The 115,343-nt window shown below is 41.6% G+C and carries 113 protein-coding genes and 1 tRNA gene (2 of these 114 only partly in view); 82 read left to right on the forward strand and 32 right to left on the reverse strand.

All coding sequences use genetic code 11. The features are described from left to right. Positions 1-1,578, forward strand: the 3' portion of a protein-coding gene (locus tag FKV42_RS08790) for a hypothetical protein (RefSeq protein WP_154809848.1). Its footprint begins 1,164 nt before the window's first position; the window shows 1,578 of its 2,742 coding nt (coding positions 1,165-2,742); its start codon lies beyond the left edge, outside the window; its stop codon occupies positions 1,576-1,578. Here FKV42_RS08790 and FKV42_RS08795 read toward each other — a convergent pair. The 10 genes from FKV42_RS08795 to priS form a co-directional block, all read right to left on the reverse strand. Beyond that, positions 1,561-2,769, reverse strand: coding sequence for a tyrosine-type recombinase/integrase (locus tag FKV42_RS08795; protein ID WP_154809849.1), 1,209 nt, complete (start codon positions 2,767-2,769; stop codon positions 1,561-1,563). The genes FKV42_RS08790 and FKV42_RS08795 overlap by 18 nt on opposite strands. Before the next feature lie 78 nt (positions 2,770-2,847). Continuing rightward, positions 2,848-2,963 (reverse strand) — tRNA-Ser (locus FKV42_RS08800). 49 nt (positions 2,964-3,012) lie between these two features. After that, positions 3,013-4,233, reverse strand: coding sequence for a TIGR00375 family protein (locus tag FKV42_RS08805; protein WP_154809850.1), 1,221 nt, complete (start codon positions 4,231-4,233; stop codon positions 3,013-3,015). A 5-nt stretch (positions 4,234-4,238) separates the two neighbouring features. Next, the gene (locus FKV42_RS08810; RefSeq protein WP_154809851.1) at positions 4,239-5,015 is read right to left on the reverse strand and encodes a proteasome assembly chaperone family protein; all 777 of its coding nucleotides are present in this window, start codon (positions 5,013-5,015) and stop codon (positions 4,239-4,241) included. Further along, complete coding sequence (locus tag FKV42_RS08815) at positions 5,012-5,176, reverse strand: RNA-protein complex protein Nop10 (RefSeq protein ID WP_154809852.1); 165 nt, start codon at positions 5,174-5,176, stop codon at positions 5,012-5,014. Before FKV42_RS08815 ends, FKV42_RS08810 begins: the two co-directional genes overlap by 4 nt. A 6-nt stretch (positions 5,177-5,182) precedes the next feature. Next, positions 5,183-5,980 carry a translation initiation factor IF-2 subunit alpha gene (locus FKV42_RS08820; protein WP_154809853.1) on the reverse strand — a complete coding sequence of 266 codons (798 nt, stop codon included), beginning with the start codon at positions 5,978-5,980 and terminating at the stop codon, positions 5,183-5,185. A 16-nt stretch (positions 5,981-5,996) separates the two neighbouring features. Next, a complete protein-coding gene (locus tag FKV42_RS08825) occupies positions 5,997-6,176 on the reverse strand; it encodes a 30S ribosomal protein S27e (RefSeq protein WP_023845697.1) in 180 nt (59 codons plus the stop codon). A gap of 5 nt (positions 6,177-6,181) precedes the next feature. Then, positions 6,182-6,460: a 50S ribosomal protein L44e gene (locus tag FKV42_RS08830; RefSeq protein ID WP_154809854.1), complete on the reverse strand. Its 279-nt coding sequence runs from the start codon at positions 6,458-6,460 to the stop codon at positions 6,182-6,184. Positions 6,461-6,487: 27 nt separating this feature from the next. Next, positions 6,488-7,186, reverse strand: coding sequence for a hypothetical protein (locus FKV42_RS08835; protein WP_154809855.1), 699 nt, complete (start codon positions 7,184-7,186; stop codon positions 6,488-6,490). Next, entirely contained in the window at positions 7,176-8,348 is a 1,173-nt protein-coding gene (gene priS, locus FKV42_RS08840) for a DNA primase catalytic subunit PriS (RefSeq protein ID WP_154809856.1), read from the reverse strand. Before priS ends, FKV42_RS08835 begins: the two co-directional genes overlap by 11 nt. Positions 8,349-8,446: 98 nt before the next feature. On the opposite strand from priS, the gene rqcH reads away from it, so the two are divergent. The 3 genes from rqcH to FKV42_RS08855 all read left to right on the forward strand — a co-directional run bounded on the left by rqcH (position 8,447) and on the right by FKV42_RS08855 (position 12,602). Beyond that, positions 8,447-10,438: a ribosome rescue protein RqcH gene (gene rqcH, locus FKV42_RS08845; protein WP_154809857.1), complete on the forward strand. Its 1,992-nt coding sequence runs from the start codon at positions 8,447-8,449 to the stop codon at positions 10,436-10,438. 16 nt (positions 10,439-10,454) lie between these two features. Further along, complete coding sequence (locus FKV42_RS08850; RefSeq protein ID WP_154809858.1) at positions 10,455-11,498, forward strand: mRNA surveillance protein pelota; 1,044 nt, start codon at positions 10,455-10,457, stop codon at positions 11,496-11,498. A 531-nt stretch (positions 11,499-12,029) separates the two neighbouring features. Then, positions 12,030-12,602 carry an acetate uptake transporter gene (locus FKV42_RS08855; protein WP_154809859.1) on the forward strand — a complete coding sequence of 191 codons (573 nt, stop codon included), beginning with the start codon at positions 12,030-12,032 and terminating at the stop codon, positions 12,600-12,602. A gap of 196 nt (positions 12,603-12,798) precedes the next feature. On the opposite strand, the gene FKV42_RS08860 is transcribed toward FKV42_RS08855, so the two are convergent. After that, entirely contained in the window at positions 12,799-13,671 is an 873-nt protein-coding gene (locus tag FKV42_RS08860) for a DNA integrity scanning protein DisA nucleotide-binding domain protein (RefSeq protein ID WP_154809860.1), read from the reverse strand. A 139-nt stretch (positions 13,672-13,810) separates the two neighbouring features. Between FKV42_RS08860 and thpR the strand changes: the two genes are divergently transcribed. Further along, complete coding sequence (gene thpR, locus FKV42_RS08865; RefSeq protein ID WP_154809861.1) at positions 13,811-14,353, forward strand: RNA 2',3'-cyclic phosphodiesterase; 543 nt, start codon at positions 13,811-13,813, stop codon at positions 14,351-14,353. Between the two features lie 28 nt (positions 14,354-14,381). Here thpR and FKV42_RS08870 read toward each other — a convergent pair whose 3' ends face one another. After that, positions 14,382-15,401, reverse strand: coding sequence for an FAD:protein FMN transferase (locus tag FKV42_RS08870; protein ID WP_154809862.1), 1,020 nt, complete (start codon positions 15,399-15,401; stop codon positions 14,382-14,384). A gap of 107 nt (positions 15,402-15,508) precedes the next feature. On the opposite strand from FKV42_RS08870, the gene FKV42_RS08875 reads away from it, so the two are divergent. From FKV42_RS08875 to FKV42_RS08925, 11 genes are all read left to right on the forward strand, one after another. Continuing rightward, positions 15,509-15,913: a hypothetical protein gene (locus FKV42_RS08875; protein ID WP_154809863.1), complete on the forward strand. Its 405-nt coding sequence runs from the start codon at positions 15,509-15,511 to the stop codon at positions 15,911-15,913. A gap of 13 nt (positions 15,914-15,926) precedes the next feature. After that, positions 15,927-17,414 (forward strand): methanogenesis multiheme c-type cytochrome, encoded by a 1,488-nt coding sequence (mmcA, locus tag FKV42_RS08880; protein ID WP_154809864.1) that lies wholly within the window; start codon positions 15,927-15,929, stop codon positions 17,412-17,414. A 12-nt stretch (positions 17,415-17,426) separates the two neighbouring features. Continuing rightward, positions 17,427-18,776: an Rnf electron transport complex subunit RnfC gene (gene rnfC / locus FKV42_RS08885; RefSeq protein ID WP_154809865.1), complete on the forward strand. Its 1,350-nt coding sequence runs from the start codon at positions 17,427-17,429 to the stop codon at positions 18,774-18,776. 2 nt (positions 18,777-18,778) lie between these two features. After that, complete coding sequence (gene rnfD, locus FKV42_RS08890; RefSeq protein WP_154809866.1) at positions 18,779-19,795, forward strand: Rnf electron transport complex subunit RnfD; 1,017 nt, start codon at positions 18,779-18,781, stop codon at positions 19,793-19,795. Next, positions 19,788-20,357, forward strand: coding sequence for an Rnf electron transport complex subunit RnfG (gene rnfG, locus FKV42_RS08895; protein ID WP_154809867.1), 570 nt, complete (start codon positions 19,788-19,790; stop codon positions 20,355-20,357). Before rnfD ends, rnfG begins: the two co-directional genes overlap by 8 nt. A 4-nt stretch (positions 20,358-20,361) precedes the next feature. Continuing rightward, a complete protein-coding gene (gene rnfE / locus FKV42_RS08900) occupies positions 20,362-20,976 on the forward strand; it encodes an Rnf electron transport complex subunit RnfE (protein ID WP_154809868.1) in 615 nt (204 codons plus the stop codon). Between the two features lies 1 nt (position 20,977). Further along, entirely contained in the window at positions 20,978-21,565 is a 588-nt protein-coding gene (gene rnfA, locus FKV42_RS08905; RefSeq protein WP_154809869.1) for an Rnf electron transport complex subunit RnfA, read from the forward strand. Then, a complete protein-coding gene (rnfB, locus tag FKV42_RS08910) occupies positions 21,562-22,362 on the forward strand; it encodes an Rnf electron transport complex subunit RnfB (RefSeq protein ID WP_154809870.1) in 801 nt (266 codons plus the stop codon). The genes rnfA and rnfB overlap by 4 nt, the downstream gene beginning before the upstream one ends. A 4-nt stretch (positions 22,363-22,366) precedes the next feature. Beyond that, on the forward strand, positions 22,367-22,699 hold the full coding sequence (locus FKV42_RS08915) for a DUF4870 domain-containing protein (protein WP_154809871.1): 333 nt from the start codon (positions 22,367-22,369) through the stop codon (positions 22,697-22,699). A 105-nt stretch (positions 22,700-22,804) separates the two neighbouring features. Further along, on the forward strand, positions 22,805-23,803 hold the full coding sequence (locus FKV42_RS08920; protein ID WP_196214100.1) for a replication factor C small subunit: 999 nt from the start codon (positions 22,805-22,807) through the stop codon (positions 23,801-23,803). Then, positions 23,800-24,306 (forward strand): COG2426 family protein, encoded by a 507-nt coding sequence (locus FKV42_RS08925; RefSeq protein WP_154809872.1) that lies wholly within the window; start codon positions 23,800-23,802, stop codon positions 24,304-24,306. The genes FKV42_RS08920 and FKV42_RS08925 overlap by 4 nt, the downstream gene beginning before the upstream one ends. Before the next feature lie 78 nt (positions 24,307-24,384). On the opposite strand, the gene FKV42_RS08930 is transcribed toward FKV42_RS08925, so the two are convergent. Together FKV42_RS08930 and FKV42_RS08935 are read right to left on the reverse strand one after the other, a co-directional pair. Then, positions 24,385-24,597 (reverse strand): histone family protein, encoded by a 213-nt coding sequence (locus FKV42_RS08930; protein ID WP_091709407.1) that lies wholly within the window; start codon positions 24,595-24,597, stop codon positions 24,385-24,387. A gap of 165 nt (positions 24,598-24,762) precedes the next feature. Then, positions 24,763-25,200 (reverse strand): flavodoxin domain-containing protein, encoded by a 438-nt coding sequence (locus tag FKV42_RS08935; RefSeq protein WP_154809873.1) that lies wholly within the window; start codon positions 25,198-25,200, stop codon positions 24,763-24,765. Positions 25,201-25,360: 160 nt separating this feature from the next. Here FKV42_RS08935 and FKV42_RS08940 point away from each other — a divergent pair, with 160 nt between their 5' ends. From FKV42_RS08940 to FKV42_RS08950, 3 genes are all read left to right on the forward strand, one after another. After that, a complete protein-coding gene (locus FKV42_RS08940) occupies positions 25,361-26,668 on the forward strand; it encodes a Single-stranded DNA binding protein (RefSeq protein WP_154809874.1) in 1,308 nt (435 codons plus the stop codon). Then, a complete protein-coding gene (locus tag FKV42_RS08945) occupies positions 26,668-27,540 on the forward strand; it encodes an RPA family protein (RefSeq protein ID WP_154809875.1) in 873 nt (290 codons plus the stop codon). The genes FKV42_RS08940 and FKV42_RS08945 overlap by 1 nt, the downstream gene beginning before the upstream one ends. A 129-nt stretch (positions 27,541-27,669) precedes the next feature. Then, the gene (locus FKV42_RS08950; protein WP_154809876.1) at positions 27,670-28,257 is read left to right on the forward strand and encodes a hypothetical protein; all 588 of its coding nucleotides are present in this window, start codon (positions 27,670-27,672) and stop codon (positions 28,255-28,257) included. 42 nt (positions 28,258-28,299) lie between these two features. On the opposite strand, the gene FKV42_RS08955 is transcribed toward FKV42_RS08950, so the two are convergent. After that, complete coding sequence (locus FKV42_RS08955) at positions 28,300-29,277, reverse strand: sensor histidine kinase (protein WP_154809877.1); 978 nt, start codon at positions 29,275-29,277, stop codon at positions 28,300-28,302. A 198-nt stretch (positions 29,278-29,475) separates the two neighbouring features. Beyond that, on the reverse strand, positions 29,476-30,399 hold the full coding sequence (locus FKV42_RS08960) for a beta/alpha barrel domain-containing protein (protein ID WP_154809878.1): 924 nt from the start codon (positions 30,397-30,399) through the stop codon (positions 29,476-29,478). A 385-nt stretch (positions 30,400-30,784) separates the two neighbouring features. On the opposite strand from FKV42_RS08960, the gene FKV42_RS08965 reads away from it, so the two are divergent. From FKV42_RS08965 to FKV42_RS08980, 4 genes are all read left to right on the forward strand, one after another. After that, positions 30,785-32,620, forward strand: coding sequence for a cation:proton antiporter domain-containing protein (locus tag FKV42_RS08965; protein WP_154809879.1), 1,836 nt, complete (start codon positions 30,785-30,787; stop codon positions 32,618-32,620). A 189-nt stretch (positions 32,621-32,809) separates the two neighbouring features. Next, positions 32,810-33,736, forward strand: a complete 927-nt coding sequence (locus tag FKV42_RS08970; RefSeq protein ID WP_154809880.1) for a replication factor A — start codon at positions 32,810-32,812, stop codon at positions 33,734-33,736. 1 nt (position 33,737) lies between these two features. Beyond that, complete coding sequence (locus tag FKV42_RS08975) at positions 33,738-34,304, forward strand: RPA family protein (protein ID WP_154809881.1); 567 nt, start codon at positions 33,738-33,740, stop codon at positions 34,302-34,304. A gap of 130 nt (positions 34,305-34,434) precedes the next feature. Further along, positions 34,435-34,665, forward strand: a complete 231-nt coding sequence (locus FKV42_RS08980; RefSeq protein WP_154809882.1) for a hypothetical protein — start codon at positions 34,435-34,437, stop codon at positions 34,663-34,665. Between the two features lie 15 nt (positions 34,666-34,680). Here FKV42_RS08980 and FKV42_RS08985 read toward each other — a convergent pair whose 3' ends face one another. Genes FKV42_RS08985 through FKV42_RS08995 form a run of 3 tightly spaced genes read right to left on the reverse strand, consistent with a single transcriptional unit; the run spans position 34,681 to position 36,530 of the window. Further along, a complete protein-coding gene (locus FKV42_RS08985; RefSeq protein WP_154809883.1) occupies positions 34,681-35,214 on the reverse strand; it encodes a metallophosphoesterase in 534 nt (177 codons plus the stop codon). 15 nt (positions 35,215-35,229) lie between these two features. After that, positions 35,230-36,018 (reverse strand): DUF7839 domain-containing protein, encoded by a 789-nt coding sequence (locus FKV42_RS08990; protein WP_154809884.1) that lies wholly within the window; start codon positions 36,016-36,018, stop codon positions 35,230-35,232. Then, positions 36,015-36,530 (reverse strand): ArsR family transcriptional regulator, encoded by a 516-nt coding sequence (locus FKV42_RS08995; protein WP_154809885.1) that lies wholly within the window; start codon positions 36,528-36,530, stop codon positions 36,015-36,017. Before FKV42_RS08995 ends, FKV42_RS08990 begins: the two co-directional genes overlap by 4 nt. A 639-nt stretch (positions 36,531-37,169) precedes the next feature. Here FKV42_RS08995 and FKV42_RS09000 point away from each other — a divergent pair. The 3 genes from FKV42_RS09000 to FKV42_RS09010 are packed head-to-tail and all read left to right on the forward strand — an operon-like array spanning position 37,170 to position 39,088. Next, positions 37,170-37,781, forward strand: coding sequence for a hypothetical protein (locus tag FKV42_RS09000; protein ID WP_154809886.1), 612 nt, complete (start codon positions 37,170-37,172; stop codon positions 37,779-37,781). A 48-nt stretch (positions 37,782-37,829) separates the two neighbouring features. After that, positions 37,830-38,231, forward strand: coding sequence for a tRNA (N6-threonylcarbamoyladenosine(37)-N6)-methyltransferase TrmO (tsaA, locus tag FKV42_RS09005; RefSeq protein WP_154809887.1), 402 nt, complete (start codon positions 37,830-37,832; stop codon positions 38,229-38,231). A gap of 56 nt (positions 38,232-38,287) precedes the next feature. After that, positions 38,288-39,088 carry a nitrilase-related carbon-nitrogen hydrolase gene (locus FKV42_RS09010; RefSeq protein WP_154809888.1) on the forward strand — a complete coding sequence of 267 codons (801 nt, stop codon included), beginning with the start codon at positions 38,288-38,290 and terminating at the stop codon, positions 39,086-39,088. 33 nt (positions 39,089-39,121) lie between these two features. On the opposite strand, the gene FKV42_RS09015 is transcribed toward FKV42_RS09010, so the two are convergent. Both FKV42_RS09015 and leuS read right to left on the reverse strand, forming a co-directional pair. After that, a complete protein-coding gene (locus tag FKV42_RS09015; RefSeq protein ID WP_154809889.1) occupies positions 39,122-40,816 on the reverse strand; it encodes an ATP-binding protein in 1,695 nt (564 codons plus the stop codon). A gap of 134 nt (positions 40,817-40,950) precedes the next feature. Next, positions 40,951-43,839, reverse strand: coding sequence for a leucine--tRNA ligase (gene leuS / locus FKV42_RS09020; protein WP_154809890.1), 2,889 nt, complete (start codon positions 43,837-43,839; stop codon positions 40,951-40,953). Between the two features lie 612 nt (positions 43,840-44,451). On the opposite strand from leuS, the gene cgi121 reads away from it, so the two are divergent. The 3 genes from cgi121 (at position 44,452) to FKV42_RS09035 (ending at position 47,484) form a co-directional block, all read left to right on the forward strand. Further along, positions 44,452-44,961, forward strand: a complete 510-nt coding sequence (gene cgi121, locus FKV42_RS09025) for a KEOPS complex subunit Cgi121 (RefSeq protein WP_154809891.1) — start codon at positions 44,452-44,454, stop codon at positions 44,959-44,961. 118 nt (positions 44,962-45,079) lie between these two features. Next, positions 45,080-46,171, forward strand: coding sequence for a class II fructose-bisphosphatase (glpX, locus tag FKV42_RS09030; RefSeq protein WP_154809892.1), 1,092 nt, complete (start codon positions 45,080-45,082; stop codon positions 46,169-46,171). Between the two features lie 20 nt (positions 46,172-46,191). Next, positions 46,192-47,484 (forward strand): tRNA (N(6)-L-threonylcarbamoyladenosine(37)-C(2))-methylthiotransferase, encoded by a 1,293-nt coding sequence (locus FKV42_RS09035; protein WP_154809893.1) that lies wholly within the window; start codon positions 46,192-46,194, stop codon positions 47,482-47,484. Between the two features lie 57 nt (positions 47,485-47,541). Here FKV42_RS09035 and FKV42_RS09040 read toward each other — a convergent pair whose 3' ends face one another. Further along, positions 47,542-49,242 (reverse strand): chloride channel protein, encoded by a 1,701-nt coding sequence (locus tag FKV42_RS09040; protein ID WP_230375577.1) that lies wholly within the window; start codon positions 49,240-49,242, stop codon positions 47,542-47,544. 523 nt (positions 49,243-49,765) lie between these two features. On the opposite strand from FKV42_RS09040, the gene FKV42_RS09045 reads away from it, so the two are divergent. From FKV42_RS09045 to FKV42_RS09065, 5 genes are all read left to right on the forward strand, one after another. Further along, positions 49,766-54,385 (forward strand): Ig-like domain-containing protein, encoded by a 4,620-nt coding sequence (locus FKV42_RS09045; RefSeq protein WP_196214101.1) that lies wholly within the window; start codon positions 49,766-49,768, stop codon positions 54,383-54,385. 196 nt (positions 54,386-54,581) lie between these two features. Beyond that, positions 54,582-57,104, forward strand: a complete 2,523-nt coding sequence (locus FKV42_RS09050) for a PGF-pre-PGF domain-containing protein (protein WP_154809896.1) — start codon at positions 54,582-54,584, stop codon at positions 57,102-57,104. Positions 57,105-57,343: 239 nt separating this feature from the next. Next, complete coding sequence (locus tag FKV42_RS09055) at positions 57,344-62,197, forward strand: Ig-like domain-containing protein (RefSeq protein WP_154809897.1); 4,854 nt, start codon at positions 57,344-57,346, stop codon at positions 62,195-62,197. Between the two features lie 91 nt (positions 62,198-62,288). Beyond that, entirely contained in the window at positions 62,289-64,388 is a 2,100-nt protein-coding gene (acs, locus tag FKV42_RS09060; protein WP_154809898.1) for an acetate--CoA ligase alpha subunit, read from the forward strand. A gap of 12 nt (positions 64,389-64,400) precedes the next feature. Next, positions 64,401-65,480: a phosphotransacetylase family protein gene (locus tag FKV42_RS09065; protein WP_154809899.1), complete on the forward strand. Its 1,080-nt coding sequence runs from the start codon at positions 64,401-64,403 to the stop codon at positions 65,478-65,480. Positions 65,481-65,530: 50 nt separating this feature from the next. Here the strand turns inward: FKV42_RS09065 and acs (FKV42_RS09070) are convergent, their stop codons facing one another. Next, positions 65,531-67,474: an acetate--CoA ligase gene (gene acs, locus FKV42_RS09070; protein ID WP_154809900.1), complete on the reverse strand. Its 1,944-nt coding sequence runs from the start codon at positions 67,472-67,474 to the stop codon at positions 65,531-65,533. Between the two features lie 167 nt (positions 67,475-67,641). Next, positions 67,642-68,205, reverse strand: a complete 564-nt coding sequence (locus FKV42_RS09075) for a flavodoxin family protein (protein WP_154809901.1) — start codon at positions 68,203-68,205, stop codon at positions 67,642-67,644. A 214-nt stretch (positions 68,206-68,419) separates the two neighbouring features. Between FKV42_RS09075 and FKV42_RS09080 the strand changes: the two genes are divergently transcribed. Then, positions 68,420-69,652 (forward strand): phosphoglycerate kinase, encoded by a 1,233-nt coding sequence (locus FKV42_RS09080; RefSeq protein WP_154809902.1) that lies wholly within the window; start codon positions 68,420-68,422, stop codon positions 69,650-69,652. Positions 69,653-69,705: 53 nt separating this feature from the next. Beyond that, entirely contained in the window at positions 69,706-70,341 is a 636-nt protein-coding gene (locus tag FKV42_RS09085; protein WP_394348060.1) for a TIGR00296 family protein, read from the forward strand. A gap of 54 nt (positions 70,342-70,395) precedes the next feature. Here the strand turns inward: FKV42_RS09085 and FKV42_RS09090 are convergent, their stop codons facing one another. Next, positions 70,396-70,824 (reverse strand): nucleoside 2-deoxyribosyltransferase, encoded by a 429-nt coding sequence (locus FKV42_RS09090; protein ID WP_154809903.1) that lies wholly within the window; start codon positions 70,822-70,824, stop codon positions 70,396-70,398. Between the two features lie 296 nt (positions 70,825-71,120). Between FKV42_RS09090 and FKV42_RS09095 the strand changes: the two genes are divergently transcribed. The 6 genes from FKV42_RS09095 (at position 71,121) to FKV42_RS14230 (ending at position 78,635) form a co-directional block, all read left to right on the forward strand. Beyond that, the gene (locus FKV42_RS09095; RefSeq protein WP_154809904.1) at positions 71,121-74,513 is read left to right on the forward strand and encodes a PAS domain S-box protein; all 3,393 of its coding nucleotides are present in this window, start codon (positions 71,121-71,123) and stop codon (positions 74,511-74,513) included. A 131-nt stretch (positions 74,514-74,644) separates the two neighbouring features. Continuing rightward, positions 74,645-75,760: a GTP-binding protein gene (locus tag FKV42_RS09100; protein ID WP_154809905.1), complete on the forward strand. Its 1,116-nt coding sequence runs from the start codon at positions 74,645-74,647 to the stop codon at positions 75,758-75,760. 115 nt (positions 75,761-75,875) lie between these two features. Beyond that, positions 75,876-76,424: a ferredoxin domain-containing protein gene (locus FKV42_RS09105; RefSeq protein ID WP_154809906.1), complete on the forward strand. Its 549-nt coding sequence runs from the start codon at positions 75,876-75,878 to the stop codon at positions 76,422-76,424. 192 nt (positions 76,425-76,616) lie between these two features. Next, the gene (arsB, locus tag FKV42_RS09110) at positions 76,617-77,798 is read left to right on the forward strand and encodes an ACR3 family arsenite efflux transporter (RefSeq protein ID WP_154809907.1); all 1,182 of its coding nucleotides are present in this window, start codon (positions 76,617-76,619) and stop codon (positions 77,796-77,798) included. 217 nt (positions 77,799-78,015) lie between these two features. Beyond that, positions 78,016-78,474: a hypothetical protein gene (locus tag FKV42_RS09115; protein ID WP_154809908.1), complete on the forward strand. Its 459-nt coding sequence runs from the start codon at positions 78,016-78,018 to the stop codon at positions 78,472-78,474. Between the two features lie 38 nt (positions 78,475-78,512). Then, on the forward strand, positions 78,513-78,635 hold the full coding sequence (locus tag FKV42_RS14230) for a hypothetical protein (protein ID WP_268865976.1): 123 nt from the start codon (positions 78,513-78,515) through the stop codon (positions 78,633-78,635). Here the strand turns inward: FKV42_RS14230 and FKV42_RS09120 are convergent. Further along, complete coding sequence (locus tag FKV42_RS09120) at positions 78,632-79,504, reverse strand: hypothetical protein (RefSeq protein ID WP_154809909.1); 873 nt, start codon at positions 79,502-79,504, stop codon at positions 78,632-78,634. The two genes, FKV42_RS14230 and FKV42_RS09120, sit on opposite strands and share 4 nt — an antisense overlap. A 2-nt stretch (positions 79,505-79,506) precedes the next feature. Next, positions 79,507-80,391, reverse strand: a complete 885-nt coding sequence (locus FKV42_RS09125) for a hypothetical protein (RefSeq protein ID WP_154809910.1) — start codon at positions 80,389-80,391, stop codon at positions 79,507-79,509. Positions 80,392-80,688: 297 nt separating this feature from the next. Between FKV42_RS09125 and FKV42_RS09130 the strand changes: the two genes are divergently transcribed. The 8 genes from FKV42_RS09130 to FKV42_RS09165 all read left to right on the forward strand — a co-directional run bounded on the left by FKV42_RS09130 (position 80,689) and on the right by FKV42_RS09165 (position 88,984). Continuing rightward, positions 80,689-81,366 carry a nucleotidyltransferase domain-containing protein gene (locus FKV42_RS09130; protein WP_154809911.1) on the forward strand — a complete coding sequence of 226 codons (678 nt, stop codon included), beginning with the start codon at positions 80,689-80,691 and terminating at the stop codon, positions 81,364-81,366. Between the two features lie 341 nt (positions 81,367-81,707). Beyond that, the gene (locus tag FKV42_RS09135; RefSeq protein ID WP_154809912.1) at positions 81,708-82,187 is read left to right on the forward strand and encodes a hypothetical protein; all 480 of its coding nucleotides are present in this window, start codon (positions 81,708-81,710) and stop codon (positions 82,185-82,187) included. Between the two features lie 229 nt (positions 82,188-82,416). Then, the gene (locus tag FKV42_RS09140) at positions 82,417-82,884 is read left to right on the forward strand and encodes a CBS domain-containing protein (protein WP_154809913.1); all 468 of its coding nucleotides are present in this window, start codon (positions 82,417-82,419) and stop codon (positions 82,882-82,884) included. A gap of 69 nt (positions 82,885-82,953) precedes the next feature. Next, positions 82,954-84,138, forward strand: a complete 1,185-nt coding sequence (gene argJ / locus FKV42_RS09145; RefSeq protein WP_154809914.1) for a bifunctional ornithine acetyltransferase/N-acetylglutamate synthase — start codon at positions 82,954-82,956, stop codon at positions 84,136-84,138. A gap of 53 nt (positions 84,139-84,191) precedes the next feature. Further along, positions 84,192-85,133 carry an N-acetyl-gamma-glutamyl-phosphate reductase gene (argC, locus tag FKV42_RS09150; protein ID WP_154809915.1) on the forward strand — a complete coding sequence of 314 codons (942 nt, stop codon included), beginning with the start codon at positions 84,192-84,194 and terminating at the stop codon, positions 85,131-85,133. 118 nt (positions 85,134-85,251) lie between these two features. After that, positions 85,252-86,739 carry an ADP-specific phosphofructokinase gene (pfkC, locus tag FKV42_RS09155; protein WP_154809916.1) on the forward strand — a complete coding sequence of 496 codons (1,488 nt, stop codon included), beginning with the start codon at positions 85,252-85,254 and terminating at the stop codon, positions 86,737-86,739. Between the two features lie 3 nt (positions 86,740-86,742). Next, a complete protein-coding gene (locus tag FKV42_RS09160; protein WP_154809917.1) occupies positions 86,743-88,146 on the forward strand; it encodes an ADP-dependent glucokinase/phosphofructokinase in 1,404 nt (467 codons plus the stop codon). Beyond that, entirely contained in the window at positions 88,130-88,984 is an 855-nt protein-coding gene (locus FKV42_RS09165) for a DNA-3-methyladenine glycosylase family protein (protein WP_328287521.1), read from the forward strand. The genes FKV42_RS09160 and FKV42_RS09165 overlap by 17 nt, the downstream gene beginning before the upstream one ends. 44 nt (positions 88,985-89,028) lie before the next feature. On the opposite strand, the gene cca is transcribed toward FKV42_RS09165, so the two are convergent. From cca to FKV42_RS09180, 3 genes are all read right to left on the reverse strand, one after another. Continuing rightward, the gene (cca, locus tag FKV42_RS09170) at positions 89,029-90,375 is read right to left on the reverse strand and encodes a CCA tRNA nucleotidyltransferase (protein ID WP_154809918.1); all 1,347 of its coding nucleotides are present in this window, start codon (positions 90,373-90,375) and stop codon (positions 89,029-89,031) included. 107 nt (positions 90,376-90,482) lie between these two features. Next, the gene (gene proB, locus FKV42_RS09175; RefSeq protein WP_154809919.1) at positions 90,483-91,607 is read right to left on the reverse strand and encodes a glutamate 5-kinase; all 1,125 of its coding nucleotides are present in this window, start codon (positions 91,605-91,607) and stop codon (positions 90,483-90,485) included. A 34-nt stretch (positions 91,608-91,641) separates the two neighbouring features. After that, positions 91,642-92,997 (reverse strand): glutamate-5-semialdehyde dehydrogenase, encoded by a 1,356-nt coding sequence (locus FKV42_RS09180; protein ID WP_154809920.1) that lies wholly within the window; start codon positions 92,995-92,997, stop codon positions 91,642-91,644. Between the two features lie 298 nt (positions 92,998-93,295). Here FKV42_RS09180 and FKV42_RS09185 point away from each other — a divergent pair, with 298 nt between their 5' ends. Then, complete coding sequence (locus FKV42_RS09185) at positions 93,296-94,093, forward strand: hypothetical protein (RefSeq protein WP_154809921.1); 798 nt, start codon at positions 93,296-93,298, stop codon at positions 94,091-94,093. A 17-nt stretch (positions 94,094-94,110) separates the two neighbouring features. Here the strand turns inward: FKV42_RS09185 and FKV42_RS09190 are convergent, their stop codons facing one another. Next, on the reverse strand, positions 94,111-95,172 hold the full coding sequence (locus FKV42_RS09190; protein ID WP_154809922.1) for an RMD1 family protein: 1,062 nt from the start codon (positions 95,170-95,172) through the stop codon (positions 94,111-94,113). Between the two features lie 197 nt (positions 95,173-95,369). On the opposite strand from FKV42_RS09190, the gene iorA reads away from it, so the two are divergent. The 6 genes from iorA (at position 95,370) to FKV42_RS09220 (ending at position 100,409) form a co-directional block, all read left to right on the forward strand. Further along, complete coding sequence (gene iorA / locus FKV42_RS09195; RefSeq protein ID WP_154809923.1) at positions 95,370-97,199, forward strand: indolepyruvate ferredoxin oxidoreductase subunit alpha; 1,830 nt, start codon at positions 95,370-95,372, stop codon at positions 97,197-97,199. After that, entirely contained in the window at positions 97,196-97,792 is a 597-nt protein-coding gene (locus FKV42_RS09200) for an indolepyruvate oxidoreductase subunit beta (RefSeq protein ID WP_154809924.1), read from the forward strand. Before iorA ends, FKV42_RS09200 begins: the two co-directional genes overlap by 4 nt. A gap of 194 nt (positions 97,793-97,986) precedes the next feature. Then, positions 97,987-98,595, forward strand: coding sequence for a hypothetical protein (locus FKV42_RS09205; RefSeq protein WP_154809925.1), 609 nt, complete (start codon positions 97,987-97,989; stop codon positions 98,593-98,595). 71 nt (positions 98,596-98,666) lie between these two features. Further along, positions 98,667-99,074, forward strand: a complete 408-nt coding sequence (locus tag FKV42_RS09210) for a hypothetical protein (RefSeq protein ID WP_230375578.1) — start codon at positions 98,667-98,669, stop codon at positions 99,072-99,074. A gap of 16 nt (positions 99,075-99,090) precedes the next feature. Further along, on the forward strand, positions 99,091-100,158 hold the full coding sequence (locus FKV42_RS09215) for a PASTA domain-containing protein (RefSeq protein ID WP_154809926.1): 1,068 nt from the start codon (positions 99,091-99,093) through the stop codon (positions 100,156-100,158). Positions 100,159-100,163: 5 nt separating this feature from the next. Then, complete coding sequence (locus FKV42_RS09220; RefSeq protein WP_154809927.1) at positions 100,164-100,409, forward strand: hypothetical protein; 246 nt, start codon at positions 100,164-100,166, stop codon at positions 100,407-100,409. 96 nt (positions 100,410-100,505) lie between these two features. Here FKV42_RS09220 and galU read toward each other — a convergent pair whose 3' ends face one another. Next, on the reverse strand, positions 100,506-101,369 hold the full coding sequence (gene galU / locus FKV42_RS09225; protein WP_154809928.1) for a UTP--glucose-1-phosphate uridylyltransferase GalU: 864 nt from the start codon (positions 101,367-101,369) through the stop codon (positions 100,506-100,508). A gap of 684 nt (positions 101,370-102,053) precedes the next feature. Here galU and rpl3p point away from each other — a divergent pair. The 25 genes from rpl3p to FKV42_RS09350 all read left to right on the forward strand — a co-directional run. Further along, entirely contained in the window at positions 102,054-103,067 is a 1,014-nt protein-coding gene (gene rpl3p / locus FKV42_RS09230) for a 50S ribosomal protein L3 (RefSeq protein WP_154809929.1), read from the forward strand. Positions 103,068-103,072: 5 nt separating this feature from the next. After that, positions 103,073-103,834 (forward strand): 50S ribosomal protein L4, encoded by a 762-nt coding sequence (rpl4p, locus tag FKV42_RS09235; protein ID WP_154809930.1) that lies wholly within the window; start codon positions 103,073-103,075, stop codon positions 103,832-103,834. Then, positions 103,831-104,079 (forward strand): 50S ribosomal protein L23, encoded by a 249-nt coding sequence (locus FKV42_RS09240; RefSeq protein WP_154809931.1) that lies wholly within the window; start codon positions 103,831-103,833, stop codon positions 104,077-104,079. Before rpl4p ends, FKV42_RS09240 begins: the two co-directional genes overlap by 4 nt. Positions 104,080-104,090: 11 nt before the next feature. Next, the gene (locus FKV42_RS09245; protein ID WP_154809932.1) at positions 104,091-104,804 is read left to right on the forward strand and encodes a 50S ribosomal protein L2; all 714 of its coding nucleotides are present in this window, start codon (positions 104,091-104,093) and stop codon (positions 104,802-104,804) included. Positions 104,805-104,818: 14 nt separating this feature from the next. Continuing rightward, the gene (locus FKV42_RS09250; protein ID WP_154809933.1) at positions 104,819-105,232 is read left to right on the forward strand and encodes a 30S ribosomal protein S19; all 414 of its coding nucleotides are present in this window, start codon (positions 104,819-104,821) and stop codon (positions 105,230-105,232) included. 10 nt (positions 105,233-105,242) lie between these two features. After that, entirely contained in the window at positions 105,243-105,698 is a 456-nt protein-coding gene (locus FKV42_RS09255; protein WP_154809934.1) for a 50S ribosomal protein L22, read from the forward strand. Then, positions 105,698-106,624: a 30S ribosomal protein S3 gene (locus FKV42_RS09260; protein ID WP_154809935.1), complete on the forward strand. Its 927-nt coding sequence runs from the start codon at positions 105,698-105,700 to the stop codon at positions 106,622-106,624. The genes FKV42_RS09255 and FKV42_RS09260 overlap by 1 nt, the downstream gene beginning before the upstream one ends. Before the next feature lie 3 nt (positions 106,625-106,627). Next, positions 106,628-106,831, forward strand: coding sequence for a 50S ribosomal protein L29 (gene rpmC / locus FKV42_RS09265; RefSeq protein ID WP_154809936.1), 204 nt, complete (start codon positions 106,628-106,630; stop codon positions 106,829-106,831). A 1-nt stretch (position 106,832) separates the two neighbouring features. Beyond that, entirely contained in the window at positions 106,833-107,144 is a 312-nt protein-coding gene (gene rnp1, locus FKV42_RS09270; RefSeq protein WP_154809937.1) for a ribonuclease P protein component 1, read from the forward strand. Between the two features lie 5 nt (positions 107,145-107,149). Beyond that, positions 107,150-107,479 carry a 30S ribosomal protein S17 gene (locus tag FKV42_RS09275; protein ID WP_154809938.1) on the forward strand — a complete coding sequence of 110 codons (330 nt, stop codon included), beginning with the start codon at positions 107,150-107,152 and terminating at the stop codon, positions 107,477-107,479. Further along, positions 107,476-107,874, forward strand: a complete 399-nt coding sequence (locus FKV42_RS09280) for a 50S ribosomal protein L14 (RefSeq protein ID WP_154809939.1) — start codon at positions 107,476-107,478, stop codon at positions 107,872-107,874. The genes FKV42_RS09275 and FKV42_RS09280 overlap by 4 nt, the downstream gene beginning before the upstream one ends. A 10-nt stretch (positions 107,875-107,884) precedes the next feature. Continuing rightward, on the forward strand, positions 107,885-108,238 hold the full coding sequence (gene rplX / locus FKV42_RS09285) for a 50S ribosomal protein L24 (protein ID WP_154809940.1): 354 nt from the start codon (positions 107,885-107,887) through the stop codon (positions 108,236-108,238). 4 nt (positions 108,239-108,242) lie between these two features. After that, on the forward strand, positions 108,243-108,953 hold the full coding sequence (locus FKV42_RS09290; protein ID WP_154809941.1) for a 30S ribosomal protein S4e: 711 nt from the start codon (positions 108,243-108,245) through the stop codon (positions 108,951-108,953). Between the two features lie 4 nt (positions 108,954-108,957). Continuing rightward, positions 108,958-109,455 carry a 50S ribosomal protein L5 gene (locus tag FKV42_RS09295; protein WP_154810179.1) on the forward strand — a complete coding sequence of 166 codons (498 nt, stop codon included), beginning with the start codon at positions 108,958-108,960 and terminating at the stop codon, positions 109,453-109,455. Further along, positions 109,456-109,608, forward strand: a complete 153-nt coding sequence (locus FKV42_RS09300; protein ID WP_091709280.1) for a 30S ribosomal protein S14 — start codon at positions 109,456-109,458, stop codon at positions 109,606-109,608. Positions 109,609-109,618: 10 nt separating this feature from the next. After that, the gene (locus tag FKV42_RS09305; RefSeq protein ID WP_154809942.1) at positions 109,619-110,011 is read left to right on the forward strand and encodes a 30S ribosomal protein S8; all 393 of its coding nucleotides are present in this window, start codon (positions 109,619-109,621) and stop codon (positions 110,009-110,011) included. A gap of 15 nt (positions 110,012-110,026) precedes the next feature. Then, on the forward strand, positions 110,027-110,560 hold the full coding sequence (locus FKV42_RS09310) for a 50S ribosomal protein L6 (RefSeq protein WP_154809943.1): 534 nt from the start codon (positions 110,027-110,029) through the stop codon (positions 110,558-110,560). A gap of 9 nt (positions 110,561-110,569) precedes the next feature. Then, entirely contained in the window at positions 110,570-110,959 is a 390-nt protein-coding gene (locus tag FKV42_RS09315) for a 50S ribosomal protein L32e (protein ID WP_154809944.1), read from the forward strand. A 1-nt stretch (position 110,960) separates the two neighbouring features. After that, a complete protein-coding gene (locus tag FKV42_RS09320; RefSeq protein WP_154809945.1) occupies positions 110,961-111,419 on the forward strand; it encodes a 50S ribosomal protein L19e in 459 nt (152 codons plus the stop codon). A 2-nt stretch (positions 111,420-111,421) separates the two neighbouring features. Continuing rightward, positions 111,422-111,943, forward strand: coding sequence for a 50S ribosomal protein L18 (locus FKV42_RS09325; RefSeq protein ID WP_154809946.1), 522 nt, complete (start codon positions 111,422-111,424; stop codon positions 111,941-111,943). 8 nt (positions 111,944-111,951) lie between these two features. Beyond that, the gene (locus FKV42_RS09330; protein WP_154809947.1) at positions 111,952-112,587 is read left to right on the forward strand and encodes a 30S ribosomal protein S5; all 636 of its coding nucleotides are present in this window, start codon (positions 111,952-111,954) and stop codon (positions 112,585-112,587) included. A gap of 1 nt (position 112,588) precedes the next feature. After that, positions 112,589-113,050, forward strand: a complete 462-nt coding sequence (locus FKV42_RS09335) for a 50S ribosomal protein L30 (protein WP_154809948.1) — start codon at positions 112,589-112,591, stop codon at positions 113,048-113,050. A gap of 4 nt (positions 113,051-113,054) precedes the next feature. Further along, a complete protein-coding gene (locus tag FKV42_RS09340) occupies positions 113,055-113,498 on the forward strand; it encodes an uL15m family ribosomal protein (RefSeq protein WP_154809949.1) in 444 nt (147 codons plus the stop codon). A 129-nt stretch (positions 113,499-113,627) separates the two neighbouring features. Beyond that, positions 113,628-115,106 (forward strand): preprotein translocase subunit SecY, encoded by a 1,479-nt coding sequence (secY, locus tag FKV42_RS09345; RefSeq protein WP_154809950.1) that lies wholly within the window; start codon positions 113,628-113,630, stop codon positions 115,104-115,106. 15 nt (positions 115,107-115,121) lie between these two features. After that, on the forward strand, positions 115,122-115,343 hold the 5' end (the start) of the coding sequence (locus tag FKV42_RS09350) for an adenylate kinase (protein ID WP_154809951.1). Its footprint extends 426 nt past the window's final position; only the first 222 of its 648 coding nucleotides appear in the window; its start codon is at positions 115,122-115,124; its stop codon lies beyond the right edge, outside the window.

Genomic DNA, 115,343 nt, shown 5'->3' on the forward strand with positions numbered 1-115,343 from the left:
GGGAAAATATGGACAGGAGCGGCTGCTGGCAAATACTGGAGAACGAAAGTATGGTTAACCGGTGACGGAAAGTACACTCCTTCATTTGACTTTATCCGGTATTATTTCGACATGTGGATAAAGCACAGATTGCTCAGTTTCCCGGACACGGACCCCGCAACAGTGCTGGTCCCGGTTGATTTTCATCCACTGGTAATAGAGAGTTCACAGGCCAATCAACCGGACAGTCAATTCTTTTATTGGTCTAAAAACGAGATGCTGCACTCGGCTCTAACGACAGACATAGAGGTGTCATTGGAGCACACCGCAGACGTGGACAACAAGACTGGTGAGATTGGCCTGAGCACATACAGGATTAACAAAGAAGTGTTTGATGCTACAGATTTTGTATATGGCTGCATCACAAGCGGAGTGGTGTTCAATAACAATACCTTTGAACTAGAGAAAGAGGAAATTGAACCGAACTATTCAACAGAAATTGATGAGGATGACGGGTTCCTGTCGTGCAATGGCACCGTTGATGCAGGCAATAAAGAGCTGAAAATAGATCTGTTGGCAGACACTACATACACGGTGATAGATAGTAACTATCCGAATCATGGCTTCATATGGCAAGAATCAGGTTTTCTATCAGTTGAGTTTGATTATGATGTGAATATCAACTCGAGTTACTTCATACTGGAGCTTCTGGATGCAGATGGAACTGTGGTGTGGTCAAAGAACGGAGTAACAAGTGGGACAGGTCAGGTGGTCGCTATGACTACGACCAAGTTGCACTTCAGGATCAGGTGTAAGGCAAATTACACGACACCGACAGAATACTCAGAAGGCATAACAGTAAGCAATATCAAGATAACCCGGTATCCGTTAACTGGATTAATTGAGATGCCCTGGTATCTGTGGAAGGAGCATAACAAGTCCCTGGACCTGTTCTATTTGTCAATTACAGAAGCATCAGGCTGTGACACAAGGGCACAGATTTATATCAGTGATGACCAAAACGGAACACCGAACTCAGGCTGGATCGGGCCGGACGGCACAAGTTCCACGTCCTATGGTGCAGGTTACAAGGTCATGAATAACGCAGGCTATCAGGGGAAATACTACAAGCTGAAGATAATGTTCAGCTCAGATGGTATGCACACACCGATATTCCATAAAATAGAGATACTGGAGACCGTCTATTTCTATCTCCGGCTCCTGCCTTTGTCAACATCATGGTCAGAATCGACCGTAGGAGTGGTTATGTCTGGCTATGTTATAGATCAGAATGGCGACCCGATACAAAACGGAACAAAAGTGATCCTTGAGAGCACATACGTGTTTGGAAGGGATACGATGGGTGCAGTGAATTCAGACACAGGCTTCTATCAGGTATTTGTAAAGGATGCCTATTACGACAAGAGGCACCTGATATTACAGGTAGCAGGCAAGACTACGAACCTGTCCCTTCAGGGATATGGAACACCAGAAGCAGCGGATGCCACTACAGGGAACCCGACAAACCAGGACCTGCAGTTCTGGAAGGCACCACTATGCAAGTCCGTGGCCCATGTTGATTCACTCGTCACTTATTGAGGTTGAAGCGCTATCATACAATGCTTCCTTCAATTTCCCCAAATAGCTCTGTAATTCCTGAGCATCCTTTGGATCTTTTGCACCAATCTCAAGAAGCAATTGCATACCCAGTTGTTGCATTCCATCGATATTTGTTGCTGCAGCTGCATTAAGAGCCATTCCACAACTGCTGCAGAAATCAGATGTTGGACCGTTCGTGGTCTTGCAACGAGAGCATTTTCGAGGAGTAAGCTCCGAAACCTTATCCTGCTTTTCCTTCTGTCCATAGTGTTCAAGAATAGTGTTGTCAACCTGAGCACCCTGAAGATGAAGATATGTTCCAGACATCCTTGTCCCGTGCTTCCATCCCATATGCATCTCAAGCTGTGCCTGTGACATGAAGCCTGCATAATCGGTTGCTCGGGAATGTCGAAAAAGATGGTTGTAAACCCTCTTCTTAATACCCGCTTTCTTTGCTGTCCTTTTAATCACCATTCGGATAGCTCCATACTTCATTTCCTTTCCGAAGTTTCTGTGACCAATGTTCACCCATAATGGAGCATCTGGGTCGTCTCTAAGAGGATGAATGTCCAGCCATTTGGCAATGTACGGTGCACTGAAAACCAATCTCACTCTTCTCATGCCAGTTTTCCCTTTAACCATCACAAAAGCACCAACTTCATCGAAGACAACGTGCTTTATTTTTGCTTCACCGATTTCACCCACACGAGCTCCTGCATCATACCAGCTTGCAGCAATTGCTTTATCTCGTGGGTGGTTGGCACAGTCAATCATACTCATACACTCCTCTTCTGTAAGTAGTTCCTCTGGGAGCATTTGATCCGATTGTTTGATAGGGGTCTTAATCCACTCGGTCATTTCTGGTTCTTTCCCACCATTGAGCCAGCGGAAGAAACGTTTGATTGTGACTTTATATCCCTGTTTAGTCCATGGCTTCTTATCAGATCTTTCCAGCTCTGCCAAAAAGCGATACATATCGCTCATTGTAATCTCATCGAAATCCTTGTCAAAATTCTTGCTGAGTATGTTCAATTGACTAAGGTATTTGAGAATTCTTGCATCGGAAAGACCCTCTGCGTACAATACGTTCACAAAAGCAAAAATAGTGTCCTTGTTCTTTTGTGAATAATCTGCTTCTATTATCCTTTGTTCAGCAGTTTGAATACTTTTCTTATAGTTGTACAGTCCCATATCCACTACTTCCTCTTCCCAGCATATATTATGAAAATAAGCAGGGTGAAAGTGTTGGGCTTTTAACTGTAGTTTTTACGCCGAGGTTGGGATTCGAACCCAAGCACTCCTCCCGGAGAAACCGGTCTCGAGCCGGTCGCGTTTGGACTCCGGGGCAAAACAGCCGTCGGATTAGTCCGCTCTGCCACCTCGGCACATTGGGTTTGAAGGCTGTAATATCTTAAAAAGCTATCGAGGAAAACTCTAGAAGTCAAAAAGGGAACGCTGGCTCTTTTTAGGAGTTATTTCTTCTTTATCAGCAGTTTCTTTTGGAATCTCGATATGACCGTACTGTCCACCGCCGCCGGGATGAATTATGAGCTTTTTTTCCCGGAAGGCAAGTATTGCATTTGAAACACGTTTATCAAGGAAATCCATTTCACCTATTTCTGCATTCAGAAGAACGTTGAGTTCATTTCCATATCGTTCCATCAGGCCTATCCATGCAGTCTGGACACCTTTTGTATTGATACTGGCATGTCCCAGTGCTGTCATTATTATTTCAGAAAGGGGCATCAGGTGGATATAAGGAGGCCTGTGCTGTGGGTGCTTTGGAGTGTCAAAATTTGCCAGTTCATTGACTCTGTCCTTTACTCCCTTTTTAATAAGGCCACCACAATTGCTGCACTTCCATTTCAATTCCTGGCATTGTTCCAGTGAATAATGTGTGTAGCACTTGATACATGCAGATTCGTTGTATTTTCCTTCCTGTGGATAAAAACCTGCATTATATGTGACTCCATATCCTTCTTCCCTGAGAATGGCTTTTCGCAGTCCTTCAAAGGATGGTTCTGGGACATTTATCTGGTTGAACTCTCTTGCCAGTTTGTTGGACCAGGGCGAATGAGCATCAGAATTTGAGAGAAAAGTAAGTCTATGAAGTTCTTCTATTCTGTCAGCGTAATCGGTGTCAGCACTAAGTCCGAGTTCAAGGAATGAAATGTAGTCTGTCATATCTCCATAACAGCTTTTTAGGGAATCATGGTATGCGTAGAGTGCTGTCCAGGGAGTAAATGCATGGCATGGTCCAATGAGTGCTTCTATATCTTTTGCAATCTCAGCTATCTCACAGCCGTTGAGTCTTACAGTTGGACGGCCATCTGCTTCAAGGTTGCAGTACTTGCTGATCCTTTCTGCAAGTTCTTCTGCCTTGGATATTGAGGGTAGCAATAACAGATGATGAACGCGGCTGCTATCCTCTATTTCAGTAGTTACTATAAAATTAGTTTTCCCGATGGCTATCGTTTCATCATCAATTGATGCTTTTTTTATTTCCTTTAGCCACAGGGGGTGGGTGCAATCTCCTGTTGCAACCAGATCTACGCCTTTTTTGGCCGCTTCTTCTGCCATTACTGGCAGTTCCATTTTATTCGAACAGGCCATTGAATATTTGGAATGCAGGTGAAGGTCGGCATTGATCAGCATTTTGATTAGCCAATGTATCTCAGGTCTTCATCTTTTACGGTGCTCATTTCTGGCATGCCTTTCTGTTGCTGCTCAACTTCCTTAAGCCTTGCAACTATCTTTTCCATTTCCTTGGCACGCTCTTCAAGTGGACCAACATCGATGTCAATGTCAAATATCTTGCATATTACTTTGAGAAGTGACTGCGCACTCTTCGGATCTACAAGGTAACCTGAAGTAAGCCCCATAAGACAAGCAGCATCTATTTTCTTAAACTTGCTAAGCCCTAACAGAAGGCCGGATGCTCCTACGATTCCTCCTCCGGGCTCGTTCTCCTTAAAGTTGACTCCGTATTCTTTAAGTTCGTCAATAAGTTCAATATTATTGACTGCTCCGAGTACTTCGTCAGTATGGGTAAGTTGTCCTGTAGGGAATCCTCCAAGAGTGTATATTCTCTTTATTCCGAATTCCATTGCAAGTTCAAGGTAAAGTGTACAAAGTTTGTAATGACCTTCAGTTGAAGAACTCTGATGGTCTCCAATTAATGCAACAATGTCGTGTTTTTCCGTGTGGCAAACAAACATCTCGTTATTCACAAGCTGAATTTCACTGTTCTCATCAACAAGAACCTGCGGTGGAAAATGATGGGAATATATTTCCAGAAGTTTCTCTGCTTCAAGCTCTTCTACCAGATGTTCAGCAACAAGTTTTCCGACGTGTCCTACTCCCGGCAGTCCTACTATTAGCACCGGATTGTTAAGCTCCACATCTTCTTTTATGTTTATTACTTCTATTTCCTTCACAGGTTACCCTCCCTTCTTGCTATCCTGCGATATTTGCCATAAGGATCCAGTGGGGAAAATCTTGCAGGTTGTGGCCTGAATGTATCTGATCCACATTTCGGGCAGACTGCTTCCAAAGTATATCTGCCGCAATTCCTGCATTTGAAGATCTTCTGTCCCAAAGGGTCTCACGCCTTAACGGTGTCGTTATGCCTGTGGAATTCGCCTTTTCCACCAAGCTTTTCAATAGTATCAATAGCTGCTGTTGAGGACTTTTTAAGCACGGATTCAGCTTTCTTGTAGTCAGGAGCAATTACCTTGATTCTGTATCTTGGTGCACCGGTATAACTGATGTCTACTTTAACTCCTTCTTCCTCTATTTCGTTCCCTGCTTCAAGAGCCATTTTTATGATCTCTATTCCGTCAGGCAGGTAACAATTGAGGTCTATGTATCCGGCAATGTCTACAAATGGCAGTTTTATATTGCTCTGAGCAACCTTTACAATGCTTGTGACAATCTTTTTCTTCATTTTTACATCGTTAAAAGCGTCTTCACCACTCATGGCTGCTTCTTCGAATGCAGAATAAAGACTGCCAAAACTGTCCAGCAATTTTGGTTTGATCTTGTCGATTTCATCCTTGCTGGTTCCGGTTTCCTCTGATACGAACTGAAGCCACTTGAATGCTTTCTGTTCGTTCTTCCAGTCCTGTATCTTTGCACGTTTCTGGTGCTCGTTGACATCTTTAAGGGACAGGTCGATGTGGCGACGTGAGGGGTCCACATTCAGAACTTTGCAGACTACCTTCTGCCCTTCGCGCACGTGGTCCCTTACGTATTTGACCCATCCGGCCTTAATCTCCGATATGTGGATAAAACCTTCTTTTCCATCGAATTCTTCAAGGGTTGTGTATGCACCGAAGTCAGTAACATTCTTTACGGTACAGACAACAAAGTCCCCACTTTCAGGCCAGTTGTTATCATCCATTATAAATCACTTTGATCTACTCGAGTACTTCGAGTATGTGTGTTGTGATTGTTGACTTGCCGCCGGTAGGTTCTGCAAGTGTCCTTCCGCATACAAGGCATGTTACCTTGCGGCTTGCACTGCCGAAAATTACCTGCTCGTTCTCACAATCATTGCATTTTACGCGTAAGAATCTGCTCTTTGGTTTGTTAATCATAATAATCACTCTGCGAAGTCGAATTTCTTTGCCCTGAAGCATGGTCTCTGATGTGCCTTGTTACATTCTGTGCACCTGTACCTGAGCCATATTCTCTTCGTTGGCTTGTCTCCACCAGGAACTTTTGAGAATTTTCCACTGTTTCCAATTCCAGTCTGGCGTTTCTTCTGTCTCTCAATACGTGTAAGTGTTGATGCCTTACCCTTCTTCACTCTCTCAACCACATGCTCTGTGTGTTTTTTGCATGAAGGGCAGTGTGTTTTAAATCTCTTTGGAATCCTCATTATCTTCACCTAAATATGTTATTAATTTTACAGGATTATTTGTGCCACGTTGCGTTTGATCAATCCCTTTGCATTCAGGGTAGGTAAAACGACAACATCTTCGGCATGTAATGTGTAATTGCGATTATCCATAGCCTTGAAAGTAGGCAGGTCCTCCAGTATTCGCACAACAACGAATTCTTTATTTATATTACTTTTGCCTATTTCATCTTTATTGCCGGTCTCAGATGGCATGTCCGCATTCATATGTTCAGGAACATCGGCATCGTCAGCATTTGCTACTTTCCCGGTAGCATCAACTTTATTATTTTGTGCTGTATCCTTTTTATTCTTTCTTCCTGCCGCCTGCGGATCGAGGATAGGTACCAGTAACTCGGCACGAGCGGAATTAATTGCTGTAAGCACTGCATCGTATACTTTTTTCTCTTCAGGCAGTAATTTGCTCATATCCTGGGAAGGTGGCATGCTGGAAAATGCGTTAGTTCTTGCATAGTCTATTATCTTACGTATGCGACGCATGAATACTATTTCAATATCGGTAATTGCACTCTGCAATTCGTTATCAAGCATCTTAGACTCAACTGAGCGAGGATTATCTATTTTGGATAGTTCTTCTTCCAGCTCCTTGAGATATTTCTCAACATCTTTGTAGAAACCCGGATGTAACGATTTGAGTGTAGAACTACCCTCTTCCCTTAGTACGGTCTTAAGCTCATTACCGTCCATATTCTGCAACACCTCTGCACATAAGGTATATTGCGGCATATTCAGGAACTTCCTGTATGCCTTCCTCGACCATGAGGTCCTTCCCTTTCATCTGCACAGCAAACGGTTTTATTACTTTTATTTTTACCGACTTGTCCCCAAAGACAACTGCATCATTCAAAGGTTCAAAAGTTTCAAGTTCATCAATCGAAAGGGCTGTAACTTTCATCCCTGACTTGCCGTGAAGTGAGCCAGGAAGCCTGATAAGTCTCTTAATATCCGCAGTGACAGGTTCATCAACACAGGCTGCCATCTGTTCAACGCCCTGATTGACAATGGTCATAAGAATATCTTTTTTGATGCCTCCAAGAGCATCCATTTTTCCTTTCTTCAAAGCAGCAACCCTTGATTCATCCTTAAAAGTATCCACAAGTTTTTCTGCTGTGGTTTTTCCAATTCCTTTGAATCCGCTTAGTATCTTTACTGCATCTTCATCTTTTGCAATTGAACTAAGATATGATATTAGATAGCGGTTGATCCGTCCACCCCAACCCCCTTCATCTTCGGAAGGAAAAACTGACATCTTGGCAGATTCTGCTCCGGCATCACCGGAAATATCCTTCTTGGAAAATATCTTTTCAAGATTCAGTCCCTTTGAACTGACATAGTCAACGATTTCCCTTCTCTCCGCACTTCCCAGTGATAGTACAGACTCTTCACTAATGTGGAAGTGATAACCTCTGCCTCCTGAGAACACAGCATGCACCTGTTCTTCTCTGAACCCGAAATCATCCATCAGGAACTCCAGAAGTTTGAGTGTTTCCCTTTTTCCTTTCTCAAGCATATCAGCGTAGGAATTTATTCCTCCGGGCAGGTGGTCAGAATCAATATCAAAAATAAGGTCGGCTTTAAGCCAGTTCTTTTCCTTCATTTTAGGAGCGCCTGGATATTCGTAGTATGCAACAGAATAATAAGCATGTGCAGGTCCGATTCCTCGTAAGTAATCATGAAGCTCTCCCTCGGAACCAAATGCACGGTGTCTTTTCATGAAAGTATCCTGTCCGCTGGTAAACTCAATGAACCCCCATTCTCTTGAAGTGAAATCTGGTGGTAACTTTATGTCTGCTGTAGAATAATAGTTCTGGAATGCAGATACCACGAACTGTCTTGTCCTTTCATCCATCTTATGCCTGTAGCTCCTATTTTGCAATCGTGCTTTGATATTACATCTGCTTTATGCGTCATAAACCTTATAGTCACCGTCTACATTATAGTCCACGCATGAAGAAGGAAATGACGAGTGCTGATGTAGCTGCCCTTGCCCTTGAGCTAAGCTCCGGTGAGACATCTATAATAGATGCTAAGATAGCTAAGATTTACCAGCCTGCACCCGACGAGATAAGGATAAATCTCTTTGTCTATGAAAAAGGCAGGGATAACCTTGTGATCGAGGCAGGGAAACGTGCTCATATGAGCCAGTATATTCGTCCAAGTCCCAAGATTCCACAGTCATTCCCCATGATGCTAAGAAAACACATCATGGCAGGCCGCATTACTTTTGTCAAACAGTATGACTTTGACAGGATACTTGAGATCGGTGTTGTACGTGGTGGTGTGGAAACTGTTCTTGTTGTGGAATTGTTCTCCCCGGGAAACATTGTCCTTCTTGATTCCGAGAGAAAGATCATCCTTCCGATGAAGCCTGTAACCTTCAAGGGAAGAAGAATACGCAGTGGAGAAGTTTATCAGTATCCGGAGGCTCAGATTAGTCCGGTAGATGCCACCGCAAACGATCTTGAAAATGTATTTGCAGCATCAGATGCAGATGTTGTGAGGACTATCGCTACAAGATTCAACCTTGGTGGGGTGCTTGCAGAAGAAGTATGCGCAAGGTCAGGTGTGAACAAGTCAGAACCAGCAAAAGAAATAGGTTCCGATGGAATTCAGGCAATCATTTCTGCTCTTCAGGATTTGTTTAAACCACTATTGTCAGGCGACCTTAAACCCTGTCTTGTGAAAAAAGAGGACAAGGGTGAGTTAAAGCCATTAGATGTGCTTCCGCTCGAACTGTCCATATACAAGGACTTCGAGAAAGAATCATTCCCTACATTTAATGCTGCTCTTGATGGGTTCTTTGGAAAAGCTGCCGCAGAATCAGTGCAGGAAGCGGTAACGGCTGTCAAGAAAGAGAAGGTTGACGTATTTGCCCGCCGTCTGCAAAAGCAGGAAGCTGCCATTGAAAAGTTTGGGAAGGATGCAGACAAACAAACCCGCATTGCAGAAGTCATCTATGCAAACTATGTTGAGATCGAAGAGGTCATTAATGTCCTTAAACATGCTCGTGATAAGGGTTATTCATGGGATGAGATCAAATCCATTGTTAAAAAGGCAAAAGATACTGTCCCTGCTGCAAAATGGATTGAGAATATTAATTCGGCAGAAGGGAATATTGTTCTGAACCTTGACGGCACAAGGGCTACTATAGATATTAAACTTACAATTCCTCAGAATGCACAGGTCTATTATGATAAGGCCAAGAAGCTCACCAAAAAGAAAGATGGTGCCCTCAAAGCCATAGAAGATACTAAACTTGCCATGCAGAAACGTGAAAAGAAAGTTTCTAATAAACGCAAGGTCAGCAACAAGAAGTACTGGTATGAGCGTTTCAGATGGTTCATGTCCTCTGACGGTTTCCTCGTAGTAGCAGGAAGGGACGCTGACAGCAATGAGGAAATCGTTAAAAAATACATGGAAAAGCGTGATATCGTATTTCACACTCAGACTCCTGGAGCTCCGATTACAGTTATCAAGACAATGGGCAAGGATGTGCCTGAAACAACTTTACAGGAGACTGCACAATTTGTGGTTTCTTATTCAAGTGTATGGAAATCAGGCCAGTTCAGCGGTGATTGTTACTGGATAAAACCTGAACAGGTTTCCAAGACACCGGAAACCGGAGAGTATCTTAAGAAAGGTTCCTTTGTAATACGTGGTGAAAGGAACTATTTCAGAGACGTTCAGGTTGCAGCCGCTGTTGGCCTTGAACTCGAAGGAAGCACAAGGGTTATTGGCGGTCCGACCTCTGCTGTCCGCAAACATGGTCAGCATGTGGTGGAAGTTATTCCTGGTAAGTATAATCAGAACGACATTGCCAAAAAAATATATAAGGTATATGTAGAGAAATTGAAAGAGCCGAATTTCGTCAAGCAGATAGCTTCACCTGACAAGATAGCAATGATGCTTCCACCGGGTGAATCTGATATTAAGGTATGAATTTTAAGGTGTAAATATGCGGGTCGTAAAGAGAAATCTGAAAGGCAGAGAAGGTGAAATTAAAATCGTTCCTGAAACACTGGATGATCTCTGGCACCTCAAGTATATTATAGAGAAAGGTGACCTCATATTCGCCCTTACTAAAAGAAAGGCAGATACTTCTGCCGATAAGCTCCGCCCTGAAAAGGTCGAGAAGAAAACAGTAAGACTGGGTATCCGTGTGGAAGAAATAGAATTCCATAAATTTTCAAATCGTCTGAGAATTCATGGCCTTATTGAGCAGGGAATGGATGCAGGTCATTATCATACTTTTAATGTTGAGGAAGGGGTTGACCTTTCAATAATCAAAAACTGGAAAAAGGACCAGATAGAGCGTATTGATGAGGCTGAAGCTTCTTCCAAGCGACCAAAAGTTGTCATTCTTGCTATTGAAGAAGGGGATGCGGATATTGGTCTTGTACGTCATTACGGAATTGAATTATATTCCCACATAAGCCAGTCTTCAGGGAAAAGGAGTGAAGGTACTCTTAGAGAGGTTTTCTTCCATGAGATAATCGATCAGTTATTGCATGCAGCATCGGAGTCAGAAGCTGTAGTTGTTGCAGGGCCTGGATTCATAAAAGACGATTTCATGAAGTACCTGAAATATAAAGAAGCAGAGTTTTCTTCCCGTGTTGTTACAGAGGATACTTCTTCCATCGGAATATCCGGTTTCCAGGAAGTACTGAAGCGTGGAGCGGTGGACAGGATCATGGAGGAGTCCCGCATTGCCCGCGAGTCCCGCTTAATGGATGATCTCTTAAAAGAGATTTCCATGGATGGCAAGTTTGCCTACGGATTAGATGAAGTAAAGCTGGCTCTGGATTACGGCTCTATTGATACACTTCTGGTTGCAGATGAGATGCTGAGGATGGAACGTGAAAAAGGAGATATTGATTCCTTTTTGCAAGCGGTAGAGCACTCTCAGGGCAAAATTGTTGTTTTCAGCACAATATTTGAACCCGGCCAGAAGTTGCTTGCACTAGGTGGAATCGCTGCCTTGTTGCGTTTCAAAATTTGATTATTCTTTTTTCATATTGGTTTACTTGTCAAAAACCTTATTATACGCTCTGTCAATTATTTAAGCTTTTCCCATCGGTGTTGTGTGTTATGTGCATTGTATGCAAAGAGGCAACACTTATTAATTTTATCTCTCGTATTTTATATTTATGGCAAGTTTTGTAGGTTTTTTTTAGTGTTTTAAAGTAAAAAAGAGCCAAATATATTTTTATATTATTTTTAAAGCCTTTATATCTCTTTGTTCTCAAAAAAAAGCTAAAATCAAGACTATTCAATATTGTCATAATCAAAAATGATATATACTTCTATTTTAAAGTCCTTATCTGGAGGTGAAATAGGTAACACTTGATGGAGGTAGCAAGCAGTTACGTGGAGGTAGCAAGCAGCTATGTGGAGGTAGCAAGCAGTTACGTATTACAAGAATTGATGGAAACGAATTTCTGACGTTTTATTTTATGGTCAGTATAAACAATTATGCAAATTTGAATATTAATAATATTTATCCAATTTTATCTTAGGGAAGTGATAAACTATGGAAGGAGAAATTACAGTTAAAGATTTGTCTGCAGCAAGTCCGGCAGCAGTAGGTTTCTACGGTCTTGGTTTTGCAGCAACATTTGCAGGATTATTGAACTCTGGCATGTTCTCAGATGCCGCTATGGTTATTGCAATGGCAATAACTCTTGGTGGTGTCGCAGAAGTATTGGCAGGATGGCAGCTCTGGCAGAAAGGTGACACCTTTGCTGCAACAGCATTCACAATATTTGGTCTTTGGTGGTTTGCATTTTCATACATCAATCTTGCACCAGCAGGACTTTGGGGTGCACCATTAGATGCAGCAAGTGCCTCATCAATGGGATTCTTTACACTCGTATGGGGTCTCATCGCAACATCACTCACAGTTGCCACACTCAAGATCGGTGTGAAGATGATTACCGTGGTCTTTGTAGTGCTTGACCTCACATTCTTCAGTCTTGCACTTGTATTCTTCGGAATGCTACCACTGCCAATTGCAGGTATCATTACTCTGATTACAGGTATTGCAGCACTTTATCTTGCAACTGCACTTGTATATGACTCAGTTGGAATAAAGTTGCCAATTTAAGTGAGTTTGAGTAAGAATTACAAGACTTATGCAAATGACTGGTAGCTTCTACCGGTCAACTCATTTCTTTTTTACTTATTTCTCTACTAATCTTTCAAATGCTACATTCGCTACTTTGAGATTAGATTGCCAAAAAATAAATTATGAACAAAATTTATTATTTTTCTAATTTAAAATTAGATTTTCATTGTATTAATCAACCAAGGCGCACAGCTCTTTCAGTTGATTCAATGTGCATCAGCTCTTTTCCATCCATATAAATGTGGATGACTCCACCTGATTGTGAGACTGTGATTGCAATTGATACGGTATCCCTTGTAATTGCCGCTGCAGAGACATGCCGACCACCAAGGCCTTTTTCAACATCGATATCTCTTGCGTCCACATCAAGATATCTTCCTGCAGCTTCGACCATGCCCTCTTCCGATATTACAAAAACACCATCAAGCTGGGCAAACTCTTTCACAGATTCCCAGTTCTTTTTATCTATCAGGTTGCGATCTGAGTCTTCCTGGCCAGCATAGGGATTTAAGATCATCTGGTGTGAGCGCACCATGACCTCATCCACATCACCTACTATAAAAGCAGTACCTATCTGCTTACCTTCGCGGCCTGTGTTGGAGATATCAAAAGCAATTTTCAAAACAGCGCGCAGGACCTCTGAAGCAACTCTTTCTTCACATTCCTTCATTTTCTTCACAATAGCATTATCTTCAAGGTTATGGACTACAATAGCATACGAGTCCTTGCTTTCGATTATGCCTATTATGGTTCCTTCGCTGATCTCTTCCAGAATGAATTCAATTGCGGAGACATTTTCCACATGTTCTATCTTTCCGGCTGCTTGCTGGCCTATTTTATCAAGAATCTCTTTTGTTTTTTCTTCCTTTGTTTTGCTGCTTGCCACCAGGTGATCTATTATATTCTTTTGTTTGCTGCTTGCAAAATATACCGGTATGCTTGTCTCAGGCTTTTCAAAATTCGCGTCTCCTGATATTATTATAGCCGTTGATTTCAGCTCTTCTGCAAGCCTGACAGCAGTGTTGACAACTACCTGTGCACTGTCCAAATTATCCCCTCTGTTTTTGAATCAACAATAAAACTACTGAATCATAAGATATTATATATTCTCATTTTATAAATAAAGCATGTTTAGCAGCGATATTAATTTATGTCCTCAGTATAAATGATAATTGGTGATATGTGTGGTGAGAGCTTTTATTGCGGTAGATTTCCCTGTGGAGTTGCATGAAAAGATTACCGAAATTCAATTGAAGTTCAATGAATTCAAATTCAAGTTTGTAGGTCCTGATCTGGTGCACATTACCATGAAATTCCTTGGTGAAGTGCCAGACAATCAGATTCCTGATATATCAAAAGCCCTTGACAATGTGAAATGTCAATCATTTAGTTCTCATGTGAAAGGTATCGGTGTTTTCCCCAAACCGAAATTTGCCAAGGTCATCTGGCTTGGATGTGATGGAAACTTTGATGACCTTAATGAGCAGATTGAAAGCACTCTTTCATCTTTTGAATTTGAGCCTACCCATCACAGATTTAGTCCACATGCCACTCTGGCAAGAGTGAAATATCTTCCTAAAAAGAAAAAAGCAGAATTTCTGGAACTGCTTGATGAGCTGAAGGATTTTGAAATCGGTTCTATGGAGGTAAACTCCATCAAGTTAAAAAAGAGTACATTGACCCCTAAAGGGCCAATCTATGAAACTCTTCATGAGGTCAGCCTGCAATAATGCAGGCTAAGCCCTTTGTCACTGATTTTTAATTATTTTCGTAAGACGAGAATCCTGAAGACATTATTATTTCCTTATCATTTGTTATGATAAGGCATTCTACACCTTCCAGCTTCTCGACCATTGCAAGTCCGTCTTCCTCTCCGAGAATGAATACAGAAGTTGCCAGTGCGTCTGCGTCCATTGTCGTCTGCGCAATGACAGTACTGCTTATAAGATTACTTGATGGGTACCCCGTGCGTGGATCTGCGATGTGTGAAACCTTAGCTTCATCGCTGAAATACCTTTCATAATTTCCGCTGGTTGCCACTGCAACATCCTGGATATTCATGATGGTAACTGCATCTTCGCTTTTGTCAGGGTTCTGTAGTCCTACTTTCCATTGGCTGCCATCAGCCTTTGTACCAATATATCTTCCATCTCCACCTGCATTTACAAATCCTGAAGTAATTCCATCATCAATCATTGATTCTATGGCAGCATCAACCGCGTATCCTTTTGCAACGCCGCCCAGGGTAATTTTCATTTCGTTCTTCATGGAAACATTATTTCCTTCAATCATTATTGCTGAATAATTGACAAGTTTTAAGGTTTCATTGATCTCATCGGATGTGGGAGGCTGGTTAGTTCCACCCGGTGCATATTTGCTGGCCCACAGGTCCAGTATTGGTTGAATTGAGATGTCAAAGGCACCACTGCTTTTTTCAGAATAATATGTACAGCGGCTTATCACATTGACAAGTTCAGGGTCTGCATTAGTTACTTCTCCCTCATTGTTGAGGATACTTATTTCACTACTATTGTCGTAGTTGTTCATCACCCCATCAACATAATTTATTTTTTCAAAAGCACGATTTATTATTTCAATAGCAGATGTTTCGTTGGAATTTACCACTGCGATGGTCACAGTAGTGTCCATCAGGCTTCTGGTTTGTGAGTAAACTTGTTGTTCAGGAAGGCTCTGTGAATCCATGTCCTGGACATAATCTATCATTAATAATCCTGTGAAAACCGCTATCAGTACAATGGCAACAGTTTTATACCTCATGTAATATGAAAAGATATAACTAAATATTAAACCTATGTACCGCGGATAGGAAGGAAGTGGATTTCCTTCTGTTATAATTATTATATTCATCCAAAGGAAGTAATAGAATGAGCAATCCCAGCGCAGGATCAGGTACGGGAACAAGTTCAAGCAAGGATAAGTACCTTGTTGTCGCTCTTCATCAATTAATGGAAGAATACGGCTGGAGAGGTATAGAGAAGCACTTTGGTTTTGTGAAACATCATATTATTTACATAAAACCCGGCTCCCCTCTAGATAAAATTGAACTTAAAGCCAATGTACTTGGCAATCATATGGATGTGGACTTTTTGGGTGTATCTCCTCAAAATGGTCTTCTTGATAAGGTTTTTGACTTTAATGTCAGAGTAGTGCGAAAGTCATTCGAGATTAGCAAATACGTTTCTAATGACATGAAAATAACAAATGAGCAGGATTTGAGAAACAAAATTATTGTTGTAATCAAACAGCTTGAAGAAGTTGCAGAGAAATGACGCGAGGCAAATTATGGCTAAATTAAATGTAATTCTTATAGGTATCCTCGTTGTGATGTTCGCTGTAGCTGGAATTTATGCATATGTCGGCAGCACCGGTAATGAAGTCATGTCCACTCATTACATGACTGAACAGACATGGTCTGACAGTTCATGCAGTGGTTGTCACGCAGGAGTATACGAGGAAGTATCAGAATCCGACCATGTTCAGCAGGATCTGAAAAAATGGACCTCTATCATGGAGTATGGTGTTGATGTTGACAGCATTGATGAAGGCTCAATGGCTGTAACATACGGACAGGTTCACCCCGGTGGCGGCTATATGTCAGATTATGGTGTTGACATTGACTGTATGGCCTGCCACAACCAGGTAGGATATGACTTTGAGGCACGTGCAGAAAGTATCGCTTCAGGTGACTTCGAGAATGCCAATGAAGCTGCAATTGAAGAGTCAAGTGAAGAAATACAGGGTGACACACTTTATATGGTAAGCTACATGCTTGATGTTTTGGCACCACTCCCACTTGTAACAGAAGTTCATGATGAGGTAAACGGTGCTCCGAGCAAGACACTTTGTAGCAGCAACTGTCACTCTGCTGACGTTGAGACAACTGCTGTTGCATGGACCCTTGAAGATTCAGCTTCTTATGATGTTCACGATTCTGTAGATTGTCAGGAATGTCACGTTACAGAGGAACATAATATTGGAAGCCGTGAATACTTGTTCAGCTCTGAAGATGTTCATATGGAATCTGAACTTGGCGTACTGGAATGTGACTCATCAGGATGTCACGAAGGTATCTCACACGGTACAATTGCCGATGGTCACCTTGAAACAGTAAGCTGTGAGTCATGTCACATCCCTGCATTACCAGGTTCCGATGAGACTGGCACTCCGGTACTGAAGTCATTCAGCTGGAAGAATGGTGTTCGTGAAGATGTTATATATGATTCCGAATTCACTCCGACTATCTCATGGTCCTCAGGGGTTTCTTATGATACATTGCCAACAGCTCAGGAACAAAGCAACGATTCAGTGCTCAAACCATTCAACGTGATCACAGGTATCTGGTGGGATGAAGGAATCGATGCTGAAGTTCTTGCAGACCCTGACAACAGTTCATCAATTGGTAACCCTATAGCTCCTGCAGATGTATTAAGTGCAGATGCTAACGGTGATGGCAACGTAACTGTAGAAGAGATTAGTACGTATGATGGTGATGCAGATGGAACTGCAGATTATCCAAATGCAGTTCTCAGACATGTTGAATTGTATTATCAGGTGAGCCACAATATTGTAAGTTCAAGTGTAGGTCTTGAGGATCCACTTGTATGTGCAGATTGTCACGGCAGCACTGCAACAGCTATTGGCTGGACAGCTCTGGGATATGAGAAGGACCCGGCAGTAACTGATCCAGAAGCCGATTTCACCACACAGACCATTGAAGCGACAGATGAAAATGCAAAACCTACTGAGGTTGAGCGGGAGCCTGCATTCTAAGGAGTTGATAATGTGGAAATCAAAAAATTAGAGACATTACCGGAAAAGGTCATTATTCCGCTCAGGCAGCACAGGGGTGCTGTCTGTGAACCCCTTGTGAAGAAAGGTGACAGGGTTCTCATTGGACAGAAAATAGGTGGAAGTGCTGAATACCAGTCTTCTGCAGTTCATTCAAGTGTCTGTGGTGAGGTTATTGCCATAGAAGAGGCAGCTCATCCGGATGGAAACAAGGTGATGAGTGTTATCATCCAGCCTGAAGACAGCAATGAAAGTGTTGCATTCTCAGCATGCAAGGATGTAAAACCTGACAAGCTTGCCGAGTTCATTAAGGAATCAGGTATCGTAGAACACTACGGAATGCCTACTCACACAGTCTTAAGACCAAAGGGTAAAAAGATAGATACTGTACTTATCAATGCTACATCATCCGAATGGATTGGTGGAACATTCAAGACTCCGGATGATTATGCATTCCAGATGATAGATGCCTTAAAACTTCTCATGAAGGCAGCAGGTGCTAAAAAGGGTGCAATTGTCCTAAGGACTGATGATAAGGAGTCAATTGATGCCTTTGAAGGCATTGAAGTTGACAAAAAGAAGCTGAAGGTCGCACCTCTTATTGGAAGCCGCAATGTAGGCTACTACTTCAATGAACAAAATTCAGATATTGTTATTGTTTCCCAGGAGCGCATCTTCGGTAAGAAGATTCTTAATTTCTTCACTTACAGAGTAACAGGAAGAAAGGTTAAGATCGGCTGTGATCCAACTGATGCAGGAGTTGCAGTTTGTGGTATCAGATCTGCAAAAGCACTTTACGATGCTGTCCATGAAGGAACTCCATTTTATGATACTGTTATTTCAGTTGAAGGTGTTTCTAACAAGATGGAATATCTCTTTGTCAGGATTGGTACCACATTCAAGGATGTAATTGATTCATATGGTTACACAGGTGAGATTGGCAAGATAATAGCTAATGGTGTAAGGACCGGTGTGGCACAGTATACTGATCAGGTACCTGTAACTAAAGGAACCACAAGGATTTCCATCCAGAAACCTGAGGAGGTCATCAGGGGTGAATCAATAGAATGTATCCACTGTGCACGCTGCGTGGATGTCTGTCCTGTGGAACTTATACCAAGCCGCCTTGCTGTCATGGCAGACCAGGGTCGCTTTGATGAATGCAGGCAGATACATGTTGAAAACTGCATTGAATGTGGTGATTGTGCAGCGGTCTGTCCTTCCAAGATACACATTTTACAGCTTATCAGGTATGCAAAGGATGCCATTGAAATGGCATATGAGGATATGCCTGAAAAAGAGTCATCAAACCTGAAACTTGGTTGTGGCTGCGGAGGTGAGTAAAAATGACATATACAATTTCAGCTCCCCCTCATAAGAAAACAAAATTAGATTTCAAGACATTAAATTATAGTAAAATAATTGCTCTGCTTCCACTCTGTCTTGCAGCGATATACTTCTTTGGCATTCCTGCCCTTGGTATTATTGTTGCATCAGTGGTATCTGCTGTGGTAACCGAATTTGCCATACAGACAATTTCCAAGCAAAAAGTAAGAGTTGCAGATGGCCATGCTGCCATGATCGGACTCATGCTGGCATTACTAATTCCACCTGAAGCTCCATTGTGGATTGCTGCTTTTGCAACTTTCTTTGCAATAACCGTGGGCAAACACGTGTTTGGTGGAATCGGTTCTTACATATTCAATCCTGTTCTTGTAGGATGGGTATTTACAAGAAGTGCATGGTCCGGGTTTATGACACCTGCATCCATTCCTCATATCGGTCAGTTCTCAGATCTTATACTTGAGCACGGTGCAGGGCTGATGGTGGGTGTTTCTCCAATACTGCTTATTGGTGGTCTTTATCTTATCTATAAAAGGTATATTGACTGGAGAGTTCCACTTTCATTTTTTGCAACAATGATAGTATTGCCGCAGGCATTGCTTTTCATTTCAGGCGTAATGGATCTTATTCATAAAGGCAGCCTGAATCCATTAATGTACATGTCACAGATGTTTGCAGTCCTTAGCCCAAGTCCTGAGCTTTCATATTCAATGATAGGAATTGTTTTCTTTGGAATACTCTTCCTGGCAACGGATACAGCAACATCTCCCATTACCAAAAAAGGACGTATCGTTTACGGAATTACATGTGGTGTACTTGTATTCATTTACGGTTACTTTGCTAACTACGTTGATGGATTGCTGTATGGTATATTCCTTGCAAACTGTGTAGCATCATTTATTGAAATCAATACAATGCCCGCATCATATGGAACAATGTCATGTGCGGAAAAAGCGTACAGGCGTGTAATGGATAAAATCCCGTCATCTTTGAAGTTCGAGGTGGTCAACAATGAGTGACTCCGGTAAAGAGACAGCTATAGTTATTGCAAAAATTGTACTCATATCTATTGTTGCAGCTCTTCTGTTAGGTATCACTTATGTGCCAACAAGTGCTCAGCTCAAGGTCAATGAGGCCAATGCCAAAACTGAGATTCTGGCAGGGCTAATTTCCGATGCCGCCAGCTTTGACCCTGTCTATGGTGACACAGTTGATGACGATGGTAATCCTGTCATTCTCTATTACCGTGCACTTGATTCCTCAGGTAGTATAATTGGTTATGCCTTCTTCCAGAGTCAGACAGGAGCACAGGGAATAATAGTTGTTGCAGGAGCTGTAGACTCCACATTCTCTTATGTATATGGAATGGATGTTCTAAGTCATTCAGAGACTCCGGGACTGGGTGCTAAGATCGTGACTGATGATTTTCAGAGTAAGTTCATTGATGTTCCTTTAGCTTCACTAAGTCTTTCCAAAGATGGTGGAGCTATTGATGCAATAACCGGTGCAACGATATCTTCAACAGCGGTAGTAGATGCCCTGAATACAAAGATTAGTGAAATTGAAGAGGCAGAGGAGTGATATTATGGATCCTTTAAGTGAATTTATACGTGGTATTACAAGGGATAATCCGACATTCGGACTTGTTCTGGGACTCTGCCCAACGCTGGCAGTTACCACCTCGGTTGAAAATGCTATCGGTATGGCTGCAGGTACTGCATTTGTATTAGTATGCTCGAATATGCTGGTTTCATCCCTGAGAAAACAGATTCCTTCAACAGTTAGGCTTCCAATATTCATCATTATCATAGCTACTTTCGTATCTATAGTGGATATGATTATGGAAGCGTATTCGCCGTCGATGTATGCGGCTTTAGGTGTTTTTATTCCCCTTATAGTCGTAAACTGTATTATTATCGGACGTGCAGAAGCATATGCGAACAAGAATAATGTTTTCTATTCTATGATAGATGGTTTTGGTACATCAACAGGTTTCTTACTTGTTTTGATGCTCATTGGTGGAATAAGGGAACTCCTTGGAACAGGACAGATCGTGGTATTCGGTTACTCATTGATCAACCTGTCACTCAGTTATCCAATTACCACAATGATATTGCCTGCAGGTGCTTTTGTTACAATCGGAGCACTGATGGCAATTGTAAACTATCAGAAAGCAAAGAAACTGGAAAGAGGTGAATAATATGGCAGAAGATGCATTATTCTCAATCTTTATGGATGGTCTATTCATCAATAATTTCCTGCTGATCCAGTTCCTTGGATTATGTTCCTTTGTGGGCGTAACCAAAGATGTGAAAAGTGCCACAGGAATGTCCGGAGCTGTTGTGTTTGTTATGGCGATGGCTTCGACGGTATCGTACCTACTCTACACTTATATTCTGGTACCGACAAAGATGGAATTCCTTGACCTTATCAGCTTCATTGTTGTAATTGCAGCACTTGTACAGCTGGTAGAATTCGTAGTTAGAAAACAGATTCCTTCACTTTATCGTTCATTGGGTATTTACCTGCCACTGATTACAACTAACTGTGCTGTATTGGGTGCAGTATTGCTCAACGAAAGTTCAGGTTATAACTTTGCACAGAGTGTTGTTTTCGGTACATCAGCAGGTCTTGGATACACCATTGTAATGCTCATGATGGCCGGTATAAGAGAAAGATCAACATTTGTGAATATCCCATCATCAATAAGGGGTCTGCCACAGGCATTCTTCATCGCAACAATGCTTTCTCTTGCTTTTGTTAATTACTTCTGGGTGATTCCAATATGAGCGAACTGGTAACTTTACTTGTACAGGCTACAGCCATCCTTGGTGGCCTTGGACTGGCTGTAGGTGTAATGCTTGTAGTGGCATCAAAGAAATTCAAGGTAGAGACAAATCCTCTGGTCGATGAGATTGTTGAGGTTCTCCCTGGAGCTAACTGTGGTGCCTGTGGTTACGCAGGTTGTGCAGACTTTGCAGAACGTGTTGTCAACGAAGGTGCTCCTATCAACGGTTGCCCTGTCGGTGGGTTTGATGTTGCCAAGGAAATTGGTGGCATTCTCGGACAGGAAGTTGTAGAGGGCGAAGAACAGTATCCATTCGTCAGATGTAATGGTGGCCTTAATTGTGTCGACCGTTTCGATTATGTTGGCTTTGAGGACTGTAAGGCAGTTATGATGCTGTCAGACGGTGAAAAAGGCTGTAATTACGGATGTATGGGCAGAGGTACCTGTGTACGTGCATGTCCTTTCGGTGCTCTTTCCATTGGTGAGGACCGCCTTCCACATGTGAACAAGAACCTTTGTACGAGTTGTGGACTTTGTATTGCATCATGTCCGAATGACATACTTGTGTTTGCAAAGGAAACAGAAAAGGTACATGTACTCTGTATGTCACATGATAAAGGTAAGGCAGTTAAGGAGTCCTGTACCGTTGGTTGTATCGGATGTAAGATATGTGAGAAGAGTTGTCCTGAGGAAGCCATCAAGGTAACCAATTTCCTTGCGGAGATCGACCAGGAGAAATGTACTGCATGTGGATTATGCGTGGAGAAATGTCCACAGAACTCAATTTCAATCAGGTGATCATATGACATATAAGACAAAGGTTGGTCTGAACGAAAATATCGTAGCAGCCCTCAGTTATGTAGGATTCTGGATCACAGGGATTATTTTCCTGCTCATTGAGCCGGATAACAAGTTTGTCAGGTTCCATGCAATGCAGTCATTATTGATATTCCTCCCACTTTCACTTATCATTTTCATTGTGGGATGGATTCCATATGTTGGCTGGATCATAGCCGATTTCCTTGGATTCGGTTCATTGTTCTTCATACTGGTGCTTGTTATAATGGCATGCAAGGGTACAATGCTTAAGATCCCTGTTGTGGGCAGTTACGCTTACAAGCTGATCTATCAGTAAAATCAGAAATACACAGAAATACAAAATCAGCAGGGTGCCATCTGGCATAATCCTGCACATCTTTTTTTTATCTACGAAAACTTAAAAAACTACATCTTCCTATTAATGCAGGTATGCATACTTCTATGCGGAGGGTTTGAAATTAAAGAAGAGATATGGATTGAAAAGTATAGGCCCTTTAAGCTTGATGACGTGGTCGGCCAGAAAGAGACTGTAGAAAGGCTTAAATCGTACATTAAAACGAGAAACCTTCCACATCTCCTGTTCTCAGGTCCTCCTGGAGTTGGAAAAACTGCAACTTCTGTGTCAATAGCACGTGAGCTTTTCGGGGAATCATGGCGTGAGAACTTCACCGAGCTTAATGCTTCTGATGAACGTGGTATTGATGTTGTCAGGACAAAGATCAAGAACTTTGCAAAAACAACACCAATAGGAGGCGCAGATTTCAAGATAATCTTCCTTGATGAAGCAGATGCTTTAACCTCTGATGCGCAGTCTGCGCTCAGACGTACAATGGAACGCTACACCAACAATTGTCGTTTCATTCTTTCATGCAATTACTCATCCAAGATCATTGAGCCTATCCAGTCAAGATGTGCAGTATACAGGTTCCGTCCGTTGTCTGATGAGGCTGTGGCAGAACGTGTAAGATTTGTAGCTAATAACGAGAATCTGGATATTGCAGATGATGGTGTGGATGCTATCAAATATGTCGCCCAGGGTGATATGAGAAAAGCTATCAATGCTCTTCAGGCAGCGGCTCTGATTGCTGACACGATCCATAAGGATGCAATTTACAAGATCACTGCAACAGCACGTCCTGAGCAGGTGAAAGAACTGATCACAACTGCACTGGATGGAAGTTTCAGTGCTGCAAGAAAACATCTGGACAGCCTTCTGCTGGAGCAGGGTCTTTCCGGAGAGGACGTTGTGGGTCAGATATACAGGGCTATGTTTGATGTTGACATTCCTGAAAAGAAAATGGTCGAACTGATAGATGTTATTGGTGAGATCGATTTCAGGTTAACCGAAGGTGCAAATGAAAGAATACAGCTTGAATGCCTGCTGGCACACTTTGCATTATCAGGAAAGGAATGTAATTGAGTCTTGAAGTAGCAGTACTGGAATTACTTTCCTCTTTTCCTCATTGGCTTGCAACTGTGATAATCGGTGCAATGCCAATATTTGAATTAAGGGGTGCCATTCCTATTGCACTTGGGATATATGAAATGAGCCCGGTATCTGCATTCATTTTTGCAGTATTGGGTAATATGCTTCCTGTTGTTCCTCTGCTTTTGTTCCTGGAACCTGTTTCTACTTATCTTCGCCGTTATTCCATATTCGACAAATTTTTCTCATGGCTTTTTGGAAGAACCCAACGTAACCATTCGGAAAGATTTGAGAAATATGGTACGCTTGCACTAACACTCTTTGTTGCAGTGCCGTTGCCTGTTACAGGTGCATGGACCGGATGTGCAGCAGCATTTGTTTTTGGCATCAAGTTCCGTCATGCATTTCCGGCAATACTTGCAGGAGTACTGATTGCAGGAATAATCGTAAGTAGTGTTACATTAGGTGGAATCGGCCTGGTAGACCTCATTAGCTGAAACGCATTCAAGGCTGATGTTTACAACAATAGAATTACAGAATATTGAATAGAAATAAAAAAAGTAAGATATCCGGGATTATTTGCCCAGCATCTCTTTTGCAAGGTTGATATCTTCAGCTTTTACTGTTTTTCTGCCAGCGTGCTCTGCGAGCTTGATAGCTTCTCTTGATATTTCAAGACCGTATTCTTCAAGTATGGCGGTGAGTGCCATTCCTGCAGACTCGCTTACTCTTTGTGCTCCGGCATTTCTTATAACTCTCTCAATAGGTGCGAATGGAATTATTGTCATAAATATCCTCTTATATGAATTATATTTTGAATCTGGTTTAGTATTCTCTAACAACTAGCAAAAGAACCTATATATAGTTTTTTAATAAAAATTCCAAATCAAATCAAGCCTATTTGTCTTTTCAGGGTCATTTGGATATTTTTTCCAATTTAAGACTAGATTAATTCACTCTCTCTTTTTCATCTTGATAGCCAGGTCTTTTCCAAGTCTGATACATTCAGCCAGATCTTTTTCATTTGGTATGTATTGTATCCTTAATACTGGATCAATTACTTCTACACCAGCTTTTCGAAGCTTTTCAGCAATCAGGACCGGTGCTTCCCCACTCCATCCATAAGATCCAAATGCAGCACCCAGTTTACCTTCAATTCCTATGTCGATTAATTTATCCAGGAATTTAGCTATGGGTTCAAGCATTGTGTAATAGAATGTGGACGAACCTATGCAGATTGCATCATATTTTGCAACTTCTGCCGGGTCCCATTCATAAAAGTTGTCAACATCGACATCTATATGCTTTTCACGTGCACCCTCTGCAACGGCTTCAGCCATCATCTTTGTACTCCCCTGGGTGCTAAGGTATACTATAGCTAGTCTTGGCACTATTTAACCCCCAATTAACAAATGGCAGTTTTCACTACCATCTTACAATTATGTGGGGTGCACGTTCATAAACATTCCTGATTATAGAATTCACGTTAAGTTATCTTTATTGCCAATCAGGGAATACAATTATGGAGACTTCAATAAAAGGAGAATCCCTATGGACGAGAAAATCGCGCCACATATAGATGAATTAACCATGGCGCTTGGAAACATTAGCAGGGAAGAGATCAGCAGAGAGCTTGATAAACTTTTAAAATATCGTGTTCCGCTGGATGAAGCCAAGAGGATGATTAAAGCTAAGTATCTTTCAGTTTCATCTAATACAGTAAGTGTCAAAGACCTCTCCCCGGGATTAAATGGCATCGAAATAAGCGGACGTATAATCGATATTGTTGAAAAGACCGTATCGATACAGGGTGAGCAGAAAACCATATTTTCAGGAACTCTTGGTGATGGAACTGGCATCTGTTCTTTCACATGCTGGGATGATATGTCATTAAAACCAGGAGATGCAATACGCATTAAAAATGCCTATACACGTCTCTGGAACAACCGGCCTGAACTTTATTTTGGAAAAAGGTCGACAATAACTTATCTTCAGGATAATGAACTTCCTGAATCGGAAGAGATGTCTCATTCAAATCTCAAGAAACTGGGTAATATTGTTCCTGCCGATGTACTTGTGAGTTCAGTTGTATTGATCGTGGAGATGTATCACCGTGAGATAATGCTCAAAGGTGAGAAAGTAACTGTCGTTGAAGGTGTTCTGGCAGATGAGACTGGAAAACTACCTTTCACTTCATGGGTACCTCTGGGAGGGCCTGACATTGGTGATTACATTCGTTTTGAAGGGGCTTCTGTGAGAATATTCAGGGGTCTTCCATCCATAAATTTCACGGATGCAACCTCCATTGAAAAAATCTCAGATACATCTGAATTGCCATTTACAATGGAATCGGTAAGCAGGGCAAGTTCTTCGGTTGCCATTGAAAATCTCCTTGAGAAAGAAGGAATGTTCGATGTGACTGTCAGTGGAAATATTATATCGATAAGGTCCGGTTCAGGACTTATCGAGCGCTGTCCACAATGTAATCGTGTAACACAAAAATCTTCCTGTCGTTCTCACGGTGAAGTGGAATGTCTGACTGACATGCGCATAAAAGCTATTCTTGATGATGGAACAGGTGCAGTTCACCTGATTCTTAACAGGGAACTTTCTGAGGCAGTTTATGGTAAAAGCATGCATGATGCCGAGAAGATGGCACAGAGTTCACTTTCCGGTGATACAGTGTTCGAAGACATGAAAAAAGTACTTACCGGCAAATATATTGCAGCCAGAGGGAACTCATCCCGTAACGAGTTTGGGGTTTCGCTTGTTGCCAGGTCTGTATGGGTTCCGGAAAATGATGTTGAGAAGCATATTGAAGATCTTCTGGAAAGAATAGGTACAGGATGTGATGAGTAATGGTCGAAAGAGAAGTTGCATACAGGATGTTTGCTAGGGAGTTTAACGATTCACGCTTCCATTTATATTCTTCATCATCGCCATCCGATCAGGATATCTATTCACCTAATTTTCTTATAAGTCCGACTGGTCTTAAAGTGAACAGGGTTTTCATTGTGGGTGTTGTGACCGAAGTGGATCGGCTCTCTGAGCAAAAAGGCAGTGAGCGTGAGTTATGGAGAGCACGCATTTCTGATCCTACAGGAGCTTTTACCATTTACGCTGGAAGTTACCAGCCGGAAGCATCCGTATTCCTGTCAACGATACAGGTTCCATCGTATGTGATGGTACTAGGAAAAGTTCGTTCATACGAGCCCGGTGATGGTTCAGTATTTGTTTCCCTACGTCCGGAGGAGATAAATTATGTTGATGAATCCATCCGTGACAGGTGGATTGTAGATACTGCCGAAATGACACTTAATCGTCTTGATGAATTTGACAAGTTCTTTTCAGGTGGTACTGTAGAAGGAAAACTTATGGACAGTATACTGGACAGCGGTGTTTCAGAATCATCTGCAAGTGGTATGTGTCTTTCACTTGATTACTATCACAAGGATGCAGAATATTATAATTCATTGAAGGATGATGTCAGGAAAGCCCTCTGCTCAATAAGAAAATCCGGCAACAAGGCTGAAGAGATAGATTATGAAGCTGAGGTCCAGTCGATTGCCGAGGAACTTGATGATGGCAGTGGATTTGAGTATATTGCTTTTATTAACAAAGCAATTTCCAGAAATATTCCGGAAAAGCTTGCAGATTCCACATTGAAGATACTTCTTTCAAAAGGTCATCTTTATGAACCCCGAGCTGGTGTTTTCAAAGTGATACACTAGCAAGCTGTCTATATTTTGGGTGCGGAAATTTTATAGTTTTAATGCGATATGCTTAAGTATGCCGGAATATTACTGTTGAAGAGTTATTGACATATCTGCTTTGCTTACTCATATTATGAAGGGGTATTTATGGAACATGATGAGATTATAGAGAATGTAAAAAACAGTATAATTCAGATGCAGGGTGTAGGAAATACCCTCCTGCTTAACGAAGAGGACAGGGAGATTATCAGAGAACTCGAGAAGAAAGCTGATGAAATGACTCTCATGGGACTTGGCAGAGGTGACAATAAAGGTGTAAAAGCAGTTCTGAAGAATAATGTTATATTTGCTTTTACCACAAGCATGGATTTCTGCTGGCCAGAAGGTCCGAATGTTATTCTTATGCATGATGGTTGTGTTGTTGGTCAGGATGTGGATGATGAGGCCAAACTTGAAGAAGTAAAATCATGCAAGGACAAGCTTGTTATCGGCAACATTGTGATATATGACACAAGTGTCCTTAAAAAGATGGATGTCAAGAACAATCCTCTTATCGTCGTATTGCCTCCAAAACCATGTGCAGACATAGAGGCAGTTGATAAGGTTTGCAATGTAATACTTGCTTCCCCGTCCCCGCCAAGTGATGAGTACCTTAAGGAGAAAATGGGACTTGAAAATGTCCACGGTACAGGTACATTCCTGTTGGGATTTGATTTTGATTGTTCCTGTGATTAAATCCTAAATAGCTGCATTGGCAGTTATTTCTCTATATTTTTTCTATTTTTTGAATCCGTGATTTGGAGTAGGCAGTTTCACATGTACAGTTGTTCCAAGTTCCGGTTCACTTTCTATCCAGATGTCTCCTCTGTGAGCTTCCACTATGGTCTTTGCAATGTGCAGTCCAAGTCCGTTTCCTCCATAACGTCTTGTTTTTGAACCATCTACCTGATAGAACCTTGCAAATATGTTCTCAAGTTCTTCTTCAGGTATTCCAATTCCCCTGTCAATTACCTTTATGTGAAGACTTTTGTAACCTTCGTGGATTATTAATTGTATATTCTGTCCATTCGGACTAAACTTACTGGCATTTTCCAGTATCTGGATCAACGCTTCCTTCAGGTATTTTCTGTCACCTTCAATATATGGAAGATCAGGTCTGATATCAATATCTATCTCCTGATCTCTCTGGTTGAGCTGGTCAGCTATATCTGCAATAGCTCCTGTTGCAATATCATCGATTTTTAGCGTTGTAAATAAGTATTCGATATCTCCGGACCTTGCAACACTTATAAAGATTAGGGAATCAATGAGTCTCTCCAGCTTTTCTGAAGAATCGATCATCTTTTTGATTGCTTCTTTTTGTTTCGGGTTAATTTCGCCAAGGCTTCCATCATACAGGATTTCAGAGTAACCTCTGATTGGTACAAGTGGAGTTTTGAGTTCATGCCGAAGGTTTGCAATGAATTCTTCTTTGATGGCATCAATAGAATTGAATTCCTTAATTGCATCCCGGGTGTCATGATATCTCCTGTATGCAAATATCAAGGATGCTGCCATGACAACTGTGATAGTTATCAGTACCTGTCCCATTGTCCAATCTTCAAGTGGGCATGGAGTATCTGAAAAAATGAATGAAAGATCGGTTATCAATGAAAAAAATAATATGCAGATAATACCGGCAACAAGTAGAACTGTATCAGTTACAATTCTTTTTGTATATGTTTCTTTTCTTAAGTTAATATATCTTTCATCCATGATGAGCCTGTTTTTCTTTATAGGAACTCAATTTCCTTTTCAATTTATATATAATTATTCTCATATACTTGCATCTATTTATCTTTCATTAATATTCAGTATGTGTTTACAATATGCCCAAAACAAAAAACCATAGCACAAACTAATAATATTACAATATGAAAAAATATGCATGGTTATAACCATGCAAAATAAGAATTATTCGCCGTTGTATATTTTCAGAGCATCTTCAACAGATGCATCCTCGACTGTTATGGCATAGATTGCATTACACATTCTGACGGCTTCATCGAGGGATTTCTGGTGTACATTTCTTCCGGTTGCGTTACCACATGCGCCACTGACATGGATCTGGGCATAGAGCTTCTCAAGGAATGATTTTGGATCATCGCTGGAACCGCCAGCACAAACAACCTTTGTCCTGCCAGCTGCCAGAACGGCTTCCTTGAATGATTCCTCAGTCGGCATTCCCTCAGCTTTTGGATAGTTCACCTTTACAAAGTCTGCGTTAAGGCATGCACCGACACCGGTTGCACCTGCAATAAGGTGTGGGTCTTTCTCGTTTGCAACTGCTTCTCCTCTTGGATATATCCAGAGAACAGTTACCATTCCAAACTGGTGTGCCTCATAAATAAGCTGTGCAGCCTGGTAGAGCATTTCAGCTTCATATTTGCTTCCAAGGTATATGGTGTAGCCAATACCAAGAATGTTGAGTCCACTGTTGTCACGGAACTGTGCTACCTGCTCCATGTCATACCACTGACCACTGTATGGGTCATCCTGATTTGTTTTTACAAGGTGGGATTTTGAGTTTACTTTGACGAGATATGGTACATCTGCATAATCCATTCCATATCTTGCAATAAGTCCCAGCTGTGTTGCAAAAACACCAATCTTTGAATTTGCAGCTATTTTAAAAAGATGTTCCGGGTCGTTGTCATCTGCAGGGACGCCCTCTCCAAAAAAATCATCATTGAGGTGTTCAACTTTCTGGTCACCTGCAAAGAGCATCATATTTCCGCTGTTTGATGTGATCTTCATATAATTTTTAATATACGTTTCACGTGCATCCTGCGGTACATCCAGTGGAACTTTAATATCTTCTTCTTTCATTAAGGCCATTTAAATCACTCAGCTTTATTAATTGGTCTTGTCTTCTAGTACCCTAAATCACGTTTTTCTATTTTAATTGTTGTGTAGTTAACACTAATATGAAAGTTTTCTTTTAAATAGATTGAAATTGAACTAACTAATAAAACGATTTATTTAGTATAATTATTTTCCCGCATTGGTCAGCGATCAATTAGAATAATGAATTTTATTTGTGCACTATTTTTCTGAAATTAAAGAATAGCTATTTGTCTATAGATGTGGATTTCCCAGTTTTGATATGGATTTTTGCATTAATATTTTATATTTACAGATCTATCAGATAATTATTACTTACTTAATAATTAACGTATCATTAAATCCAATTTAATATTTTGTAGACTACCGGAGTATAAGTGTGGACTCAATATTTTTCCTTGAGATAGTTGTTTCAGTCCTTTTTATGAGTATGGTTGCGCAGACCCTCAGCAAGCACTTTAAAGTGCCAATAATCATGTTTCTCCTGTTGGAGGGTATACTTGCAGGTCCGGAGGTTCTAAACATAATTGATCCTTCCATCTTTGGTGACGGACTTACAGCTATCGTATCTCTTTCGGTTGCTGTTATCGTATTTGATGGCGGTCTGCATATTGATATAAAAAGTATCCGTGCAATACAGAAAACTGCTTTCAAACTTACAACAATTGGTGTTCTTATTACATTTGCATGTACCACACTGATCACATATTTTATACTTGGTGTGGAATTTAAGCTTGCAGCACTATTCGGTTCACTTGTAGCGGCAACAGGCCCGACTGTGATAACACCACTTGTCAGGAACATACATGTAAATCACAAAGTTGGGAAGATCCTTGAGATTGAAGGTGTTTTCAACGATGCAGCCAGTGTAATTCTTGCTGCGTTTATGTTTGAATGGATAGTTTCACAGCTTGATGGTTTCAGTGCTGTATTTTTCATATTACTAAGACTGATTATTGGTATTACAATAGGTGTAGTTAGTGGGAATATTCTGAAACGCTTTTTATCCAGTGGTTCCCTTGTAACGGATCAGACTGCCAGATTCTTTACATTGACGCTTGTTGTGTTCTCTTATGTGCTTTCTGAGCTTCTGGGAAACGAATCAGGTATTCTTGCTGTTGCAGTATTTGGTATTATTACCGGAACATCTAATATTCCTCATAAGAATGCACTCAAAGAGTTCAAGGCAGATCTTGTGATGATGATGCTGTCGATAATTTTCATCCTGCTGGCAGCCATGCTAAAGTTTGAGTACATTATAGGTATAGGTGTAAAAGGAATTATTGTAGTATTGTTGCTTATATTCCTGGTCCGGCCATTAGCTGTTTTCGGGTCAACTGTGAATTCACACATGAGGACAAATGAAAAATTATTCATATCATTTATCGGACCAAGAGGTGTTGTTCCGGCATCAATTGCAACATACTTTGCACTTAAGCTTGATTCAATGAATATATTAGGCGGCCAGATGCTTGTGGGACTTGTATTCCTGACAGTTATTATTACAGTCATAATGACCGGGACACTGGCAAGAAGAGTAGCTAATCTTTTAGGAGTTATACCAATGGAGATCCTTATTATCGGAGGAGGAGAGGTCGGGAAGATCCTGGCCGAGAGATTTGAGAAACGAGGCGAGAATGTTGTTGTAGTGGACAATTCAGAGGAGATGTGCCAACGCCTGTTAAAGCAGGGAATCCGTGTTGTCCACGGCGATGCAGAGGACATCAATGTCCTGAAAGAAGCAGGTATTGAGAAGGCAAAGTATGTAGTTGCCACTACTGACCAGGATAACACCAACCTGCTGGTTTCACAGATTGCAAAGAGCAAGTTCAACCTTAAGGAAGACCAGATAGTTGCACGGGTCAACAATGTTGAGAATCTCCATGCATTCTGGGATCTGTCTATCCGTTCCATGAGTCCCCAGATGACCACTGCACTGGTACTTGATAATATGGTGGGCAAGCCATCCATGTTCTCAATGTGTGAGGTTGGAGAAGAAGGTGAGATACTTGAAGCACGGGTCACCAATCCCAAGGTAGCAGGAAAAGCTATTAAGGAATTAAATCTCCCGGAGAACAGTCTTCTGCTCATGATCAGAAGAGGTGACAAATCCTATATTGCAAATGGTAATCTTGTTCTTGAATATGATGACCTTGTAACAGTTATTGGCGAGGACGATGCTGCAAGAGAAGTTGCAGACATACTTAACAGATGATGGATTACAGAAGTATTCTGTTATCCAGTCTCTTTTATTTCAATTTTTTAATTGTCTATTTTATTTTTCTCATCAAATATTCTTTTATATATTACTTTCACATAGCTTAGAATTAGGTTATATAGGGCGGATGCATACAAAGTATTGCCTCTCCATAGATGAAACAAACAAGAGGCTTGAGGATTTGAAATGAAACAATTAGCACAGGAAATTAGTGCCAGGTTCAGCGAACTTGGAGTGGAGATCCCAATAGAGGATGTTGAAGAGCGTCTTGACAAAATGATCAATAAGTTCAAGGTGCCAAGGGAAGAAGCACGCAGAAGCGTTGTTAACTACTTTTTAAAATCATACAACATCAAGAGGAACGAGTTTTACACAGGACAGTCAGAATCTCCTCTTATCAACATATCCGACGTGGATGATGGCAAGTGGGCAAATATCAGGGGAAAGATCGTCCAGTTGTGGGACAACACACATGAGTCCATATCCCAGGTAGGTCTTATCGGTGATGAAACCGGAACGATCAAGTTCACAATTTGGGAAAGTGCAGGAGTCTCCTCTGTTGAAGAAGGAAAAAGCTACCTCCTGAAGAATGTGGTTGTGAATGAGTGGAACGGTAAGTTCCAGCTTAATGTTAACAAAAGCAGTTCTATTGAATTTCTTGATGAAGAAATAGAAGTCGGAAATGCCACAGTGGAGTTCAAAGGTGCAATGGTTGACATCCAGTCAGGTTCAGGACTTATCAAGAGATGTCCTGAGTGTAACCGTGCCCTGACAAAAGGAGCATGTATGGAACACGGGAAGGTGGACGGAGTTTATGATCTGCGCATCAAGGCTGTTATGGATGATGGCAGCTCAATACAGGATGCAATTCTTAAAAGAGATCTTGTGGAGGGAATTACCGGCATGACCCTGGAAAGCGCAATTACCCTTGCCGCAGATGCTCTGGATCAGGGAGTTGTCCTTGAGAAAATGAAAGATTCACTTGTAGGAAGGTATTATGACGTAAAAGGATCAAGGGTTGACAGATATCTGATTGTGGAATCCATATCTCCTACATTTACATACGATGCATCCGAGCTGGATGAGCTTATCGCAGCTGCAGAGGTGATTTAAAATGGCAGGATACACAAGGGAAGTTGCCAGAAGGATATTCGCACAGGAATTCAGGGAATCCAATCTGAGTTTTAAGGACGGCGATGATCAGTATGCTCCGCAATATCTTCTTACACCAACCGGTGCTAAAGTGAACCGGATATTCATAGTAGGAACTCTCATTGAAAAAGAAGACATTGGTACTGATTCAGAGTACTGGCGTGGAAGAGTGACCGATCCAACCGGTTCATTCCTCATATATGCAGGCCAGTATCAGCCTGAAGCAGCACAGGTGCTTGCGGAATGTGAAACACCAGCATTTGTAGCGGTTGTCGGAAAGCCAAGCACTTATACCACTAACGAAGGCGATGTACTTACATCAGTAAGACCAGAGTCACTTCACATAGTTGATGGTCAGACAAGGGATATGTGGGTAATCGAAACCGCAAAATGTACTCTTGACAGGATAAAAGAATTGGATGGTTCCTCTCCAAATGCTCAGAGAGCAAAGGAGTATTATGATCCTGATGCAAAACATTATTCTTCAATGGTTTCCCAGGCATTGAAATCCCTGAAGGAAACATACTAACATAATCAGGGCAAGCTCCCTGATTGTTATCTATTTTTCATCAGAAATGATTGTTTCTAATTGGTTATTATTGGAATTTCCAACCAAAACCCCCATAAGCAACATTAGCATTGATTATATAGTGGGTGTTATGAAGACTTATTTAGTACTCTGGTTCAACAGTAATGGTGCCCTGCCTTCTGAAGTAGACAGGAGTCTTATGTCCCTTGGATTCAAAGCTGTTCAGGGAAATTATGATTATGTCTATGACTGGGGTAATAATGTAAATCTGGATGATATCCTTCGTTTTACTGACAAGATCCAGATGACACTAAAAGGCACAGGTGTAATGTTTAAAACCGAAACTGTGAACGGTCAATAATAGTTCAAAAACTGGTTAATTTCTATTTTCCCCAAGTTTGCGGGAAAAATCAATATAGCCGCAGGATTGGCCGGTTATTGGAATGATGTTTGTTGTCACTGAACCATTCTTGATTTCCAGTTCAACTGCACATGGATCGGACATACGTGGTTTAGTCGGTGATCCCGGACATATCAGAAGTACATCACTCTTTTCTATGATTGGTCTGTGAAGGTGACCGAATATAAGAACATCAACCCCCATTTCAAGGGCCATGTATCTCGTTGCTGTAGTATCAACAATAGAAAGTGATGCTTCGTGGATTACTCCTATCTTAACTCCTTCAACCTCAAAGATAAGCTTTTCAGGAAGAATCTCCCTTACAGCAGGTTCATCTGAGTTGCCGTGTACAGCTTTCAGCTTTCCTGTAGCTTCAAGCGCCCTGTAAAATGGAAGAGTATCAAAATCTCCGGCATGAATGATCATTTCATAGTTGTCAAAAAGCTCTGACAGGTAGGCAGGAATACTATCACTACTTGAATGTGTGTCTGATATGATAATGATCTTCATGTTTTCCCAATTGGATTATTGTATGCTGAGATCAACAAGTTCGTATTCCAGATTCTCAGTCTCAAGCCTGCTGAGTATGGTTGGAACTTCTTCGTCAATGGCAAGTACAAGTGATGACAGGCCATGGTATGCTGCCTCGATTACAGATTCTTTTGCACCGAACATCACATGTGGTTCCATGTCTATTCTTCGAAGAGCTATCAGGGATTCTACACCAATTGTAGCAATATATGCTTTTGATTTTGCAAGTGCCCTGAGTCTTTCAACATCAACATTGTGTGAGCCACCTTTTTCAACCCTGGGGATTCTGCACACAGTAATGCTGGCATTCTCAAGGTCGATAAGTCCCATCAGGTCAGTAACACCTACATCCTCGCCCTGTTTTGCAGCAGAGATTGTTGTTCCGGTTGCATTGGTTACATCTGTGGTGCTTACATAAAGCAGTCCACTTTCCATCTTCAGGTAGACTTCTTTACCCTCTTCGAGATCTTCCCTTGCAATTGCAGTCCATGTAGAGACATGACTAATGATGTCACTCATCACGTAGCGTGCATATCTTTTCATGTCTTCTGCATTCTCAAGTACCCATTCAACACCCTGCTTTGTGATCCTATAACGCACCCTGCCTTCTGAATAGATAAGACCCTCGGCAACCAGTTCTTTGATATATTCTGAAACTGCCTGAGGTGTAACTCCTATCTTCTCAGCAATCTCTTTCTGTCTGACATTTGGCTGATGTGCAGCTACTTCTATAAGGATCTGAAATTTAGTAATGCCACTTTTACTGTGAAGGAGTTCTATCATTCTGCCTCTCCATTCTGAAGTACCTTGAGTCTCTGTCCCATTACAGAAAGCTTATCGGATCTGCGGGCAACTGCGCGAATATACAAGGGGCTCTTGTTTAACGCTCTGGTAAGACTACTCATAGAGTCATTACCCTGCTCTACCAGTTGTTCAAGTTCTTCAATGGCATCCTTTACTTCTTCATATGGCATAAAAGTGAGCATAATAATGTCGCTCATGTCTTCAAAAGAGCACTGGAAATTTGTCTGGACTTTAGAATAAGATGTACGATACTCTTTTTCAGGTGTCTTTCCGGGTTCCGGCATATGCCACTGACTCTCGATAAGCCCACTCTTTTTGAGTATACTGATACTTTTTGTCACATCAGTTCCTAAAAGCTCTTCAAGATCTTCCTTTGTCATCCAAAGGTTTAGAAGTGCATCAAATACTTTTTTGTGTCTCTGGGATCCAAAAACCTGAAGTAGAGGTACGAGTTCGGAAGGATCATTGATAATTCTTGTTCGTTTACTCATCTAATTACCCCGTATAGCCAACGGACCAGTACAAAATAGACACATTCAGGCACAGAAAGCCATGAAATGCGAAAATATCGCCTATGTGTTGTCTATTTTTAGTACCTATCATATGGAGGTTAAACTTAATAAATGTGTTGTGATTTCATAATGTTTCGAAATACATACTGGCCTTTCCACTGTCTCTTTTGAATGAAGGTATCTTCCAAACTGTTCTTTAGCATTCTCATGAAGTGCATTGGTTCGTATCCACCTGTCATCCGAAATATACATAAATGATGAAACAATGTTCGATTCAGCATTTTCTGCGCTGTGGCCTGCACCATAATTATATGGTATTCATGATATTTGCAGTTTCAATAGCGCATTAACAAAGCCGGTAAATTCCATATATTCCTTAAATTCCATGAGGGCATAGAAATATCTCTGATGTACTGTTGTATACAGGTTACAGGAGAGAACCGTCTTTCATGCAGGTAAAAGCCGCATGTACTTATACTGTATAACTCTATTTTCTCCTCTTATGAGGGACCCTAATAACGTCATTATTCCTATTAAATGTACCTATTATCTGCTAAATTATATTTGAAAGAGACCGGCAAATATATCAGGTTTGTTATCAATTATGAAACAGTTATTATGTCCGATAGCATCTATTTACTCATAAACGATATCCTAAAAGGTCGGCAGCTTTCTATTAGCGGAGTCACAAGGGAGCTTAAGAACAAAGGCGTTGATGAGCATCGCCTTGTAATGACAGGTTATCTGCGTGCTCTTAAGGATCTGAGAAAGCTGAATGAAGTTGAGATTCCTCCTTCAAAAGTCTACAGTCTTGTAGAAACAGAAGAGGCAGATACTGAAGATATATATTCTCTAATAGCTGAAAATATAAGATCAGTGGAGTCTGCCTACATGGTTCCTGTGGCAGCTTATGTGCTTTCAAGGACAGTTGAAAGACCGGTTTTCAAGGAAGAATTTACACGTATGGGTATCGGCCAAAAAAGTCTGACTGATTATCTTTCGTCATCGGATTGCGTTCTAAAACCTGCAGAAAAGAGTTCCAAGGAATATGCAGCAGGAATAACCAAACTGAAGATAACTTCCACAGACCCTGTCTATGAGGTAGGAAAAATAAATGAGACTATTCTTAAGCATTCAAATTGTATACTTCTTAAGATTCTCAGAAATTCCGTAGACCTCACCGGCCTGATCCCTAAAACAAAGTCCACTTCATTAGAGGATTTCAGTTGATTATCCCATTTCCAGTAAGAATAGTCACTGTTATGGTATGTGATATCTATGTCTGAAAATAACAATGATATTTCTATTGTAATGCATCCAATTGGATTTGTAAATAATAGTATCTCTGGCCCTGCTTCTGCAAGAGAGAAAAAAGATACAGAGTCTCTGATAGTTCTGAATAGTGAATATGCTGAAGGTCTGGATAGTATTACAGATTTTGAAAAAATACAGGTCTTCTTCTATTTCCATCTCTCTGAAGGCTTTTCCATGATGCAGAAGCGCAGGTATGATGGAAAAGTGGCCGGTGTTTTTGCTTCAAGAAGCCCAAAAAGACCAAATGGAATTGGTGTTACAGTTGTTGATCTTCTGAAAGTAGATGATAATATTCTTCACGTAAAAGGACTTGATGCAATAAATGGCACTCCGGTTTTGGATATCAAACCTTATATCCCGCAATAAGATTTTTCAGAAAAACTTCTCTTATTGCCAGTAATATGACCACGGAGATATCACTCATGTCTGGAAAAAGCAGTATCAAAGCAGCCTGTATTCAGATGAGCATATCAGATTGCAATAAGCAGTCCAATATTGAAAAAGCATTAGCAATGGCAAAAGATGCAGTTTCTGCAGGCGCAGAACTTCTGGTCTTTCCTGAAGTCTTCTCCACCGGTTTCTGTTATGATAATATTGAAATGTCAGGCGAAACAGAAAGCGGTGAGACAATCAGGAAAATGTGTGATTTTTCAAAACAGAATGAATGTGTGATGATATTTTCTACAATTGAAAAACAGATGTCTTCTTCAGGATTGGATTATTACAATCTGGGTGTATGTGTGGAAGACGGACATGTTGCAGGCACTTATCGAAAAACCCACCCTTTCAAACGGGAAAAACAGTATTTTGCATCAGGGGATTCTATCCATCCCATCAGCCTTCCAAAAAGGGAATTTACAATTGGGCTACAGATTTGTTACGAGTTACGTTTCCCTGAAGTTTCCAGAAAATTGGCTTTAATGGGATCAGATATTCTTGTAACAATAGCTGAGTTCCCAAATCCAAGAGGGCATATATGGCGTTCACTTACAATTGCAAGAGCCATTGAGAACCAGATTCCTCATATTGCATGTAACAGGGTTGGTGAAGGCTCCGATTCATCATTCTTCGGAGGTTCCATAATTGTAAATCAGTTGGGGGATGTGATGGAAGAAGCGGATAATAGTGAATCACTAATATTCAGCACAATTGATGTCGAAAGAACTATTAAAATAAGAAATGAGATTCCTGTGTTTGATGATCGCAGGACTGATCTTTATTAGAACAGTATGGAAAAACGCTACAATTTTGTGATTTCATATCTTTGTTTTTTGCAACGTTACTTTGAATGTTGTTCCTTCTCTGTCAGTTCTGTCAAAGACTTCAACTGATCCTTCATGCAGGTCAACTATACGCTTGACAATAGCAAGGCCAAGACCGCTTCCTTTTATGTTGACTTTGTGTGCTCTTTTAAAACGGTCAAAAACAAATGGTTTCTCTTTATCAGGAATTCCCTCTCCTTCATCAGAGATAGTTATCTCCCAGGTGTCATCGACATCTTTGACATCTATATTGATAATGGTTCCAGATGGACTGTATTTGATGGCGTTGCTTATCAGATTGGAAAAAACATCTTCTATTGTTGTATTCACATCTGCAGGATAATTGCCCGATGGATTGAAATTTATATTCATATTCTTTTCTTCAAGCTTTGGCATGAGATGTTCTATTACTTCTTCTATTATCTCTTTCAGATCGAGAGTCTTAAAAGTCATATCATCCATGTTCTCAAGTTTGGCCAGGTGCGCTGCATTCTCTATGAGTTCGATAAGTTTTTTGTTATTCCTTTCAATAGCTTTCATTGCCTCTTTTTTCTGGGGTTCATCTTCCACTTCAATAAGGAATTCGACATAACCTTTGATAACAGTTGCAGGGTTTATGAGATCATGCCTGAGTATGTCTGTAAAAAGATCCTTCAATTCATTTGAATCCTTCAGATCAAGAGAGTACTGCTTCAATTTTTCTTCTGCAATTTTCCTCTCTCTGATCTCAACTTCAAGTTCTCTGTTCTTTGAATTTAGTTCATATGTTTTCTCTTCAACTTTATTTCTGAGAGTAAGACTCAAAATTACAAATATCAAAAGAAGCCCTACACCGATACCTACTGAAAATTTAAGCCATGAAGGACTTTCCCATGTAGAGAGATCTTCATCGGTCTTGCCTGTATCAATGTTCTCCTGCATATAGTGGATAGTCCCATTTTCTGTGATCATCTGGGTTATATCTGCATCTATCTGCTTTGCAATTTCAGGGTCAGTATCATCTGATAATGCAAAAACCATCTCAGTAGGTGATATTACAAATGGTATTCTTTCAAGATCGAACTGGTCTTCGTAAACCTCTCCATATGATCTTGATATTATTCCCGCATCAATTTCTTTGTTTTCAAGATGTTCGAATATCTCAATATAGCTGCTAGCACTTATGAATGAATAGCTAATGTTCGAGTTTCTGGGGCTTGAGTTGAAATTTTCATAGAATATGTCGTCCATGTGTGCTATTCTTTTTCCATTAAGATCGCTCATGGAACTGATTCCTGAACCCCTGTATGTGTAAACTATTCCCCAATCCGTGTATGGAGTTTCAGTTGTTAAAATGTAATGTTGTTCAATTTCCGGAACATTAGGCACTGCAGGAAGAATATCTATACTGCCGTTATCAAGCTTTTGATAACATTGATTAAGTGTACCTGGAACATACTTAAGCTCCCATCCTTCTTTTGAGGCTATACTTTCCAGTATCTCTGCATAAAGCCCGATGGCTGTTCCATTCTGTTCCTGTGATATTAGTGGCTCATTCGGATAGACTCCGACCTTAAGTTCCATAGTGGAATTAGCACCAGCACACGTGACCAGCAGGAAGCTGATTGTCATGAAAACAAGAAATGTTCTGGCTGCAAGCCTGATTTTTGTTTTGTTGCTTTCATTAGGAGTCAGATATTGTTCGTTCATTTGATGCACAATAATTATTCATATTTTATTGGCTTCAAATTTATATTTATCGCATATTTTAACGTTTATCGTAACGTAGAATGCAAACAATGAAAAAAGAAAAAGAGAAAAGCACTGATTAAAAAACCAGCATTTCATTCAAGATATATTGCAGGTCTGAGTGGTGCTGCAAACCTGGATTTGCTTTCCGGGTCATATTCCGGTTCATCGGCACTATATACCTGTATAGTACAGCCAATTTCGTTTGTAAGGCAGCCAATGTTCTCTTTTAGTATTGTCATCTCATCAAGGCTCATTCCAAGAAGCATCTCAAATCTTTCTGTCTTCATGCTGCTCAGGTCAGGTACAAGCTTCTGGACATATTTTGGTATGTCTTTGCCGTACTTGCGGTTCTCAGGATCTGCCATCAATGTCTTGATAAGCTTTCCAGGATTGAGGTCTTCTTCATTCTTCATATCAAGAGCCATCTTGAATGCTTTGATCTTCCACTCGGGCGCGGTGTAAAGAGCTACCATCTTTGGTGTTATCTTTGTGACCTTGATGATCTCTTCAATATCTGAAAGTGTGCTGCACATGAGTTCTTCGGCAAGTTCTGCATCATTATCAATGAACCTTGGGCAGAATATCGGATATGCCGCCTGAGATACGAAGTCCCCTTCACCGTGACCCATTGCACTCCAGAGTTCTTCACAGATGTGTGGTGTGAATGGAGCCATCAGGCGCACCCATGTATCAAGGACATCGTAAAGCAGTGCGCTTCCACCTCTTCTCTGGTACCATTTTATATCATTATAGAGCAGGAAGAATGCATTCTGGAGCGCGCTTCTTGTCCTGATGGATGTCATGTCATTGTTAGTTTCCCTGACACACTGCTGGAGTCTGCTGAGCATCCAGCGGTCGATAAGTTTCAGTTCACCATCAATTCCTGATGTAGCACCGGAATCAATAATTTCCATTGCAAGTTTGTAGAACCTTTCAACCTGTTTCTTTGCGCTTTCAACGCCCACGTTTCTCCAGTCAGCGTCCTGGGTTTGCTCGGCACTTGAAAGGATATACATACGGGAAATGTCTGCTCCATAGTTGCCCACAGCTTCCATGAGGGTAAGTATCGGTCCCTTGGACTTGCTCATCTTTTGGCCTTCAAGGGATACGAATCCATTGACTGCAAGGCAGCGTGGCCATTTATCCTCTTCAAATATCGCAACGTGATGGAAGAGGAAGAACAACAGGTGATTTGGTACAAGGTCCTTTCCTGAAGACCTCAGGTCAACAGGATACCAGTAATCAAAGTCAGATTTGATGTTAGCAATGAACTGTTCTGAAAGTCCGGTGTCAATGGCTGTCTGCTGTACTGAACCTTTTCCAAGCAATACATAATCAAACAGTGAAGGCTTCAGTTGCTCGACATCAACACCCTGTGCAAAGAACTTGTTAGTAATGTAATACGACATGTAGATTGTAGAATCACCAAGGGACTCAATAAGCCAGTTTGTGTCAAACGGCAACTTTGTTCCAAGACCTTTCTTTCTGGCACATGCCTTATCCTTAAGCCAGTCTACTTTGTTGTTGAACTCAACTCTGATCTCTTCAGGGATGATTTCCATATTTTCAATACATTTGTAGACCTTTGCCTTCCATTCTGGATCCGAGTAGTTAAGGAACCATTGTCCTTTCACCATGTTTACGACACATTTTGTACCACAGCGGCATACAACAGGTTCACTGAATTCGTAGAAAACTTCTCCAATGCCTTCATCAAGCAGGTCGCGTGTGAGAATATCCTTTATCTTAGAAACAGCAACACCTGCATATTTGCCGGTGTTCTCTTTCAGGACACCACCATGGAACTCACGGCGGTAAACGATCTTTGTTGCTTCCTCGGCTTTAGGATCATTCTGGTCCTTTACACCAAGCTGTTCAACAGCTTCAACTGCTGGGTATTCTCCGAATTCCTTGGCCTTGATAAGTGATATCAGTTTGATCTCTTTCAGGTCTTCTGTAATTCCGTATTCTGAAAGGTCTTTGTCATAAAGGTCCTTGAGTGCAAGATAGTCATATGGCGCATGCGCAGGCACACTCATGACAATACCACTACCGTTTCCAGGTTTGACAAATGATGCCGGGAGAGTGATAACCTCCTTTCCTGAAAGTGGATTCTTGACTTTTATTCCTACAAGCTCTTTTCCAGGGACATTCTCGATAAATTCAACTTCCCTGTCTGTGAAAGTAAGTTTCCTGTGGGCTTCCGGACTGACAATCCATATCTCTTCGCGTCCATCTTTGGTAACCTTGATCTTTGCGTGTTCGATATCAGGATTAATCCAGAGATTTGTAACACCGAAAATGGTTTCAGGTCGAAGTGTTGCACATGGAAGCACCATGCCGTCATAAGTGAATTTGACAAGTGTAAAATCAACAATAGTAGCTTCTTCACCATGAAGAATATCGTGGTCTTCTACTGGATTGTTGTCGTTTGGACACCATTTTACAGGATGTGCACCTTTGACGATAAGACCTTTTTCATGAAGAAGGTTGAATTGCCATTCTATGAACTTTTTGTAAGTAGGATCAGTGGTTGTGAACTTGCGTCTCCAGTCAATAGAGTAACCAATTGCACGCATTGCCTTTTCAGCTTCTACCTTGAAATAGTCCACTATGCTTTCAGGTGTTGTAAGCGTTTCAAGGATGTCTTCAGGAATCCCGTGAAGACGGGAGTAAACATCCATTGTTTGAGGATCCTTGTTTGCAATTTGTTCTGCAAGTCCTACAATAGGAGTTCCGGTAACGTGGAATCCCATCGGATAAAGTACATTGTAACCAAGCATTCTCTTGTGCCTGGCAATAACGTCACCAATGGTAAATGTTCTTGTGTGCCCGGCGTGTAAATTGCCGTTTAAGTATGGGTAAGGGATAGTGATAAAGAATTTTTCTCTTTCATCAGGTTCTGGCTCGAATATCCTGCTTTCATTCCAACGGCTTTGCCATTTGTCTTCTATTCTATGTGGATCATAATCCTGTTCCATTGTCAGCACCTCTCACACCGGGTGTAATTAACCAAAAGAGTTAGCATATTTACTCTATCAGGTTAAATATTAACTTTCTGTATTCATCCTGTAAACTATAAATCTTAGTTGCATCCATAGATTCCGGGCTTTAATTGTGCCTGGATATTGGATAATAGTTCAGGGTGAAATTCAATTGTTTATTATCAGTAGTGTTTGATGTGGTAATAAATAACAACCTACATAAAACACACGGAAAAGACAATCTATGCTGCTCTTAAGAGTGCTTTCAAAAGTCAACAGGATTATTTCAGAACATAAAAACAATGGTTTAATCTTATTACTTCACCATTGTTTAGACATGTGTTCTCCACAAAAAGAACACTTGACTCCTCCATCATCACAACAATGGCAGGAATTTTGGATTTCCATAATGTATCCGCAGTTAAGGCATCGAAAACGTTCTCCAATGGAATTTATAAAATGTTCGTGCATGAATACCCTCTCTTCTATGTCATTAGTTCTAACACGTGATAAAGTTAACTAGTTGCACAAAAAATATACTATTAAGCATTATTTCTTCTTTTTTTCAGACCGTTATGCTTATTCTCGGTTACCGGTGTATTCAGTAATATGGAATTCAAGACGATTGGTGGTTCTGTATCTATCCGCAGTGTACCTGCTTTTTTGAAAGAACTGGCATCTATTTCTTCTTCGCACGGGACTGTTGTACAGGCAATGGATGCGGATAAAGTTGCAGGTGATGAACATATATCTTTTGCAGTTGAAAAAGCTCTAAGAGCTGTTGATAATGGATCAAATGTTGCCCGGGACATTGGCGTGGAGATCATGAGGTATGCTTCGGGGAAAAGACAGATAGAAGAAGCGTTTTCCATGGGTGTCCGTGAAGGTGATATGAATGTGGTCTTTGTGGTTCTCGGTGAACCCGAAAAAATCGAAGAGAGTCTTCAAGATATAAGATTGATCGTAGATGAAAAGCCTGTGGTAGACTATTCTGAAAACAAAAATGAAACTCTTGCCAATCAGTTCTCCATTACTGAACAGGAAATTAGAGCAACGGGAACAAATAATATTCAGCAGTTAGTACTGGAACGTGTTGCTCTTGTTGACATTTTAAAATGAGTGAGATCTAAAGGATTTATGATGATATATTCAAAGCCCTCGCAACTCTAATATAGTAACCATTAATACATGTGCCACACAATCATTCATGAAAGAAATTGATAAGGAATAGATAATTATGCCTCATCCTAAAACCGCCGAAGCTTTAATTAAATGTGCAGGACCAATCGAATGTTCCCTTTTACCCAGACTTTTACATGTTACCGAAGCAGCAGCAATTGCAGCATCTTACCAGATGGGTCGTGGTGACAAGAACTATGCTGACCAGGTTTCAGTTGAAGCCATGCGCAGGATGCTGAACTGTCTTGATATGAAAGGTGTAATCAAGATAGGTGAAGGAGAGCGCGATGAAGCACCTATGCTTTTTATCGGTGAAGAAGTAGGAACAGGTGAAGGCGACCTTGAAGTTGATATTGCGGTTGACCCCCTGGAAGGAACAAACCTCGCTGCAGATGGGATTCCCGGTGCAATATCCGTTATGGCTATGGCAGAAAGGGACGGACTTTTCCACGGACCTGACATCTATATGGATAAGATCGTTGTTGGTCCTGAAGTTGTCAAGTACGAAAAAGCACACCCTGATGAAAGAATCGATCTGGATGCACCTGTGATACGTAATCTGGAAATTGTTGCAAAGGCTTTAAACAGGAATATTGACGAGCTTGTTGTTGTTATTCTTGACAGGGAAAGACACAAGGATAAGATAAAGGAGATCAGGGGGACCGGCGCCAGAGTAAATCTCATTAGTGACGGTGACCTGATGCCTGGAATTGCAACTGCTATCCGTGGTTCTGGAATTCACATGGTTCTTGGTGCGGGTGGATCAGGTGAGGCAGTTCTTACTGCTGCAGCAATGAAGATCCTTGGTGGTAAGATGCTTGCAAGACTTGTTCTTCCTACTGTTGCAAATGGTGGAACCCCTGAAGAAATTGAAAAGGAAAAGGCTGAAAAGATGCCAAGGCTTGAAACCATGGGAATTACCAAGGACAACATCAATGATGTGATGGGTATCGACAAACTTGCTCCTGGAAAGGATATTATATTCTCAGCAACAGGGGTAACTCCGGGAATCCTGCTTAAAGGCGTAAGTCTTTTTGGCGAAGGTGATGCCAGGGTTCACAGTATTACCATGGGTAGTTCCGGTGCTGTAAAATTCACTGACACTATTTACATCCATGATAAGGAAAAAACCCCACTCAGAATGGCTTGATAAGCTTGAAGTAACTTAAAATGAAAGTACATATTTCTACATATGGCTGCTCTGCCAGTCAGGCATCAGCCGAAATTATGAAGGCAAGTGTCAGGGACGGAGGGCATGAACTTGTCCCTGAGAACAATGCCGAGGTTGTGGTTATCAACACCTGCACTGTGAAGTATAGTACCGAGCAGAAAATACTCCATAAAATTCGGGAACTTGGTGAAAAAGGAATAGCTGTTATAGTTACAGGATGCATGCCGGAAGTACAGCTTGAGGATATAATGCACCAGAACCCCGATGCTCATATATTGGGTGTAAATTCAATATCCCGTTTAGGTCAGGTTCTTGATTCTCTTTCACGCAATGAACTTACAGGTGGCAGTGTAAAACTCTTCCTTGAGAAGCCGGAAGGATTCCAGAGTGTCCCAAGGATTCGCTATAATTCAAATATCCATATCTGCCAGCTTTCCCAGGGTTGTAATTATGCGTGTGCTTATTGCATAGTGACCATTGCGCGTGGAAAGTTATGTTCTTTTGAACCGGAGGATATTGTTGATGATATTCAGAAAGCAGTTGATGAAGGTTGTCGTGAGATATGGCTAACATCCCAGGATAACGGCCAGTATGGAACTGACAAAGAAGTACTGCTTCCCCAGTTATTGAAAATGATATGCAGGATTCCGGGCAATTACAGGATACGTGTGGGAATGATGAATCCGTTCTCAGTTATTCCCATTCTTGATGACCTGCTTGATGCATTTGAAGATGAACGGATATACAAATTCCTTCACCTCCCAATACAATCTGCATCAGATGATGTTCTGAAGAATATGAACCGTTATCACTCGATTTCAGAAGCTAATACTATCATCGAGGCTTTCAGGGAAAGATTCTCTGATATGACTATCTTTACAGATATCATTGTAGGTTATCCTAAAGAGACAGACGATGATTTTGAAAAGACAGTGGAATGGGTAAAGGAATGGAAACCGGAAAAGGTGAATATTTCCCGTTTTACTCCAAGACCTCATACAAAGGCATGGGACATGCGCAAAATTGATTCACGTATTGTTGTAAACAGGTCAAATGAGCTTCATGAGGTGTGTGAGGCTGTCAAGCTTGCTACTCGTGAAGGAATGATCGGAAAAGAGGTGGAAGTTTTCCTTTCCAAGCCTGCAAAGCAGAAAGGTATGATGGCCAGGACTGCGTCATACAAACCTGTTGTAATTCCTGAGTGTAACTTACAACCTGGAATTATATGTCGTGTATTTATCTATGATGCAACCCCCGGATATTTCCTGGGTCGTATTGTTGATGATAATTAACATAGATCAGTTTTAAAACTGGCAATATTTTCCGGATTTTTACTTCAAGAGAATGATTTACTGATCCGGATTCATTTTCTGAATTCTCTGGACTTTATCCAGTATCTTCTTGTCGTATAGCTTGACTATGTCACTACGGGTGATGATTCCAAGTAATTTAGTGTCATCTGATCTTGACACCACTGGGAGTCTGCCTATATCTTTTGCTGCAAGGCGTTTCAGTACAGTATTCAGTGTTTCATCCTGGTAGGCAACTGCAACCTCCTTGGTGCATATTTCTGTGATAGCTTTTTCCAGTTCATCATGGCCAACTTTATCCCTTACGTCTTTAAGAGTTACAATTCCTGAAAGCTGTCCATTAGAATCAAGTACAGGAAAACCTGCGTGTCTGCTTGATTGCATAAGTGCGATGAGTGCACCCACATTCTTGTTCTCTGAAACAGTCTGAACATTATGTTTCATTGCATCCTTTACAAGCAATGCTTCCATAATGTCGACCTCTCTTCCTTTCCTGATGGTAAATCCTCTGCGGCGTAGTCCTTCTGTGAATATGGATTCAGAACTAATTGAACTGGATATGACATTACTGACAACACATGCCAGCATGATTGGGAGTATCATATTGTAGTCTCGCGTCAGTTCGAAAAGAATTAAAATAGAAGTAAGAGGTGCCCGGCTTGTTCCTGCAAAGACAGCTCCCATTCCTACAAGAGCGTATGCGCCTGATTCTGCTGTGACATCAGGGAACATTCCATGGACTATTGATCCGTAGCTTCCTCCCATCATTGCTCCTACAAAAAGAGCAGGTACAATTGATCCGCCTGAACCGCCGGAACCCATGGTAAATGAGAATGCAATGATCTTCAAAAAAATCAGCAAAAACATAATTTTTAAAGTAAGATTCCCATTGAGGGCATCTGTTATCACATCATAACCGACACCAAAGACCTGTGGATAGAAAAATCCGATAAGTCCTACCAAAAGTCCTCCTATAGCAGGTTTAATCACAGGATGGATCTGCAGGGAATCAAAGGCTTTGTGTGTGCTGAAAAGGGATCGCATTAGTAGTGCGGATGTTAGCCCTGCAATTATTCCCAGAAGCAGGTATAGGGCGAATTCATAGAACGGATTAACGAATTCATAAGAAGCAACTCCTATATTCTCAACACCAAACACGAGACTTGATACAATTGTTGCAAAAACAGCTGACACAACAATAGGTATGAAACTGCTTGCTTCAAGTTCTCCAAGAATGACTTCAACAACAAAGACCACGCCTGCAAGAGGGGCGTTATATGCTGCTGCAATACTGCTTGCTGCACCACATCCAATCAGTATTTTAACTCTATTTCCGTGTATTCTTAGTAAGCTGGCAAGTGAGGATCCAATTCCGGAACCTGCAAGGACAACTGGTGCCTCTTTTCCGGCGGAACCTCCTGACCCAATAGATATTATGGATGCCAAAACTTCAAGAAATGCATTCCGGGCAGACATTTTACCGCTACGAAGGGCAGTTGCTTCTATAATCTCTTCAATATTATATCTTCTGGAATTGATAAAAAAATAAGCAAGAAGACCTACAAGGAGTCCGCCTATTGCAGGCAGTAATATTATGAAGTATCTTGATGTTTGTGATGCCGTTCCAAAAAAAGATTCGTGACTGAAATCTAATAAGGTATCATAGAATACTATGGCAAGTCCGGTCAAAACTCCGATGACAACTGCAAGTGAGTTTGAGATCAGTGACTCAGTATGCAACCAATGATATGTGTTTTGTTTTAATTTTTGGAAGGCAGTTTTTTCATCCAAAGAGTTCATCTCTATTCATAATGGGTGGCAGTTGTAACATGTACATTATAGATATATTTTTTGAATCACTATTTTTATCTATCATAACATTGATTATGTTCCAATTGTCAATGCATTACTGATGTATTCATATCTTCAAAATATTAGTATATAAGTGCATACTATAATAATGCACTATTATTTATAAAAACGCAGATATTGAATACTTTTATAATATATCAGGATATATTGATAAGTGGAGTAATGTGGGGGCATCAGTGATACTACTGAATGTCCGTAAAAGCAATAGACGTAGTTGTATTTGTGGTTGTGTACAGCTCAAAATGTAGTATATGATATATCGGACTCAGATCGCAGATATTTCAAGGGTGAGAGTATGCATCCCTTTATAAAAAACAGTAAAGAAAACGGGGTATTGAATTATATCAGGGTGTTATTGTCGATTTCGATAGTTCTATCGATATTTAACCCGATGCTTGTAGCAAGTGCAGCACCAAGTAGCCCTGTAATTGTAGGTAACACAACAGGCAATTTCTGGGTTCTCCATGATTGGGAACCTATTAATGGAGATAATATTACGGACGGTTACAATGTTAGTTACAACGATACATGGACCTACGTAACTGAATCACAATTTAATCATACAGAATTGAATGCACATGAATGGTCCAATATTACCATCTATGCTTACAACATAAGCAGTTCCACCATGTCAACTGGTGTTGTGGATAAGGTTCAGGTTCCAAACAATCCGATCTTTATCGAAGATGTTGATCCTTCCCTCACCGTTAATGTGGGCGAAACAGTTTATGTGGATGCCAATTTCACCGATGAAGATGGTGATACTGCTACATTTGAATGCAATCAGAGTGCTGAGCTGTTCACCGATTTTGATGCTGTAAACGGTACGGGCTCCTGGACTCCAGTGAATTCTGGAACTTACTACGTCAACTTCACAGTTTCTGATAATTATGGATCAAGTGATTTCGCTATAATGCGCATCACTGTCAACGAAGTAACTCCTGATATTTACACCCCTGCGACCCCTGTTAACTTCGTCACTTCAACCGGTAATTTCTGGGTTCTTCATAACTGGGCTACAGGAACTGGAAATGTAACTGATGGATACAATGTCAGTTACAATGGAACCTGGTACAATACAACCGATTCAACCTATTCTGAGTTCAACACAACAAATCTGAATGCACATGAATGGTCTAACATTACAGTTTACGCTTACAATGCTACTAGCTCCGTTCTTTCATCACCTGGAATTGAAAGCAATGTTCAGATCCCAAACAATCCAGTTAGTATCGAAGATGTTGATCCTTCTCTCACGGTTGATGTAGGCGAAACCATTTATGTGGATGCCAATTTCACCGATGAAGATGGTGATAATCCAACATTCACCTGCAACTCCAGTGATTTTACTGACTTTGACAATGCAAATGGTACTGGTTCCTGGATTCCAATGAATGCTGGTACTTACTCTGTAAACTTTACAGTTTCTGATGATTACGGATCAAGTGATTTCGCAATTATGACCATCACTGTTAATGAAGTAGTACCTCCAGTTTATACTCCGGCAGCTCCAGTTAACTTCGTCAATACAACCGGTAATTTCTGGGTTCTTCATAACTGGGCTGCAGGAACTGGAAACATAACTGATGGATACAATGTAAGTTACAATGGAACCTGGTACAATATTACCGATTCAACCGATTCAGAGTTCAACACTACAACTCTGTCTCCACATAGCTGGTCAAACATCACAGTTTACGCTTACAATGCTACTAGCTCCATTCTTTCATCCGGAGTTGAAAGCAATGTCCAGATCCCAAACAATCCGGTCAGTATCGAAGATGTTGAATCCATTTATCATCTTGATAAGGGAGACACTCTGAATATCGATGCAAATTATACCGATGCAGATAATGATAGTGCGATATTTATCTCTGATAACGCCATCATTAAAATTGATTCATCATCAGGTGTAATCGGCTGGACTCCAAAGGTCAAGGAGGCTGGAACTTATTATGTTAATCTAACCGTATCAGATAATTATGGCTCTGAAGATTCACAGCTTGTAACGATTTCAGTAGCACAGAACAATGCTCCAGTGCTTGCAACAATTGATTCCCAGTCAATACCAGAAGGTCAGGAACTTGCATTCTCTCTCAATGCAACAGATGCCGATGATGATACTCTTACTTATAATGTAACCGGCCTTCCTTCAGGTGTAATAGATGCCAATGGTAATTTCTCCTGGACTCCAGATTATGATATGGCAGATGACTACACTGCCAACTTCAGCGTCTCCGATGGTGAGGATATCGTCTATCAGGAAGTTGCTATCACTATAACAAACACTAACAGACTTCCGGTATTCACAGCAATTGAAGATCAGGTTATAAGTGAAGGTGAGACTCGGTCTTTCGCACTCAATGCTACGGATGATGATGGTGATTCTCTCACATACGACGTAACCGGTCTTCCTTCAGGTGTAATAGATGCCAATGGTAATTTCTCCTGGACTCCAGATTATGAGATGGCAGGTGACTATACTGCCAACTTCAGTGTAACAGATGGTGAAGATACTGTCTATCAGGAAGTTACTGTCACTGTAACAAACACTAATCGTGCACCTGTTATCTCTTCAATTGAAGAACAGTCTGTCTATGAAAATCATGAGCTTAATTTCACTCTCGTTGGTAGTGATCTTGACAGTGATGACACCCTTACTTACTTTATGAGTGATCTTCCAGCAGAAGCAACTTTGAATGAAACTACTGGTGACTTCTCCTGGACACCTGATTATGATACAACTACTGATTCCGTAATATTTAATGCAAATTTCACGGTTTCTGACGGCAAGGATTCTGTTTATCAACATGTGATAATCACCGTTTACAACACCAACAGAGCCCCGGAGTTTCCAGAATTCGGAATAGTTTATGCAAAAGAGGGAACAGAACTTGTATTGAATATCAGTGCAGTAGATCCTGATGGTAATTATCTTGAATACACTACGGATGCGAACTTTGGTACTATAAGTGGTACAAACTTTGAATGGACTCCTGCTTTCACTGATTCCGGTTCTCACTATGTGGAGTTCAATGTTTCAGATGGTTCACTGAGCAATGTAACTGTGGTAACCATAGTTGTAGAGGATGTTAACCTTGCACCGGAAATAGACGCCGATTCGGTCAATCCGTATTATATTTTGGACGTAGGAGGAACTGTTTCCTTCAAGATTGTAGCATCTGATCCAGATGATAATCAAATTACTTATAACGTAACAGGATTGCCAGAAAGTGCAAATACCAGTCTTGATTCAAGCACGGGTGCATTCAGCTGGACACCTGTGTCTGCTGATGGTAATGAGATTTTCAATGCTGTTTTCACAGTATCTGATGGACATCTTTCAGACTCTGTAGAAACTATATTTGCAGTTGCTGTGCCCAACAACCCACCAGTTTTGCAGGATATCGATCAGCAACAGGTAAATGAAACAGGGTATTTGAGGATTCAACTCAATGCAACTGATGAGGATGATGGTGATTCACTGATTTACAATGCAACAGAAATGCCAGATGGATCTACATTTGATGAAATAAATGGCGTATTTGAGTGGACTCCTTCCTATGAACAAAGTGGAACTTACTCCGTGACATTCAGTGTAACAGATGGAATGGTAACTGATAAGGAAAAGGCATTTATCATAGTTACTAATGTGAACAGAGCCCCATCATTTGGAATAATGCCAGATTACACGGTAAATGAGTCTGAAGAATTGAGTATCAAACTTAATGGAAGCGATCCTGATGGTACTACTCCAACTTATAGTGATGATGTATCATATGGTTCAATAAGTGGTGATACTTTCACCTGGACACCAGGATATACTGCAAACCAGACATCGAATGGAACCTATAAAATAAACTTTACAGTTTCAGATGGTGAGTTTAGTGATGATACTGTTGTGACAGTTTATGTAAATGACGTGAATGCTCCTCCTGTATTCTGGACCATTGGCTCAAAGAGCGTTGAAGAAGAGGATGAACTTAGTTTTAACCTTACAGCAACCGATGTAGATGATGATACTCTGACATATTCTGCTCAGAACATGCCCGATAATGCAAGTCTTGATAGTTCAACAGGAGAGTTTAGTTGGACACCTATAGATGGCGAGGCAGGATCATATTCTGTGATTTTCTACGTCACTGATGGTATTGACAATGATTATGAGACAGTCACCATTACCGTTACTGAAACATCATCCAGCTCTAGCTCAAGTTCCAGCTCAAGCAGCAGTGGTGGCGGAGGAGGAGGTGGAGCTCTGTCTACTGGTGAAAACGTTGATAACATTGATTTCAAAGACTATACCCTAGAGTCTGTTGTAAGGGATGTCGAAACGACATTCTCTTTCTATAAGGAGAACAACAGCATTGTATCCCTGAGCTTTACTTCTGAGCTCAACGGTGGACAGGTCAAGGCAGTGATCGAAATGCTGAAGGATACTTCCTCTCAGGTAAAGTCTGTAGCACCAGGTGATGTTTACCAGAACATGAACATCTATACAGATTCAAACCTTGGAGACGATGTAATAGGTGACCGCATCATCAACTTCAAGGTTGAAAAGGTCTGGGTAGAAGAGAATAATATCGATGTATCGTTCATCACACTCTGCAGATACAACAGTGGTGAATGGGCTACACTTTCAACGGAAGCAACAGGAGAGGATGAATACTACTATTACTTCACTTCCACAACACCCGGATTCTCTCCGTTTGCAATATCAAGTGTTGATCCATCTGCACTTGCCGCGGAAGCTTCAGCTGAGAAGATTGAAGCAACTTCAGTGGATATAGGACAATTGCAGTCTACAGAAGATAATGATGAATCACCATTGGATTCAGGAGCTGCTCTCCCACAAAAGAAAAGTTCATCATTCCCATACCTGATAATCATAGGGCTTATAGGTGTGGTGGCTATCGGAGTAGTTGGTTACAGAAACAAGGATTACTACGAGAAAGTGAAGTTGCAGCTAGGAAATCCGGATGGAAAGCGTTACAGACGTTCCAAAAAATAAATGAAATGTATTTGGCAGCGGATGGTTTATTTCTGCTGTCCTATTTTTGTATCCGATTAAAAAAATAACTATCCACATATATGTGGATTATTATACTCAAATAGCTTTATCCCACTAAAAGATAAAATAGAGTAGACTATAGAGGGGTTTGATAGCAAACAGAACATACCTTCTCGTTTAGTTGGAGACGGGAAAAATGGATAGTAATTTAAAAATAGAGCGTTCCTTTTTAAGATTTCTGCTAATTCTTATACTTCTCATATCATTACAATCAACGTCAGTTGCAGCTGTAACTGATACTCCTGTTCTTGATGTTATAGGTGATCATTCGGTCAATGAGAACAGTTTGCTGACTTTCACATTATCTGCCGATGATCCCGAGAATGATACTCTTGAGTTTTCCTGTCCAAATATTGATTCGATTGCTGGCGCAACCCTGGATTCTTCTTCCGGTCTGTTTGAATGGACCCCCACTTATGAACAGGCTGGTGAATATCTTGTTCAGTTCGTGGTTTCCGATGGTTCCCACATTGATTCTGAATACATCACCGTTACAGTAAAAAACACAAATCGTGCACCGGTTTTTTCCGCGATTGCCGATTCTTCAACAAATGAGGATGAAGAGATTCAATTAATACTTGAGGCAACGGATGAGGACTCAGATATACTTGCTTTTTCAAAGGATGTCTCATTCGGAACCCTTGAAGGTAATATTTTCACGTGGACACCTGATTATGATGACCAGGGTGAACATGAGATTGTTTTCAGTGTAACTGACGGTTCTTCCTCAGTGAGCCAGACCGCTTTGATAACAGTTTCAAATGTGAACAGAGAGCCGGTTCTATTTTCCATAAGTGATGTTTCAGTTCCTCAAAACACACCTGTTACAATTCAGCTAGAAGCTTTTGACGCTGATGGTGATGAGCTTACTTACACAATGGTGAGTAATCTACCAACAGGTGCATCATTTGATTCGGAAACCGGTTTGTTCCAATGGCCTACCCCTTCTGTATCTATAAAAGTTTTCACTTTTAGTGTAACTGATGGTATTGGTTCTGATAGCTCGACTGCAATTGTTGTGATAGGCGATTCAAAAACCCCTCCAACAATGAGTACCATAGGCCCTCAATCCGTAGATGAGAACTCAGAACTTTCATTTATGATTTCTGCTGAATTTTATACAAAGAAACCTAGTTTCTCATTCCCAGATGGTTTTCCTTCTAATCCTACTATAACTATGCCAGACAGTTCTTCTATTCAGGTCACATGGACACCTTCTTATGAAGAGTCCGGTAGTTACAAGGTAGAATTCCAAATTTCAGACGGTACTTCTTATTCAACATATCAGGTAGTTGACATCACGGTTAATGATGTGAACCGTGCTCCTGTAATAGATGCTGTAGATGATTATACTGTAAGTGAAAATGGAATTCTCTATGTTAACTTGAGTGCTACTGATCCTGACGGAGATACTCTCACCTATTCAACAGATAGTAGCCTTGGTATTGTAAGGGGTAACACATTCATATGTACGCCGGATTATGCTGATGCAGGTGTGTATGATGTACAATACACCGTCTCAGATGGAAATCTGAAAAATAGTACGACAGCAACAATCACAGTTACAGATTCAAATATGCCTCCAAAGATTAACTCCATAAGTCCGATGGAGGTAGTGGTAAACAATACACTGGATTTCTCTCTTTCAGTATCTGATGATGATGAAGGCGAATCATTCTCCTATAAAGCATTGGACATGCCTTCAACTGCATCATTCGATGAGTCAGAAGGCATCTTTGAATGGACACCATCCAGTGAGGATGTTGGTGATTACTCAGTTAGTTTCTATGTAAGTGACAGTTCTCAGGAAGACTATGAGACAGTTTCCATAACTGTCACTGAAACTTCTTCCTCTTCTTCTTCTAGCACGACCTCCAGCTCAAGCAGCAGTGGTGGCGGTGGCGCTCCACTGACCTCTGGAGAGGAATTCGATAACATTGATTTCAAAGACTATTCCCTTGAGTCTGTTGTGAGGGATGTCGAAACGACATTCTCCTTCTATAAAGAGAACAACAGTATAGTTTCCCTGAGCTTTACTTCAGAGCTCAACGGTGGACAGGTCAAGGCAGTTATCGAAGTACTGAAGGATACCTCTTCTCAGGTAAAGTCTGTAGCACCAGGTGATGTTTACAAGAATATGAACATCGACCTCGATTCTAATCTGGGAGATGATGTAATAGGTGACCGTGTCATCAACTTCAAGGTTGAAAAGGTCTGGGTAGAAGAGAATAATATCAATGTGTCTTTCATCACGCTCTGCAGATACAACAGTGGAGGATGGGATATGCTTTCAACTGAAGCAATGGAAGAGGATGACGGATATTATTACTTCACTTCCACAACACCCGGATTCTCTCCGTTTGCAATATCAAGTGTTGACCCATCTACACTTACCACGGAAGCTTCAGCTGAGAAGATTGAAGCAACTTCAGTGGATATAGAACAATTGCAGTCTACAGAAGATGATGAATCCCCATTGGACTCAGGAGCAGCTCTCCCACAAAAGGAAAGTTCATCATACTCATACCTGGTAATCATAGGACTTATTGGTGTGGTGGCTATCGGAGTAGTTGGTTACAGAAATAGAGAAAACTACGAGAAAGTGAAGTTGCAGCTTGGAAACCCTGATGGTAAGCGTTACAGGCGTATTAAAAAGTGAGAGCTAACACAGCTTTCCAGTTTTTTTATTTATCTCTAAAACCGGCTTAATTTAGATATATTAATTATTAGTATTATATTTATGTTATTGAATACTTTTATTACTTATCAGATATTACGTTTATTAGCAGTGGGTGGTATTACTTTGTTGTTAAAGGTTAGCTACTCCAGATGATCATATCATATGGTCAGAAGGAGGTATATGATCTTCCTTCTGAGAATGCTTTGTGGGGGTAAGGCATGTTTCCCAGTGGAACAGAAAAATGTAATCTAGTAAAATCTTTGTTGACATGCGTAGCTTTGCTGATAATCGTATTGCCTGCACTTTCCAGTGCAGTTTCCAATGAGTCCGTAACGATCGGGAATACTGTTGTAAATCCAGGTACATCTTTCTCGTTACCGATATTTGTTGGAAATGTAACGAATATGAGTTCACTGTCCATGGTTCTTGTCTTTGATCCATCTTTGCTATCTGCCGACAGTATAGTTGTAAACGATACCTTGTCAGGGTCGAAACTAACGTATTATCTTAATAATTCCACAGGTTTTGCAAATATGACCTTGAGTTCCGTAGATGTTTCTGCGGAAGGACAGGTCCATGTTGCTGACGTTGTCTTCTTTGCTCTTACAAGTGGTATGTCCGATATAATACCAGAGAATGTTTCTTTTGAAAACGATACAATCTTTTATCCTGCAGAATTTGTTTCAAATGGGTCTGTGAGGATCAATTATCCGCCGGTGATCAATGATATTGATGATAAGGTGATCATTGCAGGATCAGAATTGTCATTCTCTGTATCTGCAACTGATGCTGATGACCTTGTACTCACTTATGGTGTCGAAGGTTTGCCTTTCGGATATGACCTGAATTTTGAAACAGGGTATTTCAAGTGGATTCCTGCAGAGGCTGATATTGGTACTCATATTGTAAATTTTTCGGTATCGGATAGTTATGCCTTTGACTTTACACAGGTTAATATCACTGTAAATGAACTCGTGATCGTCGATACTCCTCCGCAGCTGGAACCAATTGATAACAAGTATGTTAATGAGAATGAGACTCTCTCTTTCAATGTAACTGCCATTGATCCTGAGGAAGATGCAATAGAATATTCCGCATCAATGCTGCCTGAGGATTCTTCTTTTGATACTTCTTCCGGGGCTTTCATCTGGATGCCGGATTTTGATGATGCAGGCACCTATCTGGTGGAATTCACCGCAACAGCTAATGATCTTTCAGATTCGGAAAATGTTACCATTACTGTCAATAATGTGAACCATGATCCCAAACTTTTGAATATCAAAAGCCAAACCGTAAATGAGGGAAGTATTCTGGAATTCACGATCGGTGCGAGTGATCCTGATGGAGATACACTTGAGTTCGGGATGAACGGTCTTCCACCTGAAGCAACTTTGAATGCTGTTACAGGTGAATTCTTCTGGACCCCTGATTATGAGGATGCCAAAGTTTACGACGTTGAATTTTCCGTATCTGATGGTTCACTTTCAGATTCGGAGAATATCACAATCACTGTGACTAATGTAAATCGGGTTCCTGTACTTGATTTAATTGGTGACCGGAGCGTTTCTGAGGATTCAGCATTGATCATCACACTCTCAGCAACTGATGCTGATGAAGGAGATTCACTGACCTACCATACCAATGCAACATTTGGAACTCTTGATGGTAATGTGTTTATTTGGGATACGGGATACGGTGATGCTGGAAGGTATATCGTTGAGTTTAATGTGACCGATGGCATGGCTGTTGATTCTGAGATTGTGGAAATCACAGTTGATGATGTAAACAGAGCACCTGAACTTGCTCATATAGGTGCTCAGAGTGTCAATGAGGCTGAGATCCTGACCATCACACTCTCAGCAACTGATGCTGATGAAGGGGACTCACTGACCTACAATACCAATGCAAGCTTTGGAACTCTTGATGATAATGTGTTTACTTGGGATACGGGATACGGTGATTCTGGAACCTATGTCGTTGAGTTCAATGTGAGCGATGGCATAGCAGTTTATTCAGAGGTTGTTGAAATCACAGTTGATGATGTAAACAGAGCGCCTGACCTTGATTTGATTGGTGATAGGAGGGTTTCAGAGGATTCACCATTGATCATCATCCTCTCAGGCAGTGATGCTGATAAAGATCCCTTGACCTATGGTACCAATGCAAGCTTCGGAACTCTTACAGATAACGTGTTCGTGTGGACACCTGATTATGATGACGCTGGAACTTACATTGTTGAGTTCAGTGTAAGCGATGGTCTTTCAGTAGACTCCGAGATAATTGCTATCACCGTTACTGATTTTAACCGTGCTCCTGAACTTGATCTGATTGGTGATCGGAGCGTTTCAGAGGATTCCCTTTTGAGCATTGCTCTCTCAGGTAGTGATGCTGATAATGATTTCTTGATCTACAATACCAATGCCAGTTTCGGAACTCTTACTGGTAATGTTTTCGAGTGGACACCTGATTTTGGTGATTGCGGAACCTATATTGTTGAGTTCAGTGTAAGCGATGGTCTTTCAGTAGATTCCGAGATAATTACTATCACTGTTACTGATGTTAACCGTGCCCCCATGCTCATGGTAATAGGTTCGCAATCAGTAGATGAAAATAAGACTCTTACAATTATCCCGGATGCGACGGACGATGATGACGACACACTTTATTATTCACTGGTAGATTCCCCATCAGGTTCTAAAATAGATGAAACCACCGGCAAGTTCATCTGGACACCCACTTATGACCAGGCTGGTAGCTATGTGATCAGGTTCGTAGTTTCAGATGGATTCCTGAAAGATACGGAAGATGTAACCGTTACAGTTAACGATGTGAACAGGCCCCCGGTCATGAATGCACCGGATAAGGTAGTTGTATCGGAGAACGCAACTGTTATTCTAGATTTGAATGCTTCTGATCCGGATGACGATGTCCTTGAGTATTCAACGGATGCATCTTTTGGTACCTTGCAGGGAACTCTCTTTTCATGGACTCCTGGTTATGAGGATGCAGGTATATATCCTGTCACGTTCACCGTGAACGATGCCGAGTTCAAGGTAAGCAAAACGGTTACGATCAATGTCACGAACTCCAATTCCGCACCTGTACTTTATTCCATATCGGATATATTGGTCAACGAACTTGAAACGGTAAATATTGCTCTGGAAGCTGTTGATATAGATGGGGACGAACTGAAATTCTCAAAGGATGTGCAATATGGTGATCTTGAAGGTAATATCTTCACCTGGACTCCCGGGATCAACGACAGTGGTTTCCACAAAATACTGTTCACAGTTACCGATGGTCAATTGTCAGATTCCAAAACCGGTACAATTGCAGTCGGCAATACCAATATCCCACCTATTATAGGATATATGGAAGATCAACAGGTAAAAGAAAACGAGATGTTGGTCTTCACTTTAAATGCATCGGATATTGATAACGACACACTTACGTATTCGGCTTCAGACCTGCCTGCAGGGGCTGATATAGGAATAAGTAATGGTACCTTCACCTGGATTCCGACATATGACCAGGCTGGCACTTATACAGTAGAGTTCATGGTATCTGATAAAATATACACCGCATTTGATACGGTGCTGATAGATGTGGAAAATGTCAATCGTGGGCCTGCATTCGGCTATATCTCAGGTCACACCATAAATGAAACAGAAACTCTGGTGATCGATCTCAACGCAACTGACCCGGATAGGGATGCCATCACCTTCTCGACAACAAGTAAAAAAGGAGATGTTATAGGTGATTCATTTATGTGGACCACAGGATATTATGACAGTGGGGATTATGATATCGACTTTAAGGTCACAGATGGTCATCTGACAGACAACACCACTGTTCATATCAGCGTGTGCCAGACCAATATGCCGCCGGAGTTCGAATATATCGGTTCGTATATCATATCTGAATACGAGACATTACAATTCTCTGTAAAGGCAAATGATGGGGATAATGACCCATTGACCTATTCGGTCAGCGGATTGCCACAAGTTTCATCTTTTAATACCTCAACAGGGGATTTCATCTGGAAACCGGATTACACACAATCCGGTACATATTCTGTTGAATTCCAGGTGACGGACGGGAAATTGAATGCTTCAAGGGCTGTGTCCATCAGTGTCATGGATGTGGATAAAACCTCAAATCCGAGTATATATGGATTTACAAGCAGCAGCAGCAGTTCGGGTGGCGGGGGCTCGTCAGGTGGTTCTGAAGATTATGAGAATATCGACTACATGGACTACTCTATGAAATACATAACACAGGGAATGGACATAGTATATGAGTTCCCAAATGATGAAAATGACATCGAGTATGTAAAATTCCGTGCACAAAAAGCCGCCAGTCTGACAAAAGCAGTGATCGAGATACTGAAGGACCGGTCAGCCCTCGTCAGCAGCAGTCCTTCAGGAACTGTATATCGTTATATCAATATATGGGTAGGAGATGCCAAGTTCAATTCTGCCGGTTACTTCTCATCGGCGCAGATCAGCTTCAAGGTCGAGAAAAAGTGGCTTAGTGAAAACAATGCAGACCCTGCAACCATAAAGTTGTACAGGTATTCAGCTGGTTCCTGGAAGGAACTTCAAACTTCAAAGACAGGTGTTGATGATACTTATTATTACTACAAGGCCCTGACATCTGGATTCTCCTCTTTCTCAATTGTAAGTAAGGAAAAAATCCCGGTTTCCATAAGTACTGTAAAAAAGAGTACGGTTGAAGACGTAAAATACAGCTATGAAATCGAGTCAAGATTTGAGCCAGAGGTGTTCGATTCAACTGCAACGGCAACAAATATGGCACTCGAGCCCAGCTCAACAAGCTCTCTAAATCTGGGCATGTTCCTGATGGGAATTTTTGGCATAATAGCTATTGGCTCTGTACTGTCTTACAGGTCTAGAAATGAATCTTTAGTACTTTCCAGATATTATAGTACCTTATATGCAGTTTCTATTTCTGTAAAGAATGCCACAAAGCTGGAGAATATCAGGTCTACAGATTACAGATCTCTCTACGATATAATAATTGCTGAAATAAAGGGAGAACTAAAAAAGTGATGAATCAGTATTTTCAACTTTCTCTCTTTTCTCCCTAAATTTTATCTATCATTGAACTGTATAATAAAATGAAAAATATCAGGAAGAAATCATGCTGGAAAAAATGTTCAATCCAGATTCTGTAGCCGTTATAGGCGCGTCCAGGAAAGAAGGTAAGGTAGGAAGAGCTGTACTTGATAATCTCATGCAGAACAGTAAGCTCAAGATCATACCGATCAATCCGAAAAGTGATGAGATCCTGGGGCTTCCGTGTTATCATAATATACTTGATGTCCCGGAATCGATAAAGGTCGATCTTGCAATAATCGTGGTTCCTGCAAAGTTGGTTCCCGGTTCCATTGATGAATGTGGCCAGGCAGGTGTAAAAAATATAATAATTATATCAGCCGGTTTCAAGGAAGCAGGTATCGAAGGTGCACGCCTCGAACGCGAATGTATAGCATTATGTGAAAAATATGGAATTAAGCTCATAGGTCCGAACTGTTTAGGTATAATTGATACTGCTTCGGGACTCAATGCATCCTTTGCGCCTAATATGGCATACAAAGGAAACATAGCCATGATGTCTCAGTCAGGTGCGATATGTTCTGTAACTCTGGACTGGGCGGAAAGGATCGGTGTCGGCTTTTCTAAATTTATAAGTCTTGGTAATAAAGCGGTTCTTTCGGAAAATGACTTTTTGCAATTGTTTGAAAATGACTCATCTACAGCAGTGATTGCTGCGTATCTTGAAGGTGTAAAAGAAGGCCCGGAATTCATAAAGATCGCCGAGCGTGTATCTCATTCAAAACCAATTGTTGTTGTTAAATCAGGGCGAACCGCAGTGGGTTCTAAAGCAGTTTCATCACACACCGGTACACTGGCAGGTTCGGATGCCGCATATAACGCTGCATTTAAACAAAGTGGTGTATTGCGTGCAGATTCTATTGAAGAGATGCTCGATTACAGCCGTGCCTTTTCAGTTTGTCCTTTGCCAAAAGGCAGGAACATTGCTATAATAACCAATGCAGGCGGTCTTGGTATACTGGCTGCTGATGCATGTTACTATGCAGGTCTTACGATAGCCTCTTTTGAAGAGAAAACTGTTGAAAGGTTGAGGGAGAAATTACCTCCTGCAGCAAATTTCTATGATCCCGTAGATGTTTTGGGAGATGCAAGTCCTGATCTCTATGAATATGCTCTGGATGTTGTCCAGGATGATGCTAATGTAGATGGTATTCTTCTTCTTGTTTCTCCTCAGTCAACGACAGATGTTCCAGGTATTGCGGAAAAGATTGCAACAACAATTAAAGGATCTAAAAAACCGATACTCTGTAACTTTGCAGGTGGCACCAGGATAGCACTTGGTGAGGATATACTCAGTAAACATGGTATTCCAAACTATTCTTCTGCAGAAAGGGCTGTTGCAAGTATGGATGCCCTCTGTACCTATTATAAAATAAAGAATCACAAACGCGGTGACCCGGAAGAGATGCCGGCTGACAGGGAATATGCCCGTTCTTTCATAGAGAGCGCCTCCAAAAACAAAAGGAGGGTGCATGGTCTTGAATCAATGGACATACTGAAAGCTTACGATATCCCGGTTGTGGATGCCAGGGTCGCAAAGGACCTCCATGAGGCTGTTGAAGCGGCAGAGGATATGGGATATCCGGTTGTTATGAAGATTCTGTCACCTGATATTTCACATAAGAGCGATGTGGGTGGAATCCGTCTGAATCTCAAGCATGCTGATGAAGTTGAACGTGCTTACAATTCCATGATGTCGGATGTGAGGCACTACATGCCTGATGCTATTATTACAGGTGTTCAGCTTCAGAAAATGATGAGCGGAGGAAAAGAAGTTATCATTGGAATGGACAGAGATCCGCAATTCGGTCCACTGCTTATGTTCGGACTCGGAGGAACATATGTCGAGTTTCTGAAAGATGTTTCTTTTGCAGTTGCTCCTGTCACCAGGGAGGAGGCAAAACACATGGTGTCTTCGATAAAGACCTATCCGCTGATAGCAGGTGTAAGAGGAGAAGCCGCGTCAGATATTGATTCAATTATCCAGACACTGCTTAAGGTGTCGCAGCTTGTAACGGATTTTCCGGAAATTTTAGAATTTGAAATTAATCCTTTAATGGTAATGCCCGAAGGTCAGGGTTGTGTTGCAATGGATATCAGGTTCACCCTGAACCTAAATGAATAAGGAGATGGTAATATGGCTTCAATAATGATTAGTTCGTCAGAAGAGTTCTCTGGTAAGAGCTCTCTATGTATGGGTCTGGGGAAAATATTCAAAGAAAACGGTTTAAAAATAGGTTACATGAAACCTGTGGGAAACATTCTGATAGATGTGGATGGTTCTCTTACGGATGAAGATTCCGAAGGCATAAAGAATTTACTTGGAATTGATGACCCTGCCAAATATGTTACTCCAATTCATCTTACGGATAGTCTCATAGATGATGCACTCAGGGGTGTTGAAAAAGATCTTGAAATGAGACTATCAGATGCATATTCTGAAATCTCAAAAGATAAGGATGTTGTATTTGTGGAAGGTACAGGCTGGATTGGCGGCGGTTCGCTATATGGCCTTTCCGATCCTGATGTAGCATCTAAACTTGGAATCCCTATGTTGCTTGTCGCACGGTTTAATTCGGTCTCCGCAGTAGACAGGATACTCTGTGATGTACGTATCATTGGCGACAAGGCAAAGCTTTCAGGTATTGTTCTTAATGAGGTTCCTCAGAGTATGGAAGACAGAGTTACCGAAATCATTGTCCCGTTCCTTGAACGCAAAGGCATAAAGGTATTTGGAGTGATCTATGAGGATCACACCCTGCGTTCGGTCTTTATTTCTGAGATCGTAGAGGATCTGCATGCAGAGGTCCTTGTCGCTCCGGATAAGCTGGACCAGCTTGTTGAACACTATTTGGTAGGGGCAATGGAAGCCAGTTCTGCAATAAAATACATCAGGCGCCAGCCAAATAGTGCAGTTATTACTGGTGGTGACAGGGCAGATATACAGATGGCAGCAATCGACTCAAAGGTCAAATGCTTAATCCTTTCAGGAAACATGCGTCCAAGCGGTGCTGTTCTTGCAAGTGCTGAGGAAGCAGGAATTCCGGTAATTCTTGCCCGTGGTGATACCATGAATACCATCGAAAGAGTGGAAAAACTCATTGGTCATGCTCATATCAAACAGCAGGTAAAGATTGACAGGATAACCGAACTATTGAAAAATCATCTTGATATCCCTGCCATCGCAGAGGAAATGGGTGTTAAGTTAAAAGAATAAGAGAAGGGAGTAAGCCTCCCCTTTCCATCTTTCTTATTTTCATTCAACGTTTAATCTTCAAACAGTTTTGTTTTTTCCTTGAGTGCCTGAACAACATCGGGATCCTGCAAAGTTGTAAGGTCACCCGGGTCTTTTTCATTTGCAATTGCTTTGAGCACTCTTCTCATGATCTTACCACTTCTTGTTTTTGGCAGATCATCTGCAAAAATTATCTGTTTAGGGCGTGCAAAAGGACCAATGTTTCTTTCAACATATATTCTGAGCTCTTTCTTGATATCTTCACTTTCCTCTACACCTGTTCTGAGGGTTACGTAGCAGTAGATGACTTCACCCTTGAGTTCATCTTCTTTTCCAACAACTCCTGCCTCGGCTACAGAGGGGTGGGATACCATGATGCTTTCAAATTCAGCACTTCCAATACGGTGTCCTGCAACTTTAATGACATCATCCACACGGCCAATTATCCAGAAATAACCATCTTTGTCTTTCTTTGCTCCGTCACCTGCAAAATATGTCTTGTTATCCCATTTGCTCCAGTAAGTTTCAATGAATCTCTCTTCATTACCAAACACCGTACGTACCATACTTGGCCACGGATTGAGGATTGCAAGGTAACCATTTTCTCCAGGTGCAACTTCGTTTCCTTTATCATCCAGGACTGCAGCTTTAATTCCGGGGAATGCCATTGTGGCACTTCCTGGTTTTGTTGTTGTGATGCCCGGAAGTGCTGATATCATTATCATTCCGGTCTCGGTCTGCCACCAGGTATCGACTATCGGACACTTTCCAAGTCCGATATTGTCATGATACCACAGCCATGCACCCGGATTGATCGGTTCACCCACAGAACCGATAAGCCTTAGTGTTGACATGTCATGCATCTGAGGCCAGGATGGTCCCCATTTCATAAATGTCCTGATGGCTGTTGGTGCAGTGTAAAGCATCGTTACCTTATGTCTTTCGATTATGTCCCAGTACCTGTCCTTTTCAGGATAATCCGGCGCTCCTTCGTAGGTTACAAGGGTGGTACCGTTGGCCAGTGGTCCGTAAACTATGTATGAATGTCCTGTGATCCATCCGCAATCCGCAGTACACCAGTAGATGTCGTCTTCTTTCAGGTCAAAGATGAATTTGCTTGTTGTATGGGTTGCAACCATATATCCACCGGTGGTGTGGACGATTCCTTTTGGTTTTCCCGTAGTACCGCTGGTATACATCAAAAAGAGCATGTCCTCGGAATCCATAATTTCAGGTTCACATGAAGTGTCTGCACCTTCCATGACTTCATGCCACCAGATGTCTCTTCCTTCTTTCATCTCAACATCGTTGTCCTGATGCTTGACAACGACAACTTTGTCCACGATTTTACTGGAGCTAATCCCGTCATCTACCTTGTTCTTTTGTTCAACTACTTTTCCACGGCGTGCATATCCATCACACGTCACAAGTACCCGGCTATTGGCATTTTCAATTCTGGTTGCAAGAGATTCTCCGGAGAATGCTGCAAAAACAACACTGTGAGGTGCACCAATACGCGCACATGCGAGCATGGATATGATTACCTGAGGTATCATTGGGAGGTATATCGTAACAATATCTCCTTTTTTGACTCCTAGGTCTTTGAGTACGTTTGCAAATTTACAGACCTCGTCAAGCAGTTCTCTGTATGTATATTTGCGGATTTCACCACTCTCAGATTCCCAGATAAGTGCATGCTTATCCGCACGTTTTTTGAGATTCACATCAAGACAATTGTAACATGCATTGAGTTTTCCTCCAACGAACCACTTTGAGTGAGGAGGCTCCCATTCCAGAACTTTCTCCCATTTGCTATACCACTCAATGTTCTCTGCATTCTTTTCCCAGAACCCTTCCGGATCTTCTTCAGCTATTCTGTAAATATCAGGATCATTGATATTTGCGTTTGCAGCGAAATCTTCCGGTGCCTTAAATAGAGCTTCGCTTTTTTGAGATTGGCCTGATTTTTCTCCCATGGTAACACCCACAGACAAATAAATCCTTTAAATAAATCCTTATATTTGTCCCTAAAATAAGATTGTATTAATTTGTTTATATGGTTTATCGTGGTCTTCTGTGAAACAATCAACAATAGTTGTACAAAGAAAAGGTGACAAAAAGAATAAGATATGAAGAAAATATTTTATTTCTTCATCATATCAAGGACATCACAGACTTTGTTGATTGTATCGACTGCTGTTTTCATGCCTTCTTCATCTTCAGCAGCAGGTTTCTTTAGAATTCCACCAAAGTGTCCGCCGTCACCTACAATTATCATTCCGTGGATGTGCATCCACTCATGGATAGTCTGGATTGTCTTTTCCTGGCCACCATTTCTTGAACCACCAATTGCCATTGCAGCACCGAGTTTGTTGCTGAGCTTGAATCCCTGTCTTCTGTGGACAACACTTCTGTCACAGAGTGCTTTAAGCTGTGCTGTCATGGTTCCGAAGTAGACCGGAGAAGAAACCACAATTGCATCTGCTTCTAAAAGTTTGTCATATACTGGCTGCATGTCATCATCAATTACGCATTTTTCTCCTTTTGCGCAAACTCCACATGCAGTACATGGAGCAACTTTGGACTGTGAGAGGAAAACAGCATCAGTTTCAAATCCTCTTTCACTTGCGATTTCTAACACTTTTTTAATCAAAGTATCATTATTCTGGCCAACTTTTGGGCTTCCTGATATTCCGAGTATCTTCATATGATCACCATTTTGCAATGGAATACAAGTAATGATACAAGTAATATTAGTTTTTGGCTGCCTTTCCTTTTTTCCTTAATGGAAAAGATATAATACGATTAGTTCGTTATGACAAAAAATTAGACAATATATGTCATTTATATACCTACGTGGACTTATTTACTATATATATTGATCATTGGTCATTCAGGTTATAATAAGCGGTGATGGAAGTTTGACTAGCAGGGACTATCTTACTATTGATGATTTTGATGTGGACGGCAAGACCATACTTGTGAGAGTGGATCTGAATACTCCTATGGATATGGAAGGTAATATTCTCGATGATATGAGAATTAAGAGCCATATTCCTACTGTAATAGACCTTGAAGATGCAAAGGTTGTGCTTATGGCTCACCAGAGCCGTGCAGGAAAAAATGATTTCACCACCATGAAACCACATTCCCAGAGAATGTCTCAATATCTTGGCAAGGAAGTCAAGTATGTAGACGATATTTTTGGAACATATGCACGTTCTTCCATTGCTTCCATGAAAAAAGGCGATGTGATCTTACTTGAGAATGTTCGATTCTATTCTGAAGAAAGTATAACAAGACCTGCAAGCGAACACTCAACCACACATATGGTACGAAAACTATCTCCTCTTATCGATATATTCCTTAACGATGCATTTGCTGTTTCTCACAGAAGTCATCTTTCCATAATGGGTTTTACCGAAACACTTCCAACAGGTGCCGGTCGTGTTATGGAGAAAGAGATCTCATCCCTTGACAGGGGTGTAAAAGGTGGGGAGAGGCCATGTGTCTTTGTACTTGGTGGTGCAAAGGTGGATGATTCCCTGACGGTTGCTGAGAATGTGCTCAGTAATGGCGGTGCTGACAGAGTGCTTGTGACAGGTGTTGTTGCAAACGTTATGCTTGCAGCATCTGGTGTGGATATCGGTTCTACTAATCTGAAATTCATAGAATCACAGGGTTATACTGACCAGATAGAAAGAGGAAAAGCGATCCTTGCAAAATTCAATGGTCAGATCGGACTTCCTATTGATGTTGCTTTTAATGATGGTGGAAAAAGGGTGGAAGTTCATGTAAGTGAATTGCCTGATGGGAACCTTCCAATTAATGATATTGGTCTTGAGACCATTGTTTCTTTTTCTGATGAAATCAAAGCTGCAAAGACTGTGGTTCTTAATGGTCCGGCAGGTCTTTCTGAAGTTGAACCATTTGCTCTTGGTACTCATGAGATCATCAAAGCTGCTGTGCAGTCAGAATATTCTATTGCAGGCGGCGGTCACATTTCAGCTGAAGTGAGGAACCTTGGTTATGAAGATAAATTCTCTCACCTCAGTACTGGTGGTGGAGCATGTATAGATTATCTTGCAGGAGCAGCGTTGCCGGGAATTGAAGCTCTTAAGACTGCAGCCACTCGATACAGACTTAACAGATAAGAACGAAATTGATTTGCTGATGATAAAAAATCAGCAAAAAAGGAGTGTTACTTATGAGTGAAGGGGTAAAATTGCTTTCAGATACCGAAGGTCAGGTGGCTGTGCAGCTTGCCAGGGATGCCATCGAATTATATTTGAGAACAGGAGAGATGATGGATGGTTCAGAGATTCAGCTCCCTGCTATATTTGATGAAATTAGGGGAGTTTTTGTAACCCTGGCCAAAAACCACGACCTGCGTGGTTGTATTGGTCATCCTTATGCCGATTCTTCATTAAGGCGTGCAATCACAGATTCAGCCCTCTCAGCAGCTCTTCGTGACCCTAGATTTCCTCCGGTGAAAAAAGCAGAGATGGATGACATTACTGTGGAAGTGACCATACTCACAAAACCTGAACTTGTTGATGTTCCACCAAAAGACCTGCCATCTTCGATTAAAATAGGAAGACATGGGCTTATTGTTAAAAGTGGTTACAGGCAGGGTCTGTTATTACCACAGGTAGCTCCTGAGAATGATTTTGATGAAATAGAGTTCCTGAATCACACATGCATAAAAGCAGGTCTTCCTCATGATGCATGGGTAACAGGTGCTGAGGTTTATGCTTTTGAAGGTCAGATATTTAGTGAATCTGAGCCACGTGGCGAAGTCACAGAAAAAGATTTCAAGGAAGGGTCATGTTCAGGTAAATAATCGGTTACCTGACATGAATATTACTTATTTAGTCTATTAATTTCTTATTTTACTTTAAAGGTAGCTTTCAAGCACTTTGAGAATGGAATCCACATCTCGTTCAAGTGCTTCGATTGCCATCTCCATCATTAGATTAACGATACCTTCGTCACCGAATGTCCTGAAGTCGGTCTTAAGTCCAAGCACTGGAATTCCTTTTGCATAGGCATAACCCATTTCCCATGCTGTTCCTGAATCCACATCGCTGCCACCATCAAGAACTGCCAGTACAATATCCGAGTTATCAATTCCCTGTACATCATTGTCAAAAATTGTTTTCTGCCTGTCCTCCATACGGCTTGATTCGGTATCGTTACCGTCCTCCTGTGGCAGGAAAACTGAGAATCCCATTTCAACCAGTTTGTCCCTGAGCAGTACGTTAAAGTCCCTCTCCGCCTGCGAAAAAAGTGGCCCTGCTAAGTATATTTGTTTTTTTCCATCCATTAATATTCCATCCATTAGATTAAGAGAAATGTATAATTGACCACCTGCTTAATAATAGTGTTGTAAGCGGGGTGAAAATAATATATCAATTTATATGGAAAATGAAACCTTTAATTGACTTACAGGATACGCTATGCAGACTGAAAAAGCAACTAATTTAATATAAGAGTTGGATAAAGTAATAGTGAACTAATTTATGTTGTTCTTGGCAATGGAATCTTATTTCATATTTACATTCGCGGGGTTATATCATTACTATACAGACTATTCAGTCAGACATCGATTTTGCAGAGGATTTGACACCGGGTAATTCATACTCCCTGCTCTACGATACCACAAATCAACTTATGGATGCAGTTGCTTCTTTTTTTGATGCAGGACTCAGGAACGATGAGTGCTGCTTCTGGAGTGTGGCAGGACAGTTTGATGTTGATAATGTTAAAGAATTGCTAAAAGATGCAGGACTTGATGTTGATAAATATGTTGAGAAAGGACAATTGATATTTTCGCAGTGTAATGAATGCTACATTGCCGGAAAAGGCGCTGTTTCTGATATAGATCTTCTGAAATGGGAAGAGACGTACAATCTTGCAATTGCTGAAGGCTACAATGGTCTGAGAATCGTTGACAAATTCACGATTGTAGATGGTGATTCATGGAATAGCTTTGTAGAATTCGAGAAAAAGGCCATGGACCTTATCAGGACAAAAAAGATCACAGGTCTTTTTGCATTTCTCCTTGAAGCACGTTCAAGGATGGAGATGATCGAACTTATCAGCATGCATGACGGGACCATCATTAAGAAGAATAGAAGGTGGACACTACTCCAGAGTTCTTCCTCGTGCAAAAATGTAAGCAGGAGTCAGTATTTTAGGGATGAGATCCTTGAAAAAGTCTGGACAGGTTTCTGGGCAGTTGATGAAAATGATAAGATCGTTTTTTTTAACAAGGGTATGGAATCTATATCCGGCTTGTCAAAAAGCGATGTATGCGGGAAGAAACTGACAAATTTCGTACCACTAAGCGGTGAGGGTGAAGACCCTGGATTTGTTGATGTTTTCCAGGCTGTCAAAGAGGATTTGCAATCAAGAAGTTATAATGTTTTTCCATTTATCAAACCCGATGGTCAGTTCATATATCATAGCGGTTTCCTGCTTCCTCTTACGGATGATGAAGGTAATTACAGCGGCATGATAGGTACCATCGGCAAGCTTGTAGAGCAGACCATCGACCACAAAACACTGCGTGACAAGTTCAAATCCATAGAAAAACTGGAAGATATCTATAGAATGAGTCCGGTTGTGGCATTTCTATGGAGTGCCGAAAAAGACTGGCCGATTGCTTTTGTTTCAGAGAATATTTTGCAGTTCGGTTATACTCCTGCGGACCTGACTTCAGGTAAAATGAATTACGGAGACATAATCCATCCAGATGACCGGGATTATGTACGCAGTGATGTATCTGAGCTTGAAATTCAGGGTAAGATGTTTTTCTCAAAGGAATATCGTCTTATGACAAAATCCGGGAAGGTTCGCTGGGTTACGGAAAGGTCCCATCTGATAAGAGATGAAAAAGGCAATCCAGCTTACTATCAAGGTATCATCATAGATATCACGGAAAGGAAAAAGGCGGAAGAAAAACTTCAAAAGAGTGAAGCGCTTCTTGCCGAGGTCAGCAGGATAGCCAAAATAGGGGGCTGGGAATTCGATCCCGCAACAGGGGAGGGGACATGGACGCCTGAAATTGCACAAATCCATGAATTAGATCCTTCAACTCCTACTGATGTTGAAATGGGGCTAAGTTTCTATTCTCCCGAGTCAAAGAAAATTATCAAAAAAGCGGTAAATGATGCTGTGAAAGAAGGCAAACCTTACGACCTTGAACTGGAAATGATCACAGCTAAAGGTACCCGCAAATGGGTAAGAACGATTGGCCATCCAATAATAAAAGATGGCAAGGTTGTGCATGTCACCGGGGCATTACAGGATATAACGGAACGTAAAAAGGCCGAAGAAGCTGTACATGAAGCCGAGAAGAAATACCGCCTCATCTTTGAGAACTCTCCGGTAGGAATTTTCCATTTTAATGCTGAGGGTATTGTTACCCATTGCAATGAGAAATTCCTTCAGATAATAGGGGTGGAAAATAAGGATGACGTAATTGGTTTTAACATGGTCACCCAAACACAGGATGAGGGCATGAAAAAGGCAGTTTCAGATGTTCTTTCAAGGAAGGACGGTCATTTTGAAGGTAAATTTCATACTGTTATCAGTGGTAAAGACCTTTATCTTAAAGCAGATTTCAGTCCCAATCTTGCAGACGACGGAACTATGCTTGGAGGCATTGGTATCTACGGTGATGTTTCTATTCGTAAAAAGGCAGAAGAGGCATTGCGTCTTGATGAATCACGTCTGGAAGCATTACTGAAAATAAGCCACGTCACAGACCTATCTCTCACTGGCGTTGCAGACTTTGTACAAGAAGAGGCTGTAAGGTTGACACAGAGTAAAATAGGTTATCTTGCTTTTCTCAATGATACCGGTACTAAGCTTACTATTTATTCCTGGTCTAAGAGTATCATGGACAGATGCAGGGTGAAGGGAAAGAAGCTGGAGTACGCTATTGAAGAAACGGGCCTTTGGGGAGAGCCTATCAGGCAGAAGAAAGCTGTTATTGTAAATGATTTCGAAGCTCCAAATCCGTTAAAACATGGTTATCCTGAAGGGCATATCAGTCTCAGGCGGTATATGAGCATACCAATATTTGATGGAAAAAAGATCGTAGGTGTTGCCGGTGTTGGAAACAAGGAAGAAGATTATGATAAGACCGATGTGCGGCAACTGACATTGTTCATGGAAGGAATGTGGAAACTTATCCAGCGTCAGAAATCAGAAGATACATTGCGTAAGTATGCCGATGAACTCTCCAAGGTCAACGAAGAGCTTTCAAAGGCCAACGAGGAACTTTCAGAGGCCAACGAGGAATTAAAATCTCTGGATAGGATGAAAGATGATTTCCTCTCAAACGTAAGTCATGAATTTAAAACACCGTTGACATCCATTCAGGGATACAGCCAGCTTATTTCGGACGGAACCCTTGGTGAAGTGAACGAGCAGCAGCAGAAGGCTGTAGAGACGGTTCTCAGGAATTCGGAACGCCTGCGCAGGCTTGTGGATTCGTTGTTGTATCTGAGTCGGGCACAGTCCGGCAAATTAAATTATTCTTTTGAAATGCTTGAGATAAAGGATGTTATTGATCATTCTGTTCAGGACCTTGCACTTCAGGCTACAAGCAAGAACATAGAACTTATCACTGACATCCCATCTGATATGCCACAGGTTGTTGTTGACCGTGACAAGATGATGGATGTTTTTGTGAACCTGATCGATAATGCTGTAAAATTTACTCCTGATGGTGGTAAAGTTACTGTTTCAGCACATGTGTCCGAGGATTCGATGTATCTGGATGTAATGGACACAGGCATTGGTATTCCAGAGGATAAGATACCGATGCTTTTCCAGCGTTTCTACCAGGTTGATTCTTCTGTGAAGAGAAGGTACGGGGGGACCGGTCTTGGTCTATATATATGTAAGAAAATAGTTGAAGACCATAAAGGCGATATTTACGTCAACAGTGAAGAAGGTAAAGGAACAACTGTTCATGTCCGTCTTCCTCTGGTACAATCATAACTGTCTATAATTATTTTTTTACAATCATTTTTCAAAAACTTTTTAGTCCAATACTTAGATTAAAGGGTATATTTGCTTTAGGACCTACACTTACTGCAGACACTAATTAAGGTATTACCCACGGTGAAAAAATGAAAGTCATAATTATAGGCGGTTTTCTTGGCAGTGGCAAAACTACTACTCTAAGGAATCTCGGAAAACATCTCATTGATAAGGGTCACAAGATAGCCATAATTGTCAATGAGGTTGGAGAGGTTGGAGTAGATGGTGCAACAATCTCAAGCAGCGGACTTGTTACAAAGGAACTTACAAGCGGTTGTATATGTTGCTCACTCAAGGTTACCATGGAACTAACATTGGATAGCCTCATTGAGGATTACAACCCTGACGTTGTTATTATTGAGCCTACGGGAATTGCATTCCCTCTCCAGATCAAGGAGCACATTGAGCTTATGGACCTTGGTGAAGTTTCCTTCGCACCGGTTGTTACACTTATTGATGCCAGCAGGTTTGGTGCAGAGTGGGAACAGATTCCAAAGTTCATTGAGAACCAGATCAAGGAGTCTGAGATCGTTTGTATCAATAAGATCGATCTTGTTGACAGGGAAACTATTGCATCTTCAACACAGAAGGCACTGGAGATAAATCCTGATGCTATTGTTGTAGAGTTCTCCGCAAAGAATGCCGATGATAAGTTTGAGAGATTCATGGATTTGTTGACCGGTGAAAGTGAGTTACATCAGGAACGTGAAGATGTGAATTCCATGGAAGTCTCAGGTGTCGGATCATATGCAGGTGAGTATTCTATTACTTCCAATGGTAAAGATACGGATCAGATAACTAACATGCTGGTTCATACACTTGTGAATATCAAGGACAAGGTTAAGGAGATAAATCCTGATTTTGTGGGTCATGTTAAGATAAGTTTCAAGTCATCTTCAGGTCTTGTAAAGGGTAGCCTGACATCATCGGATGGTGAACCCGTGGTTGAGATTCTCGATGAGAAAGGTGACGGGGAAGAACACCTCAAGTTCCTGAGTGCTGTGACAAAGGTTGATAAAGAGGAACTTGTGCATATCGTGGATGGGTGTATCCAGAGTAATCTGGAAAAGGAAGCTGTATCTTTTGAGAAAGTAAGTTCTACTCACGATCACCATGATCACGATCATGGGCACCACCATGAAGATGGTCACTACCACGAGCATAACCATGAGCATAATCACAAACATGGTCATCATCATGATTAAACAGACACTGTAAAGAAAAAGCACTCTGATTTTGTTACTTTTTTGGGCAGGAATAGTTCCTGTCCTGTCCAGTTTTATGTGAATGTCTAAATATCATTGAAGCATTTTTTCTTTTATGAAGCAGAATCCTGAACTTGAAGTACTTGAAACGCTTGCAAATACTATTCTTGTGGCTGCAAGAACAGCACCAAAAGGTAAGGGTGTTGATGATATTGTGACCTATTTGTTCAATGATGATGACAGAATGGATCTTGCTGATAAGATGGAGGAGCTCAGTGAGACCAAAGGTCTGAAATTCCTGATTCGTGATGCTCAGAATGTGAAAGATGCTGATTGTCTTGTAATCATTGGCCTGAAGTCTTCTGGTGTGAGTTCACTTAATTGTGGTGCATGCGGATATGAGACCTGTGCCGATATGGTTATGCACAAGAAAGTAAAGGTAGAATTTACCGGTCCGCACTGCATGATCAAGTATGTGGATCTGGGAATTGCTGTTGGATGCGCTGCTGCCAAGGCAAAGGATTTGTGTATTGATAACAGGATTCTTTATTCTGCCGGTGCAGCTGCATGTTATTCAGGCATGATTGATGCAGATGTTGCAATGGCAATTCCATTGAGTGTTAAAGGTAAGAATATATTCTTTGACAGAGCATCGACAAGGTGAATAGCCGTTTGACTGTTACAGGTTAAGACAATTTTATTATTTATTTCTCTTTTTTTCCCTGAATAACTCTTATAAGTTTTCAGTTCATTTTCTTTTATGTATTTAATATACATCTCTAAAATGTGTTTTAGGGTAATATAATAGGTTTAGCTTTCAGTTAGTATGGAAGAAACATCTGTGGGGAAATATTTCATGGCTACAAAAGCATGTATTACTAAGCAGCCGCAAGGCCTTGCTTTCTTTGAAAGATACCTTCCTGTGTGGGTAATTCTATGTATTGTTGCCGGTATCCTGCTTGGCAGATTTGCACCGGGAGTTGCACTTTATCTTGACAGTCTGTCAATATATGTTGATGAGGCTCCGGTGGTATCAATACCTATCGCTATCTGTTTGTTTTTCATGATGTATCCCATTATGGTAAAGATTGATTTCGGTGAGGTGCTCAAAGCAGGTCAGAACATCAGGCCTGTTGGTCTTACACTATTCATCAACTGGGCTATCAAGCCTTTCACCATGTATGCTATCTCTATTTTCTTCCTTGGTACAGTTTTCCTTGGATTTATCGGTCCTGAAGCAACTGACATTGTAAAAATGCCCTTCGGACTTGACCTGCCGGTTGGTGCAAGTTATGGAGAAGGTACAGTTGTTTTGCAGGATGGGATTAAAATGCTTGAGGTGCCGCTGTGGAGAAGTTATCTTGCAGGTTGCATTCTTCTGGGAATTGCTCCATGTACTGCCATGGTGCTTGTGTGGGGATACCTTGCACGTGGAAATGACTGCCACACGCTTGTGATGGTTGCAATAAACTCACTGACCATGCTTTTCCTCTATGGTCCTTTGGGAGGTTTCCTGCTTGGTGTTGGAAAACTTCCGGTTCCATGGCAGGCGCTGGCATTGTCCATTGGGATATATGTAGCACTTCCGCTGGCAGCAGGCTATATTTCCAGAAAACTGATAATACGTGCAAAGGGTGAGGAATGGTTCAAAACAAGTTTTGTCCATTTGCTGACACCGGTGACCATTACAGCTTTGTTGATTACATTGATATTGCTTTTCAGTTTCAAGGGTGAGGTTATAATGTCACAGCCATTGACAATTCTGTGGATAGCTGTACCGCTTTTCATACAAACTGTGTTCATCTTCACTCTTGGATATGTGCTTGCAAAGCTGCTGAAACTGAGCTATAAGGACGCTGCTCCTTCTGCAATGATAGGAGCGTCTAATCATTTTGAAGTAGCTATTGCCACGTCAACTATACTGTTCGGATTGTCATCAGGTGCTGCTCTTGCAACTGTTGTAGGAGTTCTTATTGAAGTTCCTGTGATGTTGATGCTTGTAAGGATTTGCCTGCGGACGGAAGAATGGTTCAGCTGAATCCCCTTTTCTCTTTTATTATCTTTTCTTTATGGTCATCTATTTATTAGATGGACAACTAACTCTTCTTCACATTAGCCATATATTTGGATTATGTGCAAAAATATTGTTGCTAATATGATGGCTTAATGGTGCATATGGGTGCTGGATATTTCAATAGTAGCTGTATTGCCTATGGTGGGGTACGAAAAGGATAAATTGAATATGGAGGACGTGGATGAAAAATATAATTGTGATCTCACTGTTATTTATGATGTTGCTGATGCCAGTTGCCAGCGCGGATATTGTTGATGATCTTGAAAATGATATAGATGAATACAATGCTAATGTGGATGCTGTTCCCTCTTATCTTGTAACTCTTCTGGGTGATGAGACTATAAAGCTTGTAATAGTCGATGATGAAGGAGATGAGGTCTACATCAAGGCCATTACGGAAGATGCAGTCATCACAACATTTGAAGAAGTTGATAAGGATGAAGACTTTGGTGCGACCATGGTTGTAGGTGCAAATGACTTCAGCATAAGGTCTGTTCTCAGGGTATCAGACCCATTGTCAAGGTTCATTGCAGCAAAGGACAACGGTGAGATTGTTGTGGAACCTGTGACTGTTACAAGTACTGTAAAATATACCGTTGCCAGTGTGGTAATGGACGTAACATCATTATTTGGATTTTAATTGTTCAGCACCTTTTCATTTGAACATTTATTGGTTGCATGAACGAAGTATGGATGGATGTCCACGGCGCCGGTGCACAGAGAAGCGATCCGAAATCAGGTGACCCGGATGATTTAATTATCAATAGGATGGATTATTCGTCCATCCTTGATTTTTATTAGTTTCTCCTTAATCCAATTGCCATGAAAAGCATGAATACTAGCATTTCTGAGCTGAAATCAGGTAATATATTTGTTTCAGAAGGAGCCTCTTCTCCCTCATCAAGAATTATCTCTACGCCTCCTACAAAAACTACTGGTACATCATTTATACCTGCTTTTTCGTAATGAGCCTCGATAAGTTCATACATTTCGTCTATTGTTGATTCATTCACAGTTGTCTGGTAAGTAGAATCAAAGTCCACAGTCAGGTATCCATTGATATCAGTTCCAAAACTTACCACATGTCCTCCATTTGAAACCATATACGCCTCAATTTTTGACACAGGGGCATTTGCATATAGCAGTCCATACCATTCTCTTTTCTTCCCACTTTCAGTTATATCCGGTATTGTTCCTCTGGCTTCTATGAAACCGGACAGTTTCTCTGCCTCTTCAAAACCATTTTGTCCCAGATCAGGTAGCGAATAGTCGGAATCTGTCCACATGAAAACTATTGGAACTTCACTGAGATTGTAATTTTGTTCGCAATAAACGGTTATTTTTGTGTATATCTCATCAATTCTTGTTTCGTTAATCTCTTCCTGATAAGCCGGGTCCAGTTCTACTTCAATCCAATTATCCCGGTGAGCACCGTAGCTGGCGATGGAAATATCAAATTGAGAATAAGGTTTGTTTTTTGTTAAATTAAAATAGCATTCAATTATTGAATTATCCCATTCCTGGCTGATTGTGTCGGGAACTGTTCCTCTGGTTGTTATGAACCGCGGGCTGTCTTCTAGGTCACTCGTAAAAGCGTATGCGGTGCCAGTTAACAATAGAGTGACAAGTAGTGCAATTTGCAATGCTCCTCTGATTTTTCTCCCTAACATAATCATGCCCTCCTGATCCCAATTACCAGCGCAAGTCCCAGAACTAACATAATTGAAGTAAAACCGGGTGTCGCTTCAATCTCTGTTTCCTCAATGTCTTTTTCTGACCATCTAAAGACCACAGGCACGTCATTGATTCCCTCTTCTTCAGCCTTTTCATCTATTATCTGGTAAATATCATTGATTACAGATTCGTTAATCAGTTCCGGAGTTTCTGAATTGAACTCTACTGTAATATAGCCGTTAAGGTGAACACCAAACCCAAATACAGTTCTCTCTCCGTACAGGTCATAATAATATTGTTCCAGTCCTTCAACATTTTCTGTGACTTTTGTGAGTTTGTCAGTCCACGCAATTTTCTCGCTGAGTTCGTCAATTTCGGGAACTGTTCCCCTTGTGGTTATAAGCCATGATTCATTCTGTATTCTTTCAAAACTTTCATGACCATATTCCGGGAACCACATTTCATCATCCTGCCACAGGAAAACAACAGGAACTTCACTGATTCCCTCTTGCTCTTCACAGTAATTTTCTATTATGTTGTAAATCTTATCAATTCTCGCCTCATCAACCTCATCCTGATAATCAGAATTCAAATAAACATTTAATATTCTGTCTCTGGAACTTATGGCTCTGAAAGAACTATCAAATTCAGATCTTCCCATTCTTGTGAGATTTAGCCAGCAATTCTTAATTGAGTTATTCCATTCTTTATCCATTATATCAGGAAGCTTTCCACGACATGCAAATATTTCCGGGTCATTTTCGTATTCTTCAAAGCATGCGTTTGAGTCATTTTCAATAGCATTTACTGTTGCAATCAAAAAAACACTAGCAAATAAAGCAATTAATATCAATTGTACAATTATTCTCTTCCTGATTGTCATATATATCACAAGTCTTTAAACAATAATTTCTTGTAATCTATAAAACATTTATGTAGTTAATATAGTCCTTATTTCATCATACCTATTGTCAGAGTTCATCGCAGCAAAGGACAATGGTGAGTTAGTTGTGAGGCAGGTAGGTGTTACAAATCCTCTGATCAATTTTTTGTTAAAATTTCATGATAATTTTTTTATCTGGCGTTCTCTGCTGGCATATATTTGCTGACTTGAGGAAATTATTTATTTGTATGAAACTTGAAGGTATAATCTTCAATATACCGAATATAGGAAGAGTACATGAGCTTTGATATTGACATCTGGATGAAAGAATACTTAGAAAAGGTGAAATCCCTGTTTACTTCCCGGCTGGTGTTTGTCGGGCTTCAGGGGAGCCGTGGGCGCGGTGAAGCAACGGAGAGCAGCGATATTGACGCGGTTGTTATACTCGACCGTGTGGATGTGCAGGATTTGAAGGCATACAGTGCTGTTCTAGACACACTTCCTAACAGGGAGATGGCATGTGGTTTTATCTCCGGGAGACAGGAACTAGTCAATTGGGAAAAATCCGATTTGTTCCAGTTCTATTATGACACTACACCGATTTACGGAAACATTGACTTTCTGTTGAAGACAATTAAAAAAGAAGATATTCATCGTGCTATCCGAATCGGAGCCTGTAATATATACCATATGTGTGGTCACAATATGGTGCATGAGAAAGATGCGGAGATGTTGAAAGCCCTGTATAAAACAGCTGCTTTCACCGTACAGGCGGTTCATTATGACCAAACGGGAACTTATATAAAACTCAAAAAAGAGCTGATCTCAGTACTGGGGCCACTGGAACGGGAGATACTGCAAACTGGTATTATGATTAGAACGCAACCTTCTGTGGTGCAGTCTAAGTTTGAGCCACTCTCTGAGTTGCTCTTCAATTGGGCGGCGGAAGTGATTATAGAATACAAAGCTGATTAATTGAGTAGATTGTGTCTGTTCAAGAAAGAAGCATATAACCTACATAGTTTGGATTTTGAGATTGACCTGTGGGAACGGTTTGTTAAACTATTCGTTTGCTTCTGTTTTTGAGTTTTTTATTGGAATGAGGATTTCCGATTAGTCTGGATCATAGAAAATAAATTTCTACATATTCAATCGCCTCAACAAAATCCAGGATTGCATATAAATGAAAAAGAGATTTAAGAACAGTTGTTAGAAGTCTTTCTTTCATCAGGGTGATTAGGCTACTTGCATCAAAATTTAATGTAGAATGATACGACACAAAAAAATATATGCATGACATTCATATTTTATTACTGATGGGGCTCAAACTTTGTACAAGTAATAAAACAAAATATGTTCTTTGGCTTAAGACCGCCATTAAAAATCCATCAAGTTCCATATTCTTTATATTAGGCATCCCCTTTCTGTATGCATTATTCTGGGTTTTGCAACCAGGTGGGGATTTATCGCCCCCTTTTATTTTAGTCCCAACTTTTACAGTAATTTGTTATGCATACTACACCAAAAATAAATTATCATCTGCAATATTAGGATTGGCACTGTTCTCATTGACAATGTTTTATTTGGATTTCCTATATGCTGTCCTAAATTATTCAAACAATATTTTCATGTTTTTAACATGGAATCGAATTATATCCTCGATTCTGGACATGTTACCATTTTCAATTATTCATTTAATAATAGGAGCTTCAGTTGCATCTCGAAAAAAGGAATATTTATTCATTGCAGCAATTCTGATTTTATTGCTTGTGTTTATTGTTCGCGGTATCGATTAAGTATAATCTTTTCTGTCTTCACATTATGTTTTATCTCCCTTATCTATGGTTATTTCCTTTACTTGGCGTAATCTGAAAACGCATCTCTTTCTACAATAACCACCAAAGCGCAACCATTATACCCCTGCAACCACTTTTCCACCCTATATTCAAAAAATCATAGACTATGTGGAATACTGCAACCATTAGGTGCAAATCCTGAAATATCATAGTAAAGTAAGGTATAATCATGGACGTAAAAGATGTAATGAACACTGAAGTTGTAACCTGTTCCTCTGAAACACCTATCAGGGAGGTAGCACAACTCCTGAAGCAGGAAAAGATCAGTGGTCTTCCGGTAGTGGATGGCGACAAGGTAATTGGCATTGTTTCAGAGGGAGACATTCTTAAACTGCTTGAGGTTCCTGAACATGGTGGTCTGTGGCTTCCAAGTCCTTTTGAGGTTATCGAAGTACCAATTCGCGAGCTGCTCAACTGGGAAGAGACCAAGGACATGCTTGAGGACTTTGGTTCAAAACCTATCAAGGAAATAATGACCAAGAGTGTTTACGCAGTAGGTCCTGATACATTCATCGAGGATGCTGCCACAATCCTGAGCAAACACAAGATCAACCGTCTTCCTGTAGTAAACGAGGATGGCACGCTTGTGGGCATTGTAACACGTGGTGACATCATCGCCGGTCTCGGACAATTGTGAGTTCGGCCAAATTCTAACTATAAAAATTACAATTACAAAAAGATATTCAAATCGAGCAGAAGGCATATCATGAAATTCATTGAAGGCGGTATCTGTGCTGTAAAAGGCGTGCGTGCCGGTGGAATCAAACCCGGAAAGATGGGACTGGCAATCATTCAGGCAGAAGGAAACGCTGCCGGAGTCTACACCAGGAACAAGGTTATTGCAGCTCCTCTTGTAGTAACAAGGGAGCATATCGCAAAGACCGGCAGACTCTCAGGCGTGATTGTGAACAGCGGCAATGCCAATGCTTTCACAGGTGTTCAGGGTCTCGCAGATGCAAGGATCATGGCATCTGCCCTCGCATCAAAACTCGATGTCAGCGAGGAACTCATAGGTGTGGCTTCCACAGGTGTTGTAGGTCGCAAACTTGACACCGGGTGGATAAGTGCTCATATTGACGAGGTTCTTGACTCGCTGGGTGAAGACGGCGATGCAAGCATGAAAGCAGCACGATCAATCATGACAACCGACACAGTCCCAAAGGAAATTGCAATCGAGATGGATTGTGGCATCCGCATAGCTGGCATTGCCAAAGGTGCCGGTATGATCGAGCCGAACATGGGTACAATGCTTGCTTTCGTGTATACCGATGCAGAAGTTCACCCTGATGTATTACAGTCATGCCTGGCTGTTGCCGTTGACAAGAGTTTCAATATGATAGTAGTAGACGGTGACACAAGCACCAACGATATGGTACTTGTGACAGCCACAGGACAATCCGGCATCACTCCTGAAGTTTCTGACCTTCAGGCAGGTCTTGACTTTGTTCTCACCGAGCTGGCAAAGATGATAGCAGTTGATGGTGAAGGTGCTACCAAGCTCATTGAATCTAAGGTAACTGGTGCAGCAACAGAAGAGGATGCATGTCTTGTAACCAAAGCAATTGTTCGCTCTCCACTTGTAAAAACCGCAATATTCGGTCAGGATCCAAACTGGGGACGCATTGTAGTTGCAGCAGGCTATTCGGGTGCTGATATTATACCTGAGAAGATCTCCCTTTCATTCTCAGCAGGAACCGAGGTTGTGGAACTTGTAAAGGACGGTGAGGTTGTCAGGAACGATGACGAAACCCTTTCCAAATTAAAAGAGATCATGGCAGAGGATGAAATTTACATCATCACCGACCTTGGCATGGGTGATAAGAGTGCAACTGCGTGGGGTTGTGACCTGACCTACGATTATGTCAGGATAAATGCAGAGTATACAACCTGACCATATTACCTGATTACTAATTTAATTGACAATTATTGATTTCGAGGAAGATAATGTACAAGATATATGTGGACGGTCAACACGGAACGACCGGCTTACTGGTAAACGAGCGTCTGGCAAAGCACCCGGAAGTAGAGATACTGGAGATTCCATACGAAGAGCGTCATAACAGGGAGCTGAGAACCAAGCTGCTCAATGAGGCAGATCTGGTGTTCCTGTGTCTGCCGGATGAAGCTGTTGCAGACACTGTAGGTCTGGTAACAAATCCTGATACAAGGATCATTGATGCATCCACAGCAAACCGTACAAACGATTCATGGGCTTATGGGTTGCCTGAACTCTCTGCCAAACACAGGGGAAATGTAGCCGGAGCAAGCAGGGTTTCAAATCCTGGTTGTCACGCAAGCGCATCCGTAGTTGCACTTTATCCTCTTGTGGAAGAAGGTATCATTTCAAAGGACACAGCAGTTCCGTTGTTCTCAATCACCGGATACACCGGTGGTGGAAAAAAGATGATCGAAACATACGAGACTACAGAAGAACAAGCTTACAAAGCTCCAAGGCAGTATGCACTTGGTCTGACACATAAACATGTGCCAGAGGTCAGAGTACGCTGCGGTCTTAATGTAAATCCGATTCTCATGCCTGTTGTTTCTAATTTCCCAAGGGGATTGGCAGTTACATTACCTCTATCAGTGAAAGATCTGGAAAAAACTGTAACAAAGCAGGACTTGTATGAGATCTACCAGAAATATTTCGGAGATTCAATATTCATCCGCGTTCACGTAGTAGACGACGCTGATGACCTTGTAGACAATGCTTTTGATGTTCAGGGAAGCAACGACACCAATTATTCTGATATTTATATCTACGGCAACGATGAACAGATTCAGATAATCTCACGTCTGGACAACCTTGGCAAAGGTGCATCAGGTGCTGCAATACAGAACATGAACATCATGCTTGGCATGGATGAAACGACCGGTCTCCTTTGAGATCGGTTAATTAATTCTTTAAATCGCATTTTTTATTTCTTCTTCATTTTTCCACAATTTTCTCTCATCCATTGCGTATAAATACTCTCTAAACAATTAATATCAATTGGGTGAAATAATGGAGATTGAGGAATGGGAAAAACGTTACGTTGAAGCCGTTTCCACTGTAAAGGGCGAGCTTTCAAACGTACAGGGCGTGTTCGTGGCTTATAACAGCAACGTTGATGCCATGAAGCATGTGCGCAAGGATGACATCAAAAAGCTCACAAGTATCATTGGTTATGAGCAAGTGAGGGAAAGAATAATCGCTTATCCTCGTGAGATCAACGAACCGGCTGATTTTCTGGCAAGACTTATAATCGCAATGCGAGACGGTAAAGCTGCCGAGGTTCCAACTTATACATCTGACCTTCATGAATGGCTCATGGACAACATGGTCTTTGACTCTGCACGCATGGGCGGTCAGGCAGGAATAATCTCAAACTTACTTGCAAACCTTGGTGTGAAGAATGTAATTACTTATGTTCCCTGGCTATCAAAAGATCAGGCGGATTATTTTGTCGATTCTCCAAACCTGAAACATCCTGTTATAGAGAACGGCAAGCTATATCTTAAGCATCCAAAGGAAGCATACGATCCCGATCAAAAGTCTAAGATCAATTGGATACTTGAATTCTCCAAAGGTATGCGTTTCAGATGTTCAGGTGAAGAGTTTGTGGTTCCAAGAGACAATCGACTTATAGTTTCATCAAGACCAAAATGGCTGCGCATTGACATGAGTCCTGAAATGTACGAGCAGCTTTCTGATATCAGGGAAGACATAGACGGTGCAATACTTTCAGGTTACCAGATGATCAAGGAAGAGTATGATGATGGCACCACATACAAGGATTATGTGGAGCGTGCTGTTAATGTAATAGAACGCCTGAAAGGCTGTAATCCTCAGATGCGACTGCATGTGGAATTTACATCCATACAGAACAAGGTGATTCGTAAGGCATTACTCACAGAGATTGTCAAAAAGCATGTAACTTCTCTTGGTCTTGACACCGTGGAAGTTGCAAACGCCCTCAATGTCCTTGGTTATGAGGAACTGGCATATTCTGTTATCAACAAAGGCGAGAACAGCATAGTTTCACTTTATGAAGGCGCTGTAATGTTACTCAAGGAACTGGAGCTTCAGAGAGTGCATATCCACTCACTTGGGTTCTACATTTGCGTTGTCTCAAAGGACCATCCACTTGATGCAGATGCACATCGTCAGGCACTACTTTTCGCATCAGCCGTGGCAGCTACACAGGCTGCGACAGGTAATATTACAAGTATCGATGACACGGATATTGGCCTTGGTGTACCGGTTTATGATGAGGGTTACAAGGACCTTATAGAACTTGAGAAGCACCTGGTCAGGAACAATATCTGTTCGGCTGAAGATTTCGAGGACGGATGCATAAGCGCGCCGGATCACAATCTTATAATTGTCCCGTCCAAGGTTGTAAAAGACCCTGTTGCAACGGTTGGAATTGGTGATGCTATCTCAGCAGGTGCTTTTGTTGCTTTACTGGCAAAAATGCCAAAAATAAACGTATGCAGAATAACGGAGTAACTGATGAATATTCTCTGTGCTTATAATGCCAATATCGATTCAATTTACCATATAGGTGGCAGTGAACTGTCTAATATAATCACAGAATTTGAGGTCGAAGATTCTGCATTTTCAGATACACTCCAAAAAAAACTCGCTTATCCTCCCGGTTCAATTTCTTCAAAATCTGATTTTCTTGCAGGTCTTCTCACCTGTATGCGCGAAGGTTCAGGCGCAGAGTGGATGATAAAAGACTCAGCTGTGTTTGAATGGATTAAGAAGACCTTCATTGATGGCTCTTTTATGAGGATGGGCGGTAATATGGGAATAATGTCCAACGTCCTTTCAGAACTTGGAGCTTCCAGGGTTGTCCCTAATGTAGCAAGTCTATCGAAGTTGCAGCTTTCTTTTTTTTCCAATAAGGCGATTTATCTTCCATTTGAAGGCAAACTCTACAAAAGCTCAGAACTGCAAAAAATACTTCCGGTAAATACCAATAAACCAGAGCTCATACATTTTGTTTTTGATTTCAGTAAAGGCGATGTAGTGTCCTTTTCAGGACATGAGTTCACTATTCCAAGGGAAAACAGGTTCATAGCAACCTACGACCCGTTGAATTTTGAACTTCATATGGATGAAGAATTCAGGAAATATTCATTGGCTCATATTGTAGAAATTGATGGAGCTATAATTTCCGGTTATCATATGCTTCAGGAGAATGAGAATGATTCATCTCATAATAATTCTTCAAATATTTCTCCAGACTATAAGGAAAAACTGGATTCATCCTTGAAGCAACTTCAAAGCTGGAAAAATATTCGCAAGGATTTGTACATCCATGTTGAATTCGGTCATTTTTCATCAGATGACATTGCATTATATGCTTTCTCTAAATTATCAACCGTCGTCGATAGAATAGGGATGAATGAAGATGAACTTGCCATGCTTGCAGGATTAAATGGCATGGATCCAAAACCAATTCTTGAAATGGATTCGGTGGGAATTGCAGGTGCTGCAATTTCTTTATGCAAGGATTCGGGACTTTGCAGGATGCTTGTTCATACAAGGGAACTCGTCCTTTCCGTATCATGCGTTAATAACGATGACCCTGAAATTATAATCGAGGCAATGAATTTCGGAGCCTCATGCGCTGCGGCTTTTGCATGTTCCGGTAAACTTGCCGACAGAAATACATTGCTTGAAATTGCATCTAAGATTCCGGAAAGTGAATTTGGCAAAAAGGAAACTGCAAAAATGGCACAAAACATTGAGGATAAATGGCAGTGCAGTACTGTATGTGGAATACATAATTCATATCAGGTAGCTATTGTTCCGACACGTATCTGTGACGAGCCAGTTTCAACCGTGGGGCTTGGTGACACCATATCAGCCGCTATTTTTTTAAGGGAGCTTGAACTCAGTTCCTGACATGTACACTCTTTTCTCAGAGAATTTCAATCTGGATTATACTCTTGATTGCGGGCAGGTCTTTCGCTGGGATCTTGTTGATGGCTGGTGGACAGGGGTTGTGAATGGTCACGTCGCAAGGTTACAGCAGGATAAGGGCAATGGTGAGGTTCTGGTGGACTGTTCTTTGCCTAAAGAATTCTTTGAGAATTACTTCCGCTTTGATGATGACCTTGATTCCATTCTTCAGGAAGTGAATAAGGATGAATTCATGGATGAAGCCATAAACAAATACATGGGGCTACATCTTATCAGGCAGGATCCATGGGAGTGTCTGATATCATACATGCTTGCAACTGCATGGAGTATTCCTAACATCAAGCGTGCAATATCCCTGATGTGTGAGAACTACGGGAAGGAAATTGAAGACGGTTACTTCAGTTTTCCTGAACCGCATGCACTTGTTCATGCATGTGATGAAGATCTGCGGGCCTGCAAACTTGGTTTTAGGGGTGGCCGTGTGATAAAAGCTGCAAAGCATGTTGAGGATGGCACTCTAATTCTTGATGACATTTTTAAGGTGGACTACGAGGAAGCCAAACAGCGACTTATGTTCCTTGAGGGTATCGGGGAAAAAGTTGCTGATTGTATTCTTCTTTTTGCATTTGAGAAAATGGAGGCATTTCCTGTGGACACTCATGTTGAAAAGGTTGTGAAAACAGTTTACGGTCACCATGAATATTTCAATGGGAATGCCACAAAAAGCAAGATTGGAAACTGGGGAAGAATGTATTTTGGCAGATACTGTGGCTACGCACAGCAGTATTTCTTCTACCAGAAAAGGCTTGAAGGACTCTGAAATCTACATTTGCAGGTCAGGCTAACAATAAACTGAAAGGTAATTTATCTTCCCTGTTCCCATTTTCGGAGAAATTTTCTGAAATTGGGATCATTGACCTTGGCAATATCTGTATTTTCAAGTATGGTGAATCCTGATTCTACTGTTTTACAAAGATGTTTTCCCAGAGAACATTGCTGTAGCTTTCCTTCAAGCAGCTCTTTTGCTGTAGTGAATTTGCGTCTGATATCAGCAATATAGAATCCATCCTCTATGTAGAGGGAGAATAATTCATCTGAACCTACGTATTTGTCTTTGAATCCTTTTGCATGTGCATAGGACCAGACCGGAGGTCCTCTGTGTTTCTTGACAAATGGGAGTTGGGATGTGGTAAGTTCTATTAGTATTATTGCTTCTTCATTTGCCCAGTATCCTGAATTTATCACATGAAATTCATACTCTTCAAAGAGTGCACGGATAGCTTGTTCCATTTTGTCCAGCTGGGGATATAATATATCATCCACCAGATCGGGGGGATTGAAATATATAGCAACGAACGCACTTCTCCTTGAGTTTATCATTTTGATTATCTCGTCATCTGACATTGGTTCTTTGCATTTAGGGAAGAAGTACTCTTCAGAAGGTTCATCATAATAAGATCTGCAGGCATCTATGAACCTTGCAAATTGGTTAAGCGAAAGTGCTGCTGCTACATTTCTTTTTGGATCAGTGGGATCAACGACAACCAGAGGGTCTTCGTGTTTTAATGTTCCGTGCTCCAGCATGTCTATTACAAGTCCCGGTTTCCAGTTGCATGCACTGATGATCAGGTTGCGGAATGAACCATAGTGGACTATGAGAAGTTCAGTTAAGTAACCTGAAAATCCCTGAGTTCGAAGTTCTGAACCATAGGTGCCGGTACCTTTCATGAACTGTTTCATTATGAGAACATCATCCTCTCTGCCGGTGATGCTCATTTTGATGAATTCATTGTGGAATGGTGTCCTGTCGACTGCGGATTTTATCTCTGCTGCGGACTCAACAGCAAAACAGGGTACAAGATCAACATCGAAACCTTTGTAATGTATATTAAGGTATGGGTGCTCTGCATATCGTTCTTCAACGTTTGTTCCATTTTCTGCAACTTCTCTTGCAATCAGGAGTCCGTTTTCTTCCAGTTCTTCACGACTCGCACTTTCAGGAAATGATATGAAAACATCAAGGTCGTGTGTGCCTGATATCCATGTGTTTCTGGCTGCAGAACCCACGAGTTTTGGGACTATGCCCTCTATTCCATTTATTCTCGCAACGGTGCTGACTCTAGCAAGTAGTTCAGAAGCAACTTCCTGTAATTTCTCTTTTTCAGCAGGACTGGGTTTAATCCTTTCAAGTACTTGTTCTTCTAGTGTCATTTTTGATCCTGGGATTTGAACCCTTATAACGAGGGCCAGTTATAAAAAAGTAATGAAATTTTTATAAAAAAAGTTAGCCACAACTTTAGTAGCTGGCAATAGACATCTTAGCAGATGCCTGTATTTTCTTTCTTGATCACATGATTATAGTTCTTGTAACCAAGAATTTCAGCTATCATATCTGTGTGCTGGCCTTTAACTTGTTCCAGTTCTTCTGAGGAATAATCCGTTATGCCTTTTGCAAAGACTTTGCCTTCACAGATAATCTCAACAATTTCTCCTCTGTCAAATTCTCCGTTTACCTTTGTAACTCCGGAAGGCAGGAGGCTCATGCTGTTGAGTATTGCTTCCTTTGCACCTGTATCTACTTCGATAGAACCACATGCTTTTGAAAGCAGTATCCAGCGTATCCTGTTTTTGTAAACTTCCTGATTGGCAAGGAATAGTGTTCCAATTTCTTCTCCCGAAAGCACTTTTGTAACCACATTCTCAGTAGCACTGTTTGCAATTATCAGGTAGCAGCCTGACATATAGCAAATCTTGGCGGCCTCGATTTTTGTCCTCATGCCGCCAACACCTTTCATACTGGTAGGGCTGCCTCCAAAGCTTTCGATTTCAGGAGTTATTTCCTCCACAAGGTTCAGGAGTTTTGCATCGTCGTTGCGTTTTGGGTTTTTATCGTATAAACCGTCAATGTCAGAAAGGATAATAAGGAGGTCAGCCTCCATTTTACTAGCAAGCATTGCAGAAAGCTTGTCATTATCACCGAATGTTGCCTCAATCTCATGAACTGAAGTACTGTCGTTCTCGTTGATGATTGGTATGACTCCATAGCTTAGCAGGGTTGATATGCTGTTCCTGAGGTTAAGATAGGTGAGCCTGTTTGAGAAAGAGTCGTATGTCAGGAGTATCTGGGCTACTTTCAGGTTGTGTTTTGCAAAGGAGCTGCACCACTGCTGCATGAGCACGCTTTGACCAACGGCAGCACATGCCTGTCTTACCGGTATCTCTTTGGGACGACTGTCAAAATCAAGAATGTCAATACCTATTCCGATGGCTCCGGAACTTACAAGTATGACCTTCTTTCCCATTTCATGGAGTTCGGCAACCTGGGCGGCCATATTCTCCATGAACAGCTGGTTGAGCTTTCCGTCTTCTGTATTGATGGATGACGTTCCTATTTTAACAACAATCTTGTTTACATCTTTGAAGAGCTCTTTCCTGTCGTGCAAAAGTGATGCTCCTGCGTGTTTATGTTAACCTGTTTTATTTTCTGGAAACTGCATCACCGACTTTCTTGTTGAGCGTGCGGTGTGTGTATTTCTTTGCTTCAGGACCGACGTAGTCAGCAACTTTGTCGCCATTGCCTACGAGTATGTACTTGTAGATGAGAAGTCCTTCCATTCCAACAGGACCACGTGCATGTATCTTGTTTGTGCTGATTCCGACTTCTGCTCCTTTTCCATAACGGAATCCGTCTGCGAATCTGGTTGATGCGTTAAGCATTACACTTGACGAATCGATGAGGTCAGTGAATTTCTTCTTCTTGTGGTCATTCTCTGTGATTATGCCGTCAGTGTGGTGTGAGCCATAGTGGTTGATGTGCTCGATGGCTTCATCCATTGATTCAACTATCTTGATGGAGAGTGTGAGGTCGTTGTATTCGGTTCTCCAGTCGTCCTCAACGGCTCGGACTATGCTTTTAAGGAAGTCTATTTGCCCGAGCATCTCAAAGGATGCTTCGTCACAGCGCATCTGGACACCTGCTTCATCATACATTCTTGCCATCTTTGGCAGGAATTTGTCAGCAATTTTTGCATTTACAAGCAGTGTCTCCATTGCGTTACAGACGGCAGGGTACTGCACTTTAGAGTCAAAACAGACTTCGTATGCTTTTGAAAGGTCTGCTTCATCGTCAACATAAACATGGCAGATTCCGTCTGCGTGTCCGAGAACTGGAATCTTTGTGTTGTCCTGCATGTATTTGACAAATGCATTTGATCCTCTTGGAATGAGCAGGTCGATGTATGCATCCATACTAAGGATGTCGTTGACCTCTTCCCTTGTTTCCATGAGCTGGAACGCACCGGTTGGCATTCCTTTTGTGGTTTCTGCAGCTTCATTTAATAAGTCGAAAATTACACGGTTGGAATTGAGGGCCTCGCTTCCACCTTTGAATATGGTTGCATTGCCACTTTTAAGACATAAGGACATGACCTGTGGAACTACATCCGGACGTGCTTCAAATATTACTCCTATAAGTCCGATCGGGCAGCTTACCTGGTAAAGTTCAAGTCCCTGATCAAGTTCGAGTGCATCAATAGTTTTGCCTACCGGATCTTCGAGTTTGATTACATCACGGATTCCCTCTATCATTCCGCTGATCTTGCTGTCGTTGACCTTGAGCCTGTCCACGAGAGCCTGGGAAAGTTCGCCTTTCCTTTTGAGTTTCTCTGCTGCTTCAATGTCTTTCTGGTTTGCTTCGAGTATCTTATCGCGATTATCGTCAAGTGCCTGTGCCATTGCTTCAAGAGCTTCATTCTTTGTGTCTGTACTGACACTTGCAAGAATGATGGACGCCTTCTTTGCCTCAATGACCTTTTCTTCAATTTCAAGAACCATGAATAAACCACCCTGGGTTTGTTAAAAGAGTGCTGTCAGACTATATTGATTATTACTCTACTATAGATAAACTAGTAGACATTTTTACAAGTATACTTGTAGACATTGCACATAGTTCTTTGGTTTTATATTTGTCGATTATGATTGTATTATAATTACTGGCAATTGAAAAGTGGATACATACATTTATTTAAAATCCACAGATTTATTTTTGATGGCATTATGTAGGATAAAATTTTATGGGAAGAAAGCTCTTACGATGTATTAATTATTTTTTCATCATAACAAGGGGTATTGTATGGTAGTTACGGGAGAAGTAATTGGCTATATTATTGGTCTTTTTGGGGTCGTTTTAGCTTTATATTCGATAATAAAGCAGAAAAAACTTGAAGAAAGGCTCAAAGAAAAGGAAAAGCTCAAATTATTCTCTACAAAAATAAAAGATGAGTTGTTTTTTAGAATTGATTGTTTTTCTGAAATAACGAATCCCCATGATGATGAAGATACTTATTATCAACTTGACTCTTTAGGAAGAGATGTTATCGCAACATCCTACGAAAACAAACAGTCTGATGTGATAGTTGAAACTTCTACTGAAATTCGTCTAAAAGCCTCTTGTGAAACTGAATCTCAAAAGGAAAAAGAACTGTCAGCTGAAAATAAGGATTTTATATTTACTTCTTTAGTAGAAGGTAAATGTAATAATATGAGTTTGTGGTGCTCAACAAATAGTAGTTCTGGTTTAGTTTATGATATGGATGGTCTATTTATTAGAAATCTTCTTAGTGCTTTAGATGAATTGGATAAATTAGAACATGAGTTCAGACACGTTATTCAGGAGTTTAAACCTGAGTTATTTTTGAATTTAAGAACATGTATTCAAAATATATTCCATGAGATTGTGGAATCTGCGTCCTATTACAAGGAAATTGTTGTTCATATAACTGATTTTGATAAAGCTGATGATATTGGATTATGGATTTACAATCTCTACTTAGGAATGGATAAAGTGCTTCCTCTAATAGAGGAGCTAAAAGAAATAGAAGAAAATCTGGATAAGTTTAGAGAGAAATTGGTTCTTACAAGTTATACATAAGTTTTCTCACTTCACCATTACACAATCCACTCCACCACAGCCATTACAATCTCAATAGCTATCAGCACAATAACTATCCATTCCAGATAATTGGAGTGCTGGATTCTGACCTCATCGGAGAGCATCGCATAATTGTCTCTTATAACATCGATTTTATGATTTACGCTCTCAGTCCACTGGTCGCTTCTTAGTGTTTTCAGTACGGTTGAATAGACTTTTGCATAATATACATCTTCAGTGACCTTGATCAGATTGTTTACCTTCTCGGTGACTTCAGAAAGGGCAGCGTTATCCTGCATGAGTTGTGTCATTATTGTCCTGTATTGCTGCCTTCTTTTGAAGAACGGAAGTTTATCTGCAAGAGTAATGTCATCGTACATTTTTTCCATACGCCTGCTCAGTTCCCTGTCATAGTAACGCAGCTCAAATACCTGCACATTTGCAAACTCAATAAGATCAAAAAGGTCAGTAGGATTATCAGGGTCACAGATCAAGGCGGAGTCCCAGGAAAATATAGCACGGTCATTTTTAGTATAACTATGTGTGGATTTGAGAATTTCTTCTCTCATCTGCGGTGAAAAATCTATATTTTCACCCGCAAGCAGAGGAATTGGGTCGATAGACTCATCAATCCAGTCCATGTGGTATGTGGTATAGTCCTCAAAGAAATCCGGGCTGAGTGAAAACCCTTTGATATGCGGTTTGAGTATATCTGCCAGAGTATTGAGGTGTGAAAGGAACAAATCCTCAAGTCCTTCCTGCTCAGAGAACAACAGTGCCGTGTCCTCAAGGAATTCAAAGTTTGCATCTTCTTTCTCATAAGCAAAACACAGGCTGATAGCACCAACACGGAAAATACGTGCGAAAACAGAGAACCTAAAGTTCTCTCCTTCCTTCTCCACACTGCACTCTCCGAGTCGGATAGACAATGGTGGAACATCCATAATAATAGATGTTGGTCTGACACGCACAAAACTCGCTCTTTTTGTGGTGAAACTGCTGGCAAGTTCTTTTTCAAGCCAGTCAAGGTCAATATCCAGTCCAATGTCATAGATCCTGTAAAAACGAATCGTTATCATGGATTTTTGTCTTCCTGTGGAGAACTATACTTGATATTGCACGGTGTAAGCTTATAAAGCTTTACAGGAAGCTGATGATTTTGATATCTCTCGTTCAGCTATTAGTAAATCACTATGGGCTGATATGTGTTAACATGTCACATTCTTCCAGATATCTTTATCAATAATCATTTTGTATGACTTGGCAGGAGATTAACATGAGCACACGCGAGTACATGCTGGGAAACGTTGCAATTGCACGCGGTATCGTGGAAGGAGGCGGACAGGTCATATCCGGTTATCCCGGAACACCGTCCTCTGAGATCATCGGTACACTGGCAGGGATGAAGGAAAGAGACTTTTACGTAGAGTGGTCGGTCAATGAGAAAGTTGCCCTTGAAGTAGCAGCAGGTGCTGCAATGGCTGGCGTGCGTTCAGTAGTAACCATGAAACACGTCGGATTAAATGTAGCTGCTGATCCATTACTCACCCTTGCTTACATGGGTGTCAAAGGCAGCATGATAATAATCGTTGCAGACGATCCTTCATGCCATTCATCACAAAATGAGCAGGACACCCGCAGATACTCACAATTCTCACTCATACCATGTCTTGACCCTTCCACACCACAGGAAGCCAAGGACATGATTCCATACGCATTCGAATTCTCAAACAAGGTCCAGATGCCTGTTATCTTCAGGCCGACAACCCGTATTTCCCACGGGAAATCAGATATTGAGCTTGGACCTGTGGAAGAAACAAGACCTGCAGCAGAGTTCGTAAAGGACCTTGAAAGATGGGTTATGGTTCCAAAGAATGCAAGGGTACAGCATGTTCATCTGCTTGAGATTCAGAAAACCATGCAGGAAGAGTTGGAAAACTCTCCATGGAACTCATTGGAACTTGTTGACGGCGCAAAGGTAGGAGTCATAGCATCAGGTATTGCTTCAGTTTATGCAAAGGAAGCTATTATTAAACAGGGTATCAAAGCATCATTCCTCAAGATCGGAACCTATCCTGTTCCTGAGAACAAGATACGCACTCTCCTTGAGAATACGGAGAAAGTAATCATTTTCGAGGAAATGGAGCCAATAGTTGAGGAACAGGTCAGAATAATTGCACAGCAGACAGGTTCTACTGTAGATATCGTCGGCAAGATGCCAGGGCCGGTTCCAAGAGTATACGAACTGAACACCGATATCTGTGCAGACGTTCTTGCAGAGGTTCTTGAACTTGAAAGACCGGATGTTCCTGCAGAAGTCTCAGAGGACTCCGATTATGACCGTTGCAGGATTGACCTGCCAATGCGTCCTCCTGTCATGTGTCCGGGATGTTCCCACAGGGCAAGTTTCCATGTCATGAAAAAAGTCTACGGCAAGGATGCGATTTTCCCAAGTGATATTGGATGTTACACACTGGGTATCCAGAGCGGCACAGTTGACACAACACTCTGTATGGGTGGAAGCATAACCGTAGCAAGCGGAATGTATCATGCAGGAGAGAAAAAACCGATATGCTGTTCAATTGGAGATTCAACATTCTTCCACACTGGAATGAATGGCCTGCTCAATGCTATCTATAATAAAGCAGACATCACAGTAACTATAGTGGATAACCGCATCACTGCAATGACCGGTCATCAGCCAAATCCTGGGATGGGTAAGCTTGTAACAGGTGAGCCAACAATTGAAGTTTCTCTTGAGGAATTGTGTAAGGGTATGGGTGCCGGTTTTGTGGAAACGGTTGATCCCTATGACCTTGAGAAATGTGAAGAGGTCTTCAAAAGGGCAAAAGAATACAAGGGTACATCGGTTGTCATTACAAGACAGTATTGTGTTATTGATGCAAAGCGTTCCGGTATTCGCAGGAAACCATTTACTATCGATGCTGAGAAATGTGTCGGCTGCAAACTCTGTGTAAACCTCGGCTGTCCTGCAATTGAGTTTGACACTACTACAAAGAAAGCATCTATCAATGCAATGTGTACCGGCTGTGGAGTATGTGCAGCCCTGTGTAAATTTGATGCTATCACGGAGGTGAAGAAATGAGTGCTGAAGGAATATCTAAATTTGATCTTGTCATCGCCGGTGTGGGTGGACAGGGTACTGTCCTTGCATCAGACATAATCGGTAAGGCTGCTGTAAAGGAAAACATGTCCGTACGTGCAGCAGAAACACATGGAATGGCACAGCGTGGCGGATCTGTTGTAAATCACATCAGGCTTGGCTGTGAACTTGGTTCCATGATCCCGATGAAAGGAGCTGACGTTCTGCTTGCACTTGAACCAAGTGAGGCACTCAGGTATCTTGAATTCCTTTCTGATGATGGTACTATAATAGTAAACACCGACCCCATACATCCGGTAACAGTGACTTCAGGACAGTGTACCTATCCTGATGTCGATGCAATCATTGCAAAGCTGGAAGAAACCCACAAGGTCAAAGCTTTCAATGCAACTGAGCTTGCAAAGGAGGCAGGTCATCCACAGTCCATGAACGTTGCCATGGTTGGTGCAGTCTCAAGCTATCTTCCTGTTTCTATTGATACTCTGGTTGAATGTGTCAGGGAACTTGTTCCTCAGAAGAGCATTGATATCAACGTTAAGGCTTTTGAGATGGGCCGGGATATAACTCAAGGATGATCTTATCATCCTGTTAATCTTTTATTTTTCTTTGTTTGACTTTGATTTATTTTCATTTTTGAATATTTCTTAGGCATGCGTAGCTATATACAATCTCAACTTTTAATATTATATTCATCTTCTTATTTTACGTAAAGTCTTTAAACAATATTGACCTATATTTACTTGTATCATATATTGCGGGAGAATTAAATATGGCATCAGTTGGACAAAAATTGTTAGATGTTCCATTTGGGGACATGATAAAAGAGATGGCCTTTGCCATCGCAGAAGGGCAGACTGCACTTGATATGAATTCTATCAATGTCGCACAGGCCCTTGCAGAGACAGAACTAGAGGCTGGAAGTGTAATTCTCTATATAGAGGAAACAGTGGATGAGGATAATAACGTCACTGCAACTGATGTGGTAACGAACGATCAACCAATGTCACTGTTGACCTATGGTCTGGAGCCACGTTTCTATGAATTCACTGAATCTATCATTGAGGTAAAGATGACAATCTCAATGAAGAGGGAGTATTCTACAGAAAGGAAATATGGCCGGGAATTCAAGTTCACCAATGAATCAAAGATTAAAGGTAGCTACCAGTCCGGTGGGCTTGCAGGTCTTCTCTTCGGTAAGGCCAAGGTAAGTGCTGAGAATACCACTAATGTTGCATACACATCTACTTACGATGCAACATACAAGTCCAAGTATACTTTCAATGAATCGGGCACCAGTCTTCTGAGAACTACCCTTAAGCCAGTACCTCCTCCAGAAAGAGCTGTTCCTACGGTTCGTGTGAAAGAGGCTACTGAGTAATAAAGGTCTTATCAATGCAGTCATAGTCTGCATTGGCCATTTATTTTTACGATGATCGAGGGGGTAGTATATTGCCATCCAGTAGTAACGTGAATATTGAAGAGGTACTTGTCAGCCCTCTTTCTACAATATTAAGTGAGATGGGTAAATCTATTGCTCAGACTCAAAAAGCAATGGATAAAAACTCAATTGACACTCAGATAGAGTTATCCAGTGATGAAGTTCTTAAAGATTACAATCTGGAAGCTACATGGTATCATCTTCCTGAAGTGGATATTGAACTCAAGATGACTCTTTCTATGTCATATGAAGAAGAAAAAGATTCCAAAGGCCTTGTTCGCGGATACAAACGTATTCTGAAGGCAGCGCCATTAAATGCATCATATAAATCACTAAATTCTTATGATGTAGAGGGTTCAAGTGTCCTGAAAGCCAAGATTGTATCAGTACCACCATCTTACCGTGTAACGGAAGAGTGAGCGCAGGAGGGTTGGAATGGTTGATATTACTGATCTCAGGAAAAATCTTGAAAGTCTTAACAAAGCAACTACGGCTGCAGCAAAAAGAAAAAGTTATCTTCTTGCTGAAAGAACTATTGCAGCTATGGAGTCTGAATATGAAAGTATCAATAACGACCTTATCTCTAAAACAGCTACACTTGAAGATCTTCAGAAAGAAAATCTTGCTTTAAAACAGGAATATTTGATATTGGATAGTCGTGTAAAGGATATCATCAATGAGAAGCTGGAACTTGAGAAAAAGTTGGAACAAATATCACGTACTAGGCCAGAACTTTCATCGGAAAACCTGGTAAAAGCATTTAGTGATTCGCTTCAGAGTATGGAATCCTCTCTTATAGGGAGTTCTTCACGGGTAAATTATAGTGTTAGTTCTATGAATATCAAACTCAAGACAAATATTGCTATGAGTGGCAATGATCTTCGTTTCCAGTTACCTAAAGCAGATGATCTTATTCCTGCGAGTAACTTGAGTGAGGTTGAATTCACTATTAGTTCATCATCAAAGACTCCCGACTTCAACAGCTATGAAGATGTACCTGATGTTGTAGGTCTGGAACTTGATGCTGCACTTACTATTATCAAAGAAGCAGGTTTTGTGCAGGGAGAAATTATTGAAAAGGAAAGTGATTTTGTACAGGGTACTGTACTTTCACAGATGCCTTCTGGCAATTCTGTTGCAAAGCCCGGTGATACTGTTGATCTGGTAATTTCAAAGATTACATCTGTGGAGGTTCCTGATCTGACAGGTAATACTCTCGCAGTTGTCAGGAAATCATTGGAAGAGCGTGGTCTGTCCCTGGGCAAGGTGACTGAGCAGGTGAATTCCTTGAAAGCTGGCACGGTTATAGGTCAGTCTGTTGAAGCAGGCATTTATGCAGATATTGGAACTGCCATAGATCTTGTTGTTGCAAGTTCAAATATAGAGTTTGCTGCAGTTTCCGGAAGTACTGCTGTAAGGCCCGTATCAACGTCGGTTGCTAGATCACCAGTAAGTGTGGGTGCAAGGATTAGTTCCACAAGAAAATCTGTTCTTCGGAAGTAGCAGTAATGCCTGTTGAAACTCATCTTGTGAGGGTTGCAGACAATGCAACCCCTTCCCAGATAGAAGGAATACTGAAAGCTTTAGTAAGTATAGGTGGCAGAGTTGATGTTATTGCAAATAAAAGTATAATTGCTACTTTTGATGGTGACTATTCCGAGGTCATCAAACGCAAACCTGGTGTTCTCCTTGTCGGAGGGGTTAATTTCAGGGGTCGAACAGTGAGAAAAGTTATCAAACGGAACCCACAATGATTAGAATATTGTGGACTCAGGTTCTTATTCCCTACATATTATAGTGCGAAGATTAGTTTCGCAGTATTTGGTAGCAAGAGCTTCTCTAAAAAATAATCACAGGTTAATGCCTGCAATATGTTCTTTTATTTGTTCTCTCATCTCTTCTTTATTAAGGGCAAAGTCAATTACGGCTTTGACATATTCTACTTTGTCACCGGTGTCATATCTTTTTCCCATGAACTTGTAAGCATAGACTTTTTGTTCTTCATTTAAAAGGCGTATTCCGTCAGTTAACTGAATCTCATTGCCTACTCCTTTGTCTGTCTGCATGATGCAGTCCAGTATTTCGGGTGTGAATACGTATCTTCCGATTGCACCGATGTTTGAAGGTGCTTCTTGTGGGGATGGCTTCTCTATAATATCTTCCAGGATGTAAAGTGAATCTTCCACTGGTTGGCCTTTGATTATTCCATAACTCCCGGTTTTTTCGATTGGAACTTCTTCTACTGCAATTGTCGAGCGACCATATTTCATGAAATTATCGATGAGTTGTTTTGTGCATGGTTTCTTATTTACTATAATGTCATCACCAAGGAGGACTGCAAAAGGTTCGTCATTAATATGCTTTTTAGCAGTAAGGATGGCATCTCCAAGTCCATTAGGCTCTTTCTGGCGGATGTAGTGTATATCTACCATGGAAGATATGTCCTGTACGATTTTCAGGAGCTTTTCATTATTCTTTTGACGAAGGTGATTCTCAAGTTCGGGGGAATCGTCAAAATAATCTTCAATTGAACGTTTACTTCTGCCTGTTACAAATATTATATCATCAATGCCGGATGCTATGGCTTCTTCTACCACATAATGGATTACCGGAATATCAATTATAGGTAACATCTCTTTGGGCATGGATTTTGTGGCAGGCAGGAATCTGGTTCCCATTCCTGCAACAGGTATCACTGCTTTTTTAATTTCCACTTTTTAACTCCTGATTTTCTGGTGTAGGCTATGTCCTGTAATATATCTTGTTTCTCTGATGAACTTTATGTATATATAATCTATACATATAGTATTATTCTGATATTTTTAAATCATCCTTATCTGTAAATATGATTTACATTTTCCGGGATTATTGGATTAATTAATCTATTGCTTATGCGCAGTGTTCATATCGGATCAGGAGTATTTTACCACTGAAAAATTATTTGTTTAGTATAAATTGTGCCCATTTGTATTTCAGTCTATTTTTCTTGCAAAGGGTTTATATATTATATATTCCTTTAATGGCGCAGCGTAGATTACGTAGGAATATGTAATTCTACATGTATTAAGATTACAGTGCGAAAAAGTCGGATTTAACATGAAGTATAATTGGGCCTCTTCAGGAATGCCCGCTTACACATAAGGTGTTAAAATACTGGGATGTTTAAATCTTTTCGAGATGACCCCTCAGTAGTTCCTTTGGGCTACGAAGGTCTGGTGATGACTGGAATATTGTACAGATTCGGCGTTGAATGCGTATCATGTGAATACGTGGAGTCCGCCTTATCTAGTCTTCTTCCTGATTGTTTCCGGTTCCTGCCTGACTTTCTCGCGTAAATTGGCCTATGCAAAATTGCATAGACCTGCCAAGAAGAAAATGTGTAAATTAGGAGAATAATAATGGCAAAAGGACATAGACCAAAACGAGGATCACTCGCTTTCAGTCCACGCGTAAGAGCAAAAAGCCACGTACCAAGGTTTAACTCATGGCCAGAAGCAGCTGGGGAACCAAAGCTCCAGGACTTTGCAGGCTATAAGGTAGGTATGACCCATGTGGTAATGGTAGATGACACAAAGAACAGCCTCACAGAAGGTATGGAGATCTCAGTTCCTGTAACTGTTGTAGAAACTCCGGTTGTTCGTGTTGCTGCAATTCGTGCTTATGGAAAATCCACACACGGTGAGAAGGCACTTTCTGAAGCATGGGCAGCTGATCTTGATGAGGGCCTGGGCAAGACTATTGCACTTCCAAAAGAGTCAAACACTGAAGAGGCTCTTGGTAAACTCGAAAGTCTGGTTGATGAAGGTAAGGTTACAGACGTAAAAGTCATCACATATACTTTACCAAAGAAGCTTACAGGTGTTCCAAAGAAGAATGCTGACATTATGGAAACTGCAGTAAGCGGTTCTGATGTTAAGGCAAAACTCGAGTACGCAAAATCCGTACTTGGAGCCGAGATTAAAATTACCGACGTTTTTAATGAAGGTGCATTTGTTGACGTGGCAGCTATCACAACCGGTAAGGGTACCCAGGGTCCTGTAAAGAGATGGGGTATCAACCTGCAGAAGAACAAGCACTCACGTCAGGGAAGTCTCAGGCAGATAGGTACACTTGGTCCTTTCCGTCCTGCTATTGTAAGGTGGACAGTACCTGCGATGGGTCAGATGGGTTATCATCAGAGGACTGAATACAACAAGCGTATTCTTAAGGTAGGCGAAAATGGAGAAGAGATTACTCCTGCCGGCGGTTTCCTTAACTACGGTCTTGTGCGTGGCGAATACATCCTCATCAAGGGAAGCATTCCAGGTCCTTCTAAGAGACTTGTAAGACTTAGAGATCCTATGAGGTCAAAGGTGCCTGCTATGGGTGAACCTGAAATTGTTCACGTAAGCACACAGTCCAAGCAGGGGTGAACTGAATGGTTACAGCAAATATTATAGATTTATCAGGAAACACAAAGGGTGAAGTTGAACTTCCTGTTGTGTTCGATGAAGTATACAGACCAGACCTTATTAAAAGAGCAGTTCTTGCAGCTCAGGGTAACAGGTACCAGCCATATGGTCCAAGAATGTACTCCGGTATGGATACATCTGCACGCTCCTGGGGTTCAGGAAGAGGTGTAGCCCAGCTCCCAAGGATTGCAAATGGCAGCCGTGCAGCAAGAATACCTCAGGCAGTAGGCGGTAGGAGGGCACACCCACCAAAGCCAGAAGCAGACAGGACTGAAAAGGTCAACAAGAAGGAAAGACGTATGGCTATTCGCTCAGCAATTGCTGCAACATCAGATGCAGAACTTGTAAAGGCACGTGGTCACAGGTTCGAAGCCCAGCTTCCTTTTGTAGCTGCAGATGAATTTGAGAATGTTGAAAAGACCAAGGATGTAGTAAGCTTCCTCCAGAATGCAGGTCTTTACGATGATGTACTCCGTGCAAAGGACGGAAGGAACATTCGTGCAGGAAAGGGTAAGCTCAGAGGAAGGAGATTCAAGAACAAGAAGAGTGTTCTTATCGTTGCAACATGTGACAGTCCAATCATGAAGTCTGCAAGGAATCTTGCAGGTGTGGATGTAGTTTCAGTCGATTCACTGAACGCTGAGGTTCTCGCACCAGGTACTCATGCAGGTAGGCTGACAGTCTGGACAGAGTCTGCAATCTCTACTCTTGGAGGGATGTTCGAATGAACGTCATCAAATATCCGTTTATTACTGAAAAAGCAATGATGCTGCTGGATGATAACAAACTTCAGTTTATTGTTGACTCCCGCGCAAACAAGAAGCAGATCAAGGCCGATGTAATGAAGATGTACGGATTCCCTGTAACATCTGTCTGCACAATGAGCACAATGAAGGGTCTTAAGAAAGCTATCGTTACTTTCGAAGGATCTGATGCAGCTCATGAAATTGCAACCCGTATTGGCCTGATGTGAGGTGGACGTAAATGACAAAGAGAATCATATCACAGAACAGGGGTCGCGGAACTCCTACATACAGGGCTCCATCACACAAGTACAAAGCTGCACTTAAACACCCACGTGTCGATGAAGAAGACACATTGTACGGTACAGTTATTGAGATTACACATGATCCGGCTCGTTCAGCACCAATCGTCAAAGTTTCTTTTGAAAATGGTGAAGAGCGCCTGGTTCTTGCTCCTGAAGGTATCGCAGTTGGTGAGAAGATCGCCTGCGGAATTTCAGCTGAGATTAAACCTGGTAACATCCTGCCTCTTGCAGAGATCCCGGAAGGTATTCCAGTCTGTAATATTGAGTCCAAGCCAAATGACGGCGGACACTTCGCACGCGCATCAGGTGCTTATGCAACAGTTGTTTCCCACGACCGCGGAAAGACTGTTGTCCAGATGCCATCAGGTGAGATGAAGTGGTTAAATCCTAAATGCCGTGCAACAATCGGTATTGTTGCTGGTGGTGGAAGGGTAGACAGGCCATTCCTTAAGGCAGGTAAGAAGTACCACAAGATGAAGACAAGAGCTGCAAAGTATCCTCGTGTATCAGGTGTTGCTATGAATACCATTGACCACCCATTTGGTGGAGGTAACCGCAAGCACCCTGGTAAGCCAACAACAGTTGGAAGGAACGCACCTCCTGGACGTAAGGTAGGTCAGATAGCAGCACGCAGGACCGGAAAGCGTTAACCGGAGGCTAATATATGGCAAGAAAATCATCATCAAGATTACCAAAACGAAAAGGTGAATATACCTACCGTGGAAAGACGGTAGCAGAACTCGTGGCTCTGGACACAGATGAGTTCATCGGCATGCTTCCTGCACGTGAACGCCGCACTCTTAAGAGGGGCTACACAGAGGGTAGGAAGGATGTCGTCCAGAAGCTCAAAGATGGTAAAGACAACTTGAAGACTCATTACAGGGATATTATTATCTTCCCTGATATGGTCGGCAAGAATGTAGAAGTATACAACGGCAAGTCATTTGTGGCATTTGAGATACAGCCGGAAATGATCGGACACAGGTTCGGAGAATTCGCACCAACCAGACCAAAGGTTTCCCATGGTAGTGCTGGTGTAGGAGCAACTCGTTCAAGCAAGTTCGTGCCACTTAAGTAAGGTGAGATAAATGGCAAGAATTGGATATTCAATTGAAATGGACTCTGCTGTAAGTTCAAAGGCAATGGGTTCTGAGCTTCACATCTCCCCGAAAAAGTCACGTGAACTCTGTAAAGCGATCAAAGGCATGCGTTCCAGTGTTGCCCAGAAGTACCTTGAAGATGTAGTGATTCTGAAGCAGGCAGTACCTTTCAAGAGACACTGCGATGGTTCAGGTCACAGAAAAGGTCCAATGGCAACTGGTAGGTACCCTGTAAAGGTTGCCGAGGCATTCCTTAAGATTCTGGAAAATGCAAAGAGCAATGCTGAATACAAGGGACTTGACCCTGAGCACATGTATATTGCACATGCTGCTGCAAAACGCGGACGTGTGATTCATGGTATGAGACCAAGAGCACGCGGACGTGGCAGTCCAAGTAACACAGAGACTGTGAACGTTGAGATTATTTTGAATGAGGTGCGCTAATGGCAATAGAGAAGAAATTCGTTCAGGAAGGATACGTAAAAGCTTCAATGAACGAATATTTCGCAAAACAGCTCAGCAAAGCAGGTTACGGTGGGATGGAGATCAACCGTACTCCTATGGGAACTCAGATCACTGTATATGCTGAGAAGCCAGGCATGGTCATTGGTAAAGCTGGTAAGGTCATCCGTAAGCTGACACGTGATATCGATAGGATGTACGACATTGACAATCCACAAATCGATGCACAGGAAGTCAGAAAGCCGGAACTTAATGCTCAGATGATGGCAAGCCGCCTTGCTTCTTCCATTGAAAGAGGCTGGTATTTCAGAAAAGCCGGTCATAATACCCTCAGGGCTATTATGAACTCCGGTGCACTGGGCTGTGAGATAGTTATTTCAGGTAAATTGACAGGTGCTAGGTCAAGGGTTGAAAAACTCGTTGACGGATACATCAAGCACGCTGGAAAACCTGCTGAAGATATGGTTGATGAGGGATTCGCAGTAGCTGTCAAGAAGCTGGGAACCCTTGGATGTAAAGTAAGAATCATTTCTCCAGGTGTTGTACTTCCTGATGCATTTGATATCAGAACCGATGTTGTGGACGAGGTCGTAGAAGCAGCTTCACCAGAAGTTGCAAAGGCTGATGTCACAGAACTTGTTGGTAAAGAGTCAGAAGGCGAGGTTGCAGACGAAGAGGAGACAGTGGAAGTTGCCGAAGAGGCTGCAGAAGCAGGAGTCGCAGAAGAAGCTTCAGCTGAGGAAGTTGAGGAAGAATCCTGTGCAGAAGAGGTATCTGAATCTGATGATTCAATTCCGGTAGAGGATCTCGGAGATGAACAGCGCAGACTGGTTGATGGTGTATGGCAGCACAAGCACGAAGGCTATGACTATTGGCACCCGGTTGCACGTGTTCACAAGGAGGGATAAGCAATGGCAATTCTTCGCATGAACGAGATCAGGGATATGTCCCCGGAAGAAAGAATGGACGAGCTTGAAAAGATGAGAGATGAGCTTATTCGTGAACGCGCTCTTTCATCTGCAGGTGGTGCTCCTGACAACCCTGGTAGGATTGGGGAACTCAGGAGGACTGTTGCAAGGGTAAAGACAGTCCAGAAGGAAATGAAGGAGATCTGACTTGGAGATCACTCCTTCAAATCTGGTTTTCCATGAACTAATCGGATTACAGGTGAAAATTGCAGAGTCAGGTAATCCTGCACTGGAAACAATAAGTGGAAAAGTGGTCGATGAAACAAGGAATATGCTGATAATTCAGACAAAGGAAGGAATTGAAAAAATGGTTCAAAAAAACGGTACAACCTTTGTGTTTCAGATACCTGCCCACCTGTCCGGTAAACATGCTGAGAGGTATGTCAAAGTAAATGGAAACCTTCTGCTCTCACAACCTGAGAACAGGACAAAGAACATAAGAAAAATACACATGAGGTAATAATCATGGTTAAAGATATTGGATTGGATGTCCCTACTCCTGAAGAGGAGTGCGATGATGTCAATTGTCCTTTCCACGGAGAACTTCCGGTTCGCGGACAGGTCCTTGTAGGGACTGTAGTTAGCGATAAAATGGACAAGACAGTGGTCATCCAGCGTAAACATGAAGTGCTGATCAAAAAGTATCAGAGATATGAGAAGAGGCAATCCAAGATCCACGCACACAATCCTCCATGCATTGATGCAAAGGTTGGAGATGTTGTGACAGTGGCAGAATGCAGGCCTCTTAGTAAGACAAAATCATATGTAGTCATCAAGGCGGAGGCACAGGAATGAGGGGAATTAGATCCACCGTTCCACGTGCACTCAACGCAGGTGCTAAAATCGACTGTATCGATAATACAGGTGCACGTGTAGTTGAGATTATTTCTGTAAAAGGCTACAGAGGTGTTAAGAACAGACACCCAAGGGCTGGTATAGGCAATATGTGCGTTGTTTCCGTAAAGAAAGGAACTCCGGAGATGCGCAAACAGATTCTCCTTGCAGTGGTTGTACGCCAGAAGCAGGAGTTTCGCCGTCCAGACGGTCTGAGGGTTTCCTTTGAAGACAATGCAGTAGTTATTGTTGACAAGGATGGAATTCCAAAGGGAACTGACTTTAAAGGACCTGTTGCAAGAGAAGCTGCAGAAAGGTTCCCAAAGATCGGTACAACCGCATCTATTGTAGTGTGAGGTGTGAATAATGGTATCAAATCAGCCAAGAAAACAGAGGAAGGCAAGATTTACTGCTCCTCTGCACATCAAGCAGAAATACATGGGTGCTTCTCTTTCCAAGGATCTCCGTGACAAATATGGCCGCCGCAGTGCAAATGTTATCGTCGGAGATACTGTGAAGGTAATGCGTGGGGATCATGCAGGAACTACCGGTAAGGTAGAGGCAATTTCCCTGAAGCATGGAACCATTGTCGTTGAAGGAGTTACAGTTTCCAAGGCAGATGGAACTGAGGTTGCAAGACCTGTCTACCCTTCAAATGTGATGATCACAACCCTCGATATGAAAGATAAACGCAGAGAAGAAGTAATCAATAACAGGTGATTTTGTGGGCAAACATCAGAAAAGAATATCTGTCCCTAACAGCTGGCAGATATCAAAGAAATCCAATAAATGGATCACAGCAACAAGACCTGGTCCACATAACAAGCAGCAGAGTATTCCTCTTGGTGTAGTCCTCAGGGATATGCTAGGTATTGTAGACACCCGGGCAGAGGCAAAACGCGTTCTTTCAGAAGGCAGTGTACTCGTAGATGGTGTCGTCAGGAAGGATCTCAGGTTCCCTGTAGGTCTTTTGGATGTAATTACAATTCCTCTGGAGAATGTTGCATATCGTGTGCTGCTGGACCGCAAGGGAAGACTTGAAGTTCATAAGCTGGCAGATATGAATGCAAACAAGCTTTGCAGGATTAACGGTAAGACTATAATTAAAGGTGGAGCAGTACAGCTTAACCTCAATGACGGTACAAACCTCATTGGTTCTAACGATTATAAACCAAAGGATTCACTCATCCTTTCAATGCCTGGCAAGGAAATTGTCAAGCACATCAAGTATGAGGTAGGTAACCTTGCAATGATCGTTGGTGGAAGGCACACTGGCGAGATCGGAACTATCACGGAAATCAACACCGTAAAAAGTTCCAGGCACAACACTGTTTCAGTTTCAGGTGAATATGATTTTGAGACCATCGAAGACTTCGTTGTTGTCATTGGTGAGAATGAACCTGAGATCAAACTAGGTGGTGAGGTAGTTGAGTAATCTAATGAGAACACCTGTAGTTGAAAAGGTCGTTGTTCACATGGGTGTCGGCGAAAGTGGTCAGCACCTTGTAGATGCAGAGGGAATTCTTAGTGGGATTACCGGCCAGACCGTTGTAAGAACTTATTCAAAGAGAACTCTTCCAGCATTCGGTATCAAGAAAAATGAACCAATTGGATGCAAGGTCACACTCAGGTCTGACCAGGCAGAAGAGTTCCTTAAGACAGCACTTAATATTGTAGAGAGCAAGCTCAGATCATCCCAGTTCGACAAATACGGAAACGTTGCTTTCGGTATTGAAGAACATACTGACTTCCCTGGAATGAGGTATGATCCACAAATAGGTATCTTTGGAATGGATATCAATGTCGTTGTAAATCGTCCAGGTTACAGGATCAGCAAAAGAAGGATAGTCAAGAGGAAGATCCCATCATCTCACAGAATTACAAAAGAGGATACAATTGCTTTCTTCAAAGACACATATTCCGTGGAGGTAATTTAAATGGTACAAACCACAAAGAGCTTTGGAAGAGGAGCAAGCGAATGCAAGAGATGTGGAAGAAAACAGGGTCTTGTAAGGAAATATGGAATTTACCTTTGCAGGCACTGCTTCCGTGAAGTTGCCCACGATATGGGATTTGAAAAGTATACGTGAGGTGAAAGAAATGGTATTATTAGATCCGCTTGCTGATGCTTTGTCTACAATTAAAAACGCAGAGGCAATTGGTAAGGATTCCTGTATCATTAAACCCGCATCTAAACTCATAGGCACTGTACTTAATGTAATGCAGGACCGTGGCTATGTAGGTGAATTCGAATTTGTCGAAGACGGTAAAGCGGGTGTTTACAAGGTAGAACTCATTGGTAGGATCAACAAGTGTGGTGCTATCAAACCACGTTATTCAGTAGGTGCAGCAGACTTTGAAAGATGGGAAAAACAGTTCCTTCCTGCAAAGAACTTCGGAACACTGATACTGACTACATCTAATGGTGTAATGTCACAGTACGAGGCCCGTGAGAATAACATTGGTGGACAGTTACTTGCATATGTGTACTGATGGAAGTGATGTCGCATGGCAAAAGAAATAAAGAAAACAATCGAGATCCCTGAAGGTGTGACCGTTACAATGCAGGGTAATCTCCTGTCAGTCACAGGTCCTAAAGGCAAGATTGAAAGGGACTTCTGGTATCCAGGTATTAGGATTGAGGTTGCAGGTTCTGAGGTCATTGTAGATTCAACAGTCTTAAAGAAGACTCAGAAAGCAATGGTCGGTACCTTTGCATCCCATATCACTAACATGGTAAAGGGTGTCACCGAGGGATTCGAATATCGCATGAAGGTCGTTTACTCTCACTTCCCTATGCAGCTTAAGGTGGAAGGGGACAGGTTGACGATCGGCAACTTCCTTGGAGAGAAGAAACCAAGATCTGCAAAGATCCTTGGAGATACCAAGGTAAAGGCATCAGGTGACGAGGTTATTGTCACAGGTTACAATAAGGAAGATGTCGGACAGACAGCTGCCAACATTGAGCAGACAACAAGGATCAAGAGATTCGACCCTCGTGTATTCCAGGATGGAATATACACTGTGGAGAAGATAGTGTAGGTGATTTGAATGGATGATAAAACTAAACGCCTTTTTAAGGTAAGGAAAATCCAGAAGCACAAAAAGCCTGTGTTCAGAAGAACTGATGGTCACAAGTACAAGCGTCTGGATGAAAACTGGAGGCGTCCAAGAGGTATTCAGGGCAAGCAGCGCAGGCACTACAAAGGAAAGGGTGCTATTGCGCAGGTAGGCTACGGAAGCCCTGCCGCTGTAAAGGGTTTACACCCATCCGGATATGCAGAAGTTCTTGTATGCACAGTCTCACAGCTTGACGATGTCAATGCAGAGGTAGAGGCTGTCAGGATCGCTGCAAAGGTCGGCGGAAGAAAGAAGGCACTCATAGAGGCAAAAGCTGCAGAGCTTTCCATAAAGGTCCTCAACCCAACCAGAGGTGAGTAAGATGACCGATCTGTCAAATCAGAAGAGGATTGCTGCAGCGGTTTTGGGCTGTGGTGTCAACAGAGTATGGCTTGACCCGGAAGCCGCAGAGGATATTGCAGTAGCTATCACCAGAGCTGACATCCGTGAGCTCATTGAAGCAGGTAGTATTAAGGCAGTCCAAGCAAAAGGTGTAAGCCGTGGACGTGCAAGAGTAAGAGATGCAAAGCGCAAGTACGGTCACCGTAAAGGACACGGTAAGAGGAAAGGTAAGAAGGGCGCACGTAATCCTCGCAAAGAGCAGTGGATGAAGAAGATCCGTGCTCTGAGAAAGGAACTTAAACAGATGCGTGAAGATGGCTCACTTGACAGGTCAACCTATTGTAAGGTTTACCGCAAGGCAAAGGGTGGAGAATACCGCAGTGTAGCTCACCTTAAAGCACACCTTGAGTCAGCTAAGCTCATAAAGCACGAGGAATAATCATGGCAACAGGACCCAAATATAAAGTCGCATTCAGACGACGAAGAGAAGGGCGTACTGATTATCACCAGAGACTTAGATTACTCCTTTCAAAGGAGGATCGTGTGGTGGTACGCAAGAGTTCAAAGCACATGCAGGTCCAGCTTGTAGCTCCAACACCTGAAGGAGACAAGACTCTTTCAGCTGCAATTTCAACAGAACTTAAGAAATATGGATATGATGCATCTACCGGAAACACAACAGCTGCGTATCTTACCGGTCTGTTATTCGGTTACAGAGCACTGAGCAAAGGATATGACTACGGCGTTCTTGATATAGGACTCCAGGCATCGTCTTCCGGCTCACGTGTATACGCAACCTTGAAAGGTATCGTAGATGCAGGATTCGAGATTCCTCATGACTCATCTGTTCTTCCTTCAGATGAGAGAGTAAGAGGAGAACACGTAGCAGAGTACATGGAAGACTCAAATCTGCCTGAACTGTTTGATGCAGTAAAGGAAAAGATCTCTGCAGAGTTCAATTAGGTGATTACATGGCATACGAATATGAAGACGAATGGGTTCCACAAACCAGACTTGGAAAACTCGTTCAAGAAGGGCAGATCACTTCCATGGACGAGGTAATCGATTCAGGTCTCCCTGTAAGGGAATCCCAGATTATCGATATCCTCTTACCTGACCTTGAGGATGAGGTGCTGGATATCAACATGGTCCAGAGAATGACTGACTCCGGACGTCGTGTAAAGTTCAGAGCAACTGTTATTGTTGGTAATGGAAACGGCTTTGTCGGTCTTGGACAGGCAAAGGATGTTCAGGTAGGTCCTGCTATCAGGAAAGCTATCAGCAATGCAAAGATCAACATTATCAAGGTAAAGCGTGGATGCGGCTCATGGGAATGCGCATGCGGTCTTGAGCACACAGTTCCTTCACAGGTACGTGGAAAGGCAGGCAGTGTTCTTGTAGAGCTTAAACCAGCTCCACGTGGACTTGGTCTTGCTGCAGGAGATACTGCAAGGAAAGTTCTTGAGAAGGCAGGTATTAAAGATGTCTGGACAAGGACTGAAGGTACTACAAGGACAACCCTGAACTTCGCAAAGGCCACATTTAACGCACTTGAAAATACATGTGTTGTAAGAATGCCTGCAAACCATGGCAAGAAGGAGGCTTAAAATGTACGCTTTGATCAGGGTACGTGGTGACGTAAATGTCAGGGGCAATATTAAGGACACTCTTAAAATGCTCCGTTTACATAAGGTAAACCACTGTGTTCTCCTTGCTGATAATCCTCATAATGCAGGAATGGTCCAGAAGGTAAAGGACTATGTTGCATATGGTGTGGTCAGTGCAGATGCTCTTGCAGAAGTACTTGCAAACCGTGGAAGACTTGAAGGCGACGTTAGACTTACCGATGAGTATGTAGCAGAAAACACTGACTATGACTCAATCAAGTCATTTGCACAGGCGGTTTGTGATGGTAATGCAACTCTTAAGGACGTTCCAAAGCTTAAACCTGTATTCAGGCTTCATCCACCAAGGAAAGGCCATGCAGGTATCAAGAGAACAGTTCAGCAGGGTGGTGTACTAGGTAACCACGGCGAAGATATCAACAAATTGTTGAAGAAAATGAGGTAATCCCATGACATCAAAGAAAACCAACACAAAGAAGTTCAGGGGTTCACGCACATGTGGTGGCGGAACAACCAAGAACAGACGTGGTGCAGGTAACCGTGGTGGAAGAGGCAGATGTGGTGAGAACAAGCACCATTTTTCCCGTGCAGTATTGCTCGGATATATCCGTGGACACCAGAAAGGATTCACTCGTCCACTGAAGGTATTGAACGATACTTCCATTGTGAATGTCGGTGAACTTGATGAACTTGCAGATCAGCTTGTTGAAGATGGCTTTGCAGAACTTCAGGATGGCACATATACCATTGACCTTGCAGTTCTCGATATCGACAAGGTACTCGGATCTGGCAAGGTCTCAAAGAAGCTTGCAATCACAGCAGCTGAATTCTCAGCCAGTGCTAAAGAAAAGATAGAAAGTGCAGGTGGATCTTGCACTGAGATAGAAGAGTAATGCCATCTGGCATTACCTATTTTATTTTACAAAATGCAAATTAAAGGGTGCATATTTATTAATATGTAAATCTATTAAGGTGTACTTTACCTAAATTTGCATGGATTTTTCCATTCAAGGGTGGAATTAATGAGTCTTAAGGATAGTTTGGAACCAATTTTTAATAAATTGCCTGCGGTTGCAAGTCCAGAGGGGCATGTCCATTTCAAAAATAAATTAATGTGGACACTTGGCATTCTTGTGCTCTATTTTGCGCTTGCTAATGTACCGCTGTTTGGATTGTCAGCGGATTCGATTGATCTTTTCGAATCCTATAGAGCGTTTTTTGCCGGAGCTTCGGGTTCCCTGATGCTTCTGGGTATCGGTCCTATTGTTACCGCATCCATCGTCCTTCAACTTTTGGTTGGTGCAGATGTCATTAAACTTGACATGTCCAATCCATCTGACCAGGCATTCTTCCAGGGTGCGCAGAAGTTTATGGTCTTTGTTATGATAATACTTGAGGCATTACCACAGATTGCCGGCGGTTACATACAGCCCGATCAAGCACTTGCATCTACTCTGGGAGTAAATGTAGGAGTAATTACATTTATCATATTCATACAGATCTGTATTGGAGGTCTCCTTGTACTCTTCATGGATGAAGTAGTATCTAAATGGGGTATCGGTTCAGGTGTCGGTCTTTTCATCGTAGCAGGGGTTTCCCAGCAGATAGTAACCGGTCTTTTCAACTGGACATCAGATTCCTCTGGTCTGCCAACAGGTTTCTTCCCTAAGTGGATATACATTCTGCAGAATGTGGAAGCAGACTACCTCTTCTCAGGTGACGGTATAACCTTTATGTTGGTAAGGGGCGGAATTCTCGCATTGATAAGTACAGTGATGATTTTCCTGTTTGTAGTCTATGTTGAAAGTACCCGTATTGAAATCCCGCTGGCACACAGTGCAGTAAGGGGTGCAAGAGGTAAGTTCCCTGTCAAACTGATTTATGCTTCAGTCTTGCCGATGATTCTTGTAAGGGCATTGCAGGCAAACATCCAGATGATAGGTCTTTTGCTTAGCAGTAAGGGTATTACTTTCCTTGGTGAGTTCAGTGGCTCTAAGCCTATTAATGGTCTTATGTACTATCTGGCGCCAATCCACAGCCCATACGACTGGATTCCTTCTCTGGTAAGAGAAACATTCACAAGTTATGGTGCTCCTGTGCCTGCTATGTGGCAAGTTGCATTGCACGTGCTGGTTGATGCTACATTCCTTATTGTAGGTGGTATCATCTTTGCTCTGTTCTGGATTGAAACGACAGGAATGGGTGCAAAACCAACAGCCAAGAAAATATTTAACTCCGGTATGCAGATTCCAGGTTTCAGAAGGAATATTGGTAGTATTGAGAAAGTTATGATCAGGTACATTCCAAAAGTAACCGTTATCGGTGGTGCTTTCATAGGTATACTTACACTTGTTGCAAGTTTGCTAGGTACACTTGGTAGTACAAGCGGTACTGGTCTTCTTCTTGCAGTAAGCATTGTATATCGTCTGTATGAAGACATAGCATCCGAACAGATGATGGAAATGCATCCGATGGTGAGATCCTTCTTCGGACAGGAATAAAATCAGGTGTTAATTATGAATATTGCATTATTTGGGCCACCGGGTGCTGGTAAAGGCACCCAGGCAAAAGAATTATCAAAACAGTACAGTATCCCTCACATCTCTACAGGTGATATTTTAAGAGCAAATGTCCGTGATGGGACTGAACTTGGATTAAAAGCAAAACAGTATATGGATAAAGGTGAACTTGTTCCTGATGAGGTTCTTATAGGTCTTATCAGGAACAGGTTAAGCGAG

Origin of the sequence: Methanolobus vulcani (assembly GCF_006546655.1) — an archaeon.
Classification (GTDB): Archaea; Halobacteriota; Methanosarcinia; order Methanosarcinales; family Methanosarcinaceae; genus Methanolobus; species Methanolobus vulcani_A.

Excerpts from the sequence above, each read along its gene's own strand:
- FKV42_RS09045 (WP_196214101.1), top strand. The coding sequence starts at position 49,766 with ATGCTTGTAGCAAGTGCAGCACCAAGTAGCCCTGTAATTGTAGGTAAC.
- FKV42_RS09250 (WP_154809933.1), top strand. The coding sequence starts at position 104,819 with ATGGCAAGAAAATCATCATCAAGATTACCAAAACGAAAAGGTGAATAT.
- rnfB (WP_154809870.1), top strand. The coding sequence starts at position 21,562 with ATGAGCGAACTGGTAACTTTACTTGTACAGGCTACAGCCATCCTTGGT.
- FKV42_RS09140 (WP_154809913.1), top strand. The coding sequence starts at position 82,417 with ATGGACGTAAAAGATGTAATGAACACTGAAGTTGTAACCTGTTCCTCT.
- FKV42_RS08995 (WP_154809885.1), bottom strand. The coding sequence starts at position 36,530 with ATGAGTAAACGAACAAGAATTATCAATGATCCTTCCGAACTCGTACCT.
- FKV42_RS08930 (WP_091709407.1), bottom strand. The coding sequence starts at position 24,597 with ATGACAATAATTCCATTCGCACCTATTGAGAGAGTTATAAGAAATGCC.
- FKV42_RS08850 (WP_154809858.1), top strand. The coding sequence starts at position 10,455 with ATGCGGGTCGTAAAGAGAAATCTGAAAGGCAGAGAAGGTGAAATTAAA.
- FKV42_RS09245 (WP_154809932.1), top strand. The coding sequence starts at position 104,091 with ATGACAAAGAGAATCATATCACAGAACAGGGGTCGCGGAACTCCTACA.
- FKV42_RS09280 (WP_154809939.1), top strand. The coding sequence starts at position 107,476 with ATGAGGGGAATTAGATCCACCGTTCCACGTGCACTCAACGCAGGTGCT.
- argJ (WP_154809914.1), top strand. The coding sequence starts at position 82,954 with ATGAAATTCATTGAAGGCGGTATCTGTGCTGTAAAAGGCGTGCGTGCC.
- acs (WP_154809900.1), bottom strand. The coding sequence starts at position 67,474 with ATGGGAGAAAAATCAGGCCAATCTCAAAAAAGCGAAGCTCTATTTAAG.
- FKV42_RS09220 (WP_154809927.1), top strand. The coding sequence starts at position 100,164 with ATGCCTGTTGAAACTCATCTTGTGAGGGTTGCAGACAATGCAACCCCT.
- FKV42_RS09340 (WP_154809949.1), top strand. The coding sequence starts at position 113,055 with ATGACATCAAAGAAAACCAACACAAAGAAGTTCAGGGGTTCACGCACA.
- FKV42_RS08970 (WP_154809880.1), top strand. The coding sequence starts at position 32,810 with ATGAAACAATTAGCACAGGAAATTAGTGCCAGGTTCAGCGAACTTGGA.
- cca (WP_154809918.1), bottom strand. The coding sequence starts at position 90,375 with ATGACACTAGAAGAACAAGTACTTGAAAGGATTAAACCCAGTCCTGCT.
- FKV42_RS08805 (WP_154809850.1), bottom strand. The coding sequence starts at position 4,233 with ATGCTGATCAATGCCGACCTTCACCTGCATTCCAAATATTCAATGGCC.
- FKV42_RS08915 (WP_154809871.1), top strand. The coding sequence starts at position 22,367 with ATGACATATAAGACAAAGGTTGGTCTGAACGAAAATATCGTAGCAGCC.
- rnfG (WP_154809867.1), top strand. The coding sequence starts at position 19,788 with ATGAGTGACTCCGGTAAAGAGACAGCTATAGTTATTGCAAAAATTGTA.
- tsaA (WP_154809887.1), top strand. The coding sequence starts at position 37,830 with ATGTCTGAAAATAACAATGATATTTCTATTGTAATGCATCCAATTGGA.
- FKV42_RS09090 (WP_154809903.1), bottom strand. The coding sequence starts at position 70,824 with ATGGATGGAAAAAAACAAATATACTTAGCAGGGCCACTTTTTTCGCAG.
- FKV42_RS08975 (WP_154809881.1), top strand. The coding sequence starts at position 33,738 with ATGGCAGGATACACAAGGGAAGTTGCCAGAAGGATATTCGCACAGGAA.
- FKV42_RS09240 (WP_154809931.1), top strand. The coding sequence starts at position 103,831 with ATGAACGTCATCAAATATCCGTTTATTACTGAAAAAGCAATGATGCTG.
- FKV42_RS08795 (WP_154809849.1), bottom strand. The coding sequence starts at position 2,769 with ATGGGACTGTACAACTATAAGAAAAGTATTCAAACTGCTGAACAAAGG.
- glpX (WP_154809892.1), top strand. The coding sequence starts at position 45,080 with ATGCCTCATCCTAAAACCGCCGAAGCTTTAATTAAATGTGCAGGACCA.
- FKV42_RS09130 (WP_154809911.1), top strand. The coding sequence starts at position 80,689 with ATGAGCTTTGATATTGACATCTGGATGAAAGAATACTTAGAAAAGGTG.
- iorA (WP_154809923.1), top strand. The coding sequence starts at position 95,370 with ATGAGCACACGCGAGTACATGCTGGGAAACGTTGCAATTGCACGCGGT.
- FKV42_RS09295 (WP_154810179.1), top strand. The coding sequence starts at position 108,958 with ATGAGAACACCTGTAGTTGAAAAGGTCGTTGTTCACATGGGTGTCGGC.
- mmcA (WP_154809864.1), top strand. The coding sequence starts at position 15,927 with ATGGCTAAATTAAATGTAATTCTTATAGGTATCCTCGTTGTGATGTTC.
- FKV42_RS09010 (WP_154809888.1), top strand. The coding sequence starts at position 38,288 with ATGTCTGGAAAAAGCAGTATCAAAGCAGCCTGTATTCAGATGAGCATA.
- FKV42_RS09050 (WP_154809896.1), top strand. The coding sequence starts at position 54,582 with ATGGATAGTAATTTAAAAATAGAGCGTTCCTTTTTAAGATTTCTGCTA.
- FKV42_RS09000 (WP_154809886.1), top strand. The coding sequence starts at position 37,170 with ATGTCCGATAGCATCTATTTACTCATAAACGATATCCTAAAAGGTCGG.
- FKV42_RS09325 (WP_154809946.1), top strand. The coding sequence starts at position 111,422 with ATGGCAACAGGACCCAAATATAAAGTCGCATTCAGACGACGAAGAGAA.
- FKV42_RS09215 (WP_154809926.1), top strand. The coding sequence starts at position 99,091 with ATGGTTGATATTACTGATCTCAGGAAAAATCTTGAAAGTCTTAACAAA.
- FKV42_RS08875 (WP_154809863.1), top strand. The coding sequence starts at position 15,509 with ATGAGCAATCCCAGCGCAGGATCAGGTACGGGAACAAGTTCAAGCAAG.
- FKV42_RS09300 (WP_091709280.1), top strand. The coding sequence starts at position 109,456 with ATGGTACAAACCACAAAGAGCTTTGGAAGAGGAGCAAGCGAATGCAAG.
- priS (WP_154809856.1), bottom strand. The coding sequence starts at position 8,348 with ATGGATGAAAGGACAAGACAGTTCGTGGTATCTGCATTCCAGAACTAT.
- FKV42_RS08870 (WP_154809862.1), bottom strand. The coding sequence starts at position 15,401 with ATGAGGTATAAAACTGTTGCCATTGTACTGATAGCGGTTTTCACAGGA.
- arsB (WP_154809907.1), top strand. The coding sequence starts at position 76,617 with ATGGCTACAAAAGCATGTATTACTAAGCAGCCGCAAGGCCTTGCTTTC.
- FKV42_RS08950 (WP_154809876.1), top strand. The coding sequence starts at position 27,670 with ATGGAACATGATGAGATTATAGAGAATGTAAAAAACAGTATAATTCAG.
- FKV42_RS08980 (WP_154809882.1), top strand. The coding sequence starts at position 34,435 with ATGAAGACTTATTTAGTACTCTGGTTCAACAGTAATGGTGCCCTGCCT.
- cgi121 (WP_154809891.1), top strand. The coding sequence starts at position 44,452 with ATGGAATTCAAGACGATTGGTGGTTCTGTATCTATCCGCAGTGTACCT.
- FKV42_RS09035 (WP_154809893.1), top strand. The coding sequence starts at position 46,192 with ATGAAAGTACATATTTCTACATATGGCTGCTCTGCCAGTCAGGCATCA.
- rpmC (WP_154809936.1), top strand. The coding sequence starts at position 106,628 with ATGGCAATTCTTCGCATGAACGAGATCAGGGATATGTCCCCGGAAGAA.
- FKV42_RS09105 (WP_154809906.1), top strand. The coding sequence starts at position 75,876 with ATGAAGCAGAATCCTGAACTTGAAGTACTTGAAACGCTTGCAAATACT.
- FKV42_RS08990 (WP_154809884.1), bottom strand. The coding sequence starts at position 36,018 with ATGATAGAACTCCTTCACAGTAAAAGTGGCATTACTAAATTTCAGATC.
- rpl4p (WP_154809930.1), top strand. The coding sequence starts at position 103,073 with ATGGTTACAGCAAATATTATAGATTTATCAGGAAACACAAAGGGTGAA.
- FKV42_RS09055 (WP_154809897.1), top strand. The coding sequence starts at position 57,344 with ATGTTTCCCAGTGGAACAGAAAAATGTAATCTAGTAAAATCTTTGTTG.
- acs (WP_154809898.1), top strand. The coding sequence starts at position 62,289 with ATGCTGGAAAAAATGTTCAATCCAGATTCTGTAGCCGTTATAGGCGCG.
- rqcH (WP_154809857.1), top strand. The coding sequence starts at position 8,447 with ATGAAGAAGGAAATGACGAGTGCTGATGTAGCTGCCCTTGCCCTTGAG.
- rnfA (WP_154809869.1), top strand. The coding sequence starts at position 20,978 with ATGGCAGAAGATGCATTATTCTCAATCTTTATGGATGGTCTATTCATC.
- FKV42_RS08835 (WP_154809855.1), bottom strand. The coding sequence starts at position 7,186 with ATGGACGGTAATGAGCTTAAGACCGTACTAAGGGAAGAGGGTAGTTCT.
- FKV42_RS09115 (WP_154809908.1), top strand. The coding sequence starts at position 78,016 with ATGAAAAATATAATTGTGATCTCACTGTTATTTATGATGTTGCTGATG.
- FKV42_RS09255 (WP_154809934.1), top strand. The coding sequence starts at position 105,243 with ATGGCAAGAATTGGATATTCAATTGAAATGGACTCTGCTGTAAGTTCA.
- FKV42_RS08855 (WP_154809859.1), top strand. The coding sequence starts at position 12,030 with ATGGAAGGAGAAATTACAGTTAAAGATTTGTCTGCAGCAAGTCCGGCA.
- rnfD (WP_154809866.1), top strand. The coding sequence starts at position 18,779 with ATGACATATACAATTTCAGCTCCCCCTCATAAGAAAACAAAATTAGAT.
- FKV42_RS09100 (WP_154809905.1), top strand. The coding sequence starts at position 74,645 with ATGAAAGTCATAATTATAGGCGGTTTTCTTGGCAGTGGCAAAACTACT.
- FKV42_RS08820 (WP_154809853.1), bottom strand. The coding sequence starts at position 5,980 with ATGGATGATAACAACTGGCCTGAAAGTGGGGACTTTGTTGTCTGTACC.
- argC (WP_154809915.1), top strand. The coding sequence starts at position 84,192 with ATGTACAAGATATATGTGGACGGTCAACACGGAACGACCGGCTTACTG.
- FKV42_RS08830 (WP_154809854.1), bottom strand. The coding sequence starts at position 6,460 with ATGAGGATTCCAAAGAGATTTAAAACACACTGCCCTTCATGCAAAAAA.
- FKV42_RS08920 (WP_196214100.1), top strand. The coding sequence starts at position 22,805 with ATGCAGGTATGCATACTTCTATGCGGAGGGTTTGAAATTAAAGAAGAG.
- FKV42_RS09120 (WP_154809909.1), bottom strand. The coding sequence starts at position 79,504 with ATGTTAGGGAGAAAAATCAGAGGAGCATTGCAAATTGCACTACTTGTC.
- FKV42_RS09125 (WP_154809910.1), bottom strand. The coding sequence starts at position 80,391 with ATGACAATCAGGAAGAGAATAATTGTACAATTGATATTAATTGCTTTA.
- FKV42_RS14230 (WP_268865976.1), top strand. The coding sequence starts at position 78,513 with ATGAACGAAGTATGGATGGATGTCCACGGCGCCGGTGCACAGAGAAGC.
- rpl3p (WP_154809929.1), top strand. The coding sequence starts at position 102,054 with ATGGCAAAAGGACATAGACCAAAACGAGGATCACTCGCTTTCAGTCCA.
- FKV42_RS09275 (WP_154809938.1), top strand. The coding sequence starts at position 107,150 with ATGGTTAAAGATATTGGATTGGATGTCCCTACTCCTGAAGAGGAGTGC.
- rnfE (WP_154809868.1), top strand. The coding sequence starts at position 20,362 with ATGGATCCTTTAAGTGAATTTATACGTGGTATTACAAGGGATAATCCG.
- secY (WP_154809950.1), top strand. The coding sequence starts at position 113,628 with ATGAGTCTTAAGGATAGTTTGGAACCAATTTTTAATAAATTGCCTGCG.
- FKV42_RS08985 (WP_154809883.1), bottom strand. The coding sequence starts at position 35,214 with ATGAAGATCATTATCATATCAGACACACATTCAAGTAGTGATAGTATT.
- FKV42_RS09185 (WP_154809921.1), top strand. The coding sequence starts at position 93,296 with ATGGTAGTTACGGGAGAAGTAATTGGCTATATTATTGGTCTTTTTGGG.
- FKV42_RS08825 (WP_023845697.1), bottom strand. The coding sequence starts at position 6,176 with ATGATTAACAAACCAAAGAGCAGATTCTTACGCGTAAAATGCAATGAT.
- FKV42_RS09320 (WP_154809945.1), top strand. The coding sequence starts at position 110,961 with ATGACCGATCTGTCAAATCAGAAGAGGATTGCTGCAGCGGTTTTGGGC.
- FKV42_RS08940 (WP_154809874.1), top strand. The coding sequence starts at position 25,361 with ATGGACGAGAAAATCGCGCCACATATAGATGAATTAACCATGGCGCTT.
- FKV42_RS08955 (WP_154809877.1), bottom strand. The coding sequence starts at position 29,277 with ATGGATGAAAGATATATTAACTTAAGAAAAGAAACATATACAAAAAGA.
- FKV42_RS09310 (WP_154809943.1), top strand. The coding sequence starts at position 110,027 with ATGGCAAAAGAAATAAAGAAAACAATCGAGATCCCTGAAGGTGTGACC.
- FKV42_RS09330 (WP_154809947.1), top strand. The coding sequence starts at position 111,952 with ATGGCATACGAATATGAAGACGAATGGGTTCCACAAACCAGACTTGGA.
- FKV42_RS09200 (WP_154809924.1), top strand. The coding sequence starts at position 97,196 with ATGAGTGCTGAAGGAATATCTAAATTTGATCTTGTCATCGCCGGTGTG.
- FKV42_RS09260 (WP_154809935.1), top strand. The coding sequence starts at position 105,698 with ATGGCAATAGAGAAGAAATTCGTTCAGGAAGGATACGTAAAAGCTTCA.
- FKV42_RS09015 (WP_154809889.1), bottom strand. The coding sequence starts at position 40,816 with ATGAACGAACAATATCTGACTCCTAATGAAAGCAACAAAACAAAAATC.
- leuS (WP_154809890.1), bottom strand. The coding sequence starts at position 43,839 with ATGGAACAGGATTATGATCCACATAGAATAGAAGACAAATGGCAAAGC.
- FKV42_RS08945 (WP_154809875.1), top strand. The coding sequence starts at position 26,668 with ATGGTCGAAAGAGAAGTTGCATACAGGATGTTTGCTAGGGAGTTTAAC.
- FKV42_RS09065 (WP_154809899.1), top strand. The coding sequence starts at position 64,401 with ATGGCTTCAATAATGATTAGTTCGTCAGAAGAGTTCTCTGGTAAGAGC.
- FKV42_RS09190 (WP_154809922.1), bottom strand. The coding sequence starts at position 95,172 with ATGATAACGATTCGTTTTTACAGGATCTATGACATTGGACTGGATATT.
- FKV42_RS09315 (WP_154809944.1), top strand. The coding sequence starts at position 110,570 with ATGGATGATAAAACTAAACGCCTTTTTAAGGTAAGGAAAATCCAGAAG.
- FKV42_RS09205 (WP_154809925.1), top strand. The coding sequence starts at position 97,987 with ATGGCATCAGTTGGACAAAAATTGTTAGATGTTCCATTTGGGGACATG.
- FKV42_RS08960 (WP_154809878.1), bottom strand. The coding sequence starts at position 30,399 with ATGGCCTTAATGAAAGAAGAAGATATTAAAGTTCCACTGGATGTACCG.
- FKV42_RS09160 (WP_154809917.1), top strand. The coding sequence starts at position 86,743 with ATGAATATTCTCTGTGCTTATAATGCCAATATCGATTCAATTTACCAT.
- FKV42_RS09085 (WP_394348060.1), top strand. The coding sequence starts at position 69,706 with ATGAGTGAAGGGGTAAAATTGCTTTCAGATACCGAAGGTCAGGTGGCT.
- pfkC (WP_154809916.1), top strand. The coding sequence starts at position 85,252 with ATGGAGATTGAGGAATGGGAAAAACGTTACGTTGAAGCCGTTTCCACT.
- FKV42_RS09335 (WP_154809948.1), top strand. The coding sequence starts at position 112,589 with ATGTACGCTTTGATCAGGGTACGTGGTGACGTAAATGTCAGGGGCAAT.
- FKV42_RS09180 (WP_154809920.1), bottom strand. The coding sequence starts at position 92,997 with ATGGTTCTTGAAATTGAAGAAAAGGTCATTGAGGCAAAGAAGGCGTCC.
- FKV42_RS09305 (WP_154809942.1), top strand. The coding sequence starts at position 109,619 with ATGGTATTATTAGATCCGCTTGCTGATGCTTTGTCTACAATTAAAAAC.
- rplX (WP_154809940.1), top strand. The coding sequence starts at position 107,885 with ATGGTATCAAATCAGCCAAGAAAACAGAGGAAGGCAAGATTTACTGCT.
- FKV42_RS09075 (WP_154809901.1), bottom strand. The coding sequence starts at position 68,205 with ATGAAGATACTCGGAATATCAGGAAGCCCAAAAGTTGGCCAGAATAAT.
- FKV42_RS09135 (WP_154809912.1), top strand. The coding sequence starts at position 81,708 with ATGGGGCTCAAACTTTGTACAAGTAATAAAACAAAATATGTTCTTTGG.